This window comes from Mycobacterium simiae (assembly GCF_010727605.1).
Lineage (GTDB): Bacteria > Actinomycetota > Actinomycetes > Mycobacteriales > Mycobacteriaceae > Mycobacterium > Mycobacterium simiae.
The window spans coordinates 57,672-172,286 of sequence record NZ_AP022568.1 but is presented as its reverse complement, the minus strand read 5'-3'; the positions used below and the strand labels follow the sequence as shown (position 1 = coordinate 172,286).

Annotated in this window: 102 protein-coding genes and 1 tRNA gene (1 of these 103 cut by a window edge); 58 read left to right on the top strand and 45 right to left on the bottom strand. The window is 67.0% G+C overall.

Features of this window, described 5'->3' with window-relative positions; genetic code table 11:
• A protein-coding gene (locus tag G6N33_RS00715; protein ID WP_231382634.1) for a DUF559 domain-containing protein crosses the window boundary here: on the top strand, positions 1–758 show its 3' portion. Its footprint begins 121 nt before the window's first position; 758 of the gene's 879 nt are visible here — the last part of the coding sequence; its start codon lies off the left edge, out of view; its stop codon occupies positions 756–758.
• A 77-nt stretch (positions 759–835) separates the two neighbouring features.
• Here the strand turns inward: G6N33_RS00715 and G6N33_RS00710 are convergent, their stop codons facing one another.
• On the bottom strand, positions 836–1,642 hold the full coding sequence (locus tag G6N33_RS00710) for a class I SAM-dependent methyltransferase (RefSeq protein ID WP_044511508.1): 807 nt from the start codon (positions 1,640–1,642) through the stop codon (positions 836–838).
• 139 nt (positions 1,643–1,781) lie between these two features.
• Positions 1,782–2,348 carry a class I SAM-dependent methyltransferase gene (locus G6N33_RS00705; protein ID WP_044511509.1) on the bottom strand — a complete coding sequence of 189 codons (567 nt, stop codon included), beginning with the start codon at positions 2,346–2,348 and terminating at the stop codon, positions 1,782–1,784.
• Between the two features lie 31 nt (positions 2,349–2,379).
• Here G6N33_RS00705 and G6N33_RS00700 point away from each other — a divergent pair, with 31 nt between their 5' ends.
• Entirely contained in the window at positions 2,380–3,807 is a 1,428-nt protein-coding gene (locus G6N33_RS00700) for a DNA polymerase IV (protein ID WP_044511510.1), read from the top strand.
• Here G6N33_RS00700 and G6N33_RS00695 read toward each other — a convergent pair.
• Positions 3,772–4,698, bottom strand: coding sequence for an asparaginase (locus G6N33_RS00695; RefSeq protein WP_044511511.1), 927 nt, complete (start codon positions 4,696–4,698; stop codon positions 3,772–3,774). The genes G6N33_RS00700 and G6N33_RS00695 overlap by 36 nt on opposite strands.
• Before the next feature lie 75 nt (positions 4,699–4,773).
• On the opposite strand from G6N33_RS00695, the gene lspA reads away from it, so the two are divergent.
• On the top strand, positions 4,774–5,424 hold the full coding sequence (gene lspA, locus G6N33_RS00690) for a signal peptidase II (RefSeq protein WP_101528856.1): 651 nt from the start codon (positions 4,774–4,776) through the stop codon (positions 5,422–5,424).
• The gene (locus G6N33_RS00685; RefSeq protein WP_044511512.1) at positions 5,421–6,347 is read left to right on the top strand and encodes an RluA family pseudouridine synthase; all 927 of its coding nucleotides are present in this window, start codon (positions 5,421–5,423) and stop codon (positions 6,345–6,347) included. Before lspA ends, G6N33_RS00685 begins: the two co-directional genes overlap by 4 nt.
• Before the next feature lies 1 nt (position 6,348).
• Here G6N33_RS00685 and G6N33_RS00680 read toward each other — a convergent pair whose 3' ends face one another.
• Positions 6,349–7,107: a class I SAM-dependent methyltransferase gene (locus G6N33_RS00680; protein WP_044511513.1), complete on the bottom strand. Its 759-nt coding sequence runs from the start codon at positions 7,105–7,107 to the stop codon at positions 6,349–6,351.
• A gap of 143 nt (positions 7,108–7,250) precedes the next feature.
• Positions 7,251–7,661 carry a group I truncated hemoglobin gene (locus tag G6N33_RS00675; RefSeq protein ID WP_044511514.1) on the bottom strand — a complete coding sequence of 137 codons (411 nt, stop codon included), beginning with the start codon at positions 7,659–7,661 and terminating at the stop codon, positions 7,251–7,253.
• A gap of 222 nt (positions 7,662–7,883) precedes the next feature.
• On the opposite strand from G6N33_RS00675, the gene G6N33_RS00670 reads away from it, so the two are divergent.
• The 4 genes from G6N33_RS00670 to dnaE all read left to right on the top strand — a co-directional run bounded on the left by G6N33_RS00670 (position 7,884) and on the right by dnaE (position 13,923).
• Positions 7,884–8,900: an SDR family NAD(P)-dependent oxidoreductase gene (locus G6N33_RS00670; protein WP_044511515.1), complete on the top strand. Its 1,017-nt coding sequence runs from the start codon at positions 7,884–7,886 to the stop codon at positions 8,898–8,900.
• A gap of 4 nt (positions 8,901–8,904) precedes the next feature.
• Positions 8,905–9,708 (top strand): SDR family NAD(P)-dependent oxidoreductase, encoded by an 804-nt coding sequence (locus tag G6N33_RS00665; RefSeq protein ID WP_044511516.1) that lies wholly within the window; start codon positions 8,905–8,907, stop codon positions 9,706–9,708.
• A 140-nt stretch (positions 9,709–9,848) separates the two neighbouring features.
• Entirely contained in the window at positions 9,849–10,280 is a 432-nt protein-coding gene (locus tag G6N33_RS00660) for a type II toxin-antitoxin system Rv0910 family toxin (RefSeq protein ID WP_044511517.1), read from the top strand.
• Between the two features lie 67 nt (positions 10,281–10,347).
• Complete coding sequence (gene dnaE / locus G6N33_RS00655) at positions 10,348–13,923, top strand: DNA polymerase III subunit alpha (protein WP_044511518.1); 3,576 nt, start codon at positions 10,348–10,350, stop codon at positions 13,921–13,923.
• A gap of 265 nt (positions 13,924–14,188) precedes the next feature.
• Here the strand turns inward: dnaE and G6N33_RS00650 are convergent, their stop codons facing one another.
• Entirely contained in the window at positions 14,189–14,629 is a 441-nt protein-coding gene (locus tag G6N33_RS00650) for a PPOX class F420-dependent oxidoreductase (RefSeq protein WP_044511520.1), read from the bottom strand.
• On the opposite strand from G6N33_RS00650, the gene G6N33_RS00645 reads away from it, so the two are divergent.
• Positions 14,628–15,059: a MerR family transcriptional regulator gene (locus G6N33_RS00645; RefSeq protein ID WP_081662276.1), complete on the top strand. Its 432-nt coding sequence runs from the start codon at positions 14,628–14,630 to the stop codon at positions 15,057–15,059. The genes G6N33_RS00650 and G6N33_RS00645 overlap by 2 nt on opposite strands.
• On the opposite strand, the gene G6N33_RS00640 is transcribed toward G6N33_RS00645, so the two are convergent.
• Positions 15,056–15,901 (bottom strand): class I SAM-dependent methyltransferase, encoded by an 846-nt coding sequence (locus G6N33_RS00640; RefSeq protein ID WP_044513321.1) that lies wholly within the window; start codon positions 15,899–15,901, stop codon positions 15,056–15,058. The two genes, G6N33_RS00645 and G6N33_RS00640, sit on opposite strands and share 4 nt — an antisense overlap.
• 210 nt (positions 15,902–16,111) lie before the next feature.
• Here G6N33_RS00640 and G6N33_RS00635 point away from each other — a divergent pair, with 210 nt between their 5' ends.
• From G6N33_RS00635 to ilvA, 3 genes are read left to right on the top strand one after another with little or no spacing between them, the layout of a single operon-like run.
• Positions 16,112–18,022: a lysophospholipid acyltransferase gene (locus tag G6N33_RS00635; RefSeq protein ID WP_044513322.1), complete on the top strand. Its 1,911-nt coding sequence runs from the start codon at positions 16,112–16,114 to the stop codon at positions 18,020–18,022.
• Between the two features lie 40 nt (positions 18,023–18,062).
• A complete protein-coding gene (locus G6N33_RS00630; RefSeq protein ID WP_044511523.1) occupies positions 18,063–18,500 on the top strand; it encodes a nitroreductase family deazaflavin-dependent oxidoreductase in 438 nt (145 codons plus the stop codon).
• Between the two features lie 43 nt (positions 18,501–18,543).
• Complete coding sequence (gene ilvA / locus G6N33_RS00625) at positions 18,544–19,848, top strand: threonine ammonia-lyase IlvA (protein WP_044511524.1); 1,305 nt, start codon at positions 18,544–18,546, stop codon at positions 19,846–19,848.
• 4 nt (positions 19,849–19,852) lie between these two features.
• Here the strand turns inward: ilvA and G6N33_RS00620 are convergent, their stop codons facing one another.
• Positions 19,853–20,530: a pyridoxamine 5'-phosphate oxidase family protein gene (locus tag G6N33_RS00620; RefSeq protein ID WP_044511525.1), complete on the bottom strand. Its 678-nt coding sequence runs from the start codon at positions 20,528–20,530 to the stop codon at positions 19,853–19,855.
• 10 nt (positions 20,531–20,540) lie between these two features.
• Here G6N33_RS00620 and G6N33_RS00615 point away from each other — a divergent pair, with 10 nt between their 5' ends.
• Positions 20,541–21,866: an aminotransferase class I/II-fold pyridoxal phosphate-dependent enzyme gene (locus G6N33_RS00615; RefSeq protein ID WP_044511526.1), complete on the top strand. Its 1,326-nt coding sequence runs from the start codon at positions 20,541–20,543 to the stop codon at positions 21,864–21,866.
• Between the two features lie 17 nt (positions 21,867–21,883).
• On the opposite strand, the gene G6N33_RS00610 is transcribed toward G6N33_RS00615, so the two are convergent.
• Together G6N33_RS00610 and G6N33_RS00605 are read right to left on the bottom strand one after the other, a co-directional pair.
• Positions 21,884–22,675 carry an alpha/beta hydrolase gene (locus G6N33_RS00610; RefSeq protein WP_044511527.1) on the bottom strand — a complete coding sequence of 264 codons (792 nt, stop codon included), beginning with the start codon at positions 22,673–22,675 and terminating at the stop codon, positions 21,884–21,886.
• Positions 22,676–22,730: 55 nt separating this feature from the next.
• Positions 22,731–24,290, bottom strand: coding sequence for a class I adenylate-forming enzyme family protein (locus tag G6N33_RS00605; RefSeq protein WP_044513323.1), 1,560 nt, complete (start codon positions 24,288–24,290; stop codon positions 22,731–22,733).
• Between the two features lie 189 nt (positions 24,291–24,479).
• On the opposite strand from G6N33_RS00605, the gene G6N33_RS00600 reads away from it, so the two are divergent.
• A complete protein-coding gene (locus tag G6N33_RS00600; RefSeq protein WP_196806437.1) occupies positions 24,480–25,094 on the top strand; it encodes a TetR/AcrR family transcriptional regulator in 615 nt (204 codons plus the stop codon).
• 19 nt (positions 25,095–25,113) lie between these two features.
• Here G6N33_RS00600 and treZ read toward each other — a convergent pair whose 3' ends face one another.
• From treZ to G6N33_RS00570, 6 genes are all read right to left on the bottom strand, one after another.
• Positions 25,114–26,838, bottom strand: a complete 1,725-nt coding sequence (gene treZ / locus G6N33_RS00595) for a malto-oligosyltrehalose trehalohydrolase (protein ID WP_044511528.1) — start codon at positions 26,836–26,838, stop codon at positions 25,114–25,116.
• Positions 26,831–29,131: a malto-oligosyltrehalose synthase gene (gene treY / locus G6N33_RS00590; protein ID WP_044511532.1), complete on the bottom strand. Its 2,301-nt coding sequence runs from the start codon at positions 29,129–29,131 to the stop codon at positions 26,831–26,833. Before treY ends, treZ begins: the two co-directional genes overlap by 8 nt.
• 3 nt (positions 29,132–29,134) lie before the next feature.
• Complete coding sequence (gene glgX, locus G6N33_RS00585) at positions 29,135–31,273, bottom strand: glycogen debranching protein GlgX (protein WP_044511533.1); 2,139 nt, start codon at positions 31,271–31,273, stop codon at positions 29,135–29,137.
• Positions 31,274–31,382: 109 nt separating this feature from the next.
• Complete coding sequence (locus G6N33_RS00580) at positions 31,383–33,557, bottom strand: acyltransferase family protein (RefSeq protein WP_101528857.1); 2,175 nt, start codon at positions 33,555–33,557, stop codon at positions 31,383–31,385.
• A 102-nt stretch (positions 33,558–33,659) separates the two neighbouring features.
• The gene (ripD, locus tag G6N33_RS00575; RefSeq protein WP_044511535.1) at positions 33,660–34,445 is read right to left on the bottom strand and encodes an NlpC/P60 family peptidoglycan-binding protein RipD; all 786 of its coding nucleotides are present in this window, start codon (positions 34,443–34,445) and stop codon (positions 33,660–33,662) included.
• 332 nt (positions 34,446–34,777) lie between these two features.
• On the bottom strand, positions 34,778–35,173 hold the full coding sequence (locus tag G6N33_RS00570) for a hypothetical protein (protein WP_044513327.1): 396 nt from the start codon (positions 35,171–35,173) through the stop codon (positions 34,778–34,780).
• Positions 35,174–35,334: 161 nt separating this feature from the next.
• Between G6N33_RS00570 and G6N33_RS00565 the strand changes: the two genes are divergently transcribed.
• From G6N33_RS00565 to G6N33_RS00550, 4 genes are all read left to right on the top strand, one after another.
• Positions 35,335–36,639, top strand: coding sequence for an adenosylmethionine--8-amino-7-oxononanoate transaminase (locus G6N33_RS00565; protein ID WP_101528858.1), 1,305 nt, complete (start codon positions 35,335–35,337; stop codon positions 36,637–36,639).
• A gap of 170 nt (positions 36,640–36,809) precedes the next feature.
• Positions 36,810–37,958, top strand: coding sequence for an 8-amino-7-oxononanoate synthase (locus G6N33_RS00560; RefSeq protein ID WP_044511538.1), 1,149 nt, complete (start codon positions 36,810–36,812; stop codon positions 37,956–37,958).
• The gene (gene bioD / locus G6N33_RS00555; RefSeq protein ID WP_044511540.1) at positions 37,955–38,635 is read left to right on the top strand and encodes a dethiobiotin synthase; all 681 of its coding nucleotides are present in this window, start codon (positions 37,955–37,957) and stop codon (positions 38,633–38,635) included. Before G6N33_RS00560 ends, bioD begins: the two co-directional genes overlap by 4 nt.
• Positions 38,635–39,141 carry a 2'-5' RNA ligase family protein gene (locus G6N33_RS00550; protein ID WP_044511542.1) on the top strand — a complete coding sequence of 169 codons (507 nt, stop codon included), beginning with the start codon at positions 38,635–38,637 and terminating at the stop codon, positions 39,139–39,141. Before bioD ends, G6N33_RS00550 begins: the two co-directional genes overlap by 1 nt.
• Here the strand turns inward: G6N33_RS00550 and G6N33_RS00545 are convergent.
• The 4 genes from G6N33_RS00545 to G6N33_RS00530 all read right to left on the bottom strand — a co-directional run bounded on the left by G6N33_RS00545 (position 39,138) and on the right by G6N33_RS00530 (position 42,982).
• Positions 39,138–40,433, bottom strand: coding sequence for a hypothetical protein (locus tag G6N33_RS00545; RefSeq protein WP_231382726.1), 1,296 nt, complete (start codon positions 40,431–40,433; stop codon positions 39,138–39,140). The genes G6N33_RS00550 and G6N33_RS00545 overlap by 4 nt on opposite strands.
• A 50-nt stretch (positions 40,434–40,483) precedes the next feature.
• Positions 40,484–40,858: a hypothetical protein gene (locus tag G6N33_RS00540; RefSeq protein WP_044511545.1), complete on the bottom strand. Its 375-nt coding sequence runs from the start codon at positions 40,856–40,858 to the stop codon at positions 40,484–40,486.
• Between the two features lie 4 nt (positions 40,859–40,862).
• Positions 40,863–42,710, bottom strand: a complete 1,848-nt coding sequence (locus G6N33_RS00535; protein ID WP_044511547.1) for a hypothetical protein — start codon at positions 42,708–42,710, stop codon at positions 40,863–40,865.
• A gap of 92 nt (positions 42,711–42,802) precedes the next feature.
• On the bottom strand, positions 42,803–42,982 hold the full coding sequence (locus G6N33_RS00530) for a hypothetical protein (protein WP_044511553.1): 180 nt from the start codon (positions 42,980–42,982) through the stop codon (positions 42,803–42,805).
• A 136-nt stretch (positions 42,983–43,118) separates the two neighbouring features.
• Here G6N33_RS00530 and bioB point away from each other — a divergent pair, with 136 nt between their 5' ends.
• From bioB to G6N33_RS00515, 3 genes are read left to right on the top strand one after another with little or no spacing between them, the layout of a single operon-like run.
• A complete protein-coding gene (gene bioB / locus G6N33_RS00525; RefSeq protein ID WP_044513329.1) occupies positions 43,119–44,168 on the top strand; it encodes a biotin synthase BioB in 1,050 nt (349 codons plus the stop codon).
• Positions 44,169–44,180: 12 nt separating this feature from the next.
• A complete protein-coding gene (gene bsaP, locus G6N33_RS00520) occupies positions 44,181–44,408 on the top strand; it encodes a biotin synthase auxiliary protein BsaP (protein WP_044511555.1) in 228 nt (75 codons plus the stop codon).
• Positions 44,409–44,440: 32 nt separating this feature from the next.
• A complete protein-coding gene (locus G6N33_RS00515; RefSeq protein WP_231382727.1) occupies positions 44,441–45,058 on the top strand; it encodes a DUF2567 domain-containing protein in 618 nt (205 codons plus the stop codon).
• Between the two features lie 24 nt (positions 45,059–45,082).
• Here the strand turns inward: G6N33_RS00515 and G6N33_RS00510 are convergent, their stop codons facing one another.
• On the bottom strand, positions 45,083–46,423 hold the full coding sequence (locus G6N33_RS00510; RefSeq protein WP_044511557.1) for a lipase family protein: 1,341 nt from the start codon (positions 46,421–46,423) through the stop codon (positions 45,083–45,085).
• A 111-nt stretch (positions 46,424–46,534) separates the two neighbouring features.
• On the bottom strand, positions 46,535–47,257 hold the full coding sequence (locus tag G6N33_RS00505; protein ID WP_044511559.1) for an NUDIX hydrolase: 723 nt from the start codon (positions 47,255–47,257) through the stop codon (positions 46,535–46,537).
• Between the two features lie 57 nt (positions 47,258–47,314).
• On the opposite strand from G6N33_RS00505, the gene nadA reads away from it, so the two are divergent.
• Genes nadA through nadC form a run of 3 tightly spaced genes read left to right on the top strand, consistent with a single transcriptional unit; the run spans position 47,315 to position 50,786 of the window.
• On the top strand, positions 47,315–48,364 hold the full coding sequence (gene nadA / locus G6N33_RS00500) for a quinolinate synthase NadA (RefSeq protein ID WP_044511567.1): 1,050 nt from the start codon (positions 47,315–47,317) through the stop codon (positions 48,362–48,364).
• Positions 48,364–49,929: an L-aspartate oxidase gene (locus tag G6N33_RS00495; RefSeq protein ID WP_101528860.1), complete on the top strand. Its 1,566-nt coding sequence runs from the start codon at positions 48,364–48,366 to the stop codon at positions 49,927–49,929. Before nadA ends, G6N33_RS00495 begins: the two co-directional genes overlap by 1 nt.
• Positions 49,929–50,786, top strand: coding sequence for a carboxylating nicotinate-nucleotide diphosphorylase (gene nadC / locus G6N33_RS00490; RefSeq protein WP_044513332.1), 858 nt, complete (start codon positions 49,929–49,931; stop codon positions 50,784–50,786). Before G6N33_RS00495 ends, nadC begins: the two co-directional genes overlap by 1 nt.
• Positions 50,787–50,824: 38 nt before the next feature.
• Here nadC and G6N33_RS00485 read toward each other — a convergent pair whose 3' ends face one another.
• Entirely contained in the window at positions 50,825–51,235 is a 411-nt protein-coding gene (locus G6N33_RS00485) for a nitroreductase family deazaflavin-dependent oxidoreductase (protein ID WP_044511571.1), read from the bottom strand.
• A gap of 111 nt (positions 51,236–51,346) precedes the next feature.
• Here G6N33_RS00485 and hisD point away from each other — a divergent pair, with 111 nt between their 5' ends.
• From hisD to G6N33_RS00430, 11 genes are all read left to right on the top strand, one after another.
• Positions 51,347–52,663: a histidinol dehydrogenase gene (gene hisD / locus G6N33_RS00480; RefSeq protein ID WP_101528870.1), complete on the top strand. Its 1,317-nt coding sequence runs from the start codon at positions 51,347–51,349 to the stop codon at positions 52,661–52,663.
• Complete coding sequence (locus tag G6N33_RS00475; protein WP_044511575.1) at positions 52,660–53,850, top strand: histidinol-phosphate transaminase; 1,191 nt, start codon at positions 52,660–52,662, stop codon at positions 53,848–53,850. The genes hisD and G6N33_RS00475 overlap by 4 nt, the downstream gene beginning before the upstream one ends.
• Positions 53,847–54,479, top strand: a complete 633-nt coding sequence (gene hisB / locus G6N33_RS00470) for an imidazoleglycerol-phosphate dehydratase HisB (protein WP_044511577.1) — start codon at positions 53,847–53,849, stop codon at positions 54,477–54,479. The genes G6N33_RS00475 and hisB overlap by 4 nt, the downstream gene beginning before the upstream one ends.
• Entirely contained in the window at positions 54,476–55,096 is a 621-nt protein-coding gene (gene hisH, locus G6N33_RS00465; protein ID WP_044511579.1) for an imidazole glycerol phosphate synthase subunit HisH, read from the top strand. Before hisB ends, hisH begins: the two co-directional genes overlap by 4 nt.
• On the top strand, positions 55,097–55,843 hold the full coding sequence (gene priA, locus G6N33_RS00460; protein WP_044511581.1) for a bifunctional 1-(5-phosphoribosyl)-5-((5-phosphoribosylamino)methylideneamino)imidazole-4-carboxamide isomerase/phosphoribosylanthranilate isomerase PriA: 747 nt from the start codon (positions 55,097–55,099) through the stop codon (positions 55,841–55,843).
• Positions 55,844–55,847: 4 nt separating this feature from the next.
• The gene (locus G6N33_RS00455) at positions 55,848–56,648 is read left to right on the top strand and encodes an inositol monophosphatase family protein (protein WP_044511583.1); all 801 of its coding nucleotides are present in this window, start codon (positions 55,848–55,850) and stop codon (positions 56,646–56,648) included.
• A 1-nt stretch (position 56,649) separates the two neighbouring features.
• Complete coding sequence (hisF, locus tag G6N33_RS00450) at positions 56,650–57,435, top strand: imidazole glycerol phosphate synthase subunit HisF (protein ID WP_044511585.1); 786 nt, start codon at positions 56,650–56,652, stop codon at positions 57,433–57,435.
• Positions 57,432–57,782: a phosphoribosyl-AMP cyclohydrolase gene (hisI, locus tag G6N33_RS00445; RefSeq protein ID WP_044511588.1), complete on the top strand. Its 351-nt coding sequence runs from the start codon at positions 57,432–57,434 to the stop codon at positions 57,780–57,782. Before hisF ends, hisI begins: the two co-directional genes overlap by 4 nt.
• Before the next feature lie 92 nt (positions 57,783–57,874).
• Positions 57,875–58,966 carry a calcium:proton antiporter gene (locus G6N33_RS00440; RefSeq protein ID WP_044513334.1) on the top strand — a complete coding sequence of 364 codons (1,092 nt, stop codon included), beginning with the start codon at positions 57,875–57,877 and terminating at the stop codon, positions 58,964–58,966.
• Between the two features lie 62 nt (positions 58,967–59,028).
• Positions 59,029–59,973 carry a helix-turn-helix domain-containing protein gene (locus G6N33_RS00435; RefSeq protein ID WP_049919309.1) on the top strand — a complete coding sequence of 315 codons (945 nt, stop codon included), beginning with the start codon at positions 59,029–59,031 and terminating at the stop codon, positions 59,971–59,973.
• A 144-nt stretch (positions 59,974–60,117) separates the two neighbouring features.
• Positions 60,118–61,095: an alpha/beta hydrolase gene (locus tag G6N33_RS00430; protein ID WP_044511590.1), complete on the top strand. Its 978-nt coding sequence runs from the start codon at positions 60,118–60,120 to the stop codon at positions 61,093–61,095.
• Here the strand turns inward: G6N33_RS00430 and G6N33_RS00425 are convergent.
• The gene (locus G6N33_RS00425; protein ID WP_101528861.1) at positions 61,092–61,556 is read right to left on the bottom strand and encodes a peroxiredoxin; all 465 of its coding nucleotides are present in this window, start codon (positions 61,554–61,556) and stop codon (positions 61,092–61,094) included. The two genes, G6N33_RS00430 and G6N33_RS00425, sit on opposite strands and share 4 nt — an antisense overlap.
• 145 nt (positions 61,557–61,701) lie before the next feature.
• On the opposite strand from G6N33_RS00425, the gene G6N33_RS00420 reads away from it, so the two are divergent.
• The 11 genes from G6N33_RS00420 to G6N33_RS00370 all read left to right on the top strand — a co-directional run bounded on the left by G6N33_RS00420 (position 61,702) and on the right by G6N33_RS00370 (position 73,318).
• Positions 61,702–63,288, top strand: coding sequence for an anthranilate synthase component I (locus G6N33_RS00420; protein ID WP_101528862.1), 1,587 nt, complete (start codon positions 61,702–61,704; stop codon positions 63,286–63,288).
• Positions 63,269–63,958: a TIGR02234 family membrane protein gene (locus G6N33_RS00415; protein WP_408632813.1), complete on the top strand. Its 690-nt coding sequence runs from the start codon at positions 63,269–63,271 to the stop codon at positions 63,956–63,958. Before G6N33_RS00420 ends, G6N33_RS00415 begins: the two co-directional genes overlap by 20 nt.
• A gap of 104 nt (positions 63,959–64,062) precedes the next feature.
• Complete coding sequence (trpC, locus tag G6N33_RS00410; protein ID WP_044511595.1) at positions 64,063–64,881, top strand: indole-3-glycerol phosphate synthase TrpC; 819 nt, start codon at positions 64,063–64,065, stop codon at positions 64,879–64,881.
• 77 nt (positions 64,882–64,958) lie between these two features.
• Positions 64,959–66,233 (top strand): tryptophan synthase subunit beta, encoded by a 1,275-nt coding sequence (gene trpB / locus G6N33_RS00405; protein WP_044511597.1) that lies wholly within the window; start codon positions 64,959–64,961, stop codon positions 66,231–66,233.
• A complete protein-coding gene (trpA, locus tag G6N33_RS00400) occupies positions 66,230–67,036 on the top strand; it encodes a tryptophan synthase subunit alpha (RefSeq protein WP_044511599.1) in 807 nt (268 codons plus the stop codon). The genes trpB and trpA overlap by 4 nt, the downstream gene beginning before the upstream one ends.
• Entirely contained in the window at positions 67,033–68,454 is a 1,422-nt protein-coding gene (locus G6N33_RS00395) for a prolipoprotein diacylglyceryl transferase (RefSeq protein ID WP_044511601.1), read from the top strand. Before trpA ends, G6N33_RS00395 begins: the two co-directional genes overlap by 4 nt.
• A 69-nt stretch (positions 68,455–68,523) precedes the next feature.
• Positions 68,524–68,904 carry a TM2 domain-containing protein gene (locus G6N33_RS00390; protein ID WP_044513339.1) on the top strand — a complete coding sequence of 127 codons (381 nt, stop codon included), beginning with the start codon at positions 68,524–68,526 and terminating at the stop codon, positions 68,902–68,904.
• A complete protein-coding gene (locus G6N33_RS00385) occupies positions 68,894–69,334 on the top strand; it encodes a DUF2752 domain-containing protein (protein ID WP_044511603.1) in 441 nt (146 codons plus the stop codon). The genes G6N33_RS00390 and G6N33_RS00385 overlap by 11 nt, the downstream gene beginning before the upstream one ends.
• Before the next feature lie 95 nt (positions 69,335–69,429).
• Positions 69,430–70,848, top strand: a complete 1,419-nt coding sequence (gene pyk, locus G6N33_RS00380) for a pyruvate kinase (protein ID WP_044511605.1) — start codon at positions 69,430–69,432, stop codon at positions 70,846–70,848.
• A 15-nt stretch (positions 70,849–70,863) separates the two neighbouring features.
• On the top strand, positions 70,864–71,775 hold the full coding sequence (locus G6N33_RS00375; RefSeq protein ID WP_044511607.1) for an acyl-CoA thioesterase II: 912 nt from the start codon (positions 70,864–70,866) through the stop codon (positions 71,773–71,775).
• A gap of 145 nt (positions 71,776–71,920) precedes the next feature.
• Positions 71,921–73,318, top strand: a complete 1,398-nt coding sequence (locus tag G6N33_RS00370; RefSeq protein WP_044511609.1) for a bifunctional lysylphosphatidylglycerol flippase/synthetase MprF — start codon at positions 71,921–71,923, stop codon at positions 73,316–73,318.
• Here the strand turns inward: G6N33_RS00370 and cydC are convergent.
• The 6 genes from cydC to G6N33_RS00340 all read right to left on the bottom strand — a co-directional run bounded on the left by cydC (position 73,293) and on the right by G6N33_RS00340 (position 81,165).
• A complete protein-coding gene (cydC, locus tag G6N33_RS00365; RefSeq protein ID WP_044511611.1) occupies positions 73,293–74,969 on the bottom strand; it encodes a thiol reductant ABC exporter subunit CydC in 1,677 nt (558 codons plus the stop codon). The genes G6N33_RS00370 and cydC overlap by 26 nt on opposite strands.
• On the bottom strand, positions 74,956–76,545 hold the full coding sequence (cydD, locus tag G6N33_RS00360; protein ID WP_231382728.1) for a thiol reductant ABC exporter subunit CydD: 1,590 nt from the start codon (positions 76,543–76,545) through the stop codon (positions 74,956–74,958). Before cydD ends, cydC begins: the two co-directional genes overlap by 14 nt.
• Before the next feature lie 80 nt (positions 76,546–76,625).
• Complete coding sequence (gene cydB, locus G6N33_RS00355) at positions 76,626–77,678, bottom strand: cytochrome d ubiquinol oxidase subunit II (RefSeq protein ID WP_044511615.1); 1,053 nt, start codon at positions 77,676–77,678, stop codon at positions 76,626–76,628.
• Positions 77,679–77,708: 30 nt separating this feature from the next.
• Positions 77,709–79,163 carry a cytochrome ubiquinol oxidase subunit I gene (locus G6N33_RS00350; RefSeq protein ID WP_044511617.1) on the bottom strand — a complete coding sequence of 485 codons (1,455 nt, stop codon included), beginning with the start codon at positions 79,161–79,163 and terminating at the stop codon, positions 77,709–77,711.
• Positions 79,164–79,207: 44 nt separating this feature from the next.
• Positions 79,208–79,783 (bottom strand): HdeD family acid-resistance protein, encoded by a 576-nt coding sequence (locus G6N33_RS00345; protein WP_408632755.1) that lies wholly within the window; start codon positions 79,781–79,783, stop codon positions 79,208–79,210.
• Between the two features lie 41 nt (positions 79,784–79,824).
• On the bottom strand, positions 79,825–81,165 hold the full coding sequence (locus tag G6N33_RS00340) for an adenylate/guanylate cyclase domain-containing protein (RefSeq protein ID WP_044511620.1): 1,341 nt from the start codon (positions 81,163–81,165) through the stop codon (positions 79,825–79,827).
• A 447-nt stretch (positions 81,166–81,612) separates the two neighbouring features.
• Between G6N33_RS00340 and G6N33_RS00335 the strand changes: the two genes are divergently transcribed.
• Both G6N33_RS00335 and G6N33_RS00330 read left to right on the top strand, forming a co-directional pair.
• Positions 81,613–82,722 carry an oxygenase MpaB family protein gene (locus G6N33_RS00335; protein WP_044511622.1) on the top strand — a complete coding sequence of 370 codons (1,110 nt, stop codon included), beginning with the start codon at positions 81,613–81,615 and terminating at the stop codon, positions 82,720–82,722.
• Positions 82,723–82,733: 11 nt separating this feature from the next.
• Positions 82,734–82,874 (top strand): hypothetical protein, encoded by a 141-nt coding sequence (locus tag G6N33_RS00330; protein ID WP_155945977.1) that lies wholly within the window; start codon positions 82,734–82,736, stop codon positions 82,872–82,874.
• 33 nt (positions 82,875–82,907) lie between these two features.
• Here the strand turns inward: G6N33_RS00330 and G6N33_RS00325 are convergent.
• Positions 82,908–82,984: transfer RNA gene (locus G6N33_RS00325), tRNA-Leu, on the bottom strand.
• A gap of 113 nt (positions 82,985–83,097) precedes the next feature.
• Here G6N33_RS00325 and G6N33_RS00320 point away from each other — a divergent pair.
• Complete coding sequence (locus G6N33_RS00320) at positions 83,098–83,724, top strand: ANTAR domain-containing response regulator (RefSeq protein ID WP_044511623.1); 627 nt, start codon at positions 83,098–83,100, stop codon at positions 83,722–83,724.
• A 256-nt stretch (positions 83,725–83,980) separates the two neighbouring features.
• On the opposite strand, the gene G6N33_RS00315 is transcribed toward G6N33_RS00320, so the two are convergent.
• Both G6N33_RS00315 and G6N33_RS00310 read right to left on the bottom strand, forming a co-directional pair.
• Positions 83,981–85,183 (bottom strand): lipid-transfer protein, encoded by a 1,203-nt coding sequence (locus G6N33_RS00315; RefSeq protein ID WP_044511625.1) that lies wholly within the window; start codon positions 85,181–85,183, stop codon positions 83,981–83,983.
• Positions 85,180–85,635 carry a Zn-ribbon domain-containing OB-fold protein gene (locus tag G6N33_RS00310; protein ID WP_044511627.1) on the bottom strand — a complete coding sequence of 152 codons (456 nt, stop codon included), beginning with the start codon at positions 85,633–85,635 and terminating at the stop codon, positions 85,180–85,182. Before G6N33_RS00310 ends, G6N33_RS00315 begins: the two co-directional genes overlap by 4 nt.
• Before the next feature lie 89 nt (positions 85,636–85,724).
• Here G6N33_RS00310 and polA point away from each other — a divergent pair, with 89 nt between their 5' ends.
• From polA to coaE, 4 genes are all read left to right on the top strand, one after another.
• On the top strand, positions 85,725–88,454 hold the full coding sequence (gene polA / locus G6N33_RS00305; protein WP_044511629.1) for a DNA polymerase I: 2,730 nt from the start codon (positions 85,725–85,727) through the stop codon (positions 88,452–88,454).
• 14 nt (positions 88,455–88,468) lie between these two features.
• On the top strand, positions 88,469–88,915 hold the full coding sequence (locus tag G6N33_RS00300) for a DMT family transporter (RefSeq protein WP_044511631.1): 447 nt from the start codon (positions 88,469–88,471) through the stop codon (positions 88,913–88,915).
• 166 nt (positions 88,916–89,081) lie between these two features.
• Positions 89,082–90,527 carry a 30S ribosomal protein S1 gene (gene rpsA / locus G6N33_RS00295; RefSeq protein WP_044511632.1) on the top strand — a complete coding sequence of 482 codons (1,446 nt, stop codon included), beginning with the start codon at positions 89,082–89,084 and terminating at the stop codon, positions 90,525–90,527.
• 12 nt (positions 90,528–90,539) lie between these two features.
• Positions 90,540–91,754 (top strand): dephospho-CoA kinase, encoded by a 1,215-nt coding sequence (gene coaE / locus G6N33_RS00290; protein ID WP_044511634.1) that lies wholly within the window; start codon positions 90,540–90,542, stop codon positions 91,752–91,754.
• 8 nt (positions 91,755–91,762) lie between these two features.
• On the opposite strand, the gene G6N33_RS00285 is transcribed toward coaE, so the two are convergent.
• From G6N33_RS00285 to G6N33_RS00260, 6 genes are all read right to left on the bottom strand, one after another.
• On the bottom strand, positions 91,763–92,548 hold the full coding sequence (locus tag G6N33_RS00285; protein WP_044511636.1) for an Fpg/Nei family DNA glycosylase: 786 nt from the start codon (positions 92,546–92,548) through the stop codon (positions 91,763–91,765).
• Positions 92,541–93,431: a non-homologous end-joining DNA ligase gene (gene ligD / locus G6N33_RS00280; protein WP_101528864.1), complete on the bottom strand. Its 891-nt coding sequence runs from the start codon at positions 93,429–93,431 to the stop codon at positions 92,541–92,543. Before ligD (G6N33_RS00280) ends, G6N33_RS00285 begins: the two co-directional genes overlap by 8 nt.
• Positions 93,431–94,441 carry a non-homologous end-joining DNA ligase gene (ligD, locus tag G6N33_RS00275; protein ID WP_044511641.1) on the bottom strand — a complete coding sequence of 337 codons (1,011 nt, stop codon included), beginning with the start codon at positions 94,439–94,441 and terminating at the stop codon, positions 93,431–93,433. The genes ligD (G6N33_RS00280) and ligD (G6N33_RS00275) overlap by 1 nt, the downstream gene beginning before the upstream one ends.
• Positions 94,438–95,013, bottom strand: coding sequence for a DNA polymerase ligase N-terminal domain-containing protein (locus tag G6N33_RS00270; RefSeq protein ID WP_044511642.1), 576 nt, complete (start codon positions 95,011–95,013; stop codon positions 94,438–94,440). The genes ligD (G6N33_RS00275) and G6N33_RS00270 overlap by 4 nt, the downstream gene beginning before the upstream one ends.
• 50 nt (positions 95,014–95,063) lie before the next feature.
• Complete coding sequence (locus G6N33_RS00265; protein ID WP_044511644.1) at positions 95,064–95,504, bottom strand: DUF402 domain-containing protein; 441 nt, start codon at positions 95,502–95,504, stop codon at positions 95,064–95,066.
• A gap of 93 nt (positions 95,505–95,597) precedes the next feature.
• The gene (locus G6N33_RS00260; protein WP_179962689.1) at positions 95,598–98,240 is read right to left on the bottom strand and encodes an ATP-binding cassette domain-containing protein; all 2,643 of its coding nucleotides are present in this window, start codon (positions 98,238–98,240) and stop codon (positions 95,598–95,600) included.
• A 257-nt stretch (positions 98,241–98,497) separates the two neighbouring features.
• On the opposite strand from G6N33_RS00260, the gene G6N33_RS00255 reads away from it, so the two are divergent.
• Complete coding sequence (locus G6N33_RS00255) at positions 98,498–100,522, top strand: serine/threonine-protein kinase (RefSeq protein ID WP_044511645.1); 2,025 nt, start codon at positions 98,498–98,500, stop codon at positions 100,520–100,522.
• A 10-nt stretch (positions 100,523–100,532) separates the two neighbouring features.
• Here G6N33_RS00255 and G6N33_RS00250 read toward each other — a convergent pair whose 3' ends face one another.
• Positions 100,533–101,021, bottom strand: coding sequence for a hypothetical protein (locus G6N33_RS00250; RefSeq protein ID WP_044511647.1), 489 nt, complete (start codon positions 101,019–101,021; stop codon positions 100,533–100,535).
• A gap of 60 nt (positions 101,022–101,081) precedes the next feature.
• Between G6N33_RS00250 and uvrB the strand changes: the two genes are divergently transcribed.
• Positions 101,082–103,238, top strand: coding sequence for an excinuclease ABC subunit UvrB (gene uvrB / locus G6N33_RS00245; protein ID WP_044511648.1), 2,157 nt, complete (start codon positions 101,082–101,084; stop codon positions 103,236–103,238).
• A 25-nt stretch (positions 103,239–103,263) separates the two neighbouring features.
• Positions 103,264–104,655 carry an MFS transporter gene (locus G6N33_RS00240; RefSeq protein WP_044513342.1) on the top strand — a complete coding sequence of 464 codons (1,392 nt, stop codon included), beginning with the start codon at positions 103,264–103,266 and terminating at the stop codon, positions 104,653–104,655.
• 71 nt (positions 104,656–104,726) lie between these two features.
• On the opposite strand, the gene G6N33_RS00235 is transcribed toward G6N33_RS00240, so the two are convergent.
• Complete coding sequence (locus tag G6N33_RS00235) at positions 104,727–105,446, bottom strand: MgtC/SapB family protein (RefSeq protein WP_044511650.1); 720 nt, start codon at positions 105,444–105,446, stop codon at positions 104,727–104,729.
• 38 nt (positions 105,447–105,484) lie between these two features.
• Complete coding sequence (locus G6N33_RS00230) at positions 105,485–107,065, bottom strand: mannosyltransferase (protein ID WP_044511652.1); 1,581 nt, start codon at positions 107,063–107,065, stop codon at positions 105,485–105,487.
• A gap of 324 nt (positions 107,066–107,389) precedes the next feature.
• Between G6N33_RS00230 and G6N33_RS00225 the strand changes: the two genes are divergently transcribed.
• Positions 107,390–107,833, top strand: coding sequence for a universal stress protein (locus G6N33_RS00225; RefSeq protein WP_044511654.1), 444 nt, complete (start codon positions 107,390–107,392; stop codon positions 107,831–107,833).
• A 52-nt stretch (positions 107,834–107,885) separates the two neighbouring features.
• Here G6N33_RS00225 and G6N33_RS00220 read toward each other — a convergent pair whose 3' ends face one another.
• Entirely contained in the window at positions 107,886–108,563 is a 678-nt protein-coding gene (locus tag G6N33_RS00220) for an MBL fold metallo-hydrolase (protein WP_044511656.1), read from the bottom strand.
• Between the two features lie 120 nt (positions 108,564–108,683).
• Between G6N33_RS00220 and uvrA the strand changes: the two genes are divergently transcribed.
• Positions 108,684–111,611 (top strand): excinuclease ABC subunit UvrA, encoded by a 2,928-nt coding sequence (gene uvrA / locus G6N33_RS00215; RefSeq protein ID WP_044511657.1) that lies wholly within the window; start codon positions 108,684–108,686, stop codon positions 111,609–111,611.
• Here uvrA and G6N33_RS00210 read toward each other — a convergent pair.
• On the bottom strand, positions 111,608–113,053 hold the full coding sequence (locus G6N33_RS00210; protein WP_044511659.1) for a WS/DGAT/MGAT family O-acyltransferase: 1,446 nt from the start codon (positions 113,051–113,053) through the stop codon (positions 111,608–111,610). The two genes, uvrA and G6N33_RS00210, sit on opposite strands and share 4 nt — an antisense overlap.
• 655 nt (positions 113,054–113,708) lie before the next feature.
• Positions 113,709–114,584 carry an NYN domain-containing protein gene (locus tag G6N33_RS00205; protein ID WP_044511660.1) on the bottom strand — a complete coding sequence of 292 codons (876 nt, stop codon included), beginning with the start codon at positions 114,582–114,584 and terminating at the stop codon, positions 113,709–113,711.
• Positions 114,585–114,615 lie beyond the last annotated feature (31 nt).

Genomic DNA, 114,615 nt, shown 5'->3' with positions numbered 1-114,615 from the left:
GCGGCGAACTGAGTGCGCGCGATCGAGCCGTGGCGGCATGGCTGTGGTCGGGCAAAGAGGCAGTGGTGTCCGGTCTCTCCGCGGCGGCGCTGTGGGGTGCCGAGTGGATCGATCCCACCCTGCCTGCTGAGTTGGTGTGCGAGCGCACCCGTCCGCCACCGTTGCTCATCACTCGCAACGAGACCTTGTCGGCGAGCGAAATCGCAGTGGTGGACGGAATCCCGGTGACGTCGCCGGCCCGCACCGCGTTCGACCTCGGGCGGCGGCCCGGGTTGGAAGCCGCTGTTGTCCGGACCGACGCGCTGGCGCGGGCCACCGGCGTGGCCGCACAGGATGTGTATCCGCTGATCGCGGCGCATCGGGGTGCCCGGGGCATGAAGCAGCTGCGCCGCGTGCTCCCGCTCATCGACGCGGGCGCGGAGTCGCCGCAGGAATCTCGGACCAGACTTGCGCTGGTCAACGCCGGCTTGCCCAAGCCGCAGACCCAGATCGTCGTGCACAACATGTGGGGCGCGGTGCTGGCACGCATCGACATGGGATGGGAGGAATGGCTCGTCGGGGTTGAGTACGACGGCGCCCAGCACTGGACAGATGCGGGCATCCGCGCCAACGACATCGACCGCACGGCCGAACTGGAGCGGCGGGGTTGGCGCCTGATCCGGGTCAGCAATGAGCTGCTGCGCTATCGGTCCAACGTGGTCGTGGAACGAGCCCGGGCCGCGCTGCAGGCGGCGGGCTGCCCGCTCCGCCCGCTCTGATCGCGAGACTGCAACTGGCGACGCGTTTCCCGAGAACACCCGTCCGTGGTTACCGCCTCGCGGTGGATAAGGGCTAATTACGCCAGCCGGGCGGCCGTGGCCAAGGTGACGTACTGCATCGTGAACGCCCCACCGGTGTCGTCGATCGCGGTGCCCACCGCGTCGCGCACGGTCGCAATCTGCTCCGGTGCCAGCACGGTGAGCGTGCCGGTAGTGACCAGATGGTCCAGCCACTCGTCCCGCGTGTACCGCCGCTCCCACTCGAAGCGCCACCGCTCGGGTTCGGCAAAGCTACCGGCGGTCCGGATACCGTCCATGGCCCGCCGGACATTTGCTTCTTGCGATTCATTGCCGGGTGGCGGCAGCAGGGTGTCGGGCGCGACGCGCTGCAAGACGTCGTCGAAGGCTTCGGCGATATGGGCGGGCGGGTCGAAGACGTGCCAATACAGCGCCAGCAGCCCGTGCGGGCGGAGCACCTGCGCCGCTTTCGCGGCGCCCCGCACGGGATCGACCCAGTGCCAGGCCTGGCCGGCCACCACCGCGTCGAAGGACCGGCCGCGGGCGTCCCAGGTTTCGAAGTTGCCGATCTCCACCTCGATGCCGCTGCGCCGGGCGACCTCGGCCATCCGTGGGTCCGGGTCGACGCCCAGCACCGTGACACCGGCTGCCCGGTACTGCCGCGCGCCGATGCCAGTGCCGCACCCGACATCGAGGAATTCGCGACCGGGACTGGTGGCGATGACGCGCTGGATCATCTCCTCGGGGTAACGGGGCCGCGAGCGGTCGTAGCGATCGGCGTCCACTCCGAAGGACTCGGCTACCTCGCGCAGCAGGTGCGGTTCCCGGTCGGATGACGGCGACGGTTCAGTCGAAAGGCTTGTCATGCCTCCGTTCTACCCCCTGCTCCTGCCCGCTCCGGTCCAGCAACTGCCGCCCTCGATCGGACATGGCGAAAGCTCGCTGTCGGCAAGCGATCTGGCAGCGGCGGGTCTGTAAAGAAGCTCGAAAAAGTCCTGAAAAAGGCTAGGCCTTCGCCGCGCGCCAGCGCAGCCTGCCGCCGCGGGCTTCGACATCGACGTCGCGAAACCCGACCGTGCGCAAGCGATCCGGCAATGTGTCCGGCGACACCGTGTTGCAGGTGTCGCGAAAATGCAGCACGCGGAACAGCAGCGACGTGGTGCTGTCGCTGCCGGCGAACACCCCGCCGGGGCGAAGCACCCGGAACGCCTCGGCGAACAACCGGTCTTGCAGCTCGACCGTCGGCACGTGGTGCAGCATCGTGAACGACACCACCGAGCTGAACTCGTCGTCCGGCAAGCCGGTGTTGGTGCCGTCGCCGTTGATGATCCGCGCCCGGTCGCCATACAACCGCTGCAGTCGCGCCGCCATTGGGCCGTCGATCTCCACCGACGTGAGCTTCGGCGTCTTGTCGACCAGCACCCGCAGGATCGCGCCGTACCCCGGTCCGATCTCGAGTGTGTTGTCGCCCAGGTCGACATCCGCCAGCACCCACGGCAGCAAATCGTGTTCGACGGTTTTCGCCCAGCGGTCCGAGCTGCACAGTCGGCGATGCGCGAGGTTCATGGCCATGGGCAAAACGGTAGCGCCCTAGCATCAGCGTGTGGAGTCCCGTTGGGTGCTGCATCTGGATATGGACGCATTTTTCGCCTCCGTCGAGCAGCTAACCCGCCCGACCCTGCGCGGCCGGCCGGTGCTGGTGGGCGGGTTGGGCGGCCGGGGAGTGGTGGCCGGCGCGAGTTACGAGGCGCGGGTATTCGGGGCGCGGTCGGCCATGCCCATGCACCAGGCGCGCCGGATGGTCGGCGTGACGGCGGTGGTGTTGCCGCCGCGTGGCGTGGTCTACGGCGTCGCCAGCCGGCGAGTGTTCCAGGCGGTCCGCGATTTGGTGCCCGTCGTCGAGCAGCTGTCCTTCGACGAGGCGTTCGGTGAACCGTCGCAACTCGCCGGCGCCTCGGCCCGCGATGTCGAGACGTTCTGTGAGGCGCTGCGACGACGGGTGCGCGACGAGACCGGGTTGACCGCCTCAGTCGGCGCCGGATCGGGCAAGCAAATCGCCAAGATCGCCTCCGGGCTGGCCAAACCCGACGGCGTGCGCGTGGTGTCGCGCGCCGAGGAACGGCTGCTGCTCGACGGGTTGCCGGTGCGGCGGCTGTGGGGGATCGGCCCGGTGGCCGAGGAGAAGCTGAATCGCCTCGGCATAGAGACCATCGGGCAGCTGGCGGCGCTAAGCGATGCCGAGGCCGCCAACATTCTGGGCGCCACGATCGGGCCGGCGCTACACCGGCTGGCCCGCGGCATCGACGATCGCCCGGTCGCGGAGCGGGCCGAAGCCAAGCAGATCAGCGCCGAGTCGACCTTCGCCGCCGACCTGACCAGCCTCGAGCAGCTGCACGATGCCATCGAACCGATCGCCGAACACGCGCATCAACGCCTGCTGCGCGACGGCCGCGGCGCCCGGACCGTGACGGTGAAGCTGAAGAAATCCGACATGAGCATCCTCACCCGCTCGGCGACGTTGCCCTACGCGACCACCGAGGCCGGCGCACTGGTCGCGGTGGCCCGGCGACTGCTGCTCGACCCGCGCGAGATCGGCCCCATTCGTCTGCTCGGCGTGGGGTTTTCGGGCTTGAGTGATGTGCGCCAGGAGTCGCTGTTCCCCGATCTGGACGCCTCGGCGCCGGAATCGGAGGCACACCACACCTTCCAAGCACCACCTACGGCCACCGAGGCGATGTTCGCGCCGGCGCCCGCACCGGAGGCCTCGCCGTGGCGGGTGGGCGACGACGTCACCCATCCCGACCTGGGGCACGGCTGGGTGCAGGGTGCGGGCCACGGCGTCGTCACCGTACGGTTCGAAACCCGAGGCACCGGCCCGGGGCAGGCCCGGACCTTCCCGGCCGGCACCGCCGACCTGGTGCGCGCCAACCCTGTCGACTCCCTGGACTGGGCGGACTACCTTGCCGCGTTGCGCGCCGCAGACAGCGACGACGCCTCAGCCCCAGCGGTCGACCACGTCACCGACCGGTAACCGCGCGGCCAGCGCCGCCATCAGCAACACCCGCGCCTGCGGCGGCCGCAGTCGCGGCACCATCACCGCGCCGGCCTCGACCAAGTCATGGCCGGGCCCGTACCCCGCGCTGACCCCGCCGCCGGGTACGCGTGTGGACACCGCGATGACGACGCCGTCGCGGCAGTGCCGGCGGACGCCGTCGACGACCGCCGTCCCGGCATTGCCGGACCCCAGCGCCTCCAGGACGACGGCCCGTGCGCCGGCAGCCACACACGCGTCCAGCGCCACCGAGTCGCTGCCCAGGTAGGCCGCGACGATGTCGACCCGCGGCGCGTCGACAGCGCACAATTCACCGAGTTGGGGCCGAACCTTGGCACCGGTCAACGACACTTCATTGGCGACGCCGCCGACCAGCTGGCCCGCGAAACCACTCAGATCCTGAGTGACGACCTTGTGCATGCCCAGCGGTTGCAGCACCCGCCCGGCGAACGCCACCAGCACCCCGAGGCCCCGCGCGGCCGGGCTGGCGGCGACGGCCACCGCGTCGCGCAGATTGCCCGGGCCGTCGGCATCGGGGGCGTCGGCGCTGCGCATGGCGCCGGTCAGCACGACCGGGGCGTCACCGGCGTAGGTGAGATCGAGCCACAGCGCGCTTTCCTCCATGGTGTCGGTGCCGTGGGCGACGACCACGCCCTGGGCGCCGTCCGCGGTCGCGGCCCGGATGGCGGCGCCGATGCGATCCCAGTCGGCAACCGTCAATTCCGAGCTGTCCACCGCCATCAGGTCGACGATGTCGACGTCGAGGCCGGCTGTCAGGTCGGCGCCACTGCGACTCGGACGCCGCACGCCGTCGGTGCCGGTGCTCGTCGATATCGTGCCGCCGGTGGTGATGACGGTGATCCGACCCATGGCCAAATCATTCCGCATTCGCTGCGGCGGTGAGGCCGCACCCAACCTGGGCCGGGCCTAGGGGATGATGGGAGGGTGCCCGAAGAACCAACCCGGTCGGCAGAGCCGGTGACGTCAGCGGGGGAGGCCGTGCCGTCCCCGGATGTGACAACACCCGACGCCATCGACCCCGCCGCGCCCCAGTCGCCGCCGCGACGGTTGCGCCTGCTGCTTGCTGTGGCGGCGGTGGTGCTGGCGCTCGATGTCGTGACGAAGGTGCTGGCCGTGCGGCTGCTGCCGCCGGGACAGCCGGTGTCGATCATCGGCGACACGGTGACCTGGACGCTGGTGCGCAATTCGGGAGCCGCGTTCTCCATGGCCACCGGATACACCTGGGTGTTGACCCTGATCGCCACCGGTGTGGTGATTGGCATCTTCTGGATGGGGCGACGACTGGTATCGCCCTGGTGGGCAGTCGGTCTCGGGATGATCCTCGGCGGCGCGATGGGCAACCTGGTCGATCGCTTCTTCCGCGCGCCCGGCCCGCTGCGCGGCCATGTCGTGGACTTTCTGTCGATCGGCTGGTGGCCGGTCTTCAACGTCGCCGACCCGTCGGTGGTCGGTGGCGCCATCCTGCTCGTCGTGCTCTCGGTCTTCGGTTTCGATTTCGACTCGGTGGGACGGCGTAGGCCCGACGCGACGACCGCGCCGGCCGAAGCGCGGGATCAGGCCGACCGCGACCGATGACCGACCGTTCGATGTCCGTTCCGGAGGGATTGGCGGGCATGCGTGTTGATGCCGGCCTGTCTCGTCTGCTCGGGTTGTCCCGCAGCGCCGTGGCCGCCATCGCCGAAGACGGCGGCGTCGAACTCGACGGTGTGCCGGCGGGCAAGTCCGATCGGCTAACCTCCGGCGCCTGGCTCGAGGTGCGCTTGCCCGAGGCGCCGCCGCCGCTGGAGAACAACCCCGTCGACATCGAGGGCATGACGATCCTGTACTCCGACGACGACATCGTCGTGGTCGACAAGCCGGCCGCCGTGGCAGCCCACGCGTCGGTGGGCTGGACCGGGCCCACCGTGCTCGGTGGCCTGGCCGCCGCGGGCTACCGGATCACCACCTCGGGTGTCCATGAGCGGCAGGGCATCGTGCATCGACTCGACGTGGGCACCTCGGGGGTGATGGTGGTCGCGCTCTCCGAGCGGGCGTACACCCTGCTCAAGCGGGCGTTCAAAGAGCGCTCCGTCGACAAGCGTTATCACGCACTGGTGCAAGGACATCCGGATCCGTCCAGCGGCACCATCGACGCGCCGATCGGACGGCACCGCGGCGGCGAGTGGAAGTTCGCCGTCACCCAGAACGGGCGGCATAGCATCACCCACTACGACACCGTCGAGGCGCACGTCGCGGCCAGTCTGCTCGACGTGCATTTGGAAACCGGCCGCACCCACCAGATCCGGGTGCATTTCGCGGCGCTGCACCACCCCTGCTGCGGCGACCTGGTCTACGGTGCCGACCCGGTACTTGCGAAAAGGCTTGGGCTGCAACGGCAATGGTTGCACGCCCGGTCTCTGGCGTTCGCCCATCCGGCCGACGGGCGGTGGGTGGAGTTCGTCAGCCGGTACCCGTCGGACCTGGAACACGCGTTGGCCGTGCTGCGCGACGAGGAATGATTCAGGCGGGCTTACGGGCCTCGACCAGGACCCGGGTCGCGTGCGCGACGAACGGGCCGTCGGATTCGATGCGATTGTGCAATTGACGCAGCCGCTCGCCGTAGCGCTGCACCGAAAAGTCCGGCACCGTCCAGATCACCTTGCGCAAGAAGTAGATGACCGCGCCAATGTCGAAGAATTCCGCGCGCAACTTCTCCATCCGCATGTCCACCACCTGCAAGCCGGCGTCCCGCGCCGCGGCACGCTCGTTGTCTGGATGTCGGCGCGCCCACGCCTGCGGTTGCGGGCCGATGAAATATTCGGTCAGCTCGCCCACCGTGCCGGGCCCGACATGTTGGGCCAGGTAGCTGCCGCCGGGACGCAGCACCCGCGCAATCTCCGACCACGGCACGGTGTGCGGATGCCGGCTGGTCACCAAGTCGAACGCCGCGTCGGCGAACGGCAGCGGTGCATCGGGCTCGGTGGCCACCACGACCACGCCGTGGGGATGTAGCCGCTCGGTGGCCAATGCCGCGTTGGGTGGCCAGGTTTCGACGGCGGCCATCGTCGGCGGGAAGGGGGCCGCACCGGCGAGCACCTCCCCGCCACCGGTGTGCACGTCCAGCGCGGCCGACACCATCGCGTAGCGCTGCCGTATCAATCCCTGGTAGCCCCACGACGGCCGCTGCTCGGTAGCGCGCCCGTCCAGCCAGGAGAAGTCCCAACCGTCGACGGAGGCCGAATCGGCTTCTGCGACCAGATCTTCAAATGTGCGGCCCATGCAAGCATTGTCTTGCATCACGGGACGGAGCAGACGAACTCGGTGCCGTTGCGGCCAGGACCGCGATGGCCTCCCACCGGCCGACTACCGGGCACATCCCGATCGGTGGGCGCGACACGCCCGCGGGCGCGCAGAAACTCCGATCAGACCGGGGCGGTGTTGGTGTCGCCGGAGGCGATCTCGGGGGCCAGCGGTGCCACGGCGCTGATGATGTCGGTCACCGTGCCCGCCGGTACGCCGGCGGCCTTGAGCGCCTCGGACAGATGGGTGGCCACCAGAGTGAAGTGGTGCATGGTGATGCCGCGGCCCTGGTGCACTTGTTTCATCGGGGCGCCGGTGTAGGGCTCCGGCCCGCCGAGGGCGGCGGCGAAGAATTCGACCTGTTTGCCCTTGAGCCGGTTCATGTTCGTTCCGGTGAAGAAGCCGGCCAGTTGTTGGTCGGCAAGCACCCGCGCGTAGAAGTCCTCGACGACGACTTCGAGCGCCTCGTGCCCGCCGATCCGGTGGTAAATCGTGGTCGGCTCCGGGTTGCGGAAGTGTGCCAACAGTTTCATCTATCGATCCGACCACCTCGGCGTTGCCCGTCAGTTAGTCGGCGATCACAGGTGGATTGCCCGGGGTAACAAGCGGGTTGCCGACGGATCGCCGGGGCTTTACCTGGGAAGTGAGGCCGAGTGTCCCGGCTCGAGGGAAATAATGCGTCGACGCCGCCCGCGGATGCCCTAGGTTGGCTGTATGACCCACGTCACACCATCTACCGTCAGGAGCAGCAACCGATGAACCTGGGCGACTTAACGAACTTGGTGGAAAAGCCATTCGCGGTGGTCTCTCACATCATCAACACTCCCAACTCCGCCGGGCGATATCGGCCGTTCTATCTCCGGAATCTGCTCGACGCTGTGCAGGGCCGCAGCCTCGACGATGCCGTGACCGGCAAGACCATCCTGATCACCGGCGGCTCGTCGGGGATCGGAGAAGCCGCGGCGAAGAGAATCGCCGAAGCCGGCGGCGACGTCGTGCTGGTGGCCCGCACCGCCGAGAACCTCGAGCGCGTCGCCGACGAGATTCGCGACAACGGTGGCGTTGCGCACGTCTATCCCTGCGACCTGTCCGACATGGACGCGATCGCCGCGATGGCCGACAAGGTGCTCAGTGAGCTTGGCGGAGTGGACATTCTGATCAACAACGCGGGCCGCTCGATCCGGCGCTCATTGGAGCTGTCCTACGACCGGATCCACGACTACCAGCGCACCATGCAGCTGAACTACCTGGGCGCCGTGCAGCTCATCCTCAAATTCATTCCCGGGATGCGCGAGCGCGGGTTCGGCCAGATCATCAACGTCTCATCCGTCGGCGTGCAGACCCGGGCACCGCGGTTCGGCGCCTACATCGCCAGTAAGGCCGCGCTGGACAGCCTGTGCGACGCGCTGCAGGCCGAAGTGGTCAACGACGACATCAAATTCACCACGGTCCACATGGCGCTGGTGCGGACCCCGATGATCAGCCCGACAACCATGTACGACAAGTTCCCGGCGCTCACCCCCGATCAGGCGGCCGGGGTGATCGCCGACGCCATCGTGCACCGGCCGCGGCGGGCCAGCTCACCGTTCGGCCAATTCGCCGCCGTCGCCGATGCCGTCAACCCCGCGGTGATGGACCGGGTACGGAACCGGGCGTTCGGCATGTTCGACGATTCGCACGCGGCCAAAGGTGGCGAAGACGCCGACGACACAGCCAAATTCGACCGACGGAGCGAGACCTTCGTGCAAGCGACCCGCGGAATCCATTGGTGACGCGATGAGCCTCCCCAAACCCGGCAACCAGTCCACCGTTGTCATCACCGGGGCATCCTCCGGCATCGGCGCCGAGCTGGCCCGCGGCCTGGCCCGGCGCGGTTTTCCGCTGTTGTTGGTAGCGCGCCGGCGCGAGCGCCTCGACGAGCTCGCCGGCCAGCTGGGCGAGGAGTTCTCGGTCGCAGTCGAGGTGCTGGCGCTGGATCTCAGCGACGCGAAGGCGCGCGCAAAACTGGCCGACCGGCTGCGCACGGAACCGATCGCCGGGCTGTGCAATAGCGCCGGATTCGGCACCAGCGGGGTGTTCCGCGAGTTGCCGCTCGAACGCGAAAGTGAAGAGGTCACGCTCAACGCCCTGGCGTTGATGGAGCTCACCCACGCGGCGTTGGGCGGCATGGTCGAGCGCGGCGCCGGAGCGGTGATGAACATCGCCTCGATCGCGGCGTTTCAGCCGCTGCCCTTCATGGCCGTGTATTCGGCGACCAAGGCCTTTGTGCAGACGTTCTCCGAAGCTGTCCACGAGGAGCTGCACGGGACCGGGGTATCGGTGACGACGCTGTGCCCGGGCCCGGTGCCCACCGAGTGGGCCGAAATCGCCAACGCCAAACGATTCAGCGTGCCGCTGGCCCAAGTTTCGCCGACCGATGTGGCCGAGGCCGCCATCGACGGAATGCTGACAGGCAAGCGCACCGTCGTACCCGGCGTGGTGCCCAAGGTGGTCAGCAATGGCGGCAGGTATACCCCGCGCAGTCTGCTGCTGCCGGCGATCCGCATCGGCAACCGGTTCCGCGGGGGACCCAGCCACTGAGAGTCGCTGACGACCCACTGACGTGCTTGCCTGGCGGGGCCCGCGGCCGTGGGGCGTCGAGTGTGCGTCTCGGGCGACACCGCCGTGCGTGCACACCGAAAGCCGCAGACGCACACTCGCGGGCGGGCTAGGTTCGTGAGATGGCCTCCGTCGAATTGACCCTGGACGTCCCGATGACCCCGCAGGACATGTGGGATCACGTCGCGGATCTGTCCGACCTGGGCGACTGGCTGGTCATGCACGAGGGCTGGCGCAGCGAGTTGCCCGACGAGATCGCCGAGGGCACCCAGATCATCGGGGTGGCACGCGCCAAGGGTATGCGCAACCGGGTGACCTGGACGGTCACCAAATGGGACCCGCCGCACGAGGTCGCGATGTCGGGCGCCGGCAAAGGCGGCACCAAATACGGCGTCCGGCTGACGGTCCGGGCCTCCGGCGACGGGTCCGCCCTCGGTTTGCGGCTGGAGTTGGGCGGTCGGGCGTTGTTCGGGCCGGTCGGCTCGGCCGCCGCGCGTGCCGTCAAAGGCGATGTGGAGAAGTCGTTGCGCAACTTCGTCGACCTGTATGGGTAAACCGTCCAAGACACGCTTCGCGACACGCCGAACCCGTGTCGGTAACCGGTCATAGACTGGCCTCCCTATGACGGGTCCGATTCCTCCTCACGCAAGCGTTCGTCGCGAGTCGTCGTTCGTGCACCTGCACAACCACACCGAGTACTCGATGCTGGACGGGGCGGCGAAGATCACGCCGATGCTCGCCGAGGTGGAGCGGCTGGGCATGCCGGCGGTCGGGATGACCGACCACGGAAACATGTTCGGCGCCAGCGAGTTCTACAACGTCGCAACCAAAGCGGGGATCAAGCCGATCATCGGTGTCGAGGCCTACATCGCGCCCGCGTCGCGTTTCGATACCCGACGGGTCTTGTGGGGCGATCCGAGTCAGAAGTCCGACGACGTCTCCGGAAGCGGGTCCTACACGCACCTGACGATGGTGGCCGAGAACGCCGCCGGGCTGCGCAACCTGTTCAAGCTGACCTCGCTGGCCTCATTCGAGGGTCAGCTCGGCAAGTGGTCGCGGATGGACGCCGAGCTCGTCGCCGAACACGCCGAAGGCATCATCGCCACCACCGGCTGCCCGTCCGGGGAGGTGCAGACGCGGCTGCGGCTGGGGCACGACCGTGAGGCGCTGGAGTCGGCGGCCAAGTGGCGTGAGATCTTTGGCCCGGACAATTACTTCCTCGAGCTGATGGACCACGGGCTGTCCATCGAGCAGCGGGTTCGCGAGGGTCTGCTCGAGATCGGGCGCAAGCTCGGCATCCGACCGTTGGCCACCAACGACTGCCACTACGTCACCCGCGACGCCGCTCATAACCACGAGGCGCTGCTGTGTGTGCAGACGGGCAAGACGCTGTCGGACCCCAACCGGTTCAAATTCGACGGCGACGGCTACTACCTGAAGTCGGCCGCCGAGATGCGGCAGATCTGGGACGACACGGTTCCCGGCGCATGCGACTCCACCCTGTTGATCGCCGAGCGGGTGCAGTCCTACGACGAGGTGTGGACGCCCCGCGACCGGATGCCCATCTTCCCGGTACCCGACGGGCATGACCAGGCGTCCTGGCTGCACCACGAGGTGATGGCCGGATTGCGGCGCCGGTTCCCCGACGGGGTCGGCCAGAACTACGTCGACCGGGCCGAGTACGAGATCAAGGTCATCTGCGACAAGGGTTTCCCGTCATACTTCCTGATCGTCGCCGACCTGATCAGCTACGCCCGCTCGGTGGACATCCGGGTCGGGCCTGGGCGCGGATCGGCGGCGGGCTCACTGGTGGCCTATGCGCTGGGCATCACGAATATCGACCCGATTCCGCACGGTCTGCTGTTCGAGCGCTTCCTCAACCCCGAACGCCCGTCGGCACCCGATATCGACATCGACTTCGACGACCGTCGCCGCGGTGAGATGGTGCGCTACGCCGCCGAGAAGTGGGGACACGACCGCGTCGCCCAGGTCATCACCTTCGGCACGATTAAAACCAAAGCGGCGCTGAAGGATTCGGCTCGTATCCACTACGGGCAGCCGGGCTTCGCGATCGCCGACCGGATCACCAAGGCGCTGCCGCCGCCGATCATGGCCAAGGACATTCCGCTGTCGGGCATTACCGATCCCAGCCACGAGCGGTTCAAGGAAGCCGCGGAAGTCCGCAGCCTGATCGAGACCGATCCCGACGTGCGCACCATCTACCAGACAGCGCGCGGCCTGGAAGGGTTGATCCGCAACGCCGGTGTGCACGCGTGCGCGGTGATCATGAGCAGCGAACCGCTCACCGAGGCGATCCCGCTGTGGAAGCGGCCGCAGGACGGGGCCATCATCACCGGCTGGGACTACCCGTCGTGTGAGGCCATCGGCCTGCTGAAGATGGATTTCCTGGGCCTGCGGAACCTGACGATCATCGGCGACGCGCTGGACAACATCAAGGCCAACCGGGGCATCGACCTCGACCTCGAGTCGGTGCCGCTGGATGACAAGCCGACCTACGAGTTGCTGGGCCGCGGCGACACCTTGGGGGTGTTCCAGCTCGACGGCGGGCCGATGCGTGATCTGCTGCGCCGGATGCAGCCCACCGAGTTCAACGACATCGTGGCGGTGCTGGCGCTGTACCGGCCGGGGCCGATGGGCATGAACGCCCACAATGACTACGCCGACCGCAAGAACGGTCGTCAGGCGATCAAGCCGATCCACCCGGAGCTCGAGGAACCACTGCGCGAAATCCTTGCCGAGACTTACGGGTTGATCGTCTACCAAGAGCAGATCATGTTCATCGCCCAGAAGGTCGCCTCCTACACGATGGGTAAGGCCGACGCGCTGCGCAAGGCGATGGGAAAGAAGAAGCTCGAGGTGCTCGAAGCCGAGTACAAGGGCTTCTACGAAGGCATGACCGCCAACGGATTCTCCGAAAAAGCGGTGAAAGCGTTGTGGGACACCATTCTTCCGTTCGCCGGATACGCGTTCAATAAATCGCACGCCGCCGGGTACGGGTTGGTGTCGTACTGGACGGCCTACCTGAAGGCGAACTACCCGGCCGAGTACATGGCTGGCCTGCTGACCTCGGTGGGTGACGACAAGGACAAGGCTGCGGTGTATCTGGCCGACTGCCGCAAGCTCGGCATCACCGTGCTGCCGCCGGACGTCAACGAGTCCCTGGTCAACTTCGCCTCGGTCGGCAAGGACATCCGTTTCGGCCTGGGCGCAGTGCGCAACGTGGGTGCCAACGTGGTGACCTCGTTGATCAAGACCCGCACCGAGAAAAGCAAATTCACCGACTTCTCGGACTACCTGAACAAGATCGACATCTCGGCATGCAACAAGAAGGTCACCGAGTCGCTGATCAAGGCGGGCGCGTTCGATTCGCTGGGGCATGCCCGTAAGGGGCTGTTCCTGGTGCATACCGACGCGGTCGACTCGGTGCTAGGCACCAAGAAGGCGGAGGCGATCGGCCAGTTCGATCTGTTCGGCGGCGGAAACGACGGGATAGACGGCACCGATTCGGTGTTCACCATCAAGGTTCCCGACGACGAGTGGGAAGACAAACACAAGCTTGCCCTGGAGCGGGAGATGCTGGGGCTCTACGTGTCCGGGCATCCGCTCAATGGGGTGGCACACTTGCTGGCCGCTCAGGTCGACACCCAGATCCCGGCTATTCTCGACGGCGATGTGCCCAACGACACTCAGGTGCGGGTGGGCGGCATCCTGGCCTCGGTGAACCGCCGGGTCAACAAGAATGGAATGCCTTGGGCATCAGCGCAATTGGAAGACCTTACCGGTGGCATCGAGGTGATGTTCTTCCCGCACGCGTACTCCGCGTACGGCGCCGACATTGCCGACGACGCGGTGGTGCTGATCAACGCGAAGGTGGCGATTCGTGACGACCGAATCTCGCTGATCGCCAATGAGCTTGTGGTGCCGGACTTTTCCAACGCCCAACCGAATCGGCCGCTGGCGGTCAGCCTGCCCACCCGCCAGTGCACCATCGATAAGGTGAGTGCGCTCAAGCAGGTGCTGGCGCGGCATCCGGGCACTTCGCATGTCCATCTGCGGCTGATCAGTGGCGACCGGATCACGACGCTGGAGCTGGACCAGTCGCTGTGCGTGACGCCCTCGCCCGCGTTGATGGGCGACCTCAAGGAACTACTCGGTCCGGGCTGCTTGGGTAGCTAGCCGCCGACCGGCGTGCCGAGCGCTCTTCTCGCTAGCGGTTTTCCCTTTCGCCTGTGCGATGACGGCCTTCGGTGTGCGACCGCGGCGGTGTTGCCCCGGCGTGTCGCCGCCGCGGCTGCACACCCGCCGCCGCGGCTGCACACTCGACGCCGTGAGCGCACACTCGACGCAGCGGGCGCACACCCGGCGCAGCGGGCGCACACCCGGCGCAGCGGGCGCACACTCGCCGCCGCGGGCGCACACCCGGCGCCACGGGCGCACGGGGTCAGGTCAGGTCGACCCGCACGATGACGCTGTCGTCCCACAGGCCGCGCGCCCGCGCGCGCCGCAACTTTTCCCGCAGCGGTAGGTCGCGGTGCACATTGGTCACGCCCGGAATCTTGAGCAGCGGCACGATGTTCCACTGCCAGCCGTAGCGCTGGTGCAGCAGCCGATTGGCCCGCTCGGCGTCCTGACCGCACAGCAGCGTGGCGCGTCCGGTCAGTGTCGGGGCCCCCTCGTGGACCCGGCCGCGGTAATCACAGGCCGTCAGTTCCACCTCGGGCCGGGCGGTCAACCGCTTAGTCTTGGGGCCCGCCTTGGTCCGGAATACCAGCGCGTCGCCATCCATCGCGAACCAGATGGGGGTGTCGACCGGTGTGCCGTCGCGGCGAAACGTCCGCAGTGACGCGTAGCGGGCGGTGCTGAGTTGCTGAAGGGTATGCATGCTGCCAGTACAGAACTTAAAGTTGACTCTAAGTCAAGCATCCCGGGAGGTCCGAGTGTCGCTGACCATCGGCGAGGTGGCTCGCGAATCCGGCGTCGCCGCGACCACGCTGCGCTATTACGAGCAGATCGGCCTGCTGCCGACGCCGACGCGACAAGGCGGCCAGCGCCGCTACGACGACGCCGTCCTGGCCCGCCTCGAGGTCATCCGACTGTGCAAATCGGCGGGCTTCGCGCTGGACGAGATCCAGCTGCTGTTCGCCGACGACGCGCCCGGTCGTCCGGCCAGCCGCGCACTGGCCGAGGCCAAACTTGCCGAGATCGACGCGCAGATGGCGGCGCTGGCCCGGGCCCGCGACGTGATCGAGTGGGGGATGAATTGCACCTGCCCGTCGATCGACGCCTGCACCTGTGGCATCCATTCCGCCTAGAACTGGTAGCGCAGGATCCGCGCTTTGCGGGCGGAGACTTCGAACATCCCGGACAGCTTGGTGGCGAACCGAATCCAGCCCGGAAAAAGCTCGACCTCCGGCTGGTGGGCCAGGCTGGCCTCTTCGACCAGCGTGAGCGCCGGATTCCATTTTTCGGGCACCCTGGGGTCCTCGAACCCCGGATAACCCCATTGGGCGCCGACGCTGCTGAACATCCGCTGCGGAGCCAACTTGACCGCCAGCCGGCTGATCCAGCCGATCCGGCCGTAGTCGTTGAACGCCAACTGCCCGGAGGTGAAGTACGTCGTGATGCGTCGAAACAGCGCGATCAGCACCGGTTCGGACAGGAAAGCGAACAGCCCGTCGGCGATCACCATGGCCGGCCGATCGGCGGGAATGGTGTTGGGCCAGCTCTGGTCGGCCACCGAGGCGGTCACTACGTGGGCGCGCGCGTTGGTCGGCAGCAGCTGTGCGCGTAACGCGCTGACCCCCGGCAGGTCGATGCTGTACCAGTCGACGGTGTCGGGCGGCCCAACCCGGAACGGGCCGGAATCCAGTCCGGCGCCGAGGTCGACGACGACGGCGTCCGGGTGTTCGGCGGTAAAGGCTCGCACCCGTTCGTCAAGCATCTTGGCGCGCAGCGCCGTTTGGCACACCACGCTCGCGGGGATGCCGAGCCCAGCAAAGTCATAGTCGATTCGCTCGACGATGTTGGCGGCGAGCGTGTCGCCGAGAATCGGCCGGGGCCAGCGGCTGTCCAGTGCCCGGGCGTACTGGGTCAACAACGCGGTCTCCTCGAGCGGCGTGAGGTCGTGCGCGCCAGTACGGGATTGGGACCGCATGATCCGAACGTACTCGGCGCCCGCCCGGGCGGGCAGGCGGCTACCCCGCGAAATCACACATTGTGCTTCGAGCTGGCCAGCCGCGGACGTACGCTCCTCCAGGGGAGGCGGACAAGCGCAGCTGGTCAGCGGCCGTGCCGCACCCGGGTGACATTTGAGGAGAACGGACATGACGACGACCCAATCCGCGGCCGCAACGGTGCGCGCGGCATGACCGACGGGCGGCTCGCGACGGCACGGGAACTCGGACGCGCCGGCCTCCGAAAAGTGTTGCAGCGCAGCGGGGTTATCGAGGAATCGGGGTCACCGCTAGCTACCGATCCGCCCGCGGTGGCACGGCTGCTGGGCGCGCCGTGGTACGACGAGCGGCTGACCAGGTTGGCCGACGAACTCGGTCGCGACACCACCGAGGTGCGCGCCGAGGCCGTCGGGTACCTGCGCGAGATGGCGGCCTCGCTGGACAAGCGGGCGGTGCAGGGCTGGCGCGGATTCAGCCGTTGGCTGATGCGGGCCTACGACGTGTTGGTGGACGAGGATCAGATCGCGCAGCTGCGCAAGTTGGATCGCAAAGCGACGTTGGCGTTCGCCTTCTCGCACCGCTCGTACCTGGACGGCATGCTGCTCCCGGAAATGGTACTGGCCAACCGGCTCTCACCCGCGCTGACCTTCGGCGGGGCGAACCTGAACTTTTTCCCGATGGGCGGGTGGGCCAAGCGCACCGGCACCATCTTCATCCGCCGCCAGACCAAAGACATTCCGGTGTACCGCTTCGCGTTGCGCGCCTACGCCGCGCAGCTGGTGCAGGACCGCGCGAACCTGGCCTGGTCGATCGAGGGTGGACGGACCAGGACGGGCAAGCTGCGTCCGCCGGTCTTCGGCATTCTGCGTTACATCACCGATGCCGTCGACGAAATCGACGGTCCCGAAGTGTATTTGGTGCCGACCTCGATCGTCTACGACCAGCTGCACGAGGTCGAGGCGATGACCACCGAGGCCTACGGCGCGGTGAAGCGGCCGGAGGATCTGCGATTCCTGGTCGGGTTGGCCCGCCAGCAAGGCAAGCGGCTCGGTCGGGCCTACCTGGACTTCGGCGAACCGCTGCCGCTGCGCAAGCGCCTCGAGGAGATGCGCGGCGACGAGGTGGGGACCGGGACCCAGATCGAACGCATCGCGCTCGACGTCGAGCACCGGATCAACCGCGCGACGCCGGTCACGCCCACCGCGGTGGTGAGCCTGGCGCTGCTGGGAGCGGACCGGTCGCTGTCGATCAGCGAGGTGCTGGCCACCGTGCAACCGTTGGCCAGCTACATCACGGCGCGCAACTGGGCCGTCGCCGGGGCGGCGGACCTGACGAATCGCTCCACCATCCGCTGGACGCTGCATCAGCTGGTCGCCTCGGGCGTGGTCAGCGTCTACGACGCCGGCACCGAAGCGGTGTGGGGGATTGGCGCGGACCAGCACCTGGTTGCCGCGTTCTACCGCAACACCGCGATCCACATCCTGGTCGACCGCGCGATCGCCGAGACGGCGTTGCTGGCCGCGGTGGAACACGCCACGCACTCGGCGGACGGCATGGTGTCGCCGGTGACCGTGCGCGACGAGGCGCTCAACCTCCGGGAGTTGCTGAAGTTCGAGTTCCTGTTCTCGGGGCGGGCCCAGTTCGAAAAGGAGCTGGCCGACGAAGTCCGGCTGATCGGGCCGGTCGAGGACACCAGCACGCCCGCCGCTGCCGCCGAAGTGCGCAGCTTGCTCGAATCGGCCGACCTGCTGCTGGCACATCTGGTGTTGCGGCCGTTCCTCGACGCCTACCACATCGTCGCCGACCGGCTGGCCGCCTTGGAGGACGAGGAGCTCGACGAGGACGAGTTCCTGGCCGACTGCCTGGAGCTGGGCAAGCAGTGGGAACTGCAGCGTCGGATCACCAGCGCCGAGTCCAGGTCGATGGAGCTGTTCAAGACGGCGCTGCGGCTGGCCCGGCACCGTGAACTGGTCGACGGCGGCGACCGCGAGCATATCGCCAAGCGCCGTCAGGAGTTCGCCGACGAGATCGCGACCGCGACGCGACGGGTCAACGCGATCGCCGAGCTGGCCCGGACCCGGCTGATTCCGGCGCTGGACTGATCCCAGCGTTGAGCGGGTCGATCCGCATAAAGTGGTGGGCATGCCACTCACTGGAGAGTACGAACCGTCGCCCTGGGATTGGTCGCGGGAACAAGCCGAGAAGTACGCCGAGTCCGGCGGAACTGAGGCCGCCGACATGAAGGGCAAGCCCATCATCTTGCTGACCACGGTCGGGGCCAAGACCGGCAAACTCCGCAAGACGCCGCTGATGCGCGTCGAGCACAACGGCGAATATGCCGTCGTCGCCTCGCTCGGTGGGGCCCCGAAGCACCCGGTCTGGTACTACAACATCGCCAAGAACCCGCGCGTCGAGCTGCAAGACGGGCCGGTCACCCGGGATTACGAGGCGCGCGAGGTGTTCGGCGACGAGAAAGCCGTGTGGTGGGAGCGGGCCGTGGCGGCCTGGCCGGACTATGCGGAATACCAGAAGAAGACCGAACGCCAGATTCCGGTGTTCGTGTTGACCCCGGTGGACTGAGCCGATTAGGCAGGTGGCGGGGGGTGCGTGGCACCATTGATCGGTGTCCGCGTCACTGAGCCAGAGCCCGAGCATGTCACCGCTGCCTGTCCTGACCGCGGCCGACATTGACGCTGCGGCCGAGCGAATTGCGGCGGTGGTCACGCCCACCCCGTTGCAGTACAGCGACCGGCTGTCGGCGATCACCGGTGCGCAGGTCTACCTGAAGCGGGAAGACCTGCAGGTGGTGCGGTCCTACAAGCTGCGCGGTGCCTACAACCTGCTGGTACAGCTGTCCGCGGAGGAGATCGGCGCCGGGGTGGTCTGCTCCTCGGCGGGCAACCACGCCCAGGGCTTCGCCTATGCGTGCCGCACCCTCGGGGTCCGTGGCCGCGTCTACGTGCCGGCCAAGACGCCCAAGCAAAAGCGGGACCGGATCCGCTATCACGGCGATGGCTTCATCGAGCTGATCGTGGGCGGTTCCACCTACGATCTGGCCGCCGAGGCCGCGCTGCAGGACGTCCAGCGCACCGGTGCCACGCTGGTGCCGCCGTTCGACGACGTCCGCACCATGGCCGGCCAGGGCACCATCGCCGTCGAGATGCTGGACCAGCTCGACAAGCTCGGGGTGGGGGAGCCGGATATGGTCGTCGTCCCTGTCGGCGGGGGTGGGTGCATCGCGGGCATCACGACCTATCTGGCCGAGCGGACGTCGAGCACCGCGGTGCTGGGCATCGAGCCGGCCGGCGCCGCGGCGATGATGGCCGCGCTGGCCGCCGGTGAGCCGGTCACCCTGGACCACGTGGACCAGTTCGTCGACGGCGCCGCGGTGAAGCGGGCGGGAGCACTGCCGCATGCCGCGCTGGCCGCCGCGGGCGACATGGTCTCGATCACGACGGTCGACGAGGGCGCGGTGTGCACCGCGATGCTCGACCTCTACCAGAACGAGGGCATCATTGCCGAGCCGGCGGGCGCGCTGTCGGTGACCGGACTGCTGGAGGCCGAGATCGAACCCGGCTCCACGGTCGTCTGCCTGATCTCGGGCGGCAACAACGACGTCTCCCGCTACGGCGAGGTGCTCGAGCGGTCGCTAGTCCACCTCGGTCTCAAGCACTACTTCCTCGTCGACTTTCCGCAGGAACCCGGCGCGCTGCGGCGATTCCTCGACGAGGTGCTCGGACCCAACGACGACATCACCCTGTTCGAGTACGTCAAGCGCAATAACCGGGAAACCGGTGCAGCGCTGGTCGGGATCCAGCTCGGCTCGTCGGCCGACTTGGACGACCTGGTCGCGCGGATGCGCGAGACCGAGATCCACTTCGAGAAACTGCAGCCGGGCTCGCCGGCCTACCGCTACCTGCAGCTGTGATCCCTCACCGCGAGTACCGCGTCAGGTAGCCGGGCGCGACGATCGCCGGATCGAGGTCGTCGGCGGGAACCGGGACGCCGGCGCGCACGGTCAGCGGAACCACGCCGGCCCAGTGCGGCAGTGTGCAATCCTCCGGTTCGTCAACGGGCCCACCGGCACGGACCTTGGCCGACACCTCGGCTAGGTCCAGCGCGAGCACCGCGGTGGCCGCCAATTCGCGCGTGTTCGGCGCCCGGCAGTCCTCGGCCCGGCCCGCGGCGACGTGGTCGAGCAGCGCGCCCAAGGCGCGCCGCTTCTCCGCGGGATCGTCGACCCGCCGCGCATCCCCCACGGCCACCACCGAGCGGTAGGCGAGCGAATGGTGCAGCGCCGAACGGGCCAGTACCAGGGCGTCGACCAGGGTGGCCGTGACGCACACCGGCAGGCTGGACCGGGCGCTCAGCATCGGTCGGCTGCCGGTGGAACCGTGCAGGTACAAGGTCTCCCCGAGGCGTGCGTGGGTGGTCGGCAACACGACCGGCCGCCCGTCCGCGACGTAGCCGAGGTGACAAATCAGGGCCTCGTCGAGGATGCGATGGACGGTGGGGCGGTCGTAGCGCGCGCGCTCCTGGTAGCGGCTGGGTGTCGTTCGGGGCGTGGGAAGGTAGTCCATCGTGTTGCCTTCACTATTGTAATAGTACATACTGATAAACGTGCCAGTACAATTCAGCATAGCGGGCACGGGGGCGGAATCGATAGCCGCTAGCGTCGAACAAGGCATATCGAGCGGCGCGCTGGCGCCGGGCGACGCCTTGCCGCCGGTGCGGGAGCTCGCCGGGCAACTGGGCGTGAACCCCAACACCGCCGCCGCGGCCTACCGTCTGCTGCGCGATCGCGGGGCCGTCGAAACCTCCGGGCGACGGGGCACCCGGGTGCGGCACCGTCGCGCAACCACGCCTCGCTCGTTGCTGGCCCTGGACGTTCCCGCGGGCGTCCGCGATCTGTCCACCGGCAACCCGGACCCCGCGCTGCTGCCGATTAGTACCGTGCGGCAATGGCATTCGCGACGGCGACCGGTGCTCTACGGCGAACCGGCCGTGTCGGCAGAGCTTTGGCGGCATGCCCGCGCCGCGCTGAGTGCCGACGGTATTCCCGCCGAACACGTGGCGGTCACCAGCGGGGCGCTAGACGGCATCGAGCGGGTGCTCACCGCGCAGTTGCGCCCCGGCGACCGGGTGGCCGTCGAGGATCCAGGCTGGGCCAACCTCTTGGATGTGATTGCCGCGCTAGGGCTTTCGGTTGACCCGGTGCGGGTGGACGACGACGGCCCGCTGGTCGCCGACGTCGACCGGGCGTTGAGCCGCGGTGTCCGTGCGCTGGTGGTCACCACCCGCGCGCAAAACCCGACCGGCGCGGCGCTGTCCGCGTCGCGCGCCGCCGAACTGCGGACGCTGCTGGGCCGCCGAGCCAATGAGCTGCTGGTCGTCGAGGACGATCACTGTGCGGGGATATCCGGCGTGCCCCTGCACGCACTGGCCGGATCGACCAGTCATTGGGCGTTCGTGCGGTCGGCGTCGAAGGCGTACGGGCCCGACCTGCGGGTAGCCGTGCTGGCCGGAGATCGGCGCACCGTCGAGCGGGTGCACGGGCGGCTGCGGCTAGGGCCGGGGTGGGTAAGCCACCTGCTGCAAGACCTTGCGGTGCGCATGTGGGCCGACGACTCGGTATCCCGTCGCATTCACCAGGCCGAGGAGCGCTACCGCGGCAGCCGGGTGCGCCTAATTGCCGCGTTGGCCCGCCACGGCGTCGTCGCGCACGGTCGCTCCGGGCTGAACGTGTGGATCCCGGTTCCCGACGAGACGGTCGCGATCGCCCGGTTGATCACCGCGGGTTGGGCGGTGGCGCCCGGCAGCCGGTTCCGGATCGATAGCGCGCCCGGAATCCGGGTCACCATCGCCGATTTGGCCGACGCCGAGATCGATCCGCTCGCCGCCGCCGTCGCCGGGGCACTGCGCACGGACGGGCGCGCGAGTGTCTGAGGCTTTGCCGGATCGGCTTATAGGGCGTGCCGGCTCAGCCAGATTTTGATCGTGTCCGCGACAGTCGCCCAGCCGGGTTCGAGCATGAGTTGGTGGCCCATGCCGGGCATGAAGACGGGTTGGGTGTGGTAGGACTTGGCCGTCCGGCGTACGTCGCTCTGGTTGTAGATCCGGTCCTTTTCGCCGCCGATCACGAGCACGGGGGTGCTGCCCTTGTGGGTGCGCACCAGTTTGCCCGCGACCATGTCGAAGAAGATCGCGCGATCGCTGTCGGGCTGCAACCGCGCCGCGAAGCTGGCAGCGAGCTCCTCGGAAGCGGTGTCGCCGAAAAAGAGTTCTCGCGCCCCCGCCGCCGAGGACCCGTACAGGTGAGTCGGATTGCCGGTGAGGGAGAACCTGGTGCAGCCCCAGGGACGCCGGGCCATCGATCGGAGCAGCGAACGTAGCTGGCCGCGCGGCGGTGCGGAGCCCATGAGTACGGCGGCGGGCAGTTCACGACCCTCCAGGTACTTTTGCACCACGAATCCGCCCATTGAATGCCCGACTAGCACCGGCATTGCGGAAAGCTTGTCCACCACAGACGCCACATCGCTGAGGTAGTGCGAAATCGACCAGAGCCGTGATGGCTTGGCCGGGGCACTTTCGCCATGACCGCGCATGCTCAGCGCTACCGCGCGAAAGCCTTGTGCGGCAAAGAAATCGAGAAAGTTCACATCCCAGCACCAGCCCGCCTGCCACGCACCGTGCACGAACAGCAGCGGAGCCGGATGCTGCGGGGTGACTTGTCCTTTGTCGATTACTTCGAGCATCGGAGTCTCTTTCCGTATGTGAGATTTCAGGACGAATTCACCGGGCCTGCACGGCTCACCGCAATGCGGCACCCCAGCGAACCTGCTGGCGCAGTCGGCTTTTGAGCAGCTTGCCGGCGGCGTTGCGGGGCAGCGGGTCGGAAACCACGGTGACGTACTGGGGGATCTTGTAGTCGGAGAGGTGGTTGCTGCAGTAGTCGATGACCGCGGACACGTCGATGTCCTGCCGGCCACCGAACAGGACGGCACCGACCTTCTCGCCCATGACATCATCGGGGACGGCCAACACACACGCGTCCGCGACGTTGGGCGCCGAGCCGAGCACCGCCTCAACCTCGACGCTGGACACGTTTTCGCCGCCGCGGTTGATGATGTCCTTGAGCCGATCGATGACGTAGACGCGGCCCGCCGCGTCGATGCGGACCACGTCGCCGGTGCGCAGCCAGCCATCGATGATCGTCTCGGCCGTAGCCTGCGGCTGGTTCCAATAGCCCGCGGTGACGTTGGCGCCCCGGGCAACGAGCTCGCCGACCGTCGGATCGTCTCCGAAGGGCAGGATCCCGAGGTCCACCGACGGCACGGCATAGCCGACGGAATCCGCGTAGTTGACGGCCTCCGCGTCGGGCAGCACCGTCAGCAGCGAGGCCGTCTCGGTCATGCCGTACCCGTTGAACGCCTCCGCCACCGGGAACGCACCCTTCAACCTGCCCACCAACGGTGGGGCGATCGGCGCACCGCCGTAGCCGACCCAGCGCACCCCGGACACATCGCTTCCGGCAAACGCCTTGTGCCGCAACAACAGCGAGTAGATAGCGGGAACGCTCACCAAAAACGAGATTCGCTCGCCGGCGAGTGCGTGAACCAGCGCGTCGACGTTCAGCGTGGGCATGATCACCGCCGCGCCGCCGAGGTAGGCGGCGCCAAGAAGCTGGGGGCAACATCCGGTCACATGGAATAACGGCACCGAGATCAGGGTGCGTAGCTCCGCACCGGCCGGCAGCGCGACGCTGCGCGCACCGTTCTCGGCGGCGGTGAGAAAGGCCTGATGGGTGGTCGGTACCCCCTTGGGGCGGCCCGTGGTCCCCGAGGTATAGAACAGCGCTGCGGTGTCTGTAGCGGTCAATCGGTCGGTCACGTACCGCGCGCCGTCGGGCAACGGTGTGTCGGGTGTGAGGTTCACCCGGGCATCGGCGTCGGTCAGCACGAAGTCGGCTTCGGATCGATCTGCCCGGGTGTTGACCAAGGTCGCGATGCCGCCTGCCATTACCGTGCCCCAGAAGGCCAGCACCCAGTTGAGGCCCGCGGGATAGCGCACCGCCACCCGGTCACCCGCCGCCAGGCCCGCGGCGCGCAGACCGCCCGCAACCCGCGCGGCACGGTCCCACAGCTGCCGATACGTCATGCGACCACCGCCGAGCTCGACGATCGCCTCGCTGTCCGGGTGGTCGTCGACCCGTGCCGCCAGCATCTCCAGCAGGGTGGCGGGCAATGGGTCGTAATACCGCACGCCGCTGCTGTCACGGCGGATACCGGCAGTCGGAAACGGATTGCGGTCGCGGGGAATTTCGCGGACGTGTTGCGCCGCGACGGTGTTTGCGGTGCGGCCGGTGTGCAGCGACGGTTCGGCGTCAGAAATTGGCACTGGCGATCATGGTCCTTCATCAAGGGGACAGTGCGGGGAACCGCGTCGCACCTGCGCACTTACCGCGAGGTTCCCACGGCGACGAAACGGTGGAGACGCTTCGCCTCGGCGCCTAAGCTGTGTACGGCGTATACATTAAGACGCAATGTAAGCATTGTCTACATGACGGAGTATGTGATCTCGCTCATGCCGAAGCCGCATTACCACCACGGGGATCTGGCCGCCGCATGCGTGCGCGCGGCGATGGAACTGCTCGAGGAAGACGGTGGCACGGCGGGACTTTCGCTGCGGGGGGTGGCGCGCCGGGCCGGGGTGTCTGCGGGTGCGCCGTATCGGCACTACGCGGATCGCGACGCCCTCATCTCCGCCGTCGCCGCGGTCGGCTACCGCGAGCTGGCCGAATGCATGGCCCGCGCGCATCCGGCACCCGCGACCCCCGAAGAACTCGTGGCGATCGGCACCGCATACGTCGAGTTCGCGGTGCGCCGGCCCGCGCTGTTTCAGATGATGTTCGGCGCACCCTGCGACCGGGAAAATGCCGAACGAGTCGCGGCGACCATGGCGATCTGGGAACTCGTCAGCGGCGGGGTCCGGAGAACCTATCCGGATTCCGATGTCGAGGCGATGTCCAATGCGGTCTGGAGCCTGGTGCACGGGTTGGCGTTCCTGCACCTCGACGGCAAATTCGACGCCTCGGACCCCGCGGCCGTGTCGGGCCGGGTAGGCGCCGCGATCCGGGCGATTTTGACTGCCAGCTATCAACCAGCGTCCGTCTAGCGGCGTGACGCGGTAGGTGTTACGGCAGGCGTATTACGGCCACCGAATGGCCTTGCAGCACCGTGCCGTCGCTGCTCGCGGACGGCTCATCCCAGGCAAGGATGACTTCGCCGGCCACCGGAACGGCTACCGGTTCGGTGCCCAGGTTGCACGCGATGCGAAATTGTCCGCGGGACAATACGATCCAGCGCAGTTCCTCGTCGTAGTCGACAGCGAGGTGGTCCAACCACGGGTCGGCCAGGTCGGGCTCCTTGTGGCGCAGGGTGATCAGGTCGCGATAGAAATTCAGCAACCGGTCATGCGGTGCGGCACCGAGCTCGGCCCAGTTCAGTTTGGAGCGTTGGAATGTTTCCGGGTCCTGCGGATCGGGAATATCGTCGGCGTCCCAGCCGTGCTCAGCGAACTCAGCCTTGCGCCCCTCGGCGGTGGCCCGGGCCAGCTCCGGCTCGGGATGCGAGCTGAAGAACTGGAACGGCGTCGACGCTCCCCATTCCTCGCCCATGAAAAGCATTGCGGTGTACGGGGATCCGAGCGCCAGGGCGGCCTTGATGGCCAGCTGGCCGGGGTTGAGGTTCTGCGACGGCCGGTCACCGAGGGCGCGGTTGCCGACCTGATCGTGCGTGCAGGTGTAGGCGAGTAACCGGCTGGCCGGTATCGCGTGGGTGTCCAGCGGCCGACCGTGCCGACGGCGGCGGAACGACGAATAGGTGCCGGCGTGAAAGAACCCGCGCCGCAACGTGTCCGCGAGCGTGGCCAGCGAACCGAAGTCGGCGTAATAGCCCTGGCGTTCGCCGGACACCGCGGTGTGGATGGCGTGATGGATATCATCAGCCCATTGCGCAGTGATGCCGTAGCCGTAATGATCGCGCGGGGTGATCAGCCGCGGATCGTTCAGGTCACTCTCGGCGACCAGCGACAGCGGTCGGCCCAGTTGCTCGGCGAGCCAATCCGTTTCGGTGGCCAGCTCTTCAAGGATGTGTACGGCGGTGGTGTCGACCAGGGCATGCACCGCGTCCAGCCGCAAACCGTCGGCGTGGAAGTCGCGCATCCAGCGCAGCGCGCAGCCGATGATGTAGCGGCGCACCTCGTCGGAGTCGGCGTCGGCGATGTTGATGCCTTCACCCCAGGGGTTGCTGCCCGACGATAGATACGGGCCGAACCGGGGCAGATAGTTCCCGGACGGACCCAGATGGTTGAACACCGCGTCGATCAGCACACCCAAACCGCGTGCGTGGCAGGCGTCGACGAGTCGCACCAAACCGTCCGGACCACCGTACGGTTCGTGCACGCTGTACCACAACACCCCGTCGTATCCCCAACCGTGGGTGCCGGCGAAGGAGTTGACCGGCATCAGCTCGACGAAATCGACGCCCAGATCGACCAGATAGTCCAGTTTTTCGATGGCGGCATCAAAGGTGCCCGCCCGGGTAAAGGTGCCAATATGCAGCTCGTAGATCACGGCACCGTCCAGTGTCCGGCCGGGCCAATCACCGTCGGTCCATGCGGCACTCGCCGGGTCCCACAACTGCGATCGCTCGTGCACCCCGTCGGGCTGGCGAGCCGAGCGCGGGTCGGGCAACACGGTGGGGTCGTCGTCAAGCAGGTATCCGTAGCGGGCGTCGCTGCCGGCGTCGACGACAGCGTGCCACCAGCCGTCCCGGGTGCGGGTCATCGCATGCACGGTGCCCCCGACGTCGAGCCGGACCTGCTCGGGTTTAGGGGCCCAGACGCGGAATTCAGTCACGGTGGCGCTCCAGCAGCACGACGGGCAGGTCGGCGAACAATTGGGCAGCCGACGTCGGCCCATCCGCGATGGCCCCAGTGAGAGTGTCTTTCCAGGTGCCCTCCGGCAGCGACAACACGGTATTCCTCCAGCCCTTTTCAGCTAGCCGCACGGTCCAGCGGGTGACCGCGACCACGATGTCGTCACCCCGGCGAAACGCCAGCAGGTGGTCGGCGGCATCGCCATCGGCGAGCACGGGAACATACGCGCCGTGGCGGAAGGTGTCCGGGTGGGCGCGGCGCACGCGCAACGCCGTGGTGACCACCCGCATCTTGGGGTGTTCCAGGGCGGCGAGCGCGGCGCGGCGAGCGGCATAATCCACAGGGCGGCGGTTGTCCGGGTCGACGAGGCTGTCATCCCAAAGCTCGGTGCCCTGGTAGACGTCGGGGATGCCCGGCACGGTCAACGCGAGCAGCTTCTGACCCAGCGCGTCGCTGGCGCCGTGTGGATTCAGTTGGGCGACAAGCTCAGTCAGTTGGCCGGCCACCGGCCCGTCCAACACGGTGTCTAGCCATCGATGGACGGCATCCTCGAACGCGGCGTCCGGCTCGTTCCACGAGGTGTGCAGGGCGGCTTCCCGGATGGCCTTTTCGGCGTAGGTGTGCAGCCGGCCACGCAATTCGTCGGTGATCTCTCCGCTGACCGGCCACAGACCGAAGATGTTCTGCCACAAGAACTGTCCGGTTACCGGATCGGGGGAGGATGCCCGAACTTCCCAGCGTGCGACGAACTCCGTCCACAACGACGGAACCTGTGACAGCACGCCGATGCGGGCGCGCACGTCTTCGCCGCGTTTGGTGTCGTGGGTGGACAGCGCGCTCATGGCCTGTGGCCACAGCCGCGCCCGCGTGACGGCCCGGTGGTGGAACTCCGCCGCGCCGACGCCGAACCGGTGCGGCTCGCCGCCGACTTCGTTGAGTGACACCAGCCGGGCGTCGCGGTAGAACAGGCAGTCCTCCACCGCCTTGGCCGTGACGGCGCCGCACAGCTGCTGCAGCCGGGTGGCGGGCTCGCCGCCGTGGGCGAGCGCAGCGGCGAGCACCTGCAAGGCGGGGCCCAGTTCCGGTTGCGCGGACTGGGTTTCGGCCAGCGCGGTGGGCAGAACGGCACTCAGACTCAGGTAGTCGCTGCGGTAGACATCGATGTGGCTGAGCAGTTGGGCAATTGCGTCGGGCAGCTGGGGATGATCGGTGCCGGCCGCCGCCGCGACGGCGCGTCGCAGCCTGGCCAGCTCGCTGCCCAGGGTCTCGGTAGCTACCTGCACTTTGAGGTCGGCCAGCTGCCGCGGCATGCCGTGATAGTCGACACCCGCGGACTCGACGAGTTCGGTCAGCGCCGGCGCCCCGGCGGGGTCGACGAACACCCCGCCCACCTCGCGCAGCACGTCGTAGCCTGTCGTGCCCTGGATCGGCAGCGTAGCTTCCAAAGCCTCGTCGACCGCCAGGATCTTCTCGATCACGATCAACGCGTCCGGTCCGAGCAAGTCGCGCAGCCACGCCAAATACCCGGTGGGATCGGATAATCCGTCGGGGTGGTCGATGCGTACCCCGTCGACGAGTCCCTCCTGAACCCACCGGGCGACCTCGGCATGGCTGGCCTCGAACACCGCCCGGTCCTCCTGGCGCAGGCCGGCCAGCGAGGTGATCGAAAAGAATCGGCGATAGCCGACGATGCCGTTGCGCCAGCCCACCAGCCGGTAATGCTGGCGATAGTGCACCTGCGGTCCGGTTCCGTCCCCGGTTCCTGGCGCGATCGGCAGCGTCAGGTCACCCAGCCGCAGCAGGTCGCCGTCCACCTTCAGGTCGGCGACGTCGTCATCGGAACCCAGGACCGGCAGCACAATCCGACCTTGCTCGTCCAGATCCCAGTCAATGTCGAAAAACGTTGCGTACGAAGAGGACCGGCCGTGCCGCAGCACGTCCCACCACCATGGGTTCTGAGTGGGCTGGTCGACTCCGACGTGGTTAGGCACGATGTCGACGATCAACCCGAGGCCGCGTTCGGCCGCCGCGGCCGACAGTCGCGCCAGGCCGTCAGGCCCGCCCAGCTCCGGTGAGACCGTGGTCGGGTCGGTGACGTCATACCCGTGCGTCGACCCGGTGACGGCGGTCAGGATGGGCGACAGGTACAGATGCGACACCCCGAGTTCGTCAAGGTAATCCAGCAGGTGTTCGGCGTCGGCGAACGTGAACGCGTCGCCGCTGGCCGGACCGCGCAGCTGCAACCTGTAGGTGGACAGCACCGGAAAGACCATGTACTAGGCGGTCTTCCGCATAATCAGCACCGAGCGGCCCGGGATGGTCAACGTTTCCTCCGCCGTGACGACTTGGCCGGCGTCCCCGGTGGGACAATTGGTGTCGAGTTCAACGGTCCATTCCTGCGCGTAGTCCTCGCTGGGCGTAATAAATTCGACATCCCGGTCGTGGGCGTTGAAGCACAACAGGAACGAATCGTCGACCACACGTTCTCCTCTGGCGTTGGGCGCGGTGATGGCCTCGCCGTTGAGGAACACTGCCACGCATTTGTCGAAGGCCTGGTTCCAGTCCTCGTGGGTCATCTCCCGGCCGGACGGCGTCAGCCAGGCGATATCGCGCGCTTCGTCACCGCTGCGGATCGGCTGGCCGTCGAAGAACCTCCGCCGCCGAAACACTGGGTGTTTCTTGCGCAGCTTGGTCGCCCGGCGGGCGAAAGTCAGCAGATCGGGATTCTTATCCACCAAAGACCAGTCCATCCAAGCCAATTCGGAGTCCTGGCAGTAGGCGTTGTTGTTGCCCAGCTGGGTGCGCCCCAACTCGTCGCCGTGCGCGATCATCGGGGTGCCCTGGCTCACCATCAAGGTGGCCCAGAAATTGCGCATCTGCCGACAGCGCAGCTCGACGATCTCCGGGTCGTCGGTGGCGCCTTCCACTCCGCAGTTCCAGGACCTGTTGTGGCTCTCGCCGTCGCGGTTATCCTCGCCGTTGGCCTCGTTGTGCTTCTCGTTGTAGGAGACCAGGTCGTTGAGGGTGAACCCGTCGTGCGCGGTGACGAAGTTGATGCTGGCGCTGGGCCGTCGACCGGTCGCCTCATACAGGTCCGACGACCCGGTCAGCCGGGACGCGAACTCGCCCAGGGTTGCGGGCTCGCCCCGCCAGTAGTCACGCACAGTATCGCGGTACTTCCCATTCCACTCGGTCCACAAACCCGGGAAATTCCCCACTTGATAGCCACCCTCGCCGACGTCCCACGGTTCGGCGATCAATTTGACCTGGCTGACGACTGGATCTTGTTGCACCAGATCAAAGAACGCACTCAATCGGTCCACGTCGTGCAACTCCCGGGCCAGGGTGGCGGCCAGGTCGAAGCGGAATCCGTCGACGTGCATCTCGGTCACCCAGTAGCGCAGCGAGTCCATGATCAGCTGCAGCACGTGCGGGTGGCGAGGGTTCAGGCTGTTACCGGTGCCGGTGTAATCCTTATACAGCCGCAGGTCCTCGTCGACGAGCCGGTAGTAGGCGCGGTTGTCGATGCCGCGGAAATTGATGGTCGGACCCAGGTGATTGCCTTCGGCAGTGTGGTTGTAGACCACGTCGAGGATGACTTCGATGCCGGCTTCGTGCAGGCTGCGCACCATCATCTTGAATTCGGCGACCGCGCCGCCCGCCTGCCGGTTGGACGCGTATTGGTAGTGCGGTGCGAAGAACCCGAATGTGTTGTATCCCCAGTAGTTTCGCAGCCCGAGGTCGAGCAGTCGCTGGTCGTGCATGAACTGGTGTACGGGCATCAGTTCCAGTGCGGTGACGTTGAGGGACTTCAGGTGGTCGATGATTGCCGGATGCGCCAGCGCGGCGTAGGTACCCCGCAGTTCCTCGGGGATGCCGGGATGGGTTTTCGTCAGACCCTTGACATGGGCCTCGTAGATCACCGTCTCGTGATACGGCGTCAGCGGTGCACGGTCGAACGCCCAGTCGAAGAACGGGTTGATCACGACACTGGTCATGGTGTGGCCCAGCGAGTCGATCATCGGGGGAGTGCCGGTGATCGCGCTGTCGCCGTTGGGGTCGATCGCGGTGAGGTCGTAGGAGAACAGCGCCTGGCCGAAGGTGAAGTCTCCGTCGAAGGACTTTCCGTACGGATCAAGCAGCAGCTTGCTCGGATCGCACCGATGGCCGGCCGCCGGATCGAACGGACCGTGCACCCGAAACCCGTAGCGTTGCCCCGGGGTGATGTTGGGCAGATATGCGTGCCAGACGTAACCGTCGACCTCGTCCAACGGGATCCGCGATTCGTTGCCGTGCTCGTCGATCAGGCACAGGTCGACCTTTTCGGCAATTTCGGAGAACAGCGAAAAGTTAGTGCCCGCGCCGTCATAGGTGGCGCCGAGGGGATAGGCGTCCCCTGGCCAGACGGTGGGCATTGTGGGTGTGGGCTGAGCCGGTGCAGCACCCGAAGCTGCGGCCGGATCGGAACCCGGATTGGTTGACGGCACTATTCGACCTTATCCGCGGCGGACTGTCCTGGCTGAGCTACCACCAGCCGGTCGCGGCCGCGATCTGAAGGCCGAGCTCGTGGGCCATCGTGCGCATGTAGGTGGGGGTCAGGTGATGAGCGCCGTGGTAGATCAACACATTTCCTTCGACCGGTCGACAAACGTCGGTGCGGCAGATGGCATCTGACATGTCGAGCACCTTGAGAAGCGGAAACTGCTCGACGAAGTCGAGGGTTTGGTTGCGGTCGGAGAGCAACTCGGAGCGTTTGATCGAGCAGGATGCCACAGTGGCACCCTTTTTGGCTAGGCAGTCCGCGGGGTCGAACGGTTGACCGTTCTTGACCAGCCACGGGGTGTCGCGCATACCGAGGATCGGAATGTTGTTGTCGGACAACGTTTGCCAGATGCCAATGTATGTCGCGGGCATCACGTCACCGCTTTTGATGTTCCACGGGCGAGTGGTGGTGGTGAAGACGTAGTCGGGTCGGTCGGCGACCAATTTGTCCATCGTGCGTTGCACCCACTCGCGACATTGCGGGTAGGGGGCGTTGTTGCCCATGATCAGCGGGACCTGCTCGGTCGACAACGGACAGCCCATTTTGAGATATGTCACAACTTTGAAGTGGTGGGCGTGTCCAAGCAGGTCCAGTGCCGGCAGCCAGTGCTCGGCGTGCGAGCCGCCGGCCAGCGCGATTGTCCGGGAAGCGGCTTGGTCGCCGTAGATGCAGTTGACCACCGCCGGGTTGACGAAGTCACTGATGCAGCCGTCCGGGGTAGAGGCCGGCAGATCGTCCCTGACCTCTAAGACGCTGGGTCGCATCGGCAGTTTGGGTACCCGGACGTGTTCGGTGAGGGCGCGGGCGCCGGGGTAGTCCTGCGGGTTGAGCACGCTGAGTTCCTTGCCCGCGGCCCGCAACACGGTGACGTGTTGACGCCAGGTGAATGAGGTGGCGGTCAGGGTGATGCCCAGCAACACGACCAACGAACCCAACGCCATCGTCGGTCGGCGCCATCCCGCCCACCAGGGCCTGGACGGCGTGCCCGTCGCCCGCTGCGATCCCTGCGGCGCGCGGTAGCGCAGCGGGTCCTCGACGAGGCGGGTGGTCAGGTATGCCAGCATCCCGGAGATCAACAGCACTACCGAGCCTTCGAGGAAGTTGGCGTGCTTGTGGCCGCTGTAGGAAAGCCAGAAGATCAGCAGGGGCCAGTGCCACAGGTATAGCGAGTAGGCGATTGCGCCCAGGTCGACCAGCGGCCGGGTCGCCAGCAGCCGATTGGGCACCGGCATTCGGTCGCCGGTGCCGCCAGCGCCCAGGTTCGCCCCGGCCAGGATCATCAGCATGGTGGCCCCGACCGGCACCAGGGCCCACGGGCCGGGGAATTCGTCGACGCCGTCGATCAACGCCCCGCAGGACACGATTGCGGTGAGCGCGACCGTGGCGACGGCGGTGCGCAGCCACATCGGCCACCGGATGTACGTCACGACCGCGCCGATCAGTGCGCCCAGCAGCAGCTCCCAGCCGCGGGCGAAGCTGTTGTAGTAGGCGACCGCCTGGTCGTCGGCGTGCGCGAAGATCGCATAGCCGAACGACGCCACCGTCAGCACGCTCAGCAGCACCAGGAACAGGGTGCGCAGGTGCGCCTTGAGCAGGCGGCGGAACGCCACTGTGCAGCCGAAGATCAGCAACAGAAAGGTGACGTAGAACTGTCCCTGGACCGACATCGACCAGATGTGTTGCAGCGGGCTCACCGCTTCGCCGGCACGCAAATAATCCGATGCGGTGTTCGCCAACTCCCAGTTCTGGTAGTAGCCGAGGCTGGCCAGGCTCTGGTCGGCGAACGTCTCCCAGCGTGTTTGCGGTTGCACGAGGATGGTGAGCACGGCGCACCCCGCCAACACCACGACGAGGGCCGGAACCAGCCGGCGAATCAGCCGGGTGATCTCCGCGACGGGGGACAACGACACCGCGGGGTTGAGCGCGGCGCGCAGGATCTTGCCGCCGAAGAAGAATCCGGACAGTGCCAGGAACACGTCCACACCGCCGGAGACCCGGCCGAACCAAATGTGGAACATCGCGACCAGCGTGATCGCGATCCCGCGCAAGCCGTCGAGGTCGTAGCGGTAGAACCCCTGAGACCCCTTGGTCGGCGCGCCGCCAGCGGCCGGGTTTGCGGCAGCGGCGGAGTGCGGAGACGGTGACGAGATCTGCATGGTCACCGTTAATTTACCGAAAACCGCCACCTGCGCCTGACCATGTGCCTTTCGGCGAGGCGGTCCAGCGGAGCAGGTGGCGGTGTTCGGGAGGCTGTGAACCTACTGCGTGGTACCCGTCGGTGCCGGCTGCAACAGCGCCTGCAGGTTCGGTAGCTGCGGCATTTGCGGCAGCTGCGGCAGCTGGGGTTGTGCCGGTTGCTGCAGCGGGGCTTGGCCCTGGAGCTGCTGCAACGGGGCCTGCTGCACCGGAGGTTGCTGCAACGGCGCTTGCTGGGCCGGGAGCTGTTGCGTCGGCGCTTGCTGGGTCGGCGGCTGCTGCAGGGGCGCCTGCTGGGCCGGCGCTTGCTGCACCGGCGCCTGCTGCAGCGGTGTTTGCAGCGGCGCCTGCGCGCCGAGGACCCGGACCAGGTACGGCGTCATGCCGTTGGTACGCACTGGCGACACCTGGACGACGTCACCTACCTCGAGCATCTGGTTGTTGCCCAGGTACATGGCGACGCTTTGAGTGCCTTCGGGACCGTAGAAGATCAGGTCACCCTTCTGTGCTTGCTGCGGCAGCACCTTCTGCCCGACCCGATAAATCGCCCCGGAGGACCGCGGCAGCTTGATGCCGGCGCCGGCGTAGGCGTATTGCATCAGGCCGGAGGCGTCGAAGCCGACGGTGTTGATGCCGGTGCCGGTGCCGCGGGTGGGGCCGTTGATCCCGCCGCCCGCCCACGAGAACGGCACGCCGCGCTGCGACAGGCCGCGGGCGATCACCACGTCAGTGACCTGCTGGTAGTCCGTTGCCCGGATACCGGGGTCGGCCGCGGCGATCACCGGGGCGGTGGCCATCGGCGCCGCCAAGATGGCGAGGCCGACAGCAAACGAATAGATGCGCTTCATGGGGGAGTTCCGCCCTTCCTGAACTCTGTCGGGTCAAGGCCTCGGCGCGGTAGGTCGCGTCGGCCGCCGTGCGATGACTCGCGACGACCCGAGGGTCGAACGCCGCCTCCTTGCGGGGACGTGAATCAGTCGGTTAACCCGGTGAGTCACACCAGTCACTACAGACACTTTTACAACAGAAGCGCGCACCCGAAAATAGCTGCTGAGCTCCACGAAAGATTTTTTGTCGGACCGTGACCGGACGGAGACCGCCGAGCCCAAATCTTTATCCGCAGTTGTGATTTCGGTCTCACGCCGGTACCCGATCGCAACGGGCGCACGACCGGTTGCGGTCAGTGCCAGTAACGGGAACTGAACACGGTGAGCGAGTCGCCGATGGCGGAACTGACCATGATGATCGCCAGCGACAGCACCGGCCAGAAGGACATGTACCAGCCCTTGAGCAGCGAAACGAACGGGCCGATCCCGGCAGCTGCGATTGCCGCGCCAATACCGCCCCACACCACCGGGTAGATGTAAACGTCAATCTGGAAGGGCACCATCCCGCACGTTTCGTCCGAGCACACCTCGCTGAGGAAGCCGTACAGCCGGGTCGGCCACGTCGTCGCCGTTGCCAGGACAACCAGCAGCACCACCAAAGTGACCGTCGCGATCAAGTCCCAGGGCGCCACGCGAACCCGCACGACGCGAGTCTTCGCGGCATCAGTGTCGTTGTCGCCGTAGGGCATTGGCTGGAATTCGACCGCGCCGTCCGGCTGAGGGGATGCGCGCCGGGGGCCGGGGCGGTCGCCAGCGTGCGGGTCCTCGAACGGGTAGGGCAATGCCATGCCGATAGATGCTCCCCGATGGCCGGGTTTTGTGCGAGCCGGCTGCTTTACGCTCGGTCTCTATGCCTGCGGCAAGATCCGGGTTGACGCCCGAGCAAATCAGCGCCATCGACGCCGCGCACCTGTGGCATCCCTACAGCACCATTGGCAGTGAAACCGTCACGCCGGTGGTCGCGGTCGGCGCCCGCGGCCCCTGGTTGAGGCTGGTCACTGGAGGCGCCCCGATCGAGGTGCTGGACGCGATGAGCTCGTGGTGGACGGCGATCCATGGGCACGGGCATCCGGTGCTGGATGCGGCACTGGCCAGCCAGTTGAACACCATGAATCACGTCATGTTTGGCGGCCTGACCCATGAGCCGGCGGCCCGGCTGGCGCAATTGCTGGTGGACATCACCCCGGCCGGCCTCGAGACGGTGTTCTTCAGCGACTCGGGCTCGGTGTCGGTCGAGGTCGCGGTCAAGATGGCGTTGCAGTACTGGCGCAGCCGGCAACGCCCAGCTAAACACCGGCTGATGACCTGGCGGGGCGGCTACCACGGGGACACCTTCACCCCGATGAGCGTCTGCGACCCCGACGGCGGCATGCACTCACTGTGGACCGACATCCTGGCGCGGCAAGTGTTCGCGCCGCAGGTGCCCCGCGAATATGACGCGGCCTACGGTGCGGCGTTCGAGGAGCAGCTGGCCCGGCACGCCAGTGAGCTGGCGGCGGTGATCGTCGAACCCGTCGTCCAGGGCGCTGGCGGCATGCGGTTTCACGATCCGCGCTACTTGCGCGACTTGCGCGACATCTGCGATCGGCACGAGGTGCTGCTGATCTTCGACGAGATCGCCACCGGATTCGGTCGCACCGGGCAGTTGTTCGCCGCCGACCATGTCGGCGTCAGCCCGGACATCATGTGCGTCGGCAAGGCCCTGACCGGCGGTTACCTGAGCCTGGCGGCCACGCTGTGCACCACCGACATCGCTCACACGATCAGCACCGGGGAGGCCGGCGCGCTGATGCACGGCCCGACGTTCATGGCCAACCCGCTGGCCTGCGCGGTGTCGGTGGCCAGCGTGGAGGTGCTGCTGGAACAGGACTGGCGATCGCGCATCGCCGACATCTCGGCGGGCCTGGCGTCCGGGCTCGAGGCCGCGCGTGTCCTGCCCGGCGTCGCCGACGTGCGGGTGTGCGGGGCCATCGGTGTCGTCGAATGCGAAAAGCCCGTCGACTTGGCCGTGGCCACCCCGGCGGCGCTCGACCACGGCATCTGGCTGCGCCCGTTCCGCAACCTGATCTACGCGATGCCGCCCTACATCTGCGGGCCCGCCGAGATCGCCCAGATCACCTCGGCCATGGTCGAGGTGGCACGTCTCGTTGGCTAACCAGGCGATGCGCTGCGCCCGGCGTCGCCGCGCTGGCGATCGCCGCGGGGCTTGATGGTGGCTGCGCTGCGCCCGGCGTCGCCGCGCTGGCGATCGCCGCGGGGCTTGATGGTGGCGATGCGCTGCGCCCGGCGTCGCCGCGCTGGCGATCGCCATTAGGCTGAACCGCGATGACACCGACCCACACGACGTCGCCGCTGGCCTGGCTGGATGAGGTGGAACAACAGCGCCGGCAGGCGGGCCTGCGTCGTTCGCTGCGGCCACGCCCGGCGGTGGCCACCGAGCTGGACCTGGCCTCCAATGACTACCTCGGTCTGTCCCAGCATGCCGACGTGATCGACGGCGGCGTCGCAGCGCTGCGGATCTGGGGTGCCGGGGCCACCGGTTCGCGGCTGGTCACCGGCGACACCGAGTTACACCAACAGTTCGAGGCCGAGCTTGCCGAATACGTCGGGGCCGCCGCCGGTCTGCTGTTTTCGTCGGGCTACACCGCCAACCTCGGCGCCGTCGTCGGCCTGTCGGGTCCCGGCTCGCTGCTGGTTTCCGACGCGTATTCGCACGCGTCCCTGGTCGACGCGTGCCGGCTGTCGCGTGCGCGGGTGCTGGTGACACCCCACCGCGACGTGGACGCGGTCGCATCGGCGCTGGCCTCCCGCGACGAGGAGCGGGCGGTCGTCATCACCGACTCGGTGTTCAGCGCCGACGGGGCCCTCGCGCCGCTGCACGAGCTGCACGACGTCTGCCGCCGTCACCGGGCGCTGCTGATCGTCGACGAGGCCCACGGGCTGGGCGTGCGCGGCGGGGGGCGCGGCCTGCTGCACGAAGTCGGCCTCGCCGGTGCGCCCGACGTGGTGATGACAACGACGTTGTCCAAGGCGCTCGGCAGTCAGGGCGGGGTGGTCCTGGGACCCGCCGAGGTGCGCGCACACCTGATCGACACCGCCCGCCCGTTTATCTTCGACACCGGCCTGGCACCGGCCGCCGTCGGTGCCGCGCTGGCCGCGCTGGGGGTGCTGCGGGCCGAGGCTTGGCGACCCGAGGCGGTGCTGCGGCACGCCCGGGAACTGGCTTGTATCTGCGAGGTGCCGGACATCCCGCAGTCAGCGGTGGTCTCGGTGATCCTCGGTCAGCCCGAGATTGCGCTGACCGCTGCATCGGCGTGCCTGGACTCGGGGGTGCGGGTGGGTTGCTTCCGGCCGCCGACGGTGCCCGCCGGGACGTCACGGCTGCGGCTGTCGGCGCGCGCCTCCCTGGATGCCGCCGAGTTGGAGGTGGCGCGGCGCGTGCTGACCGACGTGCTGGCCGTGGCGCGCCGTTGACCGTCCTGGCGGTCACCGGAACCGGCACGGGAGTGGGGAAGACGGTCGCCGTGGCCGCACTGGCCTGCCATGCGCGGCTGGCGGGGATCGACGTCGCGGTGTGTAAGCCGGTGCAGACCGGCACCGACTCCGGGGACGACGACCTGGCCGAGGTGACCCGGCTGTCCGGCGTGACGGAGGCGGCCGGGCTGGCGCGCTACCCCCAGCCGCTGGCGCCCGTCGCCGCGGCCGAACATGCCGGCATGGCGCTGCCTACCCGCGACGACGTGGTGCGGCTCATCCGCGACCTGGACCGGCCCGGGCGACTGACCATGGTCGAGGGCGCGGGCGGGCTGCTCGTCGAACTCGCTGCGGCCGGCTTCACGCTGCGCGATCTTGCGGTGGATCTCGGGGCCGCGGTGCTGGTCACCGTCACCGCGGAACTGGGCACTCTGAACCACACCGCGCTGACTCTGGAATCGCTCGCCGGACATGGAGTCCCTTGCGCAGGATTGGTGATTGGAAGCTGGCCGCGACGGCCCGGCGTGGTGGAGACGTCGAACCGGTCGGCGCTGGGGCGGCTGGCGCCGGTGCGGGCCGCGCTGCCCGCCGGGGCCGGGTCAATGAGCGCCGACGAGTTCGCGGCAATGAGCACCGCGGCGTTCGACCGCGACTGGGTGACCGCGCTGGCCGGCTAATGGTGCACTCGATCGAGCTGGTCTTCGACCACGACACCGAGGCCGCGATCCGGCGGATTTGGGATGAGTTGGCTAGTGCCGGCATTCCCAGCCAGGCCCCGGTCAGCCGTCCGCACGTCACGCTGGCGGTTGCCGAAAGCATCGTCGCCGACGTCGACGACCTGCTGCGCCCGGTCGCCGCACGACTGCCAATCGACGCGCTGGTCGGCGCGCCGCTGCTGTTCGGCCGCTCCAGCGCCGTGTTCGCTCGGCTGGTGGTACCCAGCATCGAGCTGCTGGCGCTGCACGCCGAGGTACACCGGCTGTGCCGTCCGCACCTGCTGCCTGCCGCGATGCCCAACAGCCTGCCCGGGCAGTGGACGGCTCACGTCACGGTTGCCCGGCGCGTCGGTGGCGCCCAGCTGGGCCGAGCACTGCGCATCGCGGGCCGGCCGACTCAACTGCAGGGCAGCTTCGCCGGCCTGCGCCGCTGGGACGGCAACAAGCGCGTCGAACACCTGCTCTAGCCGCCGAACAGCAAGTACAAGCCGGTGAAGGTGTAGCCGACCATCACCAGCATCATGGTGAGCTGGCCGGTGAGCTGGTGCCCGGTCGGCAACAGGCCCAGCGCTCTGTCATGGGCCGCGATGACTGCGACGATGTGCCCGGTGACCACGCAGATCACCTTGATCGCGGCCAGCACCGGCGGATGCTGGGACAGCACGTAGGCCACCTGCAGATGTGCCAGCCCAAGCAGATTCCAGCCGTGACCGAACGGGTCGGCGAGAGCGATGACGGTCTGCTGGCCGCGCTCCACCAGGTAGGACAGGTAGTGGGCGAAGATGTAGCCCACCACGATCGGGATCAGGGAGTGCGCCAGCTGCCCGGGCAACGCACGACGCTGTGCCCGGTCCACTCCGCCGGTCGCCCGCGCCGCGAGTGAAAAGCTCAGCGCCACAACCGAAATGAAAACGAGCAGGCCCGCCGTTCGCAGCGCCGACGACATCAGTGTCGTCGGCACGTCGTGGGCCGACCGGGACAGCCCGTCGGCGAAGTTGCGCCACGTCGGCGACGACGAGAAGCTGTCGAACGCCGTCGAACCGAGCAGCACCGCGAGCACGGCAACCACGCCAGGGCGGACCGGCAGCGACGGCAGATGATCGAACGGGTTGCCGACGACGATCCGTCCGGTTTGCGCCGAGCGGCGGAACGGGGAGAGCCGCGACACCGCCATGCTGTACACGCCGAACGGGTCGGCCCGGGCCAGCCATCGCTGCCCGCACAGCCACGACCCGGCCAACAGCACCACCGTGTAGACCAGCAGCCAGCCGCGCACCCACGGAAGTGACGCCGAGTTCGGGCTCGCCAGCTCCAGCCAGACGAAGGCGAACAAACCGACCGCGGCCGGGCGGTACCCCCAACTCTCCGGATAGGCGGCCCGTGGGCGGCCCAGCGCCTCCGGCACCACGCGACGCAACAGCAGATACAGCGACCGCACCGGGGAAAGCACCCGCCACACCGGACCGAACGCCAGCGACAGCGCCACCAGCCCGACCCACAGCAGCACGTAGAACGCCCCCAACAAGGCGTTGCGTTGGGTCTGCGGACCCCAGAGCCCGGCCAACACCACCCACACCGCGAACGCGAGGGCTAGACCCGCCACCGTCCAGCGGGTGGCGCGCGCATCGACCACCGTCGTCACCCACGCCGGCAGCGGGCGTCCGGGTGCGTCCGGGTCGAACCGCGGGCGCTTCCACGCGAAGGCGACCAGGGCGAAGGTGAAGGTCAGCGCCCACGCCGCACCCACCATCGCGTACATGTACGGCACCGGCAGATCGCTCGACCCACCCAAACCGTGTGCGAGCAGGGTCACGGCTGGACGTGAATGGTCGCTATCGTGCGGTCCAGATGGTGCAGCTCGACGTCGACATTGCCGGGGACATCGACGGTAAAGCGGAAGACCTGATCGGGCTGGGCCGCGACTTGGAACTTATGGTCGGGCACCGAGTGCACGTGCAGCTCGTCGGTGACGTCACTGGCGACGTGCAGGGTGATGGGTTGCCTGACCTTGGCCTGCAACGTTGCGTTCGTCGGGTCGACCTGACCGTGGGCGATCGTCACGTTGATGTCTAGCGCGCCGGGCGTGGCGGCCTGGTCGGCCTTGCCGCCACAGCCCACCACCGCCGACGTCAACACCGTCACCCACGCCGCAATAAGCGTGCCGCGCATCGTCGGTAACGTCATTGCCTCACGCCGCCCGCGGCAACGGCTGCTTCTGCTCGACCGGTTCGGGTTCGGACAACGCATTGTTGATTCGGCCCGCGCCCCAGGTCAGACCGGCGATCACCAGCAGCGACAGGATCAGCACCACGATGCCCCCGGCGGTGAACAACCACGCGGGTGTGTTCTGGTCGCGCTCGCGCTGCAGGATGGTGATCTCCGGCACGAACGGCCGGTCGATCGACGACAGCGCAGGAACCTCGGGCGCTGGGATTGCGTCGTCGGCGGGTTCGTAAATCGGGACGCCGGTCATCGTGTAGCCGTCCTGAATCCGCAGCAGCGTCTTCCATGAACCCCAGACCGGAACGGGCGCGGTGGTGCGGTAGTGGCCCGGGCCGACCTTTTCGAGCCGGTCGATGATCAGCCCACGATGGTTTTCCATCCGACCCTGCCAGGACAATACTGTCACCCAATCCGGCTGGTCCCCAACGAGATTCGTCGGTGTCAACTGGATGTCGGCCGACACCATCCGTTGTCCGGGCGGGCTGGGCAGCTCGGTGAGCGTGATGGCTGCCTTGGCTTGCTGCGGCACCACGATGTGCAGGCCGTTGGCCGCCGCGCCACCGATGACCAGGACGGTCGCCACCACCATCGAGATGCCGACCGAGCGCCGCGGCAGCCGCTGGCCGGTAAGCACCATGCCGAACAGCGCGCCGCAGGTTCCGGCGAGCACCGCCACCGGCACCGCCATCGCCAGGGCCTCGCCCCACATGCTGACCGGCCACGGGTAGTGGTACACGGCCCCGATCCACAGCGACTCCAGCCATAGTCCGACGGTGCCCACGGCAAGACCGGAGACGGCCCCAAAGGCGACGGGGCGCTTGAATAATGGAGTCAGCGCGACGAGCTCGACCACCAGCGCGGGGCCTAGGTACAGCGGGAACCAGTTGATCGGCGCACCCAGGACGGGGCCTACCAGCAAGGCGACCAGGCCGCGCAGCGCGATGGCGAACAATGCCGCGATGATCGCCGCGCCGCGGCCCATGGTGATCCGGGCGGCCACGGCGGCCAGCGCGGCGGCGAAGGCGATCATCATCGGCTGCAACGCCAGACGGAACTGTTCGACGCCGAAGTCGTATTCGATTTGGTACACCGACAGGCCGATGAACATCCCGCCGAAGGATAGGTAACGCAGGAAGGTGATGAACGCGCCGTGCGCTGCCTCGATCGCCTGCACCGCTTCGCCTTCACGCTCCAGCATCAGCACCGCGAACAGCGAGAAGCAGGCCCCGCCGATCATCATCAAATGCGTTGGGCCCCAAAGGGTCACATCTTGACCGAAGATTCGGTGCCAAATGTCGTCGAGGGGGAATCCGATCATCGCGTAAAGCCCGCATGCCGCCATCAGCACACCGCCGACCGGTGCGTGCCAGTTGCGGGTGATGCGCACCGCCGCCGGACCGGGTTTTTCGAACGGGATCACCATCGAGACCACGCCGCCCAAGAACACCCCGAACAGACCGATGATGATGAAGTAGTGCGCCGGGTTGGCCAGCGGTCCCGGGTCGCGGCCGTTGCCGATGTGCCAGCTGACGTCCCAGATGAATCCGAACAGGGCGCAGATGATCGAGGTGGTGAAGATCAGCACCGGCAGTGCCACCCAGTTGGGTCGGTGGAATTTCTCCCCGAGCTTGTCGGCCACCCGCGTCAGCCATTGGATCCGGTGAGTCCGATGGGCGTAACCGACCCACAGCATGGCCAGCGTGATGACCATGGCAGCGACCGAAAGCCCAATTACTTGATTGAGTCCGGCGCCGCGCGCCGCCGGTTCGGCGAGAAGCGGTAGCGTCCTAGACCCTTCTGACACCATCGTCATGTCCTCCCTCTGCGCCGGGACGTCCCAGGAGATCACTTATTACCGGCAGGTAAGTTCACTGGTCAAGGTGTAATGCCCCAATCGCGAGGCGGTTAATCACGCTTTTCGGCCGGAATGTCGTCCGGCTGACGGGAATCGTCGGTTTGCCCGGCGCGCCGGTCCCGCAGCGCGATGTACAGGATTACCGCAACGACGACCACCGCAGGCAGGAACGCCGGAGCCGCCAGCAGCAACATGTGGTGTGCCAGGAGCTCGACATGCGATGTGGACATGATGGCGGTATACCCCAACGGGCTCGTCCTACTGCGGCCGTTACCCTTCTTTGAACACCGTTTCGTTCAGGCTGCCACGACGCTGTGGCTGATGTGACCGCAGGTGCGGCGCGATAAATATGCAGGGGAGTACTTGGTGACGCAAGCGGCAACTCGACCCACGGCGGAGGCCGGCCACGGCGGAGACATCCCGGAAGACATCTTGACGGTAGCCCGGCAGCAGGTGCTGGAGGGTGGCGAGGGACTGACTCGCGACCAGGTCCTGCAGGTGCTGCTCCTGCCCGACGAGCGGCTCGAGGAACTGCTGGCGCTGGCGCATGAGGTGCGGATGCGCTGGTGCGGCCCGGAGGTCGAGGTCGAGGGCATCATCAGCCTCAAGACCGGCGGTTGCCCCGAGGACTGCCACTTCTGCTCCCAGTCCGGTCTGTTCGCCTCGCCCGTGCGCAGCGCATGGCTCGACATTCCCAGTCTGGTCGAGGCCGCCAAACAGACCGCGAAGTCCGGTGCCACCGAATTTTGCATTGTGGCCGCCGTGCGGGGCCCGGACAAGCGGCTGATGGCGCAGGTGGCCGCCGGAATTGAGGCGATCCGCAACGAGGTGGAGATCAACGTCGCGTGCTCGCTGGGCATGTTGACCGCCGAGCAGGTCGACGAGCTTGCCGCAATGGGCGTGCACCGCTACAACCACAACCTGGAGACCGCCCGCTCGTTCTTCACCAACGTGGTGACCACCCACACCTGGGAAGAGCGCTGGCAGACGTTGACGATGGTGCGCGACGCCGGCATGGAGGTCTGCTGCGGCGGGATCCTGGGCATGGGTGAGACGCTGGAGCAGCGCGCGGAGTTCGCCGCCGACCTGGCCGAATTGGGCCCCGACGAGGTGCCGTTGAACTTCCTCAACCCGCGGCCCGGCACGCCGTTCGGCGACCTTGAGGTGATGCCGGTCAGCGAAGCGCTGAAGTCGGTGGCCGCGTTCCGGTTGGCGTTGCCGCGCACCATGCTGCGGTTCGCGGGTGGCCGCGAGATCACCCTGGGTGACCTGGGCGCCAAGCAGGGCATCCTGGGCGGCATCAACGCCGTGATCGTCGGGAACTACCTGACCACCCTTGGCCGTCCCGCCGAATCCGATCTGGAGCTGCTCGAGGATCTGCAGATGCCGATCAAGGCGTTGAACGCCACCCTGTAAGACACTGGAAGCGTGGTTCGCGATCTGGGCGCTCCGGTCAGCGCCGGCGTATACAACGTTTACACCGGAGAGTTGGGGGGCACGGTCGTGCCGACGGCGGCGCAATTGGGCCTTGAACCTCCGCGGTTCTGTGCCCAATGCGGGCGCCGGATGATCGTTCAGGTTCGCCCCGACGGCTGGCGAGCGCGGTGCTCGCGGCACGGCGCGGTGGACTCGACAGACTTGGAGACGCAGCGGTGACCGCACCCGGGGGCCTGGCCGCCACTCCTGAGATCGAGGGCGTGGCAACCCGGTCGGGCAGGCGCACGCTTGTTCTTGCGACGCTTGGCTTCGCGGCGAGCGGGGTGTTGGTGGGCGCGCTGTGGGCGTGGATGGCCCCGCCGATCCACTTGGTGGTGGCGATGACGCGCGCGGGTGAGCGGGTGCACGAGTACCTGGGCACCGAATCCGAGCACTTCTTCGACGTGCCGTGCCTGATGCTGGGTCTGCTGAGCGTGCTGGCCGTGGTGGCGCCAGTGTTGGCCTGGCAATGGCATCGGCTGCGTGGCCCGGGCATGGTTCTGGGGCTGGTGAGCGGCATGGTGCTGGCCGCCGCGCTGGCCGCGGGCGTGGGGGCAGTGCTGGTGCTGACCCGCTACGGCGCGCTGGATATCGATCGGGTGCCGTTGGTGGGCAGCCCGTCGGTCGCCTACGTCGTCCAGGCGCCGCCCGTGTTCTTCGGAGCGGGTCCGTTGCAGATTGCCCTCACGCTGTTGTGGCCCGCGGGCGTCGCGGCGCTGGTCTACGCCGTGCTGGCGGCAGCCAGCCCGCATGACGACCTGGGCAGTTCTGGGTCGCCCCATCAGCCGTCGACTACATTGCCGACGACGCCGCAAGCTCCGGTCTTCTAGGGGCCTCCACCGGTGTCCGGCGGCTTAGAGCGGCCGGCGGCGGATCCTGCGGCCGGTGAGCACCTTGGCCGCGATCACGCCCAGCCGCAGCATGCCGGCGTAGGTGATCGGGTTGAACGCCGTCGGCCAGGTCGTTCTGATCAGGTGGTCCTTCAGCGGCCGCCGAGCGAACCGGTCGGTGAGCCAACGCAGCGTCATCGGCGCCGACAGCGGGTGCAGGCACATGTGCTCGTTGAACGCGTCACGGTGGTAGGTGACGTCGGCGCCGCCGGCGTAATAGGCGTCCGCCAGTGCGTCGATGTCATGGACGTCGATCAGATAGTCGTGCACCGCCTGCACGATCAGCACCGGCGGTGCCGGGGTGGCCACTCCGAGCTTGATGCTGTCGAACACCTGCGAGACCTCGGGCGTGGACAGGATGTCCTCGAGCGGCTCGTCGAGGTAGTCGCCCATGTTCTTGCCGGCCATCCGCAACACGGCCTCGACTGTCGTCATGGACTCCAGCCGGTCCAGCAGCTCGCGTCCCTCGTCGTTCGTGTGCTCGGTGATCACCCTGTTCAGGCCGGGGTAGATGTGGGCGAGCGCGGCCACCACCATCGCCGGCAGCCCCGCCAGGAAGCTGCCGTTGAGTCGCCGGAAGGTGTGCCCCAGGTCGCCGACCGGCGAGCCGAGCACCGCCCCGACTATGTCGAGTTCGGGCGCGTAGTCCGCACACATCTCAGCGGCCCAGGCGCTGGCCAGGCCGCCGCCGGAATACCCCCACAATCCCACCGGCGCCGCCGATGTCGAGGGCACTCGGTCGGAGTTCATTGCGGCCCGGATGCCGTCCAGGGTGCGGTAACCGGGCTCGTACGGTGCGCCCCACATGCCGAGCAGGCCTTCGTGGTCGGGTACCGACACCGTCCACCCTTCCGCGACGGCCGCGGCGATCAGGAAGAACTCCAGCTGGGCCAGCGAGCCGAAGGCCCTGGCCCGACGTCGCAGCGCGTAGGACGGAAAGCAGCGCGACGACATGGCGTCGATGGCGCACTGATACGACAAAAGCGGGCTGTTCTGCCCGCCCACCCGCTCGGTCGGCACGATCACCGTGGTGACGCCGGCGTCGGGTTTGCCGTTCATCTCCGTGGTCCGGTACAGCAGTTGGACGGCCGAAACAGGTTGTGGGATCAGGCCCAGAAACGCCAGTTCGACGTCGCGGGACCGCAGCACGGTACCGGGTTCTGCGTGCTGGAAACCCGATGGTGGCTGGTAGAACGGGTCGTCAGAGGGCAGCAGTGGACGCACCTTGTGCTGTAATTCCTCGTGTGGCGGCCGACCGATCCAGTCCGCACCATCGGTGCCCGCCAAATTGCCGAATTCAACCATTCAGGGTCCCTTCTAGGCCATCCGGCATTTTCGCGTATGAACGACCGGTAACCAAAACGTAATGGCCGACTCTGTGATTGTGGTCTCCTACGCCGCTCGGCGTGCCGCCGATCAGGGCTGGCCGGGCGGCCGGAGCGCGGCGAACTCGTCGGTGACCCGCAACCGGGAATCGGTGAAGTGGTACAACGCGGCCGGCCGGCCGCCGCTGCGGCCCGACGCCGCCACGGTGCCAGACTTCGTGATCACGCCGCGCCGCGCCAGCACGCGCTGTAGGTTCGTCGCGTCCACCTGGTAGCCGAGCGCCGCACCGTAGATGTCACGCAATGTCGACAGCGCGAATTCCCTTGGTGCCAAGGCGAATCCGATGTTGGTGTAGGACATCTTCGCGACCAACCGGGTGCGAGCGTGCGCCACCATCGGGCCGTGGTCAAATGCCATCGGCGGCAGCGCATTCACCGGATGCCAGCGGGTATCCGGCGGGAGTTCCGGGATGGCGGGGGAGGGCACCAACCCCAGGAAGGTCGACGCGATGACCCGCGCGCCTGGGACGTGGTGCGGGTCGGAGAACACCGCCAGCTGCTCTAGGTGCGCCAACTCCCGTAGATCCACCTTTTCGGCCAGTTGGCGGCGCACCGAGGTGGTCATGTCCTCGTCGGACCGCAGCTGCCCGCCGGGCAGCGACCACGCGCCGCGCTGCGGATCGCGGGCACGCTGCCATAACAGCACGTTAAGCTGCGGTTTCCCCGCTGGGATGGTTTCCGTAACCGGCTCGGTGGCCTGCCGAACCTGGAACACGACCGCGAGCACTTCGTGCGCGGTGCTAATATGGGCCATGTTTTCGATTATAAGTCGAAAACCCCTCGGGCACTTACTGGGTCGAAAGGAGCCGCCGTGACGATTCTGAATCGCATGGACACGCTCGCCGAAGACATGATCGCCAACGTCACCAATTCCGACGCCGGCTACCAAGGTGTCGACGCGGATACGCAGTGGGCCAACGAGATTCGTCGATTGGCCACGCTGCGCGGCGCCACCGTGCTCGCCCACAACTATCAGCTGCCCGCCATCCAGGACGTCGCGGACCACGTCGGCGATTCACTGGCGCTGTCACGCATCGCGGCGGAGGCCCCGGAGGACACCATCGTGTTCTGCGGCGTGCACTTCATGGCCGAGACGGCCAAGATTCTGAGTCCGAACAAGACCGTGCTGATTCCCGATCAGCGAGCCGGTTGCTCGCTGGCCGATTCCATCACTCCCGACGAGCTGCGCGCCTGGAAGGACGAGCACCCCGGCGCCGTCGTCGTGTCCTACGTCAACACCACGGCCGCCGTGAAAGCGCTCACCGACATCTGCTGCACCTCGTCCAACGCCGTCGATGTGGTCGAATCGATCGACCCCGATCGTGAGGTGCTGTTCTGCCCCGATCAATTTCTCGGCGCTCACGTCCGGCGGGTGACGGGTCGCAAGAACGTGCACGTATGGGCCGGGGAATGCCACGTGCATGCTGGGATCAACGGCGATGAGCTTGCCGAGCAGGCCCGCGCCAACCCCGACGCGGAGCTGTACGTGCACCCTGAATGCGGTTGCGCGACTTCGGCTTTATATCTCGCGGGCGAGGGCGCTTTCCCGGAGGATCGGGTCAAGATTCTGTCCACCGGCGGCATGCTCGACGCCGCGCACGAGACCCGCGCCCGCCAGGTGCTGGTGGCCACCGAGGTCGGCATGCTGCATCAATTGCGGCGCGCCGCACCGGAAGTCGACTTCCGCGCCGTCAACGATCGTGCCTCCTGCAAGTACATGAAGATGATCACGCCCGCCGCCTTGCTGCGCTGCCTGGTCGAAGGGGCCGACGAGGTGCACGTCGACCCGGACGTCGCGGCGGCCGGACGGCGCAGCGTGCAACGGATGATCGCGATCGGTCAGCCGGGCGGCGGCGAATGATGACCCGTCCCGCCTGGACGCACGCCGTCGACGTAGTCGTGATCGGCACGGGCGTCGGGGGATTGGCGGCCGCGTTGGCCGCCCATCGAGCCGGCCGCAGCGTGGTCGTGCTGAGCAAGGCCGAGCAGACCCACGCCGTCACCGCGACGCACTACGCGCAGGGCGGCATCGCGGTCGTGCTGCCCGACAACGACGATTCCGTCGACGCACACGTCGCCGACACCCTCGCCGCCGGTGCCGGCATGTGTGACGCCGAGGCGGTGCATTCGATCGTTGCGGACGGCTATCGCGCGGTTCGCGAACTGGTCGGCGACGGTGCGCGATTCGACGAATCGACTCCGGGCCGGTGGGCGCTGAGCCGCGAAGGCGGGCACTCGCGACGGCGCATCGTGCATGCCGGTGGGGACGCTACCGGCGCCGAGGTGCAGCGTGCGCTCGACCACGCGGCCCGCCGGCTCGACATCCGTACCAGTCACGTGGCGCTGCAAGTGCTGCACGACGGCGCCGCGGTCACCGGGGTGGCCGTCAGAAATCCGGACGGCGTCGGGATCATCAGCGCACCCTCGGTCATTCTGGCTTCCGGTGGGCTCGGCCATCTCTACAGCGCCACCACGAACCCCGAAGGATCAACCGGTGACGGCATCGCACTGGCATTGTTGGCCGGCGTCGGAGTCGGCGACCTCGAGTTCATTCAGTTCCACCCCACCATGCTGTTTGGCGGCCAGGCCGGCGGTCGCCGGCCGTTGATCACCGAGGCAATCCGCGGCGAGGGGGCGATATTGATTGACCGGCAAGGCAATTCGGTCACCGAAGGTGTTCACCCGATGGGTGACCTGGCGCCGCGCGATGTGGTTGCGGGCGCCATCGACGCCCGGCTGAGGGCCACCGGCGACGACTGTGTCTATCTCGACGCGCGCCGCATCAAGGACTTCGCGGCGCGATTCCCCAATGTCACCGCCGCGTGCCGGGACGCCGGCGTCGACCCTGTCACCCAGCCCATTCCGGTACTTCCCGGCGCGCACTACAGCTGCGGCGGCGTAATCACCGACGTGCACGGTCAAACCGAGCTGCCCGGCCTGTTCGCGGCCGGCGAGGTGGCCCGCACCGGCATGCACGGCGCGAACCGCTTGGCGTCCAACAGCTTGCTCGAGGGTTTGGTCGTGGGTGGTCGAGCCGGCCAGGCGGCGGCCGCGCATGCCGAGGCCGCCGGGCCGAGGCCCCTCGTCGCGCCGCCACCGCTCACCCACACCGCGGTGAAGCGGCGCGAACTGCAGACGGCGATGAGCCGGGACGCCTCGGTGGTGCGGGACGCCGCGGGGTTGCAACGATTGTCCGACATGCTGTCGCGGGCCCGGGTTCGGGTCGTCGAGGGTCGCCGCGATTTCGAAGACGTGGCTTTGACGTTGACCGCCCGTGCGGTGACCGCGGCGGCCTTGGCCCGCACCGAAAGCCGCGGCTGCCACCACCGTGCCGAATTCCCGGAAACCGCGCCAGAACACGCCCGCGGCATCGTGGTCCGGCTGGCCGATACCGTGTGCGCGGAAACGCTGGCGGCGGTGTCTTGATGGCGGCGCTGTCCGACGCCGAACTCGCCGCGGCTTCCGACGCCGTGCGGCGCGGGCTGCAGGAAGATCTGCGTTACGGGCCCGACATCACCACGCTCGCAACGGTTTCCGACGGCATCGCGACGGCATCGATGGTGCCCCGGGAACCGGGCGTGATCGCCGGACTGGACGTTGGCGTGCTGGTGCTCGACGAGGTGCTGGGCGCCGGGGCGTACCAGGTGCTCGACCGCGTCGACGACGGTGCCCGAGTGCAACCAGGGCAGGCGGTGTTGACCGTGCGAGCGCAGACCCGTGGCCTGCTGACCGCGGAGCGCACGATGCTGAACCTGGTCTGTCACCTTTCGGGTATCGCGACCGCGACCGCGGCATGGGTGGACGCCGTCAGCGGCACCAAGGCGCAGGTTCGCGACACCCGCAAAACCCTGCCCGGGCTGCGCGCACTGCAGAAGTACGCCGTGCGGGTCGGCGGCGGGACCAACCACCGCCTCGGGCTCGGGGACGCAGCGTTGATCAAGGACAACCACGTCGCGGCCGCGGGCTCGGTGGTGGCGGCGCTACGGGCGGTGCGTGCGGCCGCACCCGAGCTGCCGTGCGAGGTCGAAGTGGACTCACTCGAGCAGCTTGACGAGGTGCTGCCCGAAAAGCCGGAGTTGATCCTGCTGGACAACTTCCCGGTGTGGCAGACGCAGATTGCGGTGCAGCGGCGCGATTCCCGAGCGCCGACTGTCCTGCTGGAGTCCTCGGGCGGGCTCAGTCTGGAGACGGCGGCGGACTACGCCGCGACCGGGGTGGATTATTTGGCCGTCGGGGCGCTGACGCACTCGGTCCGGGTGCTCGATATCGGCCTGGATATGTAGGTCTGTTCCGGGGCCGGCAAGGCCGTGTCATGCCCCTGTCAGTCCACGTCGCTGACCAGTACCGCCATCCGGCGCAGCTGCAGCCGCACCAGCCAGGGCAGGCCCGTGCCGTCGGCGCCGGCCGGCAGAATCCGGGGGTTGACGATGTGCACGGTCTTACGGGCGAAGTGCAGGTCCGCCTGGCCCGCGGCCAGCACGTTCTTCACCCAGTCGGTCTTGCCGTGGCCCAGTGCGATGCACAGCAGGTTGCCGCTGCGGTAGGCGGTGACGATGGTTTTGTATGGTTTGCCGGAGGTACGCCCGCGATGCTCGATCGTTGCCGTCCCCGGCAGGAAGCGTGCGATCGGTTTGAGCCTCGGATTGACGTACTTGACCTGGAAGTTCTCGAACCAGCTCGGGTACACCATGGGGATGCCCGGCGCGTTGTTCGGGTGATCCTTGGTCGACATGCCTGCTCCTTTGCGGGACGTCGGTAGGCGTGATTACCGGCAGACTACCGGCCGGTTATTGATTTGAGCTCCTCTGGGACAATGGACGCTGTGACTGCCTCGCCACCCTCTGTGCTGGCCCGCATCGACCTGCGGGGCGCGGAGCTGACTGCTGCCCGACTGCGGGCCGCCCTGCCGCGCGGTGGTGCTGACGTGGAGACCGTATTGCCGAAGGTGCGCCCAATCGTGGACGCCGTGGCTGAACGGGGCGCTGAGGCGGCCCTGGAGTTCGGGGAGTCATTCGACGGCGTACGCCCGTCCGCCGTCCGGGTTCCCGCCGCCGCGTTGCGGGCCGCGCTGGACGGCCTGGCCGCCGACGTGCGCGACGCGCTGCAGGTGATGATCGAGCGCACCCGCGCGGTCCACGCGGATCAGCGCCGCACCGACGTCACCACCGTGCTGGGGCCCGGTGCGACCGTCACCGAGCGCTGGGTTCCCGTCGAGCGGGTGGGCCTGTATGTGCCCGGCGGCAACGCCGTGTACCCGTCGAGCGTGGTGATGAATGTGGTTCCCGCGCAGGCTGCAGGGGTCGAGTCATTGGTGGTGGCCAGCCCGCCGCAGGCCCACTTTGACGGCCTGCCGCACCCGACGATTCTGGCCGCTGCCCGGCTGTTGGGTGTGGAGGAGGTGTGGGCGGTCGGCGGCGCTCAGGCGGTGGCCTTGCTGGCCTACGGAGGTGTGGACACCGACGGTGGCACACTCGCGCCGGTCGACATGATCACCGGGCCCGGCAACGTCTACGTCACGGCGGCCAAGCGACTGTGCCGGTCGTTGGTGGGCATCGACGCCGAAGCCGGGCCGACCGAGATCGCGATCTTGGCCGACCACACCGCCGACCCCGCGCACGTCGCCGCCGACCTGATCAGCCAGGCCGAACACGACGAGATGGCCGGGAGCGTGCTGGTAACCGCGAGCGAGCAACTGGCCGCGGCCACCGACACCGAAGTGGCGGCCCAACTGCAGACCACCGTGCACCGTGAGCGAGTCAGCACCGCGCTGAGCGGGCCACAGTCGGCGATCATCTTGGTCGACGACCTGGACGCCGGTGTCAAGGTGGTCAACGCCTACGCCGCCGAACACCTCGAAATTCAGACCGCCGACGCACCGCGGGTGGCCAGCCGAATACGTTCGGCCGGAGCCATTTTCGTCGGACCGTGGTCGCCGGTGAGTCTCGGCGACTACTGCGCCGGGTCAAACCACGTGTTGCCGACCGCCGGCAGCGCCCGGCACTCCAGCGGCCTGTCGGTGCAGACCTTCCTGCGAGGCATCCACGTCGTGGACTACACCGAGGCCGCCCTGAAGGACGTCTCCGGTCACGTGGTGACCCTCGCGAAGGCCGAGGATCTGCCGGCGCACGGCGAGGCGGTACGGCGGAGGTTCGAACGATGACGGCTGCCGACCGGCGGGTCAGCCTCGATGATCTGCCGTTGCGCGATGACTTGCGGGGCAAGTCGCCCTACGGCGCACCGCAATTGGCCGTCCCGGTGCGGTTGAACACGAACGAGAACCCGCATCCACCCAGCCAGGCGCTGGTCGACGACGTGGTTCGGTCGGTGCAGGAAGCCGCGGCGCAGCTGCACCGTTACCCCGACCGAGACGCAGTGGCGTTGCGCACCGATCTGGCCAGTTACCTGACGGCGCAGACCGGCACGCCGCTCAGCGTCGACAACCTGTGGGCGGCCAATGGTTCCAATGAGATCCTGCAGCAGCTGCTGCAGGCGTTCGGCGGGCCGGGCCGCACTGCGATCGGGTTCGTCCCGTCCTACTCGATGCATCCGCTGATCGCCGACGGCACCCGCACCGAGTGGCTGGTAGCCGCCCGCGCCGACGACTTTAGTCTGGACGTCGATGCGGCCGTCGCCGCGATTTCCGAACGTAGGCCGGACGTCGTCTTCGTGACGAGCCCGAATAACCCTTCGGGACAGAGCATTCCGTTGCCAGATCTGCGCCGTCTGCTCGAGGTGACGCCGGGCATTCTGATCGTGGACGAGGCCTACGGTGAATTTTCGTCGCAGCCCAGCGCGGTGGCGTTGCTCGACGCGTACCCCACCCGGCTCGTGGTCAGCCGCACTATGAGCAAGGCGTTCGCCTTCGCCGGCGGCCGACTCGGTTACCTGGTCGCCACACCGGCGTTAATCGACGCGATGCTGCTGGTGCGGTTGCCTTATCACCTGTCCTCGCTCACGCAGGCCGCCGCCCGCGCGGCATTGCGGCACGCCGACGACACGCTGGGAAGCGTGGCCACGCTGATCGCCGAACGCGAGCGTGTCATGGCGGCCTTGGCGGGCTTGGGCTTTCGGGTCATCCCCAGCGACGCGAACTTCGTGCTGTTCGGCCGGTTCGCCGATGCGTCGGCGGCATGGCAGCGTTACCTGGACGAAGGGGTACTGATCCGTGACGTCGGGATTTCGGGCTATCTGCGCACCACCATCGGCCTGGCCGACGAGAATGACGCGTTCTTGAAGGCGAGCGCCGAGATCGCCAGGACGGAGCTGGTCGACCAAACAGTAGCAGCGGTCGCAAGCGCGGCGGCACCGCGTGCAGCGGGTCGCGACGATGGGCAAGGAGCGCCGTGACCACCTCGCAGACCAACAGCGCGGCGCGCCGCGCCCGAATCGAGCGCCGCACCAAGGAATCCGACATCGTCATCGAGCTCGACCTCGATGGCACCGGGCAGGTCGACGTCGACACCGGTGTGCCGTTCTACGACCACATGCTGACCGCACTGGGCAGCCACGCCAGCTTCGACTTGACCGTGCGCACCAAGGGTGACGTCGAGATCGAAGGGCACCACACCATCGAGGACACCGCGATCGCGCTCGGGCAGGCGCTCGGTCAGGCACTTGGCGACAAGCGGGGCATCCGCCGCTTCGGGGACGCCTTCATTCCGATGGACGAGACGCTGGCGCACGCCGCCGTCGACGTCTCCGGCCGGCCGTACTGCGTGCACACCGGCGAACCGGATCACCTGCAACACACCACCATCGCCGGAAACTCCGTGCCCTATCACACGGTGATCAACCGGCACGTGTTCGAATCGCTGGCGATGAACGCCCGCATCGCCTTGCACGTGCGGGTGCTGTACGGCCGCGACCCGCACCACATCACCGAAGCCGAATACAAGGCGGTGGCCCGCGCACTGCGCCAGGCGGTCGAACCCGACCCCCGCGTTTCGGGTGTGCCATCCACCAAAGGTGTTTTGTGACAGAGAAATTCGTAGTCGTCCTAGACTATGGTTCGGGCAACCTACGCTCGGCGCAGCGTGCGCTGGAGCGCGTCGGGGCCACCGTGGAAGTCACCGCCGACCCCGCGGCGGCGGCGTCCGCCGACGGGTTGGTGGTGCCGGGCGTCGGCGCTTTCGAAGCGTGCATGACCGGACTGCGCAAGATTGCCGGGGAGCGGATCATCGCCGAGCGGGTGGCCGCCGGCCGACCGGTACTCGGGGTCTGTGTCGGCATGCAGATCCTGTTTGCGCGCGGCGTCGAGTTCGGCGTGGAGACGGCCGGCTGCGCGCAGTGGCCGGGTGCGGTGACCCGACTGGACGCCCCGGTGATCCCACACATGGGCTGGAACGTCGTGCAATCCGGTTCCGGCAGCCAGCTTTTCAAGGGGCTGGACTCGTCGGCCCGGTTCTACTTCGTGCACTCCTACGCGGCGCAACATTGGGATGGGGCGCCGGAGGCCGTGCTGACCTGGGCCACCCATCACGTGCCGTTTTTGGCCGCGGTCGAGGATGGGCCACTTTCCGCCACGCAATTTCATCCCGAGAAGAGCGGGGATGCCGGGGCGGCCGTATTGAGCAACTGGGTTGAGGGACTGTAAATGCCGCTGATTTTGCTACCCGCCGTCGATGTCGTCGAAGGCCGCGCCGTGCGCCTGGTGCAGGGCAAGGCCGGCAGCGAAACCGAGTACGGCTCCGCGCTGGACGCGGCGCTGACCTGGCAGCGTGACGGCGCCGAGTGGATCCATCTGGTGGACCTGGATGCCGCGTTCGGGCGAGGTTCTAACCGCGAATTGCTCGCCGAAGTGGTGGGCAAGCTGGATGTGCACGTGGAGCTGTCCGGGGGTATCCGTGACGACGATTCGTTGGCCGCGGCACTGGCTACCGGGTGTGCCCGGATCAATCTGGGCACGGCGGCCCTGGAGAATCCGCAGTGGTGCGCCCGAGCCATCGCCGAGCACGGCGACAAGGTCGCCGTCGGCCTGGACGTGCAGATCGACAAATCTTATCCAGACGGAGTACACCGGCTGCGCGGGCGCGGCTGGGAAACCGACGGCGGCGACCTGTGGGACGTGTTGGAACGCCTTGACGCCGAAGGCTGTTCGCGGTTCGTCGTCACCGATGTCACTAAGGACGGCACCCTGGGTGGCCCCAACCTCGATCTGCTGTCCCGCGTCGCCGAGCGGACCGAGGCGCCGGTGATCGCCTCGGGCGGCGTGTCCAGCCTTGACGACCTGCGCGCAATCGCGACGCTCGTTGACCGCGGCGTCGAGGGAGCGATCGTGGGTAAGGCGCTGTATGCGGGACGGTTCACGCTGCCGCAGGCGCTGGACGCGGTACGGGACTAGACCGATGGACGTCAACGGGCTGCTGGCCGAGGCGTCGGCGATCCTCGACGCGGCCGCGGAGTCTTTCGTCGCGGGGCGTCGGGCTGATTCGGCGGTTCGCAAGAAGGGCAACGATTTCGCCACCCAGGTCGATCTCGAAATCGAGCGGCAGGTGGTGGCCGCGCTGCAGGCGGCGACGGGAATTGGGGTGCACGGCGAGGAATTCGGTGGCGCGCCGGTCGATTCGCCGTGGGTGTGGGTGCTGGACCCGATCGACGGGACCTTCAACTACGCCGCGGGATCGCCGATGGCGGCTATCTTGTTGGCTCTGCTGCGCGACGGAGAACCGGTGGCCGGCCTGACCTGGATGCCGTTCACGCAGGACTACTACACCGCCGTCGCCGATGGTCGGCTGGTCAGAAACGGTGTCGACCAACCGGCGTTGACTCACACGGATCTGGCCGACACCCTGATCGGCGTCGGCACTTTCAACTCCGAATCGCGAGGGCAGTTTCCCGGGCGTTATCGGATTGCGTTGCTGGAGAAGCTGAGCACGGTGTGTTCGCGGTTGCGTATGCACGGCTCCACGGGCATCGATCTGGTCTATGTCGCCGACGGAATACTCTCCGCCGCAATCGCTTTCGGCGGACACGTATGGGATCACGCCGCCGGGGTCGCGCAGGTGCGGGCCGCGGGTGGCACCGTTACCGACCTAGCCGGGCAGCCGTGGACGCCCGAGTCGCGCTCGGTGCTGGCAGCGGCCCCCGGCGCCTACGAGCAGGTCCTCGATATCATCCGCAGCGTCGGCCGGCCGGAGGACTACTGACATGCACACGGGCACCGACCTTGCGGTACGAGTGATCCCGTGCCTGGACGTCGACGACGGGCGCGTCGTCAAAGGGGTCAACTTCGAAAACCTACGTGACGCGGGAGATCCCGTCGAACTCGCCGCGGCCTACGACGCCGAGGGCGCCGACGAACTGACCTTCCTGGACGTGACGGCGTCCTCGTCGGGCCGCGCGACGATGCTGGACGTGGTGCGCCACACCGCCGAACAGGTGTTCATCCCGCTGACCGTCGGCGGCGGAGTCCGCACCGTCGCCGATGTCGACGTGCTGCTGCGTGCGGGGGCGGATAAGGTCTCGGTCAATACCGCGGCGATCGCTCGACCCGAATTATTGGCAGAGCTGTCAAGGCAATTCGGATCGCAGTGCATCGTGCTGTCCGTCGATGCGCGTACCGTGCCACCCGGATCGGCGCCAACGCCGTCGGGCTGGGAGGTCACCACGCACGGTGGGCGCCGTGGCACCGGAATCGACGCCGTCGAATGGGCCACCCGCGGTGCCGAGCTGGGTGTGGGCGAGATATTGCTCAACTCGATGGACGCCGACGGCACCAAGGCCGGCTTCGATCTGGACATGCTGCGGGCGGTCCGTGCCGCGGTCACGGTCCCGGTGATCGCCAGCGGCGGCGCCGGTGCGGTGGGCCACTTCGCGCCCGCCGTTGCTGCCGGCGCCGATGCTGTGCTGGCGGCCAGCGTCTTTCATTTTCGTGAGCTGACCATCAAACAGGTGAAGGCCGCGATGGCTGACGAAGGGATCACGGTGCGATGACGAGGCTCGATCCCGGCATCGCCGCCCGCCTCAAGCGCAACGACGACGGCTTGTTCACCGCGGTCGTGCAGGAGCGAAGCAGCGGCGACGTGCTGATGGTTGCCTGGATGGATGATGACGCGCTGGCCCGCACACTGGAAACCCGTGAAGCTACCTACTTTTCGCGTTCCCGCGGTGAGCAGTGGATCAAGGGCGCGACGTCCGGTCACACCCAGCACGTACATTCAGTACGGCTGGACTGCGACGGTGACGCCGTGCTGCTGACCGTCGATCAGGTGGGCGGGGCCTGCCACACCGGAGACCACAGCTGCTTCGACAGCGATCTACTGCTGCAACCCGAAGCCTGACCCATCGTTACTCGGCGTGTGAGCAGGTGCTGAGGTGGCGAATGCGCCGGCCGGCACATCGGGGCCATGACTTTCAGCCAGAATGGCGGGCGATGCGCGAACGAATGTCCTGGAATGTGGCGGTGCCGTTGGCCGCCCTGGTCATGCTTGCGCTGACCTGGGACACGGTGCCTGGGCCACTGCTCGCCGGGCTCGAGGCGATATTCCTGATCGGTGCCGTGTTGGCCGCGGTGCACCACGCGGAGGTGGTGGCCCATCGGGTTGGGGAGCCATTCGGGTCGCTGGTGCTCGCCACGGCGGTAACCGTTATCGAGCTGGCGCTCATCATTGCGCTGATGGCTTCGGGCGGCCACGATGCGGAGACGCTGGCCCGAGACACCGCGCTGGCCGCGGTGATGATCACCCTGAACGGCATTGCCGGGTTGTCGCTGCTGCTGGGTTCACGCCGCTATGGCGTGACGTTGTTCAATCCGCACGGCACCGGCGCGGCGCTAGCTACGGTCACTACGCTGGCAACGCTCAGCTTGGTGTTACCGACTTTCACCACTACCCGCGGGGGCCAGGAATTCTCGCCCGGGCAGCTGGGATTTGCTGCCGTTGCGTCATTGCTCCTGTATCTGCTGTTCGTCTTCACCCAAACGGTGCGCCATCGCGACTTCTTTCTGCCGATCGAGCAAGAGGGTCAGCAGCACCCGGTCGACGAGGAAAGCCATGCGGAACCACCCAGTAAGGCCGCGGCGCTACGCAGCGTCGGTCTGCTGCTGGTGGCGCTCGTCGCGGTCGTGGGGTTGGCCGAGCAGGAATCACCGGCCATCGAGAAAATGGTGGCGGCGGTCGGCTTCCCGCATTCTTTCGTCGGTCTGGTGATTGCGTCGTTGGTGTTGCTGCCGGAGACGCTCGCGGCGGTGCGCGCGGCGCGCGGCGGCCGGATCCAGACCAGCCTCAACCTCGCTTACGGTTCGGCGATGGCGAGCATCGGACTCACCATCCCGGGCATTGCGCTGGCGTCGATCTGGCTCGAGGGACCGCTGATCCTGGGCTTGGGTCCCACCCAGTTGGTGCTCTTTGCGTTGACAGTGGTGGTCAGCATGCTGACCGTGGTGCCCGGTCGCGCGACCCGGTTGCAGGGTGAGGTACATCTGGTGTTGCTGGCCGCCTTCGTATTTCTGGCGGTCGTCCCCTAGCGGCCGAAGGTCCTGGACGGCACGGGCATCGACGCCGGCAATTCCTTAAACTGGGTCGTCCTATGACAGTTGAAGCGCCGATCGCGTGGGAGGTCACTGACGACGTCGACGTCTTCAGCGACATGCTGCGCAGGTGTTATCTCCCGTTCGCGATGACGGGCGAGGACGCTGAACTGGGGATCTTCTCGGCAACCGTGCAAGAACGGCCGTTGGGGCCGCTGCGTCTGGTGGACGGGATAACGTCCCCGCACGGTGGCATCCGGCGCGCCCGGCAAGTCAGCACAACGCCCCGCGACGTGGTTGGGCTGCAGTACGTCCTGGCCGGCCGCGAGTTCATTCGTCAGCGTGACGAAGTGTTGGCGCTCGGGCCGGGCGATCTGATGGTGTGGGATACCGATGTCAGCGGTGCCTACGAAATCGTCGAGACGGTGCGCAAGCGGACGTTGGTTGTGCCGCGCAGCTTAGCCGACGCCTTGGGACTCGACGTGCACACCCCGGCGATGGTGCACGTGGTGCCCGGCTGTCGGCTCGGCGCCATCCGCCCGCTGTTTGGGTTGCTCGAGGTCTTGAGCGCCAACCTCCCGACGATGAGCCTTCAAGCGACGGAGCGGGCGACGGCGTTGGTGATTCAGATGCTCGCCGATGTCGGGGGCGGTTTGCCGGGCACAACGACGCTGCGGCGGCGGGGCGCCGAGGATTTGTGCGAGCGCGTTCTTGCCTATGTCGAGGGCAATCTGGGCGACCCGGCGCTGACGCCAGCGGTAGTTGCGGCCGCGAATTTCGTGTCGGTCCGCACGCTGTACACCGTGCTGCGATCGAACAACATCGCGTTGGCTGCTCACATCCGCAAACGCCGGCTGGCGCGCTGCTACGCCGACCTGGTGACGACCGATGACCCGGTGGGCGACATCGCCGCGCGGTGGGGATTCGTCAGTTTGCCGCATTTCAGTCGCGCGTTCGCCAAGCAGTATGGGATTGCGCCGAGCCGGCTGCGTCGGCCCGCGTAACCCGCTCGCGCAGTCGGACAACTATTGCGCGTCGAGAGTCAAACGAGCTCAGCTCTTCGCTTTCTAACCTGACTTATGTTGCACGGCAAGCGCGTTGCCGTAAGGCAGCAGATGTCGTACTGCCGCAGGCAGAGAGGAAGCACTATGAGTGAGGCGCAAGACGTCGAGTTCGACGCCGATGGCGTGACCCTGCGTGGCTTGTTTTTCGGGGCGGAACCGGCGGGCGGCCGCGCGCCATGTGTTGTGATGGCGCATGGTCTGGGGGGCGAGGTAGCCCACTTCATCGCAGATTTCGCGGCGGTGTTCGCGGCAGCGGGAGTCGCGGCGCTGGTCTATGACCACCGCAGTTGGGGGCGTTCGGACGCCGCACCCGGCATGCCGCGTAACGAGACCGATCCATGGCAGCAGATTCGTGACTACCAGCACGCCATCACCTATGTGCAGAGCCGCCCCGACGTCGACCCGGACCGCCTGGGGGCCTGGGGCACCAGTCTCTCGGCGGCCCATGTGCTGGTGCTGGGCGCGATCGATCGCCGTCTCAAGGCAGTCGCCGGGCAGGCGCCGTTCGTCAGTGGAAAACTGCAGTCGCAGAACCTGATCCGTGCGGACCTGCTGCCCGCGGTTGCGGAGGCGTTTGCCGCCGACCGGCGCGCTCGGTCGGACAGCGATGTGGCGGCAACCATCCCGATCGTCGATGCTGACCCCAACGCCAATGTCGTGCTGCCGAGCCCCGACGCCTACCAGTACTTCTATGGACCCGGCGGGGCTGTGGAACGTGATCCCGGCTTCGCCAACCAGATGACGCTGCGCAGTGTGGAATACGTCCTCGGTTACGAACCTGGCGCATACGTCCCCTACATCACGCCGACGCCGCTCCTGATGGTGGTGCTGGCCGACGACGTGGTGACACCGAGCGAGGCGGCGCTACGGGTGTTCGAAACCGCCGCGCATCCCAAGCGGTTGGTGATCGTCCCGGGCGGTCACTTTGACGCTTACCGGGGTCCCGCGAGCGACAAGGCCAAAGCGGCCGCGCGGGACTTCTTCGTCGAGCATCTCGGCGGTCGAGAAGCGCCCCAATCGGCCACTACGGCAGCCGATTTCGCGGACCTGCCGGCGGTCTAGGCCGACGAACGCGCCCGCAGCGTTTGCAACGCCTGGTCGGCGTGCGCGTCCATGCTGAATTCGCTGGAGATGACGTTGAGCACCGTGCGGTCGGTGTCGATGACGAAGGTGGTGCGCTTGACCGGCAGCAGCTTGCCGAGCAGGCCGCGCTTGACGCCGAATTGGGTGGCGATCGCGCCGTCGGCGTCGGACAGCAGCGGGTAGTCGAAGTTTTCCTTGTCGGCGAACTTGGCCTGCTTGTGCACGGCATCGGTGCTGATGCCGACCCGGTTGGCGCCGACGGCGGCGAACTCGGCGGCCAAGTCGCGGAAGTGGCAGGCCTCCTTGGTGCATCCGGGCGTCATCGCCGCGGGGTAGAAGAACAGGACGACCGGGCCGTCCGCCAACAGCGTGCTGAGCTTGCGTGGCGTCCCGGTTTGATCCGGAAGTTCGAAGTCGGGCACCGTGTCACCAGGTTTCATGGCCGTCAGGCTACGCCGGTGTGCGTCGTCGTCGGGCTGTGCCCGATTGCCCGGCTCCTTGCACTCCGCTGCGCGGTGTGCGTCGTCGTCGGGCTGTGCCCGATTGCCGCGTCGTCGACCCGAGGGGATCTGCGAGGATGGTTCAGTGCACCCTGACCTCGCCCACACGACCTCGCGGGAGGAGTTTCGCCAGCTCGCGGCGGAACACCGCGTCGTGCCGGTGACCCGGAAGGTCTTGGCCGACAGTGAGACACCCCTATCCGCATACCGCAAGCTCGCCGCCAATCGCCCCGGCACCTTCCTGCTGGAGTCCGCGGAAAACGGCAGGTCGTGGTCGCGCTGGTCGTTCATCGGGGCTGGAGCGCCCTCGGCGCTGACCGTGCGCGACGGCCAGGCGGTCTGGCTGGGGGCAGTGCCGCAGGACGCGCCCACCGGCGGTGACCCGCTCGATGCGCTGCGGGCAACCCTGGAGCTGCTTGCCACGGCGGCGGTCCCGGGGCTGCCGCCGCTGTCGGGCGGACTGGTCGGGTTCTTCGCCTACGACATGGTGCGGCGCCTGGAACGCTTGCCCGAGTTGGCCGTCGACGACCTCGGGCTGCCGGACATGCTGATGTTGCTCGCCACCGACGTGGCCGCTGTCGACCACCACGAGGGCACCATCACGCTGATCGCCAACGCCGTGAACTGGAACGGCACCGACGAGCGAGTCGACGAGGCCTACGACGACGCCGTCGCCCGTTTGAACGTCATGACCGAGGCGCTGAGTCAGCCGCTGCCGTCCACGGTCGCGACGTTCCGCCGGCCCGAGCCGTCGTTCCGGTCGCAGCGCACGGTCGAGGAGTACGGCAAGATCGTCGACTACCTCGTCGAGCAGATCGCCGCCGGCGAGGCTTTTCAGGTGGTGCCCTCGCAACGCTTCGAAATGGACACCGACGTCGACCCGTTCGAGGTCTACCGGATTCTGCGGGTGACCAACCCCAGCCCCTACATGTACCTGCTGCATGTACCGAATAGCGTTGGCGCGACGGACTTTTCGATCGTCGGATCCAGCCCCGAAGCCCTCGTCACCGTCTCTGAAGGGCGTGCGACGACCCATCCGATCGCCGGTACCCGGTGGCGGGGGCAGACCGAGGAAGAAGATCAGCTGCTGGAAAAGGAGCTGCTCTCCGACGACAAGGAGCGGGCCGAGCATCTGATGCTGGTCGACCTGGGCCGCAACGACCTCGGCCGGGTCTGCACGCCGGGCAGCGTCCGTGTCGAGGACTACAGCCACATCGAGCGTTACAGCCACGTCATGCACCTGGTGTCCACGGTGACCGGTCTGCTCGGCGAGGGCCGCAGCGCATTGGACGCGGTCACCGCATGCTTCCCGGCCGGCACACTCTCGGGCGCGCCAAAGGTGCGTGCGATGGAGCTGATCGAGGAGGTGGAGAAGACGCGTCGCGGTGTGTATGGCGGCGTCTTGGGCTACCTCGACTTCGCCGGGAACGCCGACTTCGCGATTGCCATCCGCACGGCGCTGATGCGTAACGGTGTGGCCTACGTTCAGGCGGGCGGCGGGGTGGTGGCCGACTCCAACGGTCCCTACGAGCACAACGAGGCGTCCAACAAGGCGCGCGCGGTGTTGAACGCGATCGCGGCGGCGGAGACGCTGAGCGCTCCGGACGCGCCCCGCAATGGCTCCCGAGATGGCTCCCGAGATGGCTCCCGAGATGGCTCCCGAGATGGCTGATGCCCCGGCGGACCGACAGGCCCGGGTGACGATCGGTGTAGCCCAGCTGCTGCTGGTCATCGGCGCCGCCGCGCTGTGGGTGGCGTCGCGGTTGCCCTGGGTGGTCGTCCGGTCGTTCGACGGATTGGGGCCGCCCAAGAACGTGACCCTGTCCGGGGGCATGTGGTCGGCGGCGCTGCTTCCGCTGGCGCTGCTGTTGCTCGCGACCGCCGTCGCGGCGCTCGCGGTGCGCGGCTGGGCGCTGCGGGTGCTGGCGGGTCTGCTGGCCGTTGCCAGCCTGGCGATCGGCTATCTGGGTGTCGGACTGTGGGTACTGCCCGATGTCGCGATGCGCGGAACCGAACTCGCCCACATCTCGCTGGTGACGCTGGTGGGAAGCGAACGGCGCTACTGGGGGGCGGGTGTCGCCGTGGGCGCCGCAGTATGCACTGTGGCTGCGGCGGTGTTGTTGATGCGGTCGGCTTCGAATGCGGAGGCGGCCCGCCGGAGCGCCGTCAAATACGCCGCGCCGGCGACTCGCCGCTCGAATGCCAAACGCGAAGGCGCCGATGGGGCAATGCTGGAGGAGCGGGGAGTCCCGGGTATGTCGGAGCGGATGATCTGGGACGCACTCGACGGGGGACACGACCCGACGGACCGGCCCCGGGGGCCGGACACCGAGGGTCGGTGATGTGCCGCGAGCCGACGGTCGCTACCCTTGCGTGACGTCGTCGAAATCGGCTCAGAACCGGTGCGGTGACCGTCGGTGTGGCTGCGGGAAGGGAAACGACAGGTATGAGTCCGGCGACTGTCCTCGACTCCATCCTTGAGGGAGTCCGGGCCGATGTTGCCGCGCGCGAAGCGCGTGTCCCACTTTCCGAGATCAAGGCTGCGGCCGCGGCGGCGCCGCCACCACTCGATGTGATGGCCGCGCTGCGCGAGCCCGGCATCGGTGTCATCGCGGAGGTCAAGCGCGCCAGCCCGTCGGCGGGTTCGTTGGCGCCCATTGCCGATCCGGCGAAGCTGGCCCGCGCCTACGAAGACGGCGGGGCGCGGATCATCAGCGTGCTGACCGAGGAGCGACGGTTTCATGGCTCGCTCGACGACCTCGATGCCGTGCGAGCCGCCGTGTCGATTCCGGTGCTGCGCAAGGACTTTATCGTCCAGCCATACCAGATTCACGAGGCGCGTGCGCACGGCGCCGACATGTTGTTGCTCATCGTCGCCGCGTTGGAACAGTCCGCGCTGGCGGCGATGCTCGACCGCACTGAATCTCTCGGTATGACGGCGCTCGTGGAGGTACATACCGAACAAGAGGCCGACCGCGCGCTGAAGGCAGGGGCCAACGTGATCGGGGTCAACGCCCGGGACCTCGCGACGCTGGACGTGGATCGGGATTGCTTCGCGCGCATCGCACCCGGGCTGCCCAGCAACGTAATCCGCATTGCGGAATCCGGAGTGCGTGGTACCGGAGACCTGTTGGCGTACGCCGGTGCCGGCGCGGATGCCGTGCTCGTCGGTGAAGGCCTGGTCAAAAGTGGCGACCCGCGCGCGGCGGTTGCCGATCTGGTGACCGCCGGCACCCATCCGTCCTGTCCGAAACCGGCTCGCTAGTCTTTTTGAACCGTTGCTGGCGAGCCCCGTCTTGAAACGTTGAACCCCATGAGCCGTCCCCGCGTTGAGCATTGGTGATGGTGGATCTCACGCGCCCGGCCCTGCCGCTTACCAGCGAGGCCATCTCCACACCCACCCGACACGACCCCGATGCTCGTGGTCATTTCGGCGGCCCCCGCAGCTATGGCGGCCGGTACGTCGCCGAGGCATTGATGGCGGTGATCGAGGAAGTCACCGCTGCCTACGAGAAGGAACGCGTCAATCCGGAGTTCCTGGATCTGCTCGACGGGTTGCAGGCCAACTACGCAGGCCGACCTTCGCCGCTCTACGAGGCCACCCGGCTGAGTGCGCACGCCGGCTCCGCGCGCATCTTCCTCAAACGAGAAGACCTGAACCACACCGGTTCTCACAAGATCAACAACGTGCTGGGTCAGGCGCTGCTGGCCAAGAGGATGGGCAAGACCCGAGTGATCGCCGAGACCGGCGCCGGACAGCACGGCGTGGCCACGGCCACCGCCTGCGCGCTGCTGGGGCTGGAGTGCGTGATCTACATGGGCGCGGTCGACACGGCCCGCCAAGCGCTCAACGTGGCACGGATGCGACTACTGGGTGCCGAGGTCGTCTCGGTCGACGCCGGTTCCCAGACGCTCAAGGACGCCATCAACGAGGCGTTCCGGGATTGGGTCACCAACGCCTACAGCACCTACTACTGCTTCGGCACCGCGGCGGGACCGCATCCGTTCCCCACGATGGTGCGCGATTTCCAGCGGATCATCGGGCTCGAGGCGCGCGCACAGATTCAGGCGCAAGGGGGTCGGCTGCCCGACGCTGTCACGGCATGCGTCGGTGGTGGATCGAATGCGATCGGCATCTTTCATGCCTTCATCGACGACCCCGCGGTGCGGTTGATCGGCTACGAGGCGGGCGGCGACGGCGTCGAGACCGGCCGGCATGCCGCGACATTCACCGGCGGTTCGCCCGGCGCGTTCCAAGGCTCGTTTTCCTATCTGCTGCAGGACGAAGACGGTCAGACGGTCGAATCCCATTCCATCTCAGCAGGTTTGGATTATCCGGGGGTGGGGCCAGAGCATGCATGGTTGCGGGATTCCGGGCGCGCCGAGTACCGGCCGATCACGGATTCGGAAGCGATGGACGCGTTCCGCTTGTTGTGTCGTACGGAAGGCATCATCCCGGCCATCGAATCCGCGCACGCGGTGGCCGGCGCGGTGAAGCTCGGCAACGAATTGGGGCCCGGCGCCATCATCGTGGTTAATCTCTCGGGGCGCGGCGATAAGGACGTCGAGACGGCCGCGAAGTGGTTCGGGCTGCTCGACGAGCAGGGCCGACAATGACCGTCGAGCAAGGTCAGGCCAGCCGGCTGGCCCCGCTGTTCGGTGCGTGCCGGTCGGAAAACCGGGCAGCGCTGATCGGCTATCTGCCCACCGGCTATCCCGACGTGCCCACCTCGGTGGACGCGATGGTTGCGCTGGTCGAATCGGGTTGCGACCTCATCGAAGTCGGCATCCCGTATTCCGATCCGGGCATGGACGGACCGACCATCGCCCGCGCCACCGAAGCCGCGCTGCGGGGGGGAGTGCGGGTCCGTGACGCGCTGACCGCGGTCGAGGCGATCAGTTCGGCCGGCGGCCGCGCGGTGGTCATGACCTATTGGAACCCGGTGCTGCGCTACGGGATTGACGCGTTCGCGCGCGATCTGGCAGCGGCGGGTGGACATGGGATGATCACTCCCGATCTCATCGCCGACGAGGCCGACGAGTGGTTCGCCGCATCCGAGGACCATCGGCTAGATCGCATTTTCCTGGTGGCGCCGTCATCGACGCCCGAGCGACTGGTCAGCACGATCGAAGCATCCCGCGGATTCGTCTACGCCGCCTCGACGATGGGCGTGACAGGAGCCCGTGACGCGGTGTCGACCGCAGCGGAAGAACTGGTGAGCAGGGTCAAGGCGGTGTCCGACATCCCGGTTGGGGTGGGCCTTGGCGTGCGATCGCGCGAACAGGCCGCCGAGATCGGCAGCTACGCCGACGGGGTCATCACGGGTTCCGCGTTGGTGTCGGCGCTCGGCGACGGTCTGCCACACTTGCGTGCCTTGTGCCAGGAATTGGCCCAAGGTGTGCGAGTGTCGACATCATGAGAAGTTTGCCCACCTATTTCCCGAGCCCACCGCAAGGTGTCTGGCATCTTGGGCCGTTGCCGATACGCGCATATGCCCTGTTTATCATCGCTGGGATCGTGGTTGCGTTGATGATCGGTGATCGACGGTGGGCGGCGCGCGGCGGGCAACGGGGGGTCATCTACGACATCGCGCTGTGGGTGGTGCCGTTCGGTCTGATCGGAGGCCGGCTCTACCACCTGGCCACCGATTGGCGTACGTATTGGGGACCAGGCGGTGCCGGGTTGAGCGCGGCGGTGCGGATCTGGGACGGGGGATTGGGCATCTGGGGCGCGGTGGCCCTCGGTGTGCTCGGGGCCTGGATCGGTTGCCGTCGCCGTGGCATTCCGTTGCCGGCCTTTATCGACGCGGTCGCCCCGGGCATCATCCTGGCGCAGGCAATCGGCCGCTTGGGCAACTATTTCAACCAGGAGCTCTACGGCCGCGAGACCACGCTGCCCTGGGGCTTGGAGATCTTCTATCGGCGCGACCCGTCCGGATACATCGACCCGCACTCACTCGACGGCGTGTCGACGGGGCAACTGGCGGTCGTCGTGCAACCGACGTTCCTCTACGAATTGATTTGGAACGTCATCGTTTTCGCCATCCTGATTTTCATCGACAGACGCTACCGGCTGGGTCACGGTCGTCTCTTCGCGGCGTACGTCGCGCTTTATTGCGTCGGACGCTTCTGGGTCGAATTGTTGCGGGACGACACCGCCACCCATATTGCCGGGATTCGGATCAACACGTTCACCTCCACGTTCGTGTTCATCGGTGCGGTCGTGTACATCATGTTGGCGCCTAAAGGGCGCGAGGATCCGGAGAGTCTGCGCGGCAAGGATTACGCTGCCGACGCGGAATCCGAACCGGAGGCGAAGCCGGCCGACGAGCTTGCGGGTGTTGCGACGGCCTCCTCGGCTTCTTCCATGGCTTCCTCGTCTGCGGTGGCGAGCGCTGGCGATCAGGACGAACCGGGGGATCCGGAAGACGCCGTCGAGTCGGCTGAGGTTGACGAAGCCGAAACCGCGACAGCCGAGGGGGCGGAGGCCGCCGAGCCGGCGGTTGAGGAAGCTGCGGAGTCGGAAGCCGCGGAGCCCGCGGTTGAGGAAGCTGACGAGCCGGCAGCCCAAGAACCGGAAGTCGGGGACGCGGCAGCCGAAGAACCGGAGGACGAGGACGCGGCAGCCGAAGAACCGGAGGACGAGGACGCGGCAGCCGAAGAACCGGAGGCCGAAGAACCGGAGGCCGAAGAACCGGAAGCCGAGGACGCGGCACCCGAAGAACCGGAAGCCGAAGAACCGGAGGCCGACACAGCCACAGCCGAAGCCTCCACACCCGGCGTCGACGTCAAGGAAACGCAACGGCGCTGGTCGCTGCGACGCAGAAACCGACGGTAGCGTCGGCCGAGCGAACATGCCCTGACCGTGAGGCTGGGGTATCACCAGCGGATCTGGCATGCTGAGACCGTGACCGATCCGTCATGGAGCCAAGCCCCTGACTCAGGTGCACAACCGCAACAGCCGCCCGGATATCCACCGCCGTATCCGCCCTATTCGGCGGCGCCACAAGCCGACCCGTGGGCGCCCTACGGCCGCCATCCGGTGACGGGGCTGCCGTATTCGGACAAATCGAAAACCATCGCAGGTCTCTTGCAACTGCTCAGTCTGGTCGGCATCGGCGGTATCGGCCGGTTCTACATCGGCGACGTCGGCATGGGCGTCGCACAACTACTCGTGGGCCTGCTGACCTGTGGAGTTGGGTTGATCTGGAGCATCGTCGATGCGGTGCTGATCCTCACCGACAAAGTCAACGATCCGCAGGGCCGCCCGCTACGCGATGGCACCTGAGCTCACCTCGCGCACGCCGGAACAACCGGATCAGTGCGGACATCAGCACCGTCGCTACCTGGCGGCCGGGACCGGCCTACTGCTGGGCGGAGCACTGGGCTACATCGGCCTCGTCAACCCGCACCATGTCGGTTCCCTGTACCCACAGTGTCCGTTCAAGGCGCTCACCGGCTGGGACTGTCCCTTCTGCGGTGGGCTACGGATGACCCACGACCTGCTGCACGGTGATCTGGCCGCCAGCGTCAACGACAACATCTTTCTGCTGATCGGGCTGCCACTGTTGGCTGCATGGCTGCTGATCCGACGACGCCAGGGCCGGCGCTCGGTCCCGGTGGCGGCATTGAGTGCAATCGTTGTCGCGGCAATCGGATGGACGGTACTGCGGAATTTGAGCGGCTTTCCGCTGGTTCCGACCATGCTGAGCGGTTAGTGGCGCGCGACGCGCCGGGATGATTTCTCTGTGGCTTTACCTGTGGTCACCTGAGGGTCACTCCCACCACCCGCGGCGCGACTAAGCTGATCGGCGTGAGTAGACGCGGAAAGATCGTCTGCACCCTAGGCCCCGCAACCCAAACGGATGATCTGACGTTGGCGTTGGTCGAGGCAGGGATGGACGTTGCCCGATTGAACTTCAGCCACGGCGATTATTCGGATCACAAGGCGGCGTACGAGCGGGTACGTGCCGCGTCGGATGCCACCGGGCGCGCGGTTGGCGTGCTCGCGGACCTGCAGGGCCCCAAGATCAGGCTCGGGCGCTTCGCCACCGGGTCCACGTATTGGGCTGACGGCGAAACGGTTCGGATCACTGTCGAGGACTGCGAGGGCACCCACGACCGGGTGTCGACCACCTACAAGACGTTGGCCAACGACGCCGCGGTGGGTGACCGTGTTCTGGTCGACGACGGCAAGGTAGGACTGGTTGTCGAGGCCATCGAGGGTGACGACGTGGTCTGTAGGGTCATCGAGGGCGGCCCGGTCAGCAACAACAAGGGCATTTCGTTGCCCGGGATGAACGTGTCCGCACCGGCCTTGTCCGACAAGGACATTGACGACCTCACCTTCGCGCTGGACCTAGGCGTCGACCTGGTCGCCATGTCCTTCGTGCGCTCGCCGTCGGAGGTCGAGCTGGCGCACGAGGTGATGGATCGACTGGGCCGGCGGGTGCCGGTGATTGCCAAGCTGGAAAAGCCGGAATCCATCGACAATCTCGAAGCGATCGTGCTGGCCTTCGACGGCATCATGGTGGCCCGCGGCGACCTCGGCGTCGAGCTGCCGCTGGAAGAGGTTCCGCTGGTGCAAAAGCGTGCCATCCAGGTGGCCCGCGAGAACGCCAAACCCGTCATCGTCGCCACCCAGATGCTCGAGTCGATGATCGACAGCTCGCGGCCCACCCGCGCCGAGGCCTCCGACGTCGCCAACGCCGTGCTCGACGGTGCCGACGCGGTGATGTTGTCCGGCGAGACCTCGGTCGGCAAGTACCCGCTGGCTGCGGTCCGCACCATGGCCCGCATCGTGACCGCGGTGGAGGAGAACTCCACGGCCGCCCCGCCGCTCACCCACGTGCCGCGCACCAAGCGCGGGGTGATCTCCTACGCCGCCCGCGACATCGGCGAGCGGCTCGACGCCAAGGCCCTGGTCGCCTTCACCCAGTCCGGTGACACCGTGCGCCGGCTGGCCCGGCTGCACACCCCGCTGCCGCTCCTGGCATTCACCGCCTGGCCCGAGGTGCGCAGCCAGCTCGCCATGACCTGGGGCACCGAGACCTTCATCGTCCCGATCATGGACTCCACCGACGAGATGATTCGCCAGGCCGACAAATCGCTGCTTGAGCTGGGTCGTTACAAGCGCGGTGACCTGGTGGTGATCGTCGCCGGCGCGCCACCTGGCACAGTAGGGTCCACCAACCTGATCCACGTCCACCGCATCGGGGAGGACGACCTCTAGCGCGAAGGAGAGCCCGTGCCGGCCGGCTTGGAGTCTGATCGAGAGCCGAATACCGAGAGCGCATCGGATTTCGAAGAACTGCTGGCGGTGCTGGACCTCAATCGTCTGGGCGACGACCTGTTCGTCGGTTCTCATCCCAGCAAGAACCCGATGCGCACCTTCGGCGGGCAGCTGATGGCGCAATCGTTCGTCGCCGCCAGCCGCAGCCTGCTCCGCGACGATCTGCCGCCCAGCGCCCTCTCGGTGCACTTCGTCAACGGTGGCGACACCGCCAAGGACATCGAATTTCACGTGGTGCGGCTGCGCGACGAACGGCGCTTTGCCAACCGCCGGGTCGACGCTGTACAGGACGGCGTGCTCTTGTCCACTGCGATGATCTCCTACATGTCCGGCGGCCGCGGCCTCGAGCATGCCGTCGACCCCCCGGCGGTGCCGCCGCCGCACACCCAGCCGCCGATCGGCGAGCTGTTACGTGGTTACGAGGAAACCGTTCCGCACTTCGTCAACGCCCTGCAGCCAATCGAATGGCGTTACACCAACGACCCGGCATGGGTGATGCGCGATAAGGGCGAGCGGTTACCGCACAACCGGGTGTGGCTCAAGGCATTGGGTACGGTGCCCGACGACCCCGTGCTGCACACCGCCACCATGGTGTATTCGTCAGACACCACCGTGCTGGACTCGGTGATCACCACCCATGGACTGTCGTGGGGCTTCGACCGCATTTTTGCGGCTTCGGCCAATCATTCCGTGTGGTTTCACCGCCCCGTCGATTTTAACGACTGGGTGTTGTATTCGACATCATCGCCGGTCGCCGCCGATTCACGGGGATTGGGCACCGGCCACTTCTTCGACGGCGCCGGGCAACTCGTCGCGACCGTCGTGCAAGAGGGTGTGCTCAAATACTTTCCCCGTTCCGGGCAATAACGGTTATCGAATAGTTACTTGACACCGGTCCGATTTCGATTCTGCTGGCTCATATTTGGGCGTAGATTCGGCTCCGCCGGGTATGCGGTGGGAAAGGTGGCGCGCAGAGTGCGCCGCTGATTGTCAGCCCATCGGGAGGTGAAGTGTGAAAAGCTCGTCAGTCGACCTCCTCCCAAAGCTACGCGCGCGCGAACGTGTTGTGGTGCACGTCGATTCGCTCGCCGCGCGTTGTCTCGGCGCATTCGCCCTGTTGGGCGCGGCGTGCTGGTTGGTCGCGATCCTTGCTCATCACCGGGTGCAGCCACAGTGGCACTACTCCGACCGGCTGGACTGGTCGTTGACGGTGCTCGCCGCGGTGGCCTTGATCGCGCGGGGTATCTTCCTAGGCCGTCCGGTGACCAGCCTGCACGCCGCGCTGGCCGCGCTGTGCGTCGTCGGCGGGCTGGGTTCACATGTGCTGGGTTTCGGACTGCTCGGAAACGTTCTGATCGCCGGATCGGGACTGGTGTTGATGTGGCCGACGGCGTCGCATCCACGGCCCGAAGACCTGCCGCGGGCATGGGCGTTGATCGACGCGACCACCGATGACCCGCTGGCCCCGTTCACCATGCAGACGGGTAAGAGCTACTTCTTCAACGCCGCCGGCACCGCCGCGCTCGCCTACCGGACACGGATGGGGTTCGCGGTGGTGGGCGGCGACCCGATCGGCGAACAGGCGCAATTCGCTCAGCTGGTGGCCGACTTCGCGGCGATGTGCCGCACCCGTGGCTGGCGGATAGCAGTGGTGGGCTGCAGCGAGCACCGGCTCGAATTATGGACTGACCCAATCATTCTCAAGCAGAGGCTGTGGGCGGTGCCGATCGGTCGCGACGTCGTGGTGGACGTGTCGAACTTCGACATGGTGGGGCGCAAGTTCCGCAATCTGCGCCAAGCGGTCAAGCGCACGCACAACGCGGGAATCACTACCGAAATCGTGGCCGAGCAGGAACTCGATGACGCGTTGCTGGCCGAATTGACCGATGTGGTGCGGGCATCGGCGCGCGGCGCCCATGCCGATCGTGGATTCCACATGAACCTCGACGGCGTGCTCGAAGGCCGATTCCCGGGCATACATCTGATCATCGCCAGGGACGCCGCCGGCCGCGTCCAGGGCTTCCACCGGTACGCGACGGCCGGAGGTGGCAGCGACATCAGCCTCGACGTGCCGTGGCGTCGCCGCGGCGCGCCCAACGGGATAGACGAGCGGCTCAGCGTCGACATGATCGTGACCGGTAAAAGGACTGGCGCGCAACGGCTATCGTTGTCATTCGCGGCGTTTCCGGAGATTTTCGACGAGGAACACCGTGGTCGCGTGCAATGGATCTGTTACCGGTTGATTCACCTGCTCGACCCATTGATCGCGCTCGAGTCGCTGTACCGGTACGTGCGAAAGTTTCACGCGCTGGATAGGCGCCGCTACGCGCTGATCTCGCTGACCCAGTTGCTGCCGCTGATCGTCGTCTTGCTCTCGCTGGAATTCATGCCACGTCGGCGTCACTTGTAGCGCCGTCGATCGCCGAGCCGACGCGCAGTTCGGCGCAGCGCATGCCCGCGGGCAAGTGATGAGTAGCGATCACCACCGTCCGGTCCCCGGCCATCAGGCCCGCATCCGGGGTGAGTAGCGTCGCCAAAAACCGCTCAGCGTCGGCGGTTTCGAGATGCTCGGTGGGCTCGTCGAGCAGCACGATACGGGCCGGCGAGAGCACTGCGCGGGCCAGCAGCAACCGTCGGCGCTGACCGGCGGAGACCGCCTGCGCACCACCCGTCAGCACCGTCGAAAGCCCCTGGGGCAAATCGGCAAGCCAGTCCCCGAGCCCGACCGCCTGCAAGACCGCCGCCAATTCGTCGTCGTCGCAGTCGCCCCGGGCGACCAGCAGGTTGTCTCGCACCGTTGTCGCAAAAATGTGCGCGTCCTCGGCGAAAAAGCCGATGGCGCACGGTAATACCGCTGCGTCGAAGCGGCCGATGTCGATTCCGTTCAACCGCACCGCACCGTCTAACGGCGGCAGCAGTCCGGCAAGTGTCATCAGCAGCGTCGTCTTGCCGGAGCCGCTGGGCCCCGTGACGACCAGGCGCGCGCCGGGTGCGAGGTCGAGCGTCACCTGCTGAGCGTCGCCACGAGCATGACCGCAGTGCGCGTCGGCGGACAGCCGCGCTGTGCCGGCCGGTATTGGTGCCGGCGTTGCAGGCTCGGGTGTGCTGGCGCGGGGAGTCAGGTCGAGCAGACGGCGCGCGGCAATGCGCGAGCGGGTCAGCTGGATGGCGGCGGCCGGCAACGGCGTCATCGCTTCGAACGCCGACAGCGGCAACAACATCAGCACCGCAAGCGTGGTGGGGGCGACCGCCGGGGCCAACCCGATGCCCGCGATGACCGCACCGAGCACACTGATCCCCACGGCAGCGGTCGGCATGGCCTCGGCCAGTGCGGCCGGCTTCCCGGCCGAGTCCAGGGCATCGCTCCATTGCAGTTGACGGCGGTGGGCGTCGGCGATGACCGCGGGCAAGGCGCCGGCGACCCGAAGCTCGGGGGCATGCTCGAGGGCGATCATTGCCGACGTGTCGCGCTCGGAACGATGTTGACGGGCAACCTCTTCCTGCGTCGCCGCGGCTTGGCCGGCCAGCCGGGGCGCCACCACGCCCGTGCCGAGCAGACACAGCACCAGCACCGCGCCGGCCACCGGCGAAATGATCGCGACGGTAGCGGTCGCCGCGACCCCCAGCACCGCGGCGACGCCGATCGGCACGAGCGCGCGTACCACGACATTGGCCAGTTCGTCGACGTCGGCGCCGACCCGTGCCACCAGTTCGCCGCTGTGCAGCCGGACGGCCGCCGCGGTCGAGCCGTGTGCCAGTCGGTGGTAGATCTCCGTGCGGGCAACACCGGCCGCGCGCAACGCGGTGTCGTGGGTGGCCAGTCGCTCGCAGTAGTGCAGCACGCCGCGCGAGATCGCGAACATCCGCACCGCGACGACCGCGACGGACAGGTCGAGGATGGGCGGCATCTGCCAGGCCCGCGTGATCAGCCACGCCGACACCCCGGCCAGCGCGAGCGCACTGCCCAGCGACAGCACCCCCAGCGCGATCGCCGCCAGGAGGCGGGGGAGGCGGGGCCGCAGCAAGCCGACCGCGAGCAGCAGCGGATCAGACCGGCGCATAACGCGCCCGCCCCTCTGACATGACCTCGACGACCTGGTCGGCGATCGCGACCACCGACTGCCGATGACCGACCAGCACGACCGTAACACCGGCGCGTGCTCGCTCGACGATAGACCGCAGCACGTGGCCTTCGGTGCGGGCGTCCAAGTGCGCGGTGGGTTCGTCGAGCAGCAGCACCGGCGCGGCGGCCCCGAACGCCCGGGCCAATCCCAGCCGCTGCCGCTCGCCCAGCGACAGCCCCACCCCGCCACGGCCGAGCGCGGTGTTCAGGCCGTCAGGAAGCTCCCGCAGTACCGCATCGAACCCAGATGCGGCACAGGCATTTTCGATATCGTCCAGCTCACCGAACAGGTGCAGGTTGTCCTCGACGGTGCCGGGGACCAGCACAGGGCGTTGCGGCAGCCAGGAAAGCTGTTGCCACCAGTGCGCGGGATCCAGTTCGGTGACGTCGATCCCGTCCACGGTGACGCGGCCGCTGGATGGGACCGTGAGCCCGGCGATGACCTGCAGCGTGGTGGTCTTGCCCGCGCCGTTTCCTCCGGTCAACACGGTCACCCGGGCTGGCGGGAGCACCGCGGTCAGCTCGCACGGTGCGCGGCCGTCTCGCCCGGCCACGCTGAGTTTGTGCAGCCGGATGTGCGCGCCCGCAGCGCTGATCGTGCGGCTGCGCCCCGACGTAGCCGTGGGCGCGCCGATCAGTGCGAACGCCTCGTCGGCCGCGGTTCGGCCGTCCTGCGCGGCATGAAATTCCACTCCGATGCGGCGCAGCGGCCAATACACGTCGGGTGCCAGCAGCAGCACCGTCAATCCGGTGGCGAGGCTCATCTCGCCGAACACCAGACGCAGCCCAATACCGACCGCGATCAACGCGACCCCCAACGTGGCGAGCAGCTCGAGCACCAGCGCCGAGAGGAACGCGATACGCAACGTCGCCAGCGCCGAGCGTCGGTGCGCCGCAGCCAGTTCGCCGATGCGGCACTCCGGGCCGGAGGCGCGTCCCAGGGCACGCAGGGTGGGTACACCGGCAATCAAGTCCAGCAGCCGGCCCTGCAGGGTTGTCATCGCGGCCAGCGCCGCCGCCGATCGATCGGCGGTCGCCAACCCGATGAGGACCATGAAGATCGGGATTAGGGGCAGCGTGATCACCACGATCACAGTCGATTTCAGGTCGAAGCAGGCGATCACCGCCACACTTGCTGGAGTCAGCACCGCCGCCAGCAGCAAGGTCGGTACATAGCTGGTGAAATACGGTCGCAGGCCGTCGAGGCCCCGGGTGACCACCGCGGTCGCCGCGTCGCGTTGCGCGGCGAGCTCGCCGGGTTGGCGGCCGGTGACGGCGGCGAGGACCTGGCTGTTGAGATCGGCGATCACCGCGCTGGCGCCGCGGTGGCCCAGCCGGGCCTGCAGCCAGTGCGCGACCGTGCGAATGACCCACAGCGCCAGCAGGATCGACAGCGGGCCGAGCCACGCGTGCGGGTGACGGGTCGAGGGTTCGGTGATGACCCCCGCCACGATGCGCGCCAACACGATTGCCGAGCCGATCGCGCAGGCGGAGATCAGCACTCCGCAGCTCACCGTGGCGGCCAGGTAGCGCCGCAACGCGGCCGACGCCCGCCACAGTCGCGGGTCCAGGGGCGCCCGGGAGCTACGCGTACTCAGGACGGACGCCTCGACAGGCCGATCGGTGGCGGGATCCGGTCAGTCGAAATGCGTTGCCGGAAAACCCAGTAGGTCCATGCCTGGTACACAACCGTCAGCGGCGCCAAGAACGCGGTCACCCAGGTCATGATCTTGAGCGTGTACGGCGTCGACGACGCGTTGTAAATCGTGACGCTCCATTGCGGGTTCAGCGTCGAAGGCACCAGATTGGGGTAGAGCACGCCGAACAGCAGGATGACCACCGCCGCCACGACCAGCGCCGTGCAGGTGAATGCCCAGCCGTCGGAGCCGCGTCGCCACACCAGCGCGACGGCGCCCAGTTGTGCGACGACGGCCACCGCCAGCACCAACCAGGTCCAGTTCTTGCCGTGCGCCAACTGGGTCCAAATGCCAAAAGCGGCAACGAGTCCCGTCACCGGCAGCGACAGGCGCACCGCGAACCGGTGCGCGTCGTCGCGAATCGCACCGGACGTCTTCAACATCACGAATACCGCGCCGTACAACAGGAACAACCCGGCTGTGGCCAAGCCGCCCAGCAGGGTGTAGGCGTTGAGCACATCGCCGATCGAGAGGTGGACGTGCCCCGCGGCGTCTACCGGCAGGCCGCGGACCAGCGCGGCGAACGCGACACCCCACAGCACCGCGGGCAGCCACGATCCGGCCGCGATGCCGATGTCGGCCCGGGTGCGCCAGCCGGGATCATCGATCTTGCCGCGCCATTCGATTGCGACGGCACGCAGGATCATGCCGAACAGGATCGCTAACAGCGGCAGGTACAGGGTGGAGAACACGGTGGCATACCAGCCGGGAAACGCCGCGAACATCCCCGCGCCGGCGGTGATCAGCCAGACTTCGTTGCCGTCCCACACCGGGCCGATGGTGTTGAGCGCGGTCCGCCGGTGAATTTCCGGATCCCCGCCGGCGATCGAACGGGTCGAGCGCGCGAACGGCTCCATCAGCATGCCGACGCCGAAGTCGAAGCCCTCGAGGATGAAAAAGCCGAGGAACAACACCGCGATGACACCGAACCACAGCTCCTGCAATGGCATTGGTGAGCTCCTTTCGGGTTGATCTGCGGATCAGTAAGCGAACGACAGCGGCGCAACTTCGTCGTCACCGGGTGCTTTCGGCGGCGCGGGTTCGGCGTCGTGCTCCAGCGGGCCCTCGACGACGTAGCGCTTGAGCAGGAAGAACCAGATGACCGCCAGCAGCGCGTAAACCAACGTGAACGTCACCAGCGAGGTGACGACCATGCCGGCGGCGTGATCGGAGACTCCCGCGCTGACGGTCAACCGGACATGCTGGTCGCCGGTCGGGTTGGGGGCGACGATCCATGGCTGGCGGCCCATTTCGGTGAACACCCACCCGGCGCTGTTGGCCAGGAACGGCGTGGGAATGGTCAGCAGCGCGAACCAGGAGTACCACGGTTTGTCCGGGGTGCGTCCACGCCGTGTCAGCCATAACGTGGTGAGCGCGAACAAGACCGGGATGGCCATCAACCCGATCATCATGCGAAACGACCAGTACGTGACGAACAAGTTGGGCCGGTAGTCGTTTGGCCCGAAGCGCTGCTCGTAGTCCTGCTGGATATTGCGCACGCCTTGCAGTGTCACGCCGCTGAATTTGCTTTCCGCGAGGAACGGCAAGACGTAGGGGACCTCGATGACACGGGTGACGCTGTCGCAGTTGTTGTGGGTGCCGACCGTCAGGATGGAGAAGTCCGGATCGGTTTCGGTGTCGCACAACGATTCTGCCGACGCCATCTTCATCGGCTGCTGCTGGAACATCAGCTTGCCCTGTTGATCGCCGGTGAAGAACAGCCCGACGGTGGCCAGCAATGCCACCCAACATCCCAGGATGGCGGCCGGGCGGAACACGCGGCCGAGGTCGACGTCGCCGTTGCGGTGCGCGCGGACCAGCCACCAGGCGCTGACCGCGGCGACGAAGGTGCCCGCCGTCAACAGCGCGCCGGTCACGGCATGCGAAAACGCTGCTCGCCCGGTGTTATTGCTGAGCAGCGCGCCGATGCTATCCAGCTCCGCGCGCCGCGTCGACGGGTTGTAATGCGCCCCCACCGGGTGCTGCATGAACGAATTCGCCGAAATGATGAAGAACGCGGACACGTTGACCGAGATCGCCACGATCCACATGCAGGCCAGATGCACCAGCCGCGGCAGCCGGCTCCAGCCGAAGATCCACAGGCCGAGGAAGGTCGATTCGAAGAAGAACGCGGCCAAGCCCTCCATGGCCAGCGGGGCGCCGAAGATATCGCCGACGAACTTCGAGTATTGGGACCAGTTCATGCCGAACTGAAATTCCTGCACGATCCCCGTCGCCACCCCGATCGCGAAGTTGATCAGGAACAGCTTGCCGAAGAACTTGGTCAGCCGGTACCAGGCCGCGTTTCCCGTCGCCACCCAAATCGTTTGCATGACCGCGATCAGGGGAGCCAGCCCGATCGTCAGCGGCACAAAGATGAAGTGGTAGACGGTAGTGATACCGAATTGCCACCGCGAAACGTCGACGACATTCATCGGTCATCTCCCATGGCTGCAGGGTCTACGACGGAGTGTAGTAGCTAGGCTGGGTCGGCGCCACGCTCGAGTTGTCTGGCGGCTTTCCGGATCCCGAACGAGGCGACGGCTTCCAAGACGCCGATGACGACCAGCCAGACACCGACCACCAGCGCCAGCGTGATGATCGACGCGAACGGTGACGCCAACACCACGAGGCCGGCCAGCAGGGTGAGCACGCCGAGAACGATCGACCACCCCCGCCCCGGTAGCGTCGCGTCGCTGATCGCGGAAATAGTCGTCGCGACCCCGCGGAAGATGAACCCAATGCCGATCCAGATGGCCAGTAGCAGGACCGCGTTGCCGAAGTGGCGAAACGCCAACACCGCCAGAACCAATGACGCCGCGCCGCTGACGAACAACAGAACGCGTCCGCCCGCCGACACCTGCAGGCTGAATGCGAACATGACCTGCGCCACCCCGGTGATCAGCAGATACACCCCGAACGCGATCGCCGCGGCGAGCACCGAGATGCCCGGCCACGCGAGCACCACGATGCCGACGATTAGGGTCATCGCTCCCGATGCCAGCGTGGCCTTCCATAAGTGCGGCAACATGCTCGGAACTTCAGCGGGCTGCATAGCCACACTGTGGCATACCCCAGGTATGGCGGATAGGGACTTTAGACCGTGGCGCCGTGCGTTGTGCGCGGTGTCTCGATCGCCAGGTCGCTCTCGTCGCGAGGCGCCGGCCGCCGGCCGATGAGGTACCAGGTCCGCATCAGGCCTTTGCCTTTGACCTCAATGCGGCCGCGCTCCTGCAGCACGAATTCGCCCTTCAGGCGCTCGTAGACATCCTCGGGGACTTGGATCTGTCCCACGGAGTCCGTCGACTCCATCCGAGCCGCGACATTGACGGCGTCGCCCCACACGTCGTAGAAAAAGCGCCGCGAGCCCACGACGCCCGCCACCACCGGGCCGGTCGCAAAGCCGATCCGCAATGGCACCGACAGGCCATGCGGGTCCTTGAGTTCGGCCGCCGTCGCGACCATGTCGAGGGCGAAGTCCGCCAGGGCCTGTACGTGGTCGGGCCTTGGTCGCGGGACTCCGCTGACCACCATGTACGAGTCGCCGCTGACCTTGATTTTCTCCAGGCCGTGCCGGTCGACCAGCTCGTCGAACGCGCTGTAGAGCCGGTCCAGGAACTTGACCAGGTCGCACGGCGCGGTGGTGCTGGCGCGCTCGGTGAAGCCGACCATGTCGGCGAACAGAACCGAGGCTTCGTCGTATCGGTCAGCGATGACATTGCGCTCTGGTTCTTTGAGTCGTTCGGCGACGCTGGCCGGCAACATGTTGGCCAACAATGCCTCCGAGCGCTCGTACTCGGCTTCCATCCCGGCCTCGGCGCGTTGGGTGTCGCGCATGGCGTACCACACGGTCACGACCACCATCGCGCACGCCGACAGGGTGGTGATCACGAAGCTCATCGTCATCGCCCACGGCGGTTCCAATCCGGTGGAGCGGGGGACAAGGAACTGCAGTGTGATGACGAGCGCGGCACCGAGGGTGGCCAGTAATGCCGCAAGGCCGATCCGTTCAATGCCGAGCTGCAACACCACCAGGCTGGCGGTGGTCACCAGGTAGTACTGCACCCCGCCGCCGGTACCCACATGCCAGCAGGTCACGACGACCGCGGCGTAGGCGGTGAAGATAAACGTAAGTGGCGCAACCAATTCCCCGAAACGCTTGAGCCATGGGACGCAGGCGAAAATCACGCCGGTGCAGACGTTGACGATCTGGATGGTGTAGGCCGCCGGTCCCGACCAGAAACCGAGGATGGCGAAGACGAAACACACCAGTACGCCCATTAGGGCGTTGATGTTGAGCACCCGCACCCGTCGGGCATTGCTGTCGGCGTAGTGCTGGCTGCGGGCGCGGGTCTCGGCCCGCACCGCCGCTTTACAGTCCGGGCGCGTCGACCCGTCCGGCCGACTCGGTGGGGCACCGCATTTCTTAGCCGCCACGGTCAAAGCGTAACCGCAAAATGGGCGTATACCCAGCGTGGCGGTTCGCTGCCGCGCTGCGGGGAGCCCCGATCGGCGCAGTATCGGTTGCGTCCGAACCAACGACGTTGTCCGCCAAGGATTCTCGCGGATCACCGCGGAGGCTCTAGCGTTTTATTGACGCACCTGCAAACGCAACCGGCGCATCCAGGCGAATGCATTGTCCGACAGATGATTCCGTCAGCGGGGTGACCTGGAGGGCGATGCAGGCCCGTCGGGGAAGCATCGGTTACCCACACAGCAACCGGGACCGCCGTCGAGGACGGCACTGTCTGCAAACCCAAGACACAGTCGACATAGCGGTGGTTAGGTGAGGCAGATAGTCCCTCAGCGACCCGAGGCGGGGCGAGTGAACGGCCGGCGCTGAGGTCAACCACGCAACGCGTATTTGCAATACAAGGAGTTCACATGGCGGTCCGGGGTATCAGGGCGCTCAAGAAAATCATGCAGACAACGTTCGACCCAGAGCTCGTGATTCCGGAAGATGTTCGGGTGACAGAATTTACTGGTGATAACAGTTTGTCGCGAAAAGAACTGTTTCAGCACCCGATTCCCGCGGACTCCCTGATATGGAAGTATTGGGGTCGTCTTGACGTGATATTTTTCGGCAGCGGAGTGGTGGGCACCATCGCGGGAGCGTGGCCCCAGATGGCGAAAGCGACTACGAATTCCGTTCTTTTCACCGGGGATAGTTCTTTCGGTGCGCGCGCTAAGATATATAAAGTACGGCGGCAGCGATCTCGCGAGTACATTTATGGCACCGTGTACGACGCCCCGGAAGAGGCAAAGAAATATGGACTGAAGACGCGGAATATGCACAAGTCGGTCAAAGGTGAGCTGCAAGACGGCACGTATCATGCGTTGAATGCCGAGACCTTCTACTTTGCGCATGTTACTTTCTTCTATCACCTATTGATAATAATAACCGAGCAGCTTTATTTCGGCGGGTCGATGCCGCGGGCAATGAAAGAACAAATCTTTCAGGAATCGAAGGAGTGGTACAGCATGTGGGGGGTGGACGACAGCCCGCAGCCGGACACCTACGACGATTTCGAGCGGTATCTGGAAAACATCGAGCGTAATCACTTGGTGAACTCACAAGTAACGCAGGTCATGCTGGAACAATTTATGGAGCGCCGCCCGGCGCCGCGGTGGTGGCCGGCAGTCATGAAAAAGTTCGTGTGGCCCTGGGTGGCGGCGCGGCGGCAAGTCGTTGTCAATAGTTTTCCGCAGCACGTGCGGGAGCTGTTCAATCTCGAGTGGACTCCCGAGGACGAGGAGATGTCCCGCCGCTTCATGCATATGTATCGACGGGTTTACGCAATTGCCGAGCGTCTTCTCCCGCTGAAATTTCTCTACTTGCCCATTGCGGTGGCAGGCTTTGAGCGGGAAGGCATCGATCCGCGCAACATCACTCTGGAGTCCGCCCAGCAAGCGCTCCGGGAAAATCGTGCCCGCCGCGCTGCGCGAGAAAGTACCCCCGCGGATGAGCCGAATCGGGTGCTTGCTTCCAGGTAACGAGGGTGCGCGTGTCGTGGGCAACCACCGCCGGGGACAACGTCACAGTGCTGCAGATGGCCTTGCGCCATGAGACCGCCACGCTGATCTTGGACCGGGACGAGGCACTGTTGCACGCCGGCAGGTCGCGTTCGGCGTGTTGCGCTCACTAGCGGCCGGTCAGCATGCACTCTGACCCGCGCGGGTGGTGCCCTCGGTGAGATTCGAACTCACACTGGACGGGTTTTGAATCCGTTTCCTCTGCCAGTTGGGATACGAGGGCGCGTCCGGCCTACTACCTTAAACGAGCCTTCCACCATAGAGGATCGGTGTGGGGGCCGGTTCTCAGAGACCCCGACGTGGCTGGTCGCGACGATCCACGACAGAATATCGGTCATGACAGGCTCCACGACCGACACCAACGTCGATGTGCCGCGCCGGGTCCTGATCGCCGAAGACGAAGCGCTCATCCGACTCGACCTGGCCGAAATGCTCCGGGAGGAGGGGTACGACATCGTCGGTGAAGCCGGCGACGGGCAAGAGGCCGTCGAGCTGGCCGAGCAGCACAAGCCCGATTTGGTGATCATGGACGTGAAGATGCCCCGTCGAGACGGTATCGACGCGGCGTCGGAGATCGCCAGCAAGCGGATCGCGCCGATTGTCGTGCTGACGGCGTTCAGCCAGCGCGATCTCGTTGAACGGGCTCGCGACGCCGGGGCGATGGCATACCTGGTGAAACCCTTCACGATCAGCGACCTCATTCCGGCCATCGAGTTGGCCGTCAGCCGGTTCGGCGAGATCCGAGCGCTCGAGCATGAAGTGGCGACGCTGGCCGACCGCCTGGAGACGCGCAAGATTGTCGAGCGCGCCAAGGGGCTGCTGCAGGCCAAGCAGGGCATGACCGAGCCCGAGGCGTTCAAGTGGATCCAGCGCGCGGCCATGGACCGCCGGACCACGATGAAACGCGTGGCCGAAGTCGTGCTCGAGACCTTGAGCGATCAACCCGACGGGGCGTCGGATTAGCCATTCGAGTGTGTGCTTAGGGCCTCGAATGTGTGGTGGCGGTCTCGAGTGTGTGCGTGGGGCCTCGAGTGTGAATCGGCGGCGTCGAGTGTGCGCTCGCGGTGTTGACACGCCGCGACAGCCCGCCCTGGTGTGACAGGCTACGCCGCCATTGCACACTCAAACCCGCTAGCGGGCGACGATCAAGCCGCTAGCGAGCGGCCATCAACCCGCTAGCGGGCGACGATCAAGCCGGCACCGGGCGACACGCAAGCGGCTAGCGGGCGACGATCACCGACGAACCATGGCCGAATAGGCCCTGATTGGCCGTGACGCCGACCTTCGCGTTCTCCACCTGCCGGCCGGTGGCCTGGCCGCGCAGCTGCCAGGTCAGCTCGCAGACCTGCGCGATCGCCTGCGCGGGAATGGCCTCGCCGAAGCAGGCCAGCCCGCCCGACGGGTTGACCGGCACCTCGCCGCCGATCGTGGTGGCGCCGCTGCGCAGCAGCTGCTCGGCCTCACCCTTCGGGCACAACCCCAGATGCTCATACCAGTCGAGTTCCAGTGCAGTGGACAGGTCGTAGACCTCGGCCAGGCTCACGTCCTCGGGTCCGATGCCCGCCTCGGCGTAGGCGGCGTCGAGGATCTGGTCCTTGAACACCCGCTCGGGCGCCGCCACCGCGGCGGTGGAATCCGTTGCGATATCTGGCAATTCGGGCAGATGCTGCGGGTACTGCGGGGTGACGGTGCTGACCGCGCGCACCGACGGCACACCTTCGAGGGAGCCCAGATGCTTGCGGGTGAACTCGGCGCTGGCCACGATCAGCGCGGCGGCGCCGTCCGACGTCGCGCAGATGTCCAGCTGACGCAACGGGTCGCTGACCACCGGGCTGGCCAGCACGTCCTCGATCGAGGCCTCCTTGCGATAGCGGGCATTCGGGTTCTGCAGTCCGTGCTGGGAGTTTTTGACCTTCACCGCGGCGAAGTCCTCCGACGTCGCGCCGTACAAGTCCATCCGGCGCCGGGCCAACAGTGCGAAGTACACCGGGTTCATCGCGCCGATCAGGTGGAAGCGCTGCCAGTCCGGGTCGTTCTTGCGTTCCCCGCCGACCGGCGCGAACGCGCCTTTGGGTGTGGTGTCCGCGCCGATCACCAGCGCGACGTCGCAGAAGCCGGCCAGGATGTGGGCGCGGGCACTCTGCAGCGCCTGCGAACCGCTGGCGCATGCGGCGTAGCTGGAGCTGACCGGCACACCGTTCCAGCCCAGCTTCTGGGCGAAGGTCGACCCGGCGATGAAACCCGGGTAGCCGTTGCGGATCGTGTCCGCCCCGGCGACCAGCTGAATTTGCCGCCAGTCCAGACCGGCCTCGGCCAACGCCGCCCGGGCCGCGACCACGCCGTATTCGGTGAAGTCCCGGCCCCATTTGCCCCAGGGGTGCATGCCGGCGCCGAGAATGTAGAGCGGTTCGGGATTACTCATTGCGAAATCCTCCAGGCGTGCACGATGCGCTGCACGCCGTCGTCGTCGGTGAACAGCGGCATCGTGGTCAGCTCCATCTCCATGCCGACCGTCAAGTCCGCCGCGAGCGTGCCCTCGACCACCTTGCCGAGCACGATGATGCCCTCGGCGGCCAGTTCGACGGCGGCGATGGCGAACGGCTCGAACGGGTCTGCTGCCGGATATGGCGCCGGGGGTGGATACCGGTTTTCGGTGTAGCTCCACAGCTTTCCCCGGGTCGACAGCGGGACGGCCTCGAGCGTGTCGCTGGCGCAGGCCGGATTGGGGCAGTTGTTCTCCCGCGGCGGAAAAACGTACGTGCCGCATGCCGGGCATTTGCTGCCGATCAGATGGGGATTCCCGGCCCCGTCAGTAGTCGAGTCGATGGCGAACCAGCCGTCGATCGCGGCTGCTGTACTGGTGACCTCTGGCACCCGGCCAGACTACCCAGCGCGGACGGAAAACTGAAACGTGTTGCAGTTGTGCCCCGGGGCCGGTCGGGGGCGGCCGACCGTCACACCCGATGCCTAGAGTGAGAGCCGTGCCTGCCGCGACCCTCATTCCCAGCGAGCAACAGACCAAGCCGACACTGATGTTGCTGGACGGCAATTCGCTGGCCTTCCGCGCGTTCTATGCGCTGCCCGCGGAGAACTTCAAGACCCGCGGCGGGCTGACCACCAACGCGGTGTACGGCTTCACCGCCATGCTGATCAACCTGTTGCGCGACGAGACGCCGACACACGTTGCCGCGGCATTCGACGTGTCCCGCCAGACGTTCCGGCTCGAGCGGTACCCGGAGTACAAGGCCGGCCGGTCGGAAACCCCCGACGAGTTCCGCGGCCAGATCGACATCACCAAGGAAGTGCTTGCCGCGCTGGGCATCACGGTGTTGGCCGAGCCCGGGTTCGAAGCTGACGACCTGATTGCGACGCTGGCGACCCAGGCCGAGTACGAGGGCTACCGGGTGCTGGTGGTCACCGGTGACCGCGACGCGCTGCAGTTGGTCAGCGACGACGTCACGGTGCTGTATCCGCGTAAGGGAGTCAGCGAACTCACCCGGTTCACCCCGGAGGCGGTGGTCGAGAAGTACGGGTTGACCCCCGCGCAATACCCCGACTTCGCCGCGCTGCGGGGCGACCCCAGCGACAACCTGCCCGGCATCCCCGGCGTCGGGGAGAAGACCGCGTCGAAGTGGATCATCGAATACGGATCGCTGCAGGGGCTGGTCGACAACGCCGACACCGTGCGCGGCAAGGTGGGCGACGCGCTGCGGGCGCACCTGGCCAACGTCATCCGCAACCGGGAGCTCACCGAACTCGTCAAGGACGTACCGATGGCCCAAACCCCGGACACGCTGCGGCTGCTGCCGTGGGATCGCGACCAGATTCACCGCCTCTTCGACGACCTGGAGTTCCGGGTGCTGCGCGACCGGCTGTTCGAGACCCTGGCCGCTGTCGAGCCCGAGGTCGACGAGGGATTCGACGTGCGGGGTGGCGCGCTGGAACCCGGCGAGCTGGCCGTCTGGCTGGCCGAGCACAGCTCGGGCAAGCGGTTCGGCCTGGCCGTCGTCGGCACCCACCTGGCCTACGATGCCGACGCCACCGCGCTGGCCATTGTCTCCGCCGACGGCGACGGCCGCTACCTCGACACCGCGACGCTGGGCCCCGACGACGAGGCGGCGCTGGCGTCCTGGTTGGCCGACCCGGGTCCGCCCAAGGCGCTGCACGAAGCCAAGCTGGCGATGCACGATCTGGCCGGGCGGGGCTGGACGCTGAACGGCGTCACCTCCGACACCGCGCTGGCCGCCTACTTGGTGCGTCCAGGCCAGCGCAGCTTCGCCCTCGACGATTTGTCGCTGCGCTACTTGCGCCGCGAATTGCGCGCTGAAACACCTGAGCAGCAACAGCTTTCGCTACTCGACGATTCCGAGGGCGTCGACGATCAGGCGGTGCAGACGTTGATTCTGCGGGCGGTCGCGGTGCTGGATCTCGCCGACGCACTCGACGAGGAACTGGCGCGGATCGACTCCACCTCGCTGTTGGCCGGTATGGAATTGCCGGTGCAGCGGGTGCTGGCCGGCATGGAGCACACCGGTATCGCGGTGGACATGGAGCGACTGAGCGAGCTGCAAAGCGATTTCGCCCACCAGATTCGCGACGCGGCGGAGGCCGCGTATGAGGTGATCGGCAAGCAGATCAACCTAGGCTCGCCGAAACAGTTGCAGACGGTGCTGTTCGACGAGCTGGGCATGCCGAAAACCAAGCGCACCAAGACCGGCTACACCACCGACGCGGATGCCCTGCAGTCGCTGTTCGACAAGACCGGTCACCCGTTCCTGCAGCATCTGCTCGCGCACCGCGATGCCACTCGGCTCAAGGTCACCGTGGACGGGTTGCTGAACGCGGTGGCCTCCGATGGGCGCATCCACACCACGTTCAACCAGACCATCGCGGCGACAGGCAGATTGTCGTCGACCGAGCCGAATCTGCAGAACATTCCGATTCGCACCGAGGCCGGCCGCCGCATCCGCGACGCATTCGTGGTCGGCGACGGGTATGCGGAGCTGATGACCGCCGACTACAGCCAGATCGAGATGCGGATCATGGCGCACCTGTCCAAGGACGAGGGCCTGATCGAGGCCTTCAACACCGGCGAAGACCTGCATTCGTTCGTGGCCTCCCGGGCGTTCGGGGTGCCGATCCAAGAGGTCACCGCCGAACTGCGCCGCCGGGTCAAGGCGATGTCGTATGGACTGGCCTACGGGTTGAGCGCCTACGGGCTGTCCGCGCAGCTCAAGATCTCCACCGAAGAAGCCAAAGAGCAGATGGACCTGTACTTCGCCCGATTCGGCGGGATCCGCGACTACCTGCGCGATGTCGTTGAGCAGGCCCGCAAGGACGGCTATACGTCCACGGTCTTCGGGCGCCGGCGCTACCTGCCCGAGCTCGACAGCAGTAACCGCAACGTCCGCGAAGCCGCCGAGCGCGCCGCGCTGAACGCGCCCATCCAGGGCAGCGCCGCCGACATCATCAAGGTGGCCATGATCGAGGTGGACAAGGCGATCAACGAGGCCGGACTCAAATCGCGCATGTTGTTGCAGGTCCACGACGAATTGCTGTTCGAAATCGCGCCCGGCGAACGCGAGCAGGTCGAGGCGCTGGCCCGCGAGAAGATGGGGGGCGCCTACCCGCTGGACGTACCGCTGGAGGTGTCCGTCGGCTACGGGCGCTCCTGGGACGCCGCCGCGCACTAGAACGAGGGAGCGCCATGAACGCCGCCTGGATCATCCCGTTCATCGTCCTGGGTGGTGCGCTTCAGACGTGCGGAGCCGCGATGAACGGCCAGCTGTACAAGCACATGATCAACCCGTGGCTGGCGTCGGCCGTTTCGTTCGCGGTCATCACCGTTTTCTTCGTTGCCGCGTTCCTGCTGATACCGAAACCGCTGCCCACCGCTCGCGACATCGCATCCATGCCGTGGTGGGCCGTGATCGGTGGCCTGGTGGGAGCGGTCCAGGTGTATGCCGGCCTCACCCTGGTCAATCGGGTAGGAGCCGGCACCTTTATGGCTTTCACCGTCACCTCCGCGCTCATCATGTCGCTGCTGATCGACCATTTTGGCTGGTTACGAGTGGACCCTCATCCGCTCACGCTGCCCAGGGTCCTCGGCGGGGTGCTCATGATCTGTGGAGTGGTGCTGATCGCGAAGTTCTGACCGGCGGCACGACACGCCCGCAATTCGCCCAGACGTAACGTGCGCGTCAGATATGCAGCGGTTATGAGAGCCCAAGTTTGGCCAGCGTGTGCCGAGTCGAGTAGCCTCAACACGTAAATCCCTGATTTGTCCCTACGACCCAACCTGTCCGGAGCACCCCAACAATATGCCGAGTCCCACCGTCACCTCGCCCCAAGTAGCCGTCAACGACATTGGCTCCAGCGAGGACTTTCTCGCAGCAATCGACAAAACGATCAAGTACTTCAACGATGGCGACATCGTCGAGGGCACGATCGTCAAAGTGGACCGGGACGAGGTGCTCCTCGATATCGGCTACAAGACCGAAGGGGTCATCCCCGCCCGCGAACTCTCCATCAAGCACGATGTCGACCCCAACGAGGTCGTTTCCGTCGGCGATGAGGTCGAGGCCCTCGTTCTCACCAAGGAGGACAAAGAAGGCCGCCTGATCCTGTCCAAGAAGCGTGCGCAGTACGAGCGCGCCTGGGGCACCATCGAGGCCCTCAAGGAGAAGGACGAGGCCGTCAAGGGCACCGTCATTGAGGTCGTCAAGGGCGGCCTGATCCTCGACATCGGACTGCGCGGCTTCCTGCCCGCCTCACTGGTCGAGATGCGCCGGGTCCGCGATCTGCAGCCCTACATCGGCAAGGAGATCGAGGCCAAGATCATCGAGCTGGACAAGAACCGCAACAACGTGGTGCTGTCCCGCCGTGCCTGGCTCGAGCAGACCCAGTCCGAGGTGCGCAGCGAGTTCCTCAACCAGCTGCAGAAGGGCACCATCCGCAAGGGTGTGGTTTCCTCCATCGTCAACTTCGGCGCGTTCGTCGACCTGGGCGGGGTGGACGGTCTGGTGCACGTCTCCGAGCTGTCCTGGAAGCACATTGACCACCCGTCCGAGGTGGTTCAGGTGGGCGACGAGGTCACTGTCGAGGTGCTCGACGTGGACATGGACCGCGAGCGGGTTTCGTTGTCGCTCAAGGCAACTCAGGAAGACCCGTGGCGTCACTTCGCCCGCACCCACGCGATCGGTCAGATCGTGCCGGGCAAGGTCACCAAGCTGGTGCCGTTCGGCGCGTTCGTCCGCGTCGAGGAGGGCATCGAGGGCCTGGTGCACATCTCCGAGCTCGCCGAGCGTCACGTCGAGGTGCCCGACCAGGTGGTTGCCGTCGGCGACGACGCGATGGTCAAGGTCATCGACATCGACCTGGAACGCCGCCGAATCTCGTTGTCGCTCAAGCAGGCCAACGAGGACTACACCGAAGAGTTCGACCCGGCGAAGTACGGCATGGCCGACAGCTACGACGACCAGGGCAACTACATCTTCCCCGAGGGCTTCGACGCCGAAACCAACGAGTGGATGGAAGGCTTCGACGCTCAGCGCCAGGAGTGGGAAGCCCGCTACGCCGAGGCCGAGCGCCGGCACAAGATGCACACCGCGCAGATGGAGAAGTTCGCCGCGGCCGAAGCGGCCGGACACGTCGACAGCGAGCACGCGCCGGGCAACGGCGCGCCCGCGGAGAAGGCGGCAGGCGGTTCGCTGGCCAGCGACGCACAGCTGGCCGCGCTGCGGGAAAAGCTCGCCGGCAACGCCTAACGTCGGTCAGGGATGCTGCGCATCGGGTTGACCGGCGGCATCGGCGCCGGCAAGTCGGCGTTGTCGGCCACGTTCGCGGAATGCGGTGGGGTCATCGTCGACGGCGACGTTATTGCCCGCGAGGTTGTCCAACCGGGCACCGAGGGGTTGGCGTCGCTCGTCGAGGCCTTCGGCGCGGACATCCTGCTGCCCGACGGATCGCTGGATCGTCCTGCGTTGGCCGCCAGAGCCTTTCCCAATGACGAGGCACGCCAGAAGCTGAACGGGATCATCCATCCGCTGGTGGCTCGGCGGCGCGCGGAAATCATCGCGTCGGTGCCCGACGATGCGGTGGTGGTCGAGGACATTCCGCTGTTGGTGGAGTCCGGTATGGCGCCGCTGTTCCCACTGGTGATCATCGTGTACGCCGACGTCGAAGAGCGGGTGCGGCGGCTGGTCGAGCTGCGCGGCATGCCCGAGGAAGACGCCCGGGCCAGGATCGCCGCCCAGGCCGACGACGATCAGCGGCGTGCCGTCGCCGATATCTGGATGGACAACTCGGGCGGTCAGGAGGATCTGGTCAAGCGCGCCCGCGAAGTGTGGAACGACCGGATCGTGCCGTTTGCGCACAATCTGTCCGAGCGTCGAACCGCCCGCGCTCCGATCCGCGTGGTGGCGGCCGATCCGACCTGGCCGGACCAGGCCCGGCGTATCGTCGCCCGGCTGTCCACGGCGTGTGGCCATAAAGCGTTGCGCGTCGACCACATTGGATCGACCGCGGTGCCGGAATTCGACGCCAAGGACGTCATCGACGTCCAGATCACCGTCGAATCACTCACCGCCGCCGACGAACTCGGCGACGCGTTGCTGACGGCTGGCTACCCGCGCCTGGAACACATCGAGCAGGATGACGTGCACGCCGAGGCCCGCAGCACCCTGAGCGAGTATGACCATAACGACGATACTGCCTTGTGGCGCAAGCGAATTCACGGCTCCGCCGATCCCGGCCGTCCGACGAATGTACACATCCGGGTGGACGGCTGGCCCAACCAGCAGTTCGGGTTGCTGTTCGTGGACTGGCTGGCCGCCAACCCGCAGGAACGGGTCGACTACCTGGCCGCCAAGAAGGCGGCCGAACAGCAAGCCGGCGGCGACGCGGCCAGCTATGTCGAGGCGAAGGACCCCTGGCTGGCCGGGGCTTACCACCGCGCATGGGAATGGGCGGACTTTACCGGCTGGCGGCCCTAACGACGCGGTCAATGCTGGCAGTGCGGGCACCACAACGACGTCCGACCGCCCACCCGGTCATGGCGCAGCCGCGTTCCGCAGCGTGGGCAACTCGGGTCGGGGTCGTCGCGTACCCGGGTCAGCCATCGGGGCAGGCCGGGCACGCGGCCGTGCCGCACCGAAGTGCGCAGCACCTGAGTCATCGCGGTATGCAGCCGCTTCACGTTGTCGGCGTTTAGGTCGGCCACCAGATGAGTCGGCCGGAGCCTGGCCCGCCAGCAGATTTCGTCGGTGAGCAGATTGCCGAGGCCGGCGATCACCGACTGGTCCATCAGCGTCGGCTTCAGCCGGCCGGTCTGACGGCGCCGCCCGGTGAGGACCTTGCGAAATTCCCGCAGTCCCATACCCAACGCGTCGGGCCCCTGCGGACCCAGCACGTTCGCAAGGTCGTCCTCGTCGTCGGCCAGCCACACCCCGCGCAGTTTCCGAAGATCGGCGTAGCGCAGTTCGCCCCTGTCGAGGGAAACCACCAGCCGCTCATACTTTTCCGGTTCGGCACCGGCATGGGCGTAGAACGGATGTCCGGTCATGCCGCTGTGGACCAGCAGCGTCGGGCCGTCAGTGGGCAGAATCAACCATTTGCCGTGTCGGCGTGGTGTCGTGAAATGGTGCCCGGCGAGGCGGCGACCGAGCGCGGTGGCGGAGATGTTGCGCAGAATCCCGGGGTCTTCGACCCGCACGTGCGCGATCTTGCGGCGGGGCAAGGTTTTGGCCAGCTCGCGCCGGAACCCCTCGACGTCGGGCAGCTCAGGCATGAAGCTTCGCCAGCCGCTCGAGCGGACCGGTCAGCGAGCGGGCGTGCCGGTACATGTCGGCCCACGGATCGCCTTGGCCGGCCAACCGTCTGGGAACGTCGCGGATGGTGAACCGATCGGCGCGCAGACCGCGGGTGTCCAGTTCGTCCCATTCCAGCGGGGTGGCTACCGGCGCGCCGTCGCGGGCCCGCACCGAGTACGGCGCGACCGCGGTCTGCGCGTAGGCGTTGCGCATGATGTCGAGGTAGACGCGGTCGCCGCGGTTTTCCTTGCGGGCCTCTACCGTTCGATGCGCGGGGTCGTCGGCGGCGACGACTTCGGCGACGTCGCGGGCGAATTGGCGCACGGTGTCGAAGTCGATCTCGGGGCGCACCGGCACCACCACATGCAGTCCACGTGACCCCGTGGTCTGCAGGTAGCGGGCCAGCCCCAGCTCGTCGAGTACGTCGGCCGCGGCGCGGGCCGCTGCCCGCACCACCGCGAAATCGTCACCGGATGGGTCGAAATCGAACACCAAGCGGTCGGGATGGTGCAGCCGGTTTTGCCGCGACTGCCACACATGCAAGGTGATGCAGCTCTGGTTAGCCAGCCAACGCAGGGCTTGGGGGCGTTCGGCCAGCGGATGGACCAGGGTGCCGCCCTCCTTGTCGACCCTGATCCCGTTCATCCAGTCCGGCAGTGTGTCGGCGAAATCCTGTTGGACAAACCCTTTTTCGCCGATACCGCGTGGGAATCGTTGTACGGTCAGCGCGCGGCCCCGCAGATGCGGCAGCATAGTCTCGGCCACCTCGCCGTAATAGTCGGCCAGGTGTTGCTTGGTGATGCCGTCCTTCGGGAACAGGACGCGATCCGGGTGGGTGATGTCAACCTCGACGCGTGCCATCAGTGTGTCTCCCGTATCACCTCGGTGGGATCCTTATCGGTTCGCAGACCCTGGTAGCGCGGATGGCGGAGCTTACCGTCGCGGGTCCACTCGGTAAACCCGATCTGCACCACCAGTTCCGGCCGCACCCAATTAGCGCCGTTCTCCCGCAACAGTCCCCGGCCAAATGGTGGTGTCTCCTGCTCGAGGGGGGAAAGCCGCTCGTGCAGGTCGCGCAGTGCGGCCTCGTCGAAACCGGTGCCGACCTTGCCGGCGTAGACCAGGTTGCGGTTGTTCGCGGGACCGGCGTAGTAGCCGATCAGCAACGCGCCCAACTCGATTCGGCTGCCCTTCGGGCTGGTGAAACCCCCGACGACGAATTCCTGATCGCGCACGCATTTGAACTTCAGCCAATTTTTCGACCGGCCGCCGTCGTAGCGGGAGTCGGCCAACTTGGCGATCACTCCTTCGTCTCCGCGCTTGCACGCGGCCTGGTACGCCGCGAGGCCGTCTCCGACGCGATGGGCGGTGTTACGCAACGGATCGTCGAAGCTGATTGCCGCGCGCAGCAGTCGCTTGCGCCACCGCAATGGCAGCGCGGTCGTGTCTTCGCCGTCGAGGTGCAGCAGGTCGAAAAGGTAGTAGTAAACCGGGATATGCGACGCCCGGGCCACCGCCGGATCCGTGATGCCCAGCCGGCCCTGCAGTCGGGCGAAGCTGGTACGGCGTCCCTGAAACGCCACGACCTCACCGTCGACCACGAAGCGGGTGGTGCGCTGGGCGGCGAGTGCCTCCATCAGCTCCGGATAGGTTCCGTTGAGCGGCTGGTGATTTCGCGACAACAGGTGTGTCTGATCGCCGTCGCGGAACGCCAGGCAACGCATGCCGTCGAACTTGCGCTCGAAAATCCAGTTCGGGTCGCTGAACCGCTGCTCGGTCAGTGTGGCCAGCGTCGGTGCCCGCCACTTCGGTACCCGCTCGGCGCGCAATGCGGCGCGCACCGGGTCGGGCAGGCCGGCGAGATCGGTCATGACCGGGCGGTCAGGTCGTCCAGCGTGCGACCGGTCAGCACTGATTTGGGTTGACTCTTGACGGGTTTGCGCCGGGCGTCGGCGTCCTGGTCCTTGCGTTTGATCAGCAGCCAGGTCTCGTCCTTACCCTCGCGAATCCGGGTGAGGGTAAAACCGCCCTGCAACTTGGCGCCCTGTAACTGGAACGAGAGATGGCCGCGGCGCAGGCATTCGTGCATATCGTGCTGGGTCGTGTTGACGTAGGTGCCGCGGTCCCAAACGATCACCGGGCCCGCTCCGTACTCGCCATCGGGAATGACTCCTTCGAATCCGGCGTAGGCCAGCGGGTGGTCCTCGGTACGGCGCGCCATCCGCCGGTCCTTCGGGTTGGTCGACGGTCCTCGGGGAACCGCCCACGAGGCGAGCACGCCGTTGATCTCGAGGCGGAAGTCGTAATGATCGCTGCGGGCGGCGTGGTGCTGGATAACGAAACACGGCGCGGTCGATGTGCCGCGGCGGCTGCGCCCGAGCCGCCCTGCTGGTTCGGGGCTTTTGCCGGAACGGCGTTTGCGCCGGTATTCGCTCAACGGCATACCGGGGGAATTACCCCCGCACAGCCTGCGAAAACTGGGTGGCGGCATACTCACCGGCCGCGCCAGCTGAGCTCGATGCCGTCACCGGCCAACCAGCGATGTAAGTCATAGTCGTTGCTGGCGAGTCCTTCGAGCGCGTGGACGGCGCGCCGGATCGCCTGCTCGGCCGCCTTGGGGGTGAGCAGGCCGAGCCGCACTGCATCCAGCAGCTCGTCGACGTCGGCCAGGTTCGCCCCGGTGCCGGTGCGCACTTCGATGTCGAGGTAGTGGTCCTCCGACGTCCACGCCTCCGGGCCGGGACGGTATTCACCGACGTCGAGGTAGTAGTCGTGGTCGCGCTCGTGGCCAGGATTGAATTGGAACACCGTGGCGCGCAGGCCCAATGACGGCAGCAGCCACGATTCGAGGTAGTGGAATTGGGCTCGGCCGGGTGTGGGGCGCGCGACGTAGAGCCCCCACGGGCGCACGGCATACTCGTCGACCGCCCGCACGATGCCCTTGGGGTCGGTGTTGGTGCGGGCGAGCAGGTCGAACGTCTCGTGCTTGGGTGGGTGGATGGCGTCACCTTACCGGGACGGTGGCGGTCAGCGGCGCAGCTGGATCTTCCACCGCACGAAGCCGAGGTAGAGCACGGACAGGCCGGCCAGCATGCCCATGTCGAGCAGCCAGCTCGTCGTCGTGTGCTGCCAGAAGCGGTCCTGCGGCAACAGCGTGTCGGGCACCAGGTGGCGCAGGTCGACCGTCGACGCCGCCGCAGCGTAACCCCACCGGGCGGGCGTGACGAACGACAGCTGATCGAGTCCGAGCCGGCCCGTCACCGGGACCATGCCGCCGCACAGCACCAGCTGTGCCATTACCGCGACCACGAACAGTGGCATTATCTGCTCGCTGGAGCGGACCAGCGACGAGATGGCCAGCCCGAGGACGGCCGATGCGACGCAGGTGGCCGCGACGGTTGCGAACAGCTCGGCGGTGGCCGCCACCGTGCTGTGCCCGAGTAGCACTCCACCACGGGCCGGTGCGCTCTTGCCGAGCGCCACGATTGCGGTGATGATCGCCGACTGCACGACCGCGAACCCACACAACACCGCGGTCTTGGCGAGCAGGTAAGCCGTGGTGGACAGCCCGACCGCTTGCTCGCGCTGGAAGATGGCGCGTTCACCGACCAGATCGCGGATGGTCAGCGCGGTGCCCATGAACGCTGCGGCCGGCATCAGCAGCGCCAGTATCTGAGCGGATTCGTCTGGGGTGCCCGCGTTCGCACCGGGCAGATGAAACCCGTTCGAGCCCGGGACCGTCAGCGACAGCGACCCCAGGATGAACGGCAGCACCGCCAAAAAGATGAAATAGGCGCGGTCGGCCACGACCAGCCGGATCTGTCGGCGGGCGATCGTCGAGACCTGCCGTCGCACGCTGGTGTGGACCGGCTCGCCCAGCTCGCCGGGCTCATCGTCGTTGCCCCCCAATGCCTTTTGCCGATGCCGCTCGGCCTGCTTGCGTTCCAAGAAGCGCCGGTTGGCTTCGTCGGGGTCGGCGCCCACCCTGGTGAAGATCTTGGCCCAGTTGGTGGTGCCCATCGCCGAGCCGATCTGGTCCGGCGGACCGCAGTAGGCCGTCTTGCCGCCGGGGGCCACCAGCAGCAACTGGTCGCACAGGTCGAGATAGGACAGCATGTGTGTCACGACGACCACCACGCGGCCGGCGTCGGCCAGCTGCCGCAGCATCGTCATCACCTGGTGATCCAGCGCCGGGTCAAGGCCCGACGTCGGCTCGTCGAGGATCAGCAGCGACGGCCCGGTGAGCAGCTCCAGGGCCACCGACGCGCGTTTGCGCTGTCCGCCGGAGAGTTTGTCGACGCGGGTGTCGGCGTGCTTGGTCAGCTCGAGTTCCTCCAGCACCTGGGCGACGACCTTGGCCCGGTCGGCCTTGCTGGTGTCGGGCGGCAGGCGCAGCTCGGCGGCGTAGCCGAGCGCCTGGTTGACGGTCAGCTGGCGGTGCACCACGTCGTCCTGCGGGACCATCCCGATGCGGCTACGCAGCGAGGCGTACTCGGCGTGGATGTTGTGGCCCTCGAAGGTCACCGAGCCGGAGCTGGGGCTGGTGTAACCGGCGATCAGACGGGCCAGGGTGCTCTTGCCCGCGCCCGACCCGCCGATGACGGCGGTCAGCGTGCCCGGCCGGGCGGTCAGCGAGATGTTGTCCAGCAGTTGTTTGCCGTGGTCGACGACGTACTCGACTTCGCGCACCTGTAGCCCACTGCTGCGGGTCGCGGTGTCGCTGAGTTTGATCAGGGTGCCGTCGCGGACGACCAGGTCGACGTTGCCGATGGTCACCACGTCGTCGTCGCTCAGGATCGCCGATCCGATCCGGGTGCCGTTGACGAACGTTCCGTTGATGCTGTTGTCCCGGATCTCCAGACCCAGCGGGGTGGGAATCAGCGTCGCGTGTTGACGGGAGGCCAGGACGTCGGAGACGACGATCTCGCTGTCCGGGGCGCGGCCGACCGTCAGGGCGCCGGCGGTGCCCGCCGCCGAGGACGACCGCGGTGACAGCAATTTCACAAAGCGCGTTGCGAGGTTGGACACGTCGGCGGTCTTGGCGTCGATCACGGTCGACTCGGCGGGTGGTGTCGCGTCGGCCTGGGCCGGGGGCCTGGCGTGGACGACGGTGAGCTCTTCCGGTGGTGTCCCACGCGGTACTTCCGGCGGTGGGCTGCCCGGTTGTGTGCGGGGATGTCTGGGCGGACCGGTCATTTGCGGTTTCCGCGGCGACTGTCGGGGTGACACGCGCGGCGGCGGGTTTGGACCGCTACGGGTGATGGTGGTCGGCGAGTCCGGAAGCGTCGACCACGCGATGGTGGGTGGTCCTGAATCGTGCGCCGCCCTGGGCCCCCTTGCCCGGCTGGCCTGGCCTTGCTGCGGTCCCACGTCGAACGTCAGCCGCGGTCCCTGCGGATTGCCGACGTTGATGCTCTGCCCGTCGTGGATGTCGACGACCGGCATCCGGTAGCCGTTGACGTAAGTGCCGTTCAGGGAGCCGTTGTCGATGGCCAGCCAGCGGCCCTGATCGAAACGCACGATCAAGTGCGCGCGGGATATCCGGGGGTCGGCGATGCGTAGGTCCGCGTGCTGATCTCGACCGACGATCACCTCGTGACCGGCGGCAAACGAGCGTTGGGATCCGTCGAGCCGAATTGTGAGGACAGGCGGGGCGGGTCGAGTCACTATTCAAGTATTGGTGTGCGGAGTCGAAGCTCTGCATGGGATGAGCCTGTGACTTGGCTATGTATCGATGCTTGTATCGATGCTTGTATCGATGCTGTGCATCGATGCGGAAGGCTCACAGCTGGCTCATAGCGTCCGGCAGCGTTCCACCTAGCCGCGTCGGGCATGATCCGAATGCGAAAGGTACCGGGGGAGATTCGTCGTGGCCGCGCGCCGCGAACACGTACCCACCGGATTTCGCACATGGGGGGCAAACATAGATGGACGAGCTGAAGCGTCCGGCCGGGCGCTCCGGCAGCGGCCGCCGGCTGCTGAGCAACTCACGACTGACCACCGTCGTCCACCTGGTTCGCCGTGCACCACTGGGTAATTCGGGTCCCAACGCCGGATTTGGCCGATCGCCCGAGGCGCCGCGCGGCCAGACCAGCGGGCCGCGCGCGGCGATGGCCAACGGCTCTTCCTTCGCCGGCTACACGATCCTGCGGCGGCTGGGGGCCGGCGGCATGGCCGAGGTTTATCTGGCTCTGCATCCTCGGCTGCCGCGCCGCGATGTCATCAAGGTTCTCGCCGAGGCCGTCACCGCGGACAGTGAATTCCGCGAAAGATTCAACCGGGAAGCCGATCTCGCCGCCACGCTGTGGCACCCACACATCGTCGGCGTCCACGATCGCGGTGAAGTCGACGGGCAGCTGTGGATTTCGATGGACTACGTCGAAGGTACCGACGCGTCGCGATTGCTCAAGGAGCGGTATCAGGACGGCATGCCACTAAGCCAGGTGTGTGCAATTCTGCACGCCGTCGCGGGCGCTCTGGATTACGCGCACGATCGGGGACTGTTGCATCGCGATGTCAAACCGGCCAACATCCTGCTTACCCATCCCGGCGACGACGACCAACGAATCTTGTTGGCGGACTTTGGAGTGGCCCGGCATCTGGGGAACATCAGCGGGATCACCGAGACCAACGTCGCCGTGGGGACGGTCGCGTATGCCGCGCCGGAGCAGATGACCGGGTCCGCCATCGATCGGCGCGCTGATCAATATGCGTTGGCCGCCACTGCTTTTCACCTGCTGACAGGTGCGCCGCCGTTTCAGCATTCCAATCCGATCGCGGTGATCAGCCAGCATCTGCACGAGGATCCGCCCCGGCTCAGCGAGTTCCGTCCGGATCTTGCACCGCTGGACGACGTGTTCGCCAAGGCGCTGTGCAAGCAACCCACCGACCGCTTCGACCGGTGCCGCGACTTCGCCGCCGCCGTGGCCGAGCACCTGGGCGCCGACCGGGATCCGGCCCGGCTCGGTGCCACCTCGAACGCACGGCGATTTCGACCGGGGGCCCGTGGTGTCGCGTTGGCGGCGTACCACAGGTTCTCGTCACGGACCCGGTGGTCGGCTGCGCTGGTGAGTGCGGTGCTGATTGCCGTGGCGGCGACCTGGTCGACGCTGTACTCGTTCGAGCCGGCCGCTGCGCCGCCCAACCCCGCGCTGGCCTCGAGACCGTCAGCGCCTACCGTCAGCGCCGCGCCGCGTCCCGGTGGACCGGTGCTGACCGGCACGTACCAACTGACCTACGACCGGACCAAGCGGACCACCAACGGGGTGCCGATCCGGCACGACGGGGTAGCGACCAACTGGTGGGCGTTCCGTTCGGCGTGCACCACCAACGGATGCGTGGCCACCGGCGTCCAGCTCGACGACAGCAACCACCAGGTGGCCAGCACCGCCGATGGCGGCGCAACCGACACCCTGCGGTTCGCCGGTGGGTATTGGCAGGGCACACCCGAACAACAGCGAGTCGGCTGCCGTCTGCCCAACGCACAGGTCCGGGCCACGCAACAGGAGACGGTGTCCTGGTCGCTGGCGCAGCAACCGGACGGCTCCTTGCGCGGCACCGAAACCGAGACCGTGCTGAGTAACGACTGCGGCGCGCAGGGCGCCGTGGTGCGCGTCCCCGTCGTGGCCACCCGGGTCGGTGACGCGCCGGCGGGCGTGGCGCTGGGGGATCCCACCCAGGTGATCAGCGGTTCGACCACTCCGGCGCACCCGGCGCCGGCGGTGCTCGGCGGGTTGTGCACCGACATCGACAAGCTGGCCTACGATCCGACCAGCAACGAGCAGGTGGTGTGCGAGGGCAACACCTGGGACAAGGCACCGATCGCGACCGGGGTGCACGCCGCGGGCAGCTCGTGCGATCTGCCCGACGTCCCGGTGTTCGCGATGTCCACCTCGAACGACGGCTATCTGCTGCAATGCGATCCGGTCACCCGGATGTGGACGCGGCACTGAGTGGGCGTGTTTACAGACCGGGGGGATAATGCCGCCCCTCCTGTTCGCGGCGTACGTTTTCCGCCCATTGCTTCTCTTCCTCTATTTCCGATGCGGTGCGGGTTCTCCCACCATTTGGAAATAGCAATTTCGCCCGTGTACGGCCACCGATTTTGCGGCGGCGCTGTAGTCCGCGCAGCAAACTCACCGCTTCGGTGTCCGAGAATCCGGTGACGGTTGCGAAGTCCAAGCCCGCCCCAATCAGGTCGCTCGCCCAAGTGATTTCGGTCAAAAACAGCGCTCGCGCCCAGTCCAGGTCTGTGAGTGACGCGCCGTTGGTGACTGCGCGCTTAAGACGGACGGTGAGGTCGCCGAACTCATCCCACGTCGACAATCCGAGTATCTGGAATGGAAACGGCGCGTCGGCGGCCGACAGCGCCCATTGCTCCAGCGCTTGCTGTATGAACTCGCGTTCTCTTTCGGTCAGATCGACCGCCACCAAGTCAGAAGAACTCGTCATCGAGTCGATCCTAAGACCTGCATCGCCGCACTTGTCGGTGCGCCCATCTACCCTGGGGTCATGGCGTTTGCCACCGAACATCCCGTAGTCGCGCACTCCGAATACCGCGCGGTCGAACAGGTCGTGCGCGCCGGCGGCAGGTTCGAGGTCGTCAGTCCGCACCAGCCCGCCGGTGATCAGCCGGCCGCGATCGACGAGTTGGAACGTCGGATCCGGGCGGGGGAGCGCGACGTGGTGCTGCTCGGTGCGACCGGCACCGGGAAGTCGGCCACCACCGCGTGGCTGATCGAGCGGCTGCAGCGGCCCACGCTGGTGATGGCGCCCAACAAGACGCTGGCCGCCCAGCTGGCCAACGAGCTGCGAGAGATGTTGCCGCACAACGCTGTTGAGTACTTCGTGTCGTATTACGACTATTACCAGCCAGAGGCGTACATCGCGCAGACCGACACCTACATCGAGAAGGACAGCTCCATCAACGACGACGTGGAGCGACTGCGACATTCCGCCACGTCGGCGCTGCTGTCCCGGCGCGACGTGGTGGTGGTCGCCTCGGTGTCGTGCATCTACGGCCTGGGTACGCCGCAGTCCTACCTGGACCGTTCGGTCGAATTGCAGGTCGGCACCGAGGTGCCGCGCGACGGGCTGTTGCGGCTCCTGGTGGACGTGCAGTACACCCGCAACGACTTGTCCTTCACCCGCGGCTCATTCCGGGTCCGCGGCGACACCGTCGAGATCATCCCGAGCTACGAGGAGCTCGCGGTGCGCATCGAGTTCTTCGGCGACGAGATCGAGGCGCTGTACTACCTGCACCCGCTCACCGGCGAGGTAATCCGCCAGGTCGATTCGCTGCGGATCTTCCCGGCCACCCACTATGTGGCCGGCCCCGAGCGGATGGCGATGGCCATCTCCACCATCGAGCAGGAACTCGCCGAGCGGTTGGCCGAGTTCGAAAGCCAGGGCAAGCTTTTGGAAGCCCAGCGGTTGCGGATGCGCACCAACTACGACATCGAGATGATGCGGCAGGTCGGCTTCTGCTCGGGTATCGAGAACTACTCGCGGCACATCGACGGCCGCGGCCCCGGCTCGCCGCCGGCGACGCTGCTCGATTATTTCCCGGAAGACTTTCTTCTGGTCATCGACGAGTCGCATGTGACAGTGCCGCAGATTGGCGGCATGTACGAGGGCGACATGTCCCGCAAGCGCAACCTGGTCGAGCACGGCTTCCGGCTGCCGTCGGCGGTCGACAACCGCCCCCTGACCTGGGAGGAGTTCGCCGACCGGATCGGGCAGACGGTGTACCTGTCGGCGACGCCCGGCCCCTACGAACTGAGCCAGGCCGGCGGTGAGTTCGTCGAGCAGGTGATCCGGCCGACCGGTCTGGTGGATCCGAAGGTGGTGGTCAAGCCGACCAAGGGGCAGATCGACGACTTGATCGGAGAGATCCGCAAGCGGGCCGAGGCCGACGAGCGGGTGCTGGTGACGACGCTGACCAAGAAGATGGCCGAGGACCTCACCGATTACCTGCTGGAAATGGGCATCCGGGTGCGGTACCTGCACTCCGAGGTCGACACCTTGCGCCGGGTGGAGCTGCTGCGCCAGCTGCGCCTGGGCGACTACGACGTGCTGGTCGGCATCAACCTGCTGCGCGAGGGCCTGGACCTGCCCGAGGTGTCGCTGGTCGCCATCCTCGACGCCGACAAGGAAGGCTTCCTGCGGTCGTCGCGCAGCCTCATCCAGACCATCGGCCGCGCCGCGCGCAACGTCTCCGGCGAGGTGCACATGTATGCCGATTCGATGACCGACTCCATGAAGGAGGCCATCGACGAGACCGAACGGCGGCGTGAGAAGCAGATCGCCTACAACGAGGCCAACGGCATCGACCCACAGCCGCTGCGCAAGAAGATCGCCGACATCCTGGACCAGGTCTACCGAGAGGCGGACGACTCCGAGACTGTCGAGCTCGGCTCGGGCCGCAGCATCTCGCGCGGCCGCCGGGCGCAGGGTGAGCCGGGCCGCGTCGTCAGCGCCGGCATCATCGAGGGCCGCGACACGTCCAATATGCCGCGCGCGGAACTGGCCGACCTGATCAAGGACCTCACCGCGCAGATGATGGCCGCCGCCCGAGACCTGCAATTCGAGCTGGCCGCCCGGTTCCGCGACGAGATTGCCGATCTCAAAAAGGAATTGCGTGGGATGGACGCCGCCGGTCTGAAGTGATCCGGGCACCTCATACGGTGTAGTGGTGGCGAATACGGCGAGCGACGTCGGCAGTTGGCGCGAGCTGCTCGGCAGGTACCTGGGCACCTCCACACTGCTGGCCGGCGGTGTCCTGCTGTACGCCACCAACGAATTCCTCACCACGAGCTTGCTGCCCAGCACGATCGCGGAAATCGGCGGCGGCCGACTCTACGCCTGGGTGATCACCCTGTACCTGGTCGGCTCGGTGGTCGCGGCGGCCACGGTGAACACGTTGCACCTGCGTCTGGGTGCCCGCGCCTCCTTCCTCGCCGGCCTCGTGGTTTTCGGCGTCGCGAGCATCGTGTGTGCGGTCGCGCCGAACATGGAGATTCTGATCGCCGGACGCGCCTTACAGGGGGTGGCCGGTGGTCTGCTGGCGGGATTGGGTTACGCGCTGATCAACACCACCCTGCCGCGTTCGCTGTGGACCCGCGGCTCGGCGCTGGTGTCGGCGATGTGGGGAGTAGCGACGTTGGTCGGCCCCGCGATCGGCGGCCTGTTTGCGCAATTTGGGTTGTGGCGGTGGGCCTTTGGCGCCATGGCGATCCTGACCGCACTGCTGGCGGTGCTGGTGCTCATCGTGCTCACCAACGCCGTGCCGGGTGAGGCGACGGCGGCGGTGAGCCCGGTGCCGGTGTGGTCACTGATATTGCTGGGTGGCGCCGCGCTGGCGGTCAGCGCCGCGGAGTTGCCGCGCAATGTTTGCGCCACCGCGGGACTGCTGGCCGCTGGTCTGGTGCTGATCGGGATATTTGTTCGCGTCGAGCGAACGGTGCGGGCAGGAGTGTTGCCGCCCAGCGTCTTTGGTCGCGGACCGTTGAAATGGGTCTACCTGACCATGGCGATCCAGATGGGTGCGGTAATGGTCGACACGTACGTGCCGCTGTTCGGTCAGCGGTTGGCGCATCTGACGCCGGTCGAGGCCGGCTTTTTGGGCGCGGCGTTGGCGTTGGGCTGGACGATCGCCGAGGTGGGCAGCGCCTCGCTGAGCACCCCCCGCGTCGTAAGTCGGGTGGTTGCGGTGGCGCCGTTGGTGATGGCGTCGGGCCTGGCGCTGACCGCGGCGACCCAGCGCGACGACGCGTCGCTCGGCGTCGTTCTGATTTGGGCCGGGGGATTGTTGATTGCCGGCATCGGCATCGGGATGACCTGGCCGCATCTGTCCATGCGGGCCATGGACCTGGTCGACGACCCTGCCGAGGGCAGCGCGGCCGCGGCGGCGATCAACACGGTCCAGTTGATCTCGGCGGCCTTCGGAGCCGGGCTCGCGGGCGTAGTGGTCAACAACGCCGGCGGCGCGGACTTGGGCGCCGCGCGCTGGTTGTATGCCGTGATCGCGGGGCTCGCGGCGACGGCCGTAATCGCCTCCACCCAGGCCGGCCTGCGGGATCGCTGAAGCCGCACGAAACGCGGGATCGCCGTCTGCGATGCGTCGGTGACCGTCACGGGCCCGTGCCGAGCACTGACCTAGTCCGTCGTTTCCTCGGCCCGCAGCACGGCGATGACGCCGTTGATCGCGGTCAAAGCCTCTGGCGCCATTCCCATTCGCGAACCCGACAGCGTCATCGTCACCCGGACCTCGCCGTTGTCGATGTCGTGAGCGTCGGCGTCGAGCTCGGTCAGTTGCCAGTCGCGTTGCCCGCACACTCGCAGCACTTCGCGCAGCACGCCTCGGCCGTTTTCGTAAATGACCTGCAGCCGCGTGGTCCCACGCAACCTGGCTCCCAGTTGACGCTCCACCGCGCTGAAGGCCAGGGCGCTGACAAAGTGCAGCAGCACCACCACCATGGCGAGCAGCAGCAAGCCGGCACCGGACGCCATGCCGACGGCCGCGGACTCCCAGACGGCCGCCGCGGTGGTGAGGCCGTGCACGGCGCCGCGGCGCGTGATAATCAGCCCCGCACCCAAAAACCCGACGCCCGTGACGATTTGGGCCGCCACCCGGGACGGGTCGAGGATGACCGTGCCCGGAGCCAACACATTGGCGAAGCCGTACTTGCTGACCAGCATGATCAGCGCCGCCGACGTGCCGACGATGGTCTGGGTGCGCAGTCCGGCGCTCTTGCCCTGCACGGTGCGCTCTAGGCCGATCAGCGCGGTCAACCCGAACGCCGCGAAGAGCTCGACGAAGTGCCGCAGGTTTTGCACATTGCCGCCCAGCAGCGGGCCCGACAGCCAATCTCCCATGTCGTCAACCAGCTAGCGCCGGCACTCTCGCTTTCCGGTCATCGTGTCGATTTGATGACCTGAGAGTAGTGGAATTGCCATCGCTCCACGATTTGGAAGCCGAGGTAGGCGGGGAAGCGAAACGCCGGGGCGCGGCCGAAAACCCCTGGCGGCAAGCCCCGTCCGACTTGATGATCGGGAAACGACTTGTCGTAGTTGGTGATGGTCCACAGCGTCGTGCACTTGTTGATCTTGGCGGTCGTCAGCCACACCGCGACGTGCCCGTCCCACAGCGAACCGACCTTCGGCCCGTACACGCCGCGCTCGATGTCGATCAGGGGGCGGAACGCCGCCGGTCGGGTGGCCAGCAGGGCGCGAATCGGGCCTGGCCGCCACGGCACCGTGTTGTCCACCAGCAAGCAGTCGCCGGGTGCGGCGTGCGCGCTGATCACGTCGGCCACTTGGCTGTAATCCCAGCCTTCCTTCGCGTACGGCCAACGCTGGATGAATAGGTAGTTCGGAACGGCGGCCGCCGCAAACACTGCCACCACGCCGGCGATCAGCACCGGTCGGCGCGCCACGGTGACAACGCAGATGGCCAGCAGCACCGCCATTGCCGGGGTGGTCAGAATCAGGTAGCGCGGAAAGTACATCGGCTCGGCGACGGCCGAGTAGATCACCACCGCGGCGGTGGGCAGCACGATCCACGCGACACAGATGATGACCAGGCGTCGCATGTCACCGGCCGGGGCGGGTGCCCCGGCCAGTCGGGCGGCGATCGCGGCCACCATGACGACGGCGCTGAGCACCGCGACCGGCACGCTGTGATCGAAATACTGCCGCTGGGTGATGTCGAACGCGTAGTGCCAGCTCACCGGGAACAGCCAATTCACCTGGAACGCCTGCCCGTGGGCGAACACCACGAACGGGGTCATGACGCCCAACGCGACGGCCGTGGCAGCCGCCCACCACAGCGCCGGCGACTTGCGCGCCCCGCCGCGCGTCAACATCGGCAGCATCGCCGCGTACACCAGCACGAGCAGGATCAGGTTGAGGCTCAACAAAATCGACATCATCAACCCAACCGTGTAGCCGACCCACCACCGGGGCCGGCTTCGCCGCACTGCGGCGACGAGCAACACCGTCAGCCATATCGCCGCGGCGACCGACAGGGCATACGAACGAGCTTCCATCCCGGCCCAGGTGGTGCGCGGAAGAATCGCGAAGATGACGCCCGCGCACACTGCGGTCCCGCGTCCCGGGGTGAATCGGCGGGTGAACACCACGACCCCGGCGGCGGCGGCGCCGACGGCCAGTGCGCTGGGCAATCGCGACCAGAACTCGGTCGGTGGAAAGAGCGCGAACCAACCGTGCATCAGCAGGTAGTAGAGGCCGTGCACGGCGTCGATGTGGCCCAGCAGTCGCCACAGTTCGGGCAGCGTCCTGCTGGCCGCGGCGGAGATCGTCGCGCCTTCGTCGAACCACAGCGACGGCCGACTGGCCCAGGCGCCGCTGACGACGGTGGCGAGCACCGCGATCAGCCACGGGTCGAGCAACCTGCCGCGCGTTGCTACGGGCCCGGTCCCGGGATCGACATCCGGGATATCCGGGATACTCTGCTCAAGCGCGGGCGTAGCCATGTTGCTTGTCACTTTAGGGCGCACCGAATGAACCTGGTCACCGGCGAATCTCGTCGCGCTGGAGGATCGGCTCGCGGACCTGTGGTGCCCGCCGGATGCGTCGTGTGTGGAAACGGCCGTCACGCAACGCGTTCGGGCCGAAACAGCGGCATGCCATCGCGTCAGTATCGGCACCGGACCCCATCGCCGCAGCGTGGCGACCCTCAACGAGGGCTGATGAAGCCTTGCGCCACGCCGCGGATGTGTTGTTAATCTGACCCATCTAGATCGGACAACGCGCTACTGTCTTGGGGTTGGCCTGGGCAAACGACACTGGGAGGGCAAATGTCCGCTTATCGGACTGTGGTGGTCGGGACGGACGGCTCGGACTCATCGTTGCGTGCCGTGGAACGGGCGGCCACCATCGCCGGGGCCGATGCCAAGCTGATCATCGCGTCCGCCTACCTGCCCCAGCCTCAGGACGGCCGGGCCGCCGATGTCTTGAAAGAAGAGAGCTACAAGGTGTCGGGCACCGCCCCGATCTACGCGATTTTGCAGGATGCCAAGGAGCGGGCGCACAAGGCCGGCGCGAAGAACATCGAGGAGCGCCCGATCGTCGGTGCCCCGGTGGACGCGCTGGTCAGCCTCGCCGACGAAGAGAAGGCCGACCTGCTGGTGGTGGGTAACGTCGGGCTCAGCACCATCGCGGGCCGGCTGCTGGGTTCGGTGCCGGCCAACGTCTCCCGTCGCGCTACCGTCGACGTGCTGATCGTGCACACCACCTCCTGACCGGGTCGCGCTGATCGGCCGTCGGCCGCGTCGCATCGATCGAACCCGGGGCCTACCAGCCCCGTTCGCGCCACTCGTCGACATGCGGGCGTTCCGTACCCACCAGCGTGTCGTCGCCGTGACCGGGGTAGACGACGGTGGAATCCGCGTACACCTCGAAGACCCGGCTGGTGACATCGTTGAGCAACTGCGTGAAGTCGCCCTCCTGCCAGGTCTTGCCCACCCCGCCGGGGAACAGGCAGTCCCCGGTGAACAGCTGCGTCACCCCGCCGGTGGCCGGGCCGTCCAGGGCGAGCGCCACCGATCCGGGCGTGTGGCCGCGCAGGTGGATCACGTCGAAGGTCAGCTTGCCGACCTGCACGGTGTCGCCATGGGCCAACAAGCGATCGGGTTTGACCGGCAGCGGCTCGGCGTCGATCTGGTGGGCCGCCGTCGGCGCACCGGTGGCCGCGGCGACAGCTTCCAGGGCCTGCCAATGATCGAAATGCTGATGGCTGGTCACGATCAGCGAGAGCTTCGGTGCGTGCTCGCCGATCAGGTCGAGCAGTACATCGGCGTCGTTGGCCGCGTCGATGAGCAGGGTTTCGCCGGTTTCGGAACATGTCACGAGGTACGCGTTGTTGTCCATGGGGCCGACCGATGCTTTGACGATCGTGACCCCGGGCAGGGTGCGACGGGCGGCGGTACCAGGATTGACGTGACCGGTGTAGTTGTCGTCCACGATGGGCATGTGCGACAGGTTACTGGTCCGCGGATTGGGATGGGTGTCTTGTCGGTGGGGGCACCTAGCATGGAATGCGCCGTGCGCAGTAGCCGCCGGTAGCCAGCAACACACCAGGAGAGGGGCAGCGTGGCTGACCGCCTGATCATCAAGGGCGCCCGCGAGCACAACCTGCGCGGCGTCGACCTCGACCTGCCGCGCGATTCGCTGATCGTCTTCACCGGGCTGTCGGGATCGGGCAAGTCGTCGTTGGCCTTCGACACCATCTTTGCCGAGGGGCAGCGCCGCTACGTGGAGTCGCTGTCGGCCTATGCCCGTCAATTCCTCGGGCAGATGGACAAACCCGACGTCGACTTCATCGAGGGCCTGTCACCGGCGGTGTCCATCGACCAGAAATCGACGAACCGAAATCCGAGGTCGACCGTCGGCACGATCACCGAGGTCTACGACTATCTACGGCTGCTCTACGCCCGGGCCGGCAGCCCGCACTGCCCGGTGTGTGGCGAGCGGATTGCCCGCCAGACGCCGCAGCAGATCGTCGATCAGGTGTTGGCGATGCCGGAGGGCACCCGATTCCTGGTGCTCGCCCCGGTGGTGCGCACCCGTAAGGGTGAGTTCGCCGACCTGTTCGACAAGCTGAACGCGCAGGGTTACAGCCGGGTGCGGGTCGACGGAGTGGTGCATCCGCTGACGGACCCGCCGAAGCTGAAGAAGCAGGAGAAGCACGACATCGAGGTCGTGGTGGACCGGTTGACCGTCAAGGTCGCCGCCAAGCAACGGCTGACCGACTCGGTCGAGACCGCGCTGAACCTCGCCGACGGCATCGTGGTGTTGGAGTTTCCCGACGATCGTGACGAGCACGACCACCCACGTGAGCAGCGGTTCTCCGAGAAGCTGGCCTGTCCCAACGGACATCCGCTGGCCGTCGACGACCTGGAGCCGCGATCGTTTTCGTTCAACTCGCCCTACGGCGCCTGCCCCGAATGTGTGGGCCTGGGCATCCGTAAGGAGGTCGATCCCGATCTGGTGGTGCCGGACCCGGACCGCACCCTGGCCGAGGGCGCCGTGGCACCGTGGTCGGCGGGGCACACCGCGGAATACTTCACCCGGATGATGGCCGGCCTCGGCGAGGAACTCGGATTCGATGTCGACACGCCGTGGCGCAAGCTGCCGGCCAAGGCGCGCAAGGCGATTCTCGAAGGCTCCGATCACCAGGTCCACGTGCGGTACCGCAACCGCTACGGCCGAACCCGTTCGTACTACGCGGATTTCGAGGGGGTGCTCGCGTTCCTGCAACGCAAGATGGAGCAGACCGAATCCGAGCAGATGAAGGAACGGTACGAGGGCTTCATGCGGGACATCCCGTGCCCGGTATGCGACGGGACCCGGCTCAAGCCGGAGATCCTGGCGGTGACGCTGACGGGGGAGTTCGGGGGGGAGCGGGCTGCCAAGTCCATCGCCGAGGTCAGCGACCTGTGTATCTCAGACTGCGCCGACTTCCTCAACGCGCTCACCCTCGGCCCTCGCGAGCAGGCGATCGCGGGGCAGGTGCTCAAAGAGATCCAGTCGCGGCTGGGCTTCCTGCTCGACGTGGGGCTGGAATATTTGTCGCTGTCCCGGGCGGCGGCCACGCTGTCCGGCGGTGAGGCGCAACGCATTCGGTTGGCCACCCAGATCGGCTCGGGTTTGGTCGGGGTGCTCTACGTTCTCGACGAGCCGTCCATCGGGCTGCATCAGCGCGACAATCGTCGGCTGATCGAAACCCTCACGCGGCTAAGGGCTTTGGGGAACACGCTGATCGTCGTCGAGCATGACGAGGACACCATCGCGCACGCCGACTGGGTCGTCGACATCGGGCCGGGCGCCGGGGAGCACGGCGGCCAGATCGTGCACAGCGGCACCTATCAGGAGCTGTTGGCCAACAAGGAATCCATCACCGGCGCCTACCTGTCGGGCCGCGAAAGCATCGCCACGCCCCCACATCGACGTCCGGTTGATCACAAGCGCAAGCTCACCGTTGTCGGGGCTCGCGAGCACAATCTGCGCGGCATCGACGTCGCGTTCCCGCTCGGCGTTCTGACCTCGGTCACCGGTGTGTCGGGTTCCGGCAAGTCGACACTGGTGAACGATATTTTGGCGGCCGTGCTGGCCAACCGGCTCAACGGCGCCCGGCAGGTTCCCGGCCGGCACACCCGGGTCACCGGCCTGGACCACCTGGACAAGCTGGTGCGGGTGGATCAGTCGCCGATCGGCCGCACGCCGCGATCCAACCCCGCCACCTACACCGGGGTGTTCGACAAGATCCGCACTCTGTTCGCCGCGACCACCGAGGCGAAAGTTCGTGGCTACCAACCCGGGCGATTCTCGTTCAACGTCAAGGGCGGCCGCTGCGAGGCATGCACCGGCGACGGCACGATCAAGATCGAGATGAACTTCCTGCCCGACGTGTATGTCCCCTGTGAGGTGTGCCAGGGGGCCCGGTACAACCGGGAAACGCTGGAGGTGCACTACAAGGGCAAGACGATCTCCGAAGTGCTGGACATGTCGATCGAGGAAGCGGCGGAGTTCTTCGAACCGATCAGCGGAATCCATCGCTACCTGCGTACCCTCGTCGACGTCGGTCTGGGTTATGTCCGGTTGGGGCAACCGGCGCCGACGTTGTCCGGGGGTGAGGCGCAGCGGGTGAAGCTGGCGTCCGAACTGCAGAAGCGCTCGACCGGCCGGACCATCTACATTCTCGACGAGCCCACCACCGGGCTGCATTTCGACGACATCCGCAAGCTGCTCAACGTCATCAACGGCCTTGTCGACAAAGGCAATACGGTTGTGGTGATCGAACACAACCTGGACGTGATCAAGACGTCGGACTGGATCATCGATATGGGTCCCGAGGGCGGTGCCGGCGGCGGCACCGTGGTTGCCGAGGGCACTCCGGAGGATGTCGCTGCGGTGCCGGAAAGCTACACCGGCAAGTTTCTCGCCGAGGTCGTCGGCCGCAGCGCTGCGCCGGCGCCGGCCAAGCCGCGCCCCAACCGGCGCCGCAAAGTGAGTGCTTAATCGTCCGCGTCTACCGCGGAAAGCAATTCCTGAAATGCGCCCTCCATGCATGCGGCATACCTGGCCGGATCGGCCAGGGCGTCACGATCCGCCGTAGCGCTGATTGACAAGATCCCGTTGTAGCTGGCAACGACGTGGATCAGATTCGCGCCGCCGACCAGCGGTCCGAGCCCGGCGGCGCGGAGGAGTCGGGCACCGCTGAAGTAGAGCGGCTCGCTGGGACCCGCAACGTTGGTGACCGTTGTGTTGGCGATCGTCGGACCGGAGAACGGGAGCGCGCTGGCGACCTTCGCTGTCATCCCCAGTAGTGAAGTTGGCAGTGTGCCAATCAATTCGATGAGCTGGGTGGTGGCCGTCGATTCCGCCTCGGCGCGGCTCCCCGCGGTCGATGCCGCGATGGCGGCGAGACGCTCAAGCGGATCAGCGATGTCGGTTCCGAGTGTTTGTAGCCGGCCGAATAGGTTGTTTCCCTTGCTGGTCTCATCGCCCGCTTTGCGTACTGACATCGGGCAGGCCGCGACGAGCGATTCCTCGGGAAGCTCACCGTGGCCCTTGAGATACGCACGAAGTGCTCCACCGACGTAGGCCAGTGCGACGTCGTTGATCGTCGCTCCCGGGACGCTGGCCTTGATCCTCTTGAAATCTGCGAGATCGTGGAACCGAGCCTCGAAGACTCGGCTCGACGAGAGCGCCTGGTTGAAGCGAGTTGTCGGCGCGAACGACGGTACAACGCCACGCGCGGCGGCGCGTACGGCACTTCCAATTACCTTGCCCGGCAGACCGATCAAGCCGCGGACCGCTTTGGGGGCGTTAGTGCCCAAAACCCTACCCGTGCGCCATGGATACAACGCAGCGTTGAGGGTTCCGCGTGAAAGCAATTCTGCGGTCGAAGGAAGCCGAAGAGGCTGCCAGGGGTTGTCGGGTCCAGTGGGACGCGGGCTGTCGGCGGCAAGATCGTGCAATGCCGCGATCATTTGCACGCTCGCCATGCCGTCGACCGCACAGTGGTGCAGTTTCAACGCCATCGCAAACGAGCCCTCCGGTACCCCGGGCACGCTATTGAGTCCCTCAATGATGGTGATCTCCCACGGAGGACGCCGCAGGTCGATCTGCCGAGCGTGCAGCTGCGCGATCTCGATACAGAGTTGCCGCCAGTCGCCGGGCTCCGGCAACCCGATCTGGCGGACGTGGTAGTCGAGGTCGAAGCTTGGGTCGTCCACCCAATAGGGCCGATGGAAACCGCCGGGTAGCTCCGTCAATCGCTGCCGGAAGACATCTGCGAGGTGCAATCGGGCGTCGAGTTCCTCGAGGATCGCCTTGAACGTCACTGTGCCGCCCAGGGCGGTCGACGAGTCATAGATCAGCAGCAGCTGAATCTGTATCGGCGCCTCCGGCGTCTCCGCGCGCAACATCATGTCGTCGGTCCAACTCAGTTGCCGCATTGGCTTCCCCTCGCGCTCGCTGTTGCGGCCCGCGCAGGCCGGTCGCCTTGCCAGGCTCGAAATTCATGTCAGCGTCGGCGGTCATGCGCATAGCCGCATATTGGGCGAGCCATGTAGCCTCTGAGGTCACCCTACGCTCGGGGGATGATCGCAGCGGGTCGACCACACGGTTCGGCTGCCTCTCGGGCCACTACGTTTCGCACCGGGCGTGGCGTTGCGTGTCGCCACTCACCCAAAACAGGTGGCTGGTGCCGAGCGACACGTTTTGTTAGCTGATTTCGCCCCCATTCTCGTGTTGTGCGCGCAAGCGACCACCAATAGATCGGACGTGACCCAGAATGCTGGGATTGCAAACTCTTTCTCCTAGGTGCACCGCCGCGCGAACGCCTCGCGCCGCTGCGCGCGAATTGCGTTGAGCGTCAACGGCGTGTGTCACCTGCGACCTGCCGTACACGACCGGCCCAGTGCATCGCCAATTCCTGCTCACGGCACGCACCGCCTGCAAACTAGCTCTGCCGGATTCGGTTCTAACCGCTACCTCTGACGATGCGCCCAAGACTGCGTTCCGAGCAGAGGTTTCGGAATGAATCGCAACGATTCGACATCCCGGGCGCGCCACGACGCGGGCTGGCAACGGCGATCCGGGAACTGCGGACTACGAGACAGTATCGCCGCGTAACCGTACCAAACGGGTGGTACTCGTCTCGTCGAGCTGGACGAGGTCGCCACGGGACCTGAGGAAGTCGCTGAAAGACCGGAAACCCAAAGCCTTTTCGCTGAACGACGGATCCATCCGTTTCATCTGGGCTTTGACGGCCGAGTTGTGCAGCCACTCGGCGTCGTCTTTGTCCTGACCGATGCGCAGCGCGCGTTCGAGCAACCCGGTGGCCGCCGCCTGCGGATCGGCCGGTACCGCGTCGTCGTCGGCGTCGCGGCCACTGGAGCGCCGTGCCCGCCCCTTCGGTTCGGCCGCGCGCGATTCCTGCGTGGATATTCCGGGCAGCGCGTCGTAGGTGACAAACTCATCGCAGGCCGCTGCCAGTGACCGGCTGCTGGCACCGGCCACACCGATACCTACGACGTAGCGACCTAGCCGCTTGCACCGCTGAGCCAACGCGATGTAATCGGAATCGCCGCCGACGATCACCACGTGGGTCAGATCGGGCAACCGGAACATATCTTCGACCGCGTCGACGGCTAGCCGGATGTCCGCCCCGTTCTTCCCGTAAGCAGCGGCCGGGAAGAGCTGAACAAGATCGACTGCGCGGCCCACCAGTTGACCGTGGTAGGCGGCGTTGACGTCGGCGGACCAGTCCGCGTAGGCGCGGGTCAGCACGAGTGTGCCGAACGATGACGCGAAATCGATGATGGCGCCGACGTCGACGGTCGCCGACTGCAGCCGATCCGTTTCGAGGCCGTTGGCCTTGTCCTTGTGGAAGGAGTTTCGCCCGTGGACTTGGTCGTAGCGCGAGATCACGATGTTGTCGAAGTCGAGGTAGACGGCGACGCGGGTGGTGGCCGATTCCGTCATCCTGTGTTCATCCCCCGGACTTCGGGGCTCA

What these genes read in the sequence shown, in the direction of transcription:
- G6N33_RS00710 (WP_044511508.1), bottom strand. Translation starts at nt 1,642, where the DNA reads ATGACAAGCCTTTCGACTGAACCGTCGCCGTCATCCGACCGGGAACCG.
- G6N33_RS00705 (WP_044511509.1), bottom strand. Translation starts at nt 2,348, where the DNA reads ATGGCCATGAACCTCGCGCATCGCCGACTGTGCAGCTCGGACCGCTGG.
- G6N33_RS00695 (WP_044511511.1), bottom strand. Translation starts at nt 4,698, where the DNA reads ATGGGTCGGATCACCGTCATCACCACCGGCGGCACGATATCGACGAGC.
- G6N33_RS00685 (WP_044511512.1), top strand. Translation starts at nt 5,421, where the DNA reads ATGACCGACCGTTCGATGTCCGTTCCGGAGGGATTGGCGGGCATGCGT.
- G6N33_RS00680 (WP_044511513.1), bottom strand. Translation starts at nt 7,107, where the DNA reads ATGGGCCGCACATTTGAAGATCTGGTCGCAGAAGCCGATTCGGCCTCC.
- G6N33_RS00675 (WP_044511514.1), bottom strand. Translation starts at nt 7,661, where the DNA reads ATGAAACTGTTGGCACACTTCCGCAACCCGGAGCCGACCACGATTTAC.
- G6N33_RS00670 (WP_044511515.1), top strand. Translation starts at nt 7,884, where the DNA reads ATGAACCTGGGCGACTTAACGAACTTGGTGGAAAAGCCATTCGCGGTG.
- G6N33_RS00665 (WP_044511516.1), top strand. Translation starts at nt 8,905, where the DNA reads ATGAGCCTCCCCAAACCCGGCAACCAGTCCACCGTTGTCATCACCGGG.
- G6N33_RS00660 (WP_044511517.1), top strand. Translation starts at nt 9,849, where the DNA reads ATGGCCTCCGTCGAATTGACCCTGGACGTCCCGATGACCCCGCAGGAC.
- dnaE (WP_044511518.1), top strand. Translation starts at nt 10,348, where the DNA reads ATGACGGGTCCGATTCCTCCTCACGCAAGCGTTCGTCGCGAGTCGTCG.
- G6N33_RS00645 (WP_081662276.1), top strand. Translation starts at nt 14,628, where the DNA reads ATGCTGCCAGTACAGAACTTAAAGTTGACTCTAAGTCAAGCATCCCGG.
- G6N33_RS00650 (WP_044511520.1), bottom strand. Translation starts at nt 14,629, where the DNA reads ATGCATACCCTTCAGCAACTCAGCACCGCCCGCTACGCGTCACTGCGG.
- G6N33_RS00640 (WP_044513321.1), bottom strand. Translation starts at nt 15,901, where the DNA reads ATGCGGTCCCAATCCCGTACTGGCGCGCACGACCTCACGCCGCTCGAG.
- G6N33_RS00635 (WP_044513322.1), top strand. Translation starts at nt 16,112, where the DNA reads ATGACCGACGGGCGGCTCGCGACGGCACGGGAACTCGGACGCGCCGGC.
- G6N33_RS00630 (WP_044511523.1), top strand. Translation starts at nt 18,063, where the DNA reads ATGCCACTCACTGGAGAGTACGAACCGTCGCCCTGGGATTGGTCGCGG.
- G6N33_RS00620 (WP_044511525.1), bottom strand. Translation starts at nt 20,530, where the DNA reads ATGTACTATTACAATAGTGAAGGCAACACGATGGACTACCTTCCCACG.
- G6N33_RS00610 (WP_044511527.1), bottom strand. Translation starts at nt 22,675, where the DNA reads ATGCTCGAAGTAATCGACAAAGGACAAGTCACCCCGCAGCATCCGGCT.
- G6N33_RS00600 (WP_196806437.1), top strand. Translation starts at nt 24,480, where the DNA reads ATGACGGAGTATGTGATCTCGCTCATGCCGAAGCCGCATTACCACCAC.
- treY (WP_044511532.1), bottom strand. Translation starts at nt 29,131, where the DNA reads ATGGTCTTTCCGGTGCTGTCCACCTACAGGTTGCAGCTGCGCGGTCCG.
- glgX (WP_044511533.1), bottom strand. Translation starts at nt 31,273, where the DNA reads ATGCCCACCGTCTGGCCAGGGGACGCCTATCCCCTCGGCGCCACCTAT.
- G6N33_RS00580 (WP_101528857.1), bottom strand. Translation starts at nt 33,557, where the DNA reads ATGCAGATCTCGTCACCGTCTCCGCACTCCGCCGCTGCCGCAAACCCG.
- ripD (WP_044511535.1), bottom strand. Translation starts at nt 34,445, where the DNA reads ATGAAGCGCATCTATTCGTTTGCTGTCGGCCTCGCCATCTTGGCGGCG.
- G6N33_RS00570 (WP_044513327.1), bottom strand. Translation starts at nt 35,173, where the DNA reads ATGCCCTACGGCGACAACGACACTGATGCCGCGAAGACTCGCGTCGTG.
- G6N33_RS00565 (WP_101528858.1), top strand. Translation starts at nt 35,335, where the DNA reads ATGCCTGCGGCAAGATCCGGGTTGACGCCCGAGCAAATCAGCGCCATC.
- G6N33_RS00560 (WP_044511538.1), top strand. Translation starts at nt 36,810, where the DNA reads ATGACACCGACCCACACGACGTCGCCGCTGGCCTGGCTGGATGAGGTG.
- G6N33_RS00550 (WP_044511542.1), top strand. Translation starts at nt 38,635, where the DNA reads ATGGTGCACTCGATCGAGCTGGTCTTCGACCACGACACCGAGGCCGCG.
- G6N33_RS00545 (WP_231382726.1), bottom strand. Translation starts at nt 40,433, where the DNA reads ATGTACGCGATGGTGGGTGCGGCGTGGGCGCTGACCTTCACCTTCGCC.
- G6N33_RS00540 (WP_044511545.1), bottom strand. Translation starts at nt 40,858, where the DNA reads ATGACGTTACCGACGATGCGCGGCACGCTTATTGCGGCGTGGGTGACG.
- G6N33_RS00535 (WP_044511547.1), bottom strand. Translation starts at nt 42,710, where the DNA reads ATGACGATGGTGTCAGAAGGGTCTAGGACGCTACCGCTTCTCGCCGAA.
- G6N33_RS00530 (WP_044511553.1), bottom strand. Translation starts at nt 42,982, where the DNA reads ATGTCCACATCGCATGTCGAGCTCCTGGCACACCACATGTTGCTGCTG.
- G6N33_RS00510 (WP_044511557.1), bottom strand. Translation starts at nt 46,423, where the DNA reads ATGGTTGAATTCGGCAATTTGGCGGGCACCGATGGTGCGGACTGGATC.
- G6N33_RS00505 (WP_044511559.1), bottom strand. Translation starts at nt 47,257, where the DNA reads ATGGCCCATATTAGCACCGCGCACGAAGTGCTCGCGGTCGTGTTCCAG.
- G6N33_RS00495 (WP_101528860.1), top strand. Translation starts at nt 48,364, where the DNA reads ATGACCCGTCCCGCCTGGACGCACGCCGTCGACGTAGTCGTGATCGGC.
- nadC (WP_044513332.1), top strand. Translation starts at nt 49,929, where the DNA reads ATGGCGGCGCTGTCCGACGCCGAACTCGCCGCGGCTTCCGACGCCGTG.
- G6N33_RS00485 (WP_044511571.1), bottom strand. Translation starts at nt 51,235, where the DNA reads ATGTCGACCAAGGATCACCCGAACAACGCGCCGGGCATCCCCATGGTG.
- G6N33_RS00475 (WP_044511575.1), top strand. Translation starts at nt 52,660, where the DNA reads ATGACGGCTGCCGACCGGCGGGTCAGCCTCGATGATCTGCCGTTGCGC.
- priA (WP_044511581.1), top strand. Translation starts at nt 55,097, where the DNA reads ATGCCGCTGATTTTGCTACCCGCCGTCGATGTCGTCGAAGGCCGCGCC.
- G6N33_RS00455 (WP_044511583.1), top strand. Translation starts at nt 55,848, where the DNA reads ATGGACGTCAACGGGCTGCTGGCCGAGGCGTCGGCGATCCTCGACGCG.
- hisF (WP_044511585.1), top strand. Translation starts at nt 56,650, where the DNA reads ATGCACACGGGCACCGACCTTGCGGTACGAGTGATCCCGTGCCTGGAC.
- hisI (WP_044511588.1), top strand. Translation starts at nt 57,432, where the DNA reads ATGACGAGGCTCGATCCCGGCATCGCCGCCCGCCTCAAGCGCAACGAC.
- G6N33_RS00440 (WP_044513334.1), top strand. Translation starts at nt 57,875, where the DNA reads ATGCGCGAACGAATGTCCTGGAATGTGGCGGTGCCGTTGGCCGCCCTG.
- G6N33_RS00435 (WP_049919309.1), top strand. Translation starts at nt 59,029, where the DNA reads ATGACAGTTGAAGCGCCGATCGCGTGGGAGGTCACTGACGACGTCGAC.
- G6N33_RS00430 (WP_044511590.1), top strand. Translation starts at nt 60,118, where the DNA reads ATGAGTGAGGCGCAAGACGTCGAGTTCGACGCCGATGGCGTGACCCTG.
- G6N33_RS00425 (WP_101528861.1), bottom strand. Translation starts at nt 61,556, where the DNA reads ATGAAACCTGGTGACACGGTGCCCGACTTCGAACTTCCGGATCAAACC.
- G6N33_RS00415 (WP_408632813.1), top strand. Translation starts at nt 63,269, where the DNA reads ATGGCTCCCGAGATGGCTGATGCCCCGGCGGACCGACAGGCCCGGGTG.
- trpC (WP_044511595.1), top strand. Translation starts at nt 64,063, where the DNA reads ATGAGTCCGGCGACTGTCCTCGACTCCATCCTTGAGGGAGTCCGGGCC.
- trpB (WP_044511597.1), top strand. Translation starts at nt 64,959, where the DNA reads ATGGTGGATCTCACGCGCCCGGCCCTGCCGCTTACCAGCGAGGCCATC.
- trpA (WP_044511599.1), top strand. Translation starts at nt 66,230, where the DNA reads ATGACCGTCGAGCAAGGTCAGGCCAGCCGGCTGGCCCCGCTGTTCGGT.
- G6N33_RS00395 (WP_044511601.1), top strand. Translation starts at nt 67,033, where the DNA reads ATGAGAAGTTTGCCCACCTATTTCCCGAGCCCACCGCAAGGTGTCTGG.
- G6N33_RS00385 (WP_044511603.1), top strand. Translation starts at nt 68,894, where the DNA reads ATGGCACCTGAGCTCACCTCGCGCACGCCGGAACAACCGGATCAGTGC.
- cydC (WP_044511611.1), bottom strand. Translation starts at nt 74,969, where the DNA reads ATGCGCCGGTCTGATCCGCTGCTGCTCGCGGTCGGCTTGCTGCGGCCC.
- cydB (WP_044511615.1), bottom strand. Translation starts at nt 77,678, where the DNA reads ATGCCATTGCAGGAGCTGTGGTTCGGTGTCATCGCGGTGTTGTTCCTC.
- G6N33_RS00350 (WP_044511617.1), bottom strand. Translation starts at nt 79,163, where the DNA reads ATGAATGTCGTCGACGTTTCGCGGTGGCAATTCGGTATCACTACCGTC.
- G6N33_RS00345 (WP_408632755.1), bottom strand. Translation starts at nt 79,783, where the DNA reads ATGCAGCCCGCTGAAGTTCCGAGCATGTTGCCGCACTTATGGAAGGCC.
- G6N33_RS00335 (WP_044511622.1), top strand. Translation starts at nt 81,613, where the DNA reads ATGGCGGTCCGGGGTATCAGGGCGCTCAAGAAAATCATGCAGACAACG.
- G6N33_RS00320 (WP_044511623.1), top strand. Translation starts at nt 83,098, where the DNA reads ATGACAGGCTCCACGACCGACACCAACGTCGATGTGCCGCGCCGGGTC.
- G6N33_RS00315 (WP_044511625.1), bottom strand. Translation starts at nt 85,183, where the DNA reads ATGAGTAATCCCGAACCGCTCTACATTCTCGGCGCCGGCATGCACCCC.
- polA (WP_044511629.1), top strand. Translation starts at nt 85,725, where the DNA reads ATGCCTAGAGTGAGAGCCGTGCCTGCCGCGACCCTCATTCCCAGCGAG.
- G6N33_RS00300 (WP_044511631.1), top strand. Translation starts at nt 88,469, where the DNA reads ATGAACGCCGCCTGGATCATCCCGTTCATCGTCCTGGGTGGTGCGCTT.
- rpsA (WP_044511632.1), top strand. Translation starts at nt 89,082, where the DNA reads ATGCCGAGTCCCACCGTCACCTCGCCCCAAGTAGCCGTCAACGACATT.
- coaE (WP_044511634.1), top strand. Translation starts at nt 90,540, where the DNA reads ATGCTGCGCATCGGGTTGACCGGCGGCATCGGCGCCGGCAAGTCGGCG.
- G6N33_RS00285 (WP_044511636.1), bottom strand. Translation starts at nt 92,548, where the DNA reads ATGCCTGAGCTGCCCGACGTCGAGGGGTTCCGGCGCGAGCTGGCCAAA.
- ligD (WP_101528864.1), bottom strand. Translation starts at nt 93,431, where the DNA reads ATGGCACGCGTCGAGGTTGACATCACCCACCCGGATCGCGTCCTGTTC.
- ligD (WP_044511641.1), bottom strand. Translation starts at nt 94,441, where the DNA reads ATGACCGATCTCGCCGGCCTGCCCGACCCGGTGCGCGCCGCATTGCGC.
- G6N33_RS00270 (WP_044511642.1), bottom strand. Translation starts at nt 95,013, where the DNA reads ATGCCGTTGAGCGAATACCGGCGCAAACGCCGTTCCGGCAAAAGCCCC.
- G6N33_RS00255 (WP_044511645.1), top strand. Translation starts at nt 98,498, where the DNA reads ATGGACGAGCTGAAGCGTCCGGCCGGGCGCTCCGGCAGCGGCCGCCGG.
- G6N33_RS00250 (WP_044511647.1), bottom strand. Translation starts at nt 101,021, where the DNA reads ATGACGAGTTCTTCTGACTTGGTGGCGGTCGATCTGACCGAAAGAGAA.
- uvrB (WP_044511648.1), top strand. Translation starts at nt 101,082, where the DNA reads ATGGCGTTTGCCACCGAACATCCCGTAGTCGCGCACTCCGAATACCGC.
- G6N33_RS00235 (WP_044511650.1), bottom strand. Translation starts at nt 105,446, where the DNA reads ATGGGAGATTGGCTGTCGGGCCCGCTGCTGGGCGGCAATGTGCAAAAC.
- G6N33_RS00230 (WP_044511652.1), bottom strand. Translation starts at nt 107,065, where the DNA reads ATGGCTACGCCCGCGCTTGAGCAGAGTATCCCGGATATCCCGGATGTC.
- G6N33_RS00225 (WP_044511654.1), top strand. Translation starts at nt 107,390, where the DNA reads ATGTCCGCTTATCGGACTGTGGTGGTCGGGACGGACGGCTCGGACTCA.
- G6N33_RS00220 (WP_044511656.1), bottom strand. Translation starts at nt 108,563, where the DNA reads ATGCCCATCGTGGACGACAACTACACCGGTCACGTCAATCCTGGTACC.
- G6N33_RS00210 (WP_044511659.1), bottom strand. Translation starts at nt 113,053, where the DNA reads ATGCGGCAACTGAGTTGGACCGACGACATGATGTTGCGCGCGGAGACG.
- G6N33_RS00205 (WP_044511660.1), bottom strand. Translation starts at nt 114,584, where the DNA reads ATGACGGAATCGGCCACCACCCGCGTCGCCGTCTACCTCGACTTCGAC.